The following is a 115,343-nucleotide window of genomic DNA, read 5'->3' on the forward strand; positions in this document are numbered from 1 at the left end:
ACCGCATGGTCGGATCGATGGGCAAAGTCGGCGCTGCCGGCGATAACGCGGCCATGGAATCGTTCTTCAGCCTGCTCCAGAAGAACGTCCTCGACCGCCGCACTTGGACCCGCCGAGAAGAGCTGCGCATCGCGATCGTGATCTGGATCGAACGGACCTACCATCGGCGCCGTCGCCAACCCCGCCTCGGACGTTTGACCCCGATCGAGTTCGAGGCCATCATGAACACGCCAGCCGCACTGGCTGCGTGACTAGAACCTGTCACCTATCCGTGCAGCAGACCCAATCGATGAAAATGACGAGCCGGTCTTCGAGACCGTCACCACCACCGCTGCCTGGCTGACCTCTGACTACGGCCTGCGCGAGCCGGTCAGCGTCGAGTGGCTCGGCCACTCGGTGACGTTCTTCCCGGCCGTGGACGTCAACGGTGACTACCGTCCGAACCTCATCGGTGCGCCGGAGATCAAGAAGATCCAGGAAGATGCCGATAGCGGAATTCTGCCGAAGGTCAGCCTCGTGCAGTGGGACCGGGCATTCGGCCGCGGCACGATCACCCTGGATGACATCTCCAACCCGGGCAAGATTTTCCGCGACTGGCGCGAGACCGTCACCACCCGTGAGGACCTGGCCTGGATCGGCCGTCAGCTCGGAATGGGTAGCGCCGATGACGCTGTAGAGGAAGAGACCGACGCTACGGAGCCCGAATCCTCCCAGACCCCGCCTCCGTCTACCGATAGAACTCAGTCGTCTGTTGCAGGATCGTCGGCAGCACGCAGTGCATCAACCTCCGCTGATACTACGGAGGAAAGCACCTCGTCGAGCAGGTCGGCTACGTCGAGCACCACGACGTCCTCAAGCACGACGACCACCGCACCGCCTGCTCCGGCAGCACCGGAGACCAGTGCACCTGTCGAGCCGGCTGAGCCCACCACCTCGGCACCGGCAGCACCGGCCACTTCTCCTGCGGAGTCCGCACCGGCAGCACCGGCCACTTCTCCTGCGGAGTCCGCACCGGCAGCACCGGCCACTTCTCCTGCGGAGTCCGCACCGGCAGCACCGGCCACTTCTCCTGCGGAGTCCGCACCGGCAGCACCGGCCACTTCTCCTGCGGAGTCCGCACCGGAAAGCACCAACACCTCCTCTGACGAGGATCTAGTTGGAGCTGAATAACTCTGCGCTGACGTGAATTACCGCCCCGGCGGGACCGCAAAGGTCCTGTCGGGGCGGTTTTGTGAGTGGGCAGGCGACTATTCGCCGTTAGTCTGGTCGAGTATGAATCGGAAGCCGTCTCTGCCCCTGGTCCTTGTGCCTCTTCTCGTTGCTGCAGGCTGCGGTACAGCAGAAGATATACCTCCTCAGCCGGAGGCCCCGGACGACACAATCTCGCTTCCCGACGCCCACCTCACTTCCCTCGGCGATTCCTACGCCTCAATGGGCGGACGTGACAGCCCTCGTTCGGGCCCTGACTATTGCTACCGGACTATCGACAACTACCCCGCGCTTGTGGGGGAGCGCGCTGCCGTCTTCGAGGATGTCTCCTGCCAGGGTGCGGTGACCGATGATCTGCTGCAGCCCAGATCTACTCCTGATGGAGAGCTGCCTTCGCAGCTTGAAGCGCTGACACCAGAGGTGGACATAGTGACGCTCACCATCGGAGGAAATGATATTGGCTTCGGCCGCCTCGCTGACTGTGTGCTGTTGTCTACTGGCAGTGAGGGGCAGTCGGACTGCCGTGGACTTCTGGAGTCGGAGGTGGCGCAGGAGATGGATGCCCTGCCGGCACAACTCGACGAGATCTATGAGCAGATCGGTCAACGCACCGACGGCGCGGAGGTCTTCGCCACCGGATATATGCCGTTGGTTGCCTCTGTTCCGGAGTCGGATGAGGTGTGTGTGGGAATGGAGGTGATCTCTGACGCCGACCAGGAATGGACGGTCGGGCTCATCGCCGAACTGAACCATGTGGTGGAGGCTGCGGCAGAGCGAAATGGCGCCGAGTTTGTCATGCCAGAGGGCGCTGACAACCACACCTCCTGCGCCGAGCCTGAGCAACGGTGGGTCGACCTGCTTGGTGTGCAGACTGATGCGTACCCATTGCACCCCACCTCACTTGGACAACAGGCGATGGCAGATGCGCTTACATCCTCGATGGAAGAGTAGGCGTCTACCAAAGGCAGAACACCGGCCCACACTGTGTGTGCGGGCCGGTGTTCTAGTGTGCGGCTAAACCCGAGGTTCAGCGATCACTGAAGGCTCAGTTAGCTGGCCTTCTGAGGGGTGGTGATTTCCGAGCCGTCGGCCGAGCGAGCGCTCTCGAACTCGATGATGTCATCCTTGTGGTTGTGGCCGTAGCGGTTCAGGCCGGTGCCCTGCTGACGAGCGGCTGCCATGTCCTTGGCCTGCTCCAGTGGGGAGCGCGGGTCGCCGTGCATCTTGCGGGCGACCTCGGGGGTGTAAACACGAGGGGTTTTGGCCGGGATCTTCCGGACGCCCTGCTCAACGTACTTTGCTCCACGCGGGTTAACGGCGTCAATGAACCACATCTCGAGCGCGGGGAACTTGTAAACCGATCGGAGGATGACGCGCCACAGTGCGATGGCGAAGGCATCCTTCACCGGGCCCTGCTTCACTCCGGCCATCTTGCGCATCCAACGCGGGTACGTCGCGATGACGCTCCAGCGGAAGAACGGACGACCAATGACCTGCAAGGGGCGAGGGAGGCCGTGGAAAGCAGTGGTGAAGGCATCCAGGATGTGGTCGATGTTGAACACAGCAGCTTCGGAAGCGCCGAGCTTCTCACGCCAGGAGTCCAGGTATTCCTGGGCCTGTCCGCGGGTCTCCGGGAAGTCAGTCAGGTCGATCGGCTGGAACTTGGCAGCAGTCTTACACTCTGCCCAGTACTGATTCTCTTCGTCACGGGAGAGCTTTCCTGGGCCGAAAGTCTCGTACACGTAGATGATCGAGTGCCACGCAGTGATGTGGATCCACTTCTGGGACTCCGACGCGTTGGAGTCGTAGTCCTTGCCGGTGACCGGGTTCGGACCGTAGGAACGGCCGTGGACCTTCATTAGCACGTCGGCCATCTTGATAACGGTCTTGGAGTCAGCGAACAAAACCGCAGCAAAGTATTCCATGGTTCGGTCATAGCGAATCGGAGTGCGCTGGACCACCTGGCAGGAGTGCTCAATGGCAGTTGCCAGATCCGGGTCGAGGTGCTCGATAGTTACAGCACGAACGAATCCCTGGAAGGCCGAAGCCGGGAAGGTCCAGACCTTCCATGCGACGGACTCGGGGCCGAAAAAGCCCTCATCCTCGCGGATGTAGTCGTGCTTGGCGACAGGTGCCTTCTTTGCGTTCATCTTCATTCACGCTTGGGAAGAACTTGGCTGGCTGAAAGATCTGGGTACCTCGAAGGCCTCGGTTATGCCGAATCCCCTGAAATACGTGATGCAATGCACATTATCAGCAGGTTCTTCCAACACCGAACAATTTTAGTATTGCTTTGCAAACATATAAACATTCGTGTATGTTGCGCCACGCCAACGCTGTTACCTGTGGAGATATTAAGTGCCGTCAGATTCCCTTATCCGGGGGCGATCTCACCAATTGAGAAGTTGATTTAGGCCACAGAGTCCGCTCCAGAAGCGCCATTATGGAGTATGGCGGAACCAGCGAGCTCTGCTATCGACACGTTCCAGGGGGTGCCCGAGGGCGGCCATGCGAAAGCCCCGTCCGGCCTGCGGAGCAGGGCGGACGGGGCCGTCGGGAAGCGAGTTTTTAGTGCTCGCTGAGGTGTTTACGACCTAGCAGTCGTAGTACATCTCGAATTCCTGCGGGGTCGGGCGCAGGCGGACCGGTGCGATCTCGTTGTCGTACTTGTAGCCGATGTAGGTATCGAGGAGGTCCTCGGTGAAGACGTCGCCTTCGAGCAGGAACTCGTTGTCCTCGGCTAGAGCAGCCAGGGAGGCCTCCAGAGAGGTCGGTGCCTGCGGGATGCCGGCAGCCTCCTCCGGCGGGAGCTCGTAGAGGTCCTTGTCGACCGGAGCATGCGGCTCGATGCGGTTCTTGATGCCGTCCAGGCCAGCCATCATCATCGCAGCGAAGCCGAAGTACGGGTTGGACGACGGGTCCGGAGCGCGGAACTCCAGTCGCTTTGCCTTCGGGTTGTTGCCGGTGATCGGGATACGGACCGCGGCGGAGCGGTTGCGCTGCGAGTACACCAGGTTGATCGGAGCCTCGAAGCCCGGGACCAGACGGTGGTAGGAGTTCAGCGTCGGGTTGGTGAACGCAAGAACCGCGCCGGCGTGCTTCAGGATGCCGCCGATGTAGTAGCGAGCCATGTCGGACAGGCCGGCGTAACCGGACTCGTCGTGGAACAGCGGCTTGCCGTCCTTCCACAGCGACTGGTGAGCGTGCATGCCCGAACCATTGTCACCGGAGAGCGGCTTCGGCATGAAGGTTGCGGACTTGCCGGCGTTCCATGCGGTGTTCTTGATGATGTACTTGAAGGACTGCAGGTCATCAGCCGCGTGCAGCAGCGTGTTGAACTTGTAGTTGATCTCCTGCTGGCCACCGGTGCCGACCTCGTGGTGAGCGCGCTCCAGGTCGAAACCTGCGTTCATGAGGTTGGTGCTCATCTCATCGCGCAGATCCTGGTAGTGGTCGTACGGAGCGGTGGGGAAGTAGCCACCCTTCATACGGGTCTTGTAGCCCAGGTTCGTGGAGCCATCCGGGTTGGTGTCTGCGCCACGGTTCCACCAGCCTTCAACCGAGTCGACCTCGTAGTAGCCGTGGTTGGTGTCGGTGGAGAACTTGACCTTGTCGAAGAGGTAGAACTCTGCCTCTGCGCCGAAGAAGCAGGTGTCGGCGATGCCGGTGGAGGTGAGGTATTCCTCCGCCTTGCGGGCCACGTTGCGGGGGTCGCGAGAGAAGGGCTCGAGGGTGAACGGGTCGTGGACGAAGAACTTGACGTTCAGCGTCTTGGCCTTACGGAACGGGTCGATCCGTGCGGTCTCCAGGTCGGGCAGCAGAGCCATGTCGGACTCGTCGATGGTGGTGAAGCCGCGGACGGAAGAGCCGTCGAAGGCCATTCCCTCTGCGATAGCGTCCTCGTCGAATGCGCTGGCGGGAACGGTGAAGTGCTGCTCCTGTCCCGGAACGTCGGAGAAGCGGACATCGACGAACTCGATGTTCTCATCCTTGATCTTCTTAACGATTGCCTCAGGCGAGGTATTACCCATTGTGGTTCCTTCAGGTCGGTGACAGGACCGATGGTGCAAATTCAGCAGGCTGGATACTTTCCACCATCGGGAACATGTATCAGCCTAAGAAAGCGGTGTTTCCCAGCCTGTTCACCTATGTTTCAAACCCGTAAACCCCGATTGTGTGATAAATCACCATAGGGATTAATGCAGGTAAAGACATGCTTTACGACGTTTGTTGCCCCACCAGAGCCCCACGCATCCCTCTCAGGTGCTCATCTGAAAGCCCCCTGAGCGCAAGTATTCGACCGATCCGCCGTATTCGGAGTCGATTCGTTCCAGAGTTGACTGCATCACATCGGCGGGGATGTGGAGATGGACGAGGCCTTTGGCTCCTCCGAGTCCGAGGACGGTGTCATTCCCGCGAGATCACCCACACCATGGGCACAACCGAGATTGAATCAGAGCCCTCCAGGATTGTCGTCATCAGCGGAGGCCAGCTCGATGCGGCTCTGAGTCTCGGTGTCGTTCCCTTAGGCGCAACCAACGCCACAGGTGCAGAGCTCATCCCTGAGTGCCTGCGAGAGGCCGCTCCCGAGTCTGCCGGACGGTTGGATCAGATCGATTCGGTCGGACAACGCACCGACCCCGGCCTTGAGGCCATCGCGGAACTTGAGCCGGACCTCATCCTGGGCAACCAGAGTGGTCTTGAGGATCTGTACCCGGAACTGAGCAAGATCGCCCCGACAGTTCTGTCCGTGGGCGCTCCACCGCAGTGGCGCGAGGACTATCTGCTGCTGGCGGCGTCGCTTGGTAAACAGCAACAAGCCGAGATTGTCCTCGATGACCTGTCCGCACAGGCAGCTGACATCGACGAGTCGCACTCGAATGACGACGAGGTCGTATCTCTCATCCGCTTCTAGGAAGACCGCATCCGTGCCATGGGGGCCCAATCCACTGCAGGAATGGCGACCCTCGAGTCCGGATTCCGCTCTCCGGACGTCGCCCCCGACGAGGACGTTTCAGTCGACATCTCCTCCGAAGAACTCACCCAGCTCGACGGCGACATGATCATCTACGGCGCCATGGGAGGCAGTGCTGAGGTCGAAGAAGAAGTCAGCTCGATGTGGGAAAACCTCGACGCCGTCGCTGCTGACAACGCCCACGAAGTCGACGACACCATCTGGTTCCAGAACGCAGGACCGCTCGCAACGAAGATGATCCTGGCTCAGTTCCAGGAGTTCCTCGCCCAGGCTGAATAGGTGCCGTCCCTACTAACGCGAAACTCCCCTCGCCCGGCCGTGGAACGGTGGGTGAGGGGAGCGTCGGGAAGCGGGTTTCGAGCTTGTACGACCTAGCAGTCGTAGTACATCTCGAATTCCTGCGGGGTCGGGCGCAGGCGGACCGGAGCGATCTCGTTCTCGTACTTGTAGTCGATGTACGTGGAGATGAGGTCCTCGGTGAAGACGTCGCCTTCGAGCAGGAACTCGTGGTCCTTGCGCAGAGCCTCGAGGGAAGCCTCCAGAGAAGTCGGTGCCTGCGGGATGCCAGCAGCCTCCTCCGGGGGCAGCTCGTAGAGGTCCTTGTCGACCGGGGCGTGCGGCTCGGTACGGTTCTTGATTCCGTCCAGGCCAGCCATCATCATCGCGGCGAACGCGAAGTACGGGTTGGATGACGGGTCCGGCGCGCGGAACTCAATGCGCTTGGCCTTCGGGTTGTTACCCGTGATCGGGATACGCACAGCGGCCGAACGGTTGCGCTGCGAGTAGACCAGGTTGATCGGAGCCTCGAAGCCCGGGACCAGACGGTGGTAGGAGTTCAGCGTCGGGTTGGTGAACGCCAGAACAGCGCCAGCGTGCTCCAGGATGCCGCCGATGAAGTAACGCGCCATGTCGGATAGGCCGGCGTAACCGGACTCATCGTGGAACAGCGGCTTGCCGTCCTTCCACAGGGACATGTGGGCGTGCATGCCCGAGCCATTGTCGCCGGACAGCGGCTTCGGCATGAAGGTCACGGACTTGTTGTTACGCCACGCGACATTCTTGATGATGTACTTAAACGCCTGCAGATCATCGGCAGCGTGCAGCAGGGAGTTGAACCGGTAGTTGATCTCCTGCTGTCCACCGGTGCCGACCTCGTGGTGGGCGCGCTCCAGTTCGAATCCGCCGCGGTCCAGCTCCTGGCACATTTCGTCGCGCAGGTCCTGGTAGTGGTCGTACGGAGCGGTGGGGAAGTAGCCGCCCTTCATCCGGGTCTTGTAGCCCAGGTTCGTGGAGCCATCCGGGTTGGTGTCCTCGCCGCGGTTCCACCAGCCTTCAACGGAATCGACCTCGTAGTAGCCAACGTTGGTGTCGGTGGCGTACTTGACGCTGTCGAAGACGTAGAACTCCGCCTCAGCACCAAAGAAACAGGTGTCTGCGATACCGGTGGACACCAGGTACTCCTCGGCCTTACGCGCAACATTGCGCGGGTCACGGGAGAACGGCTCCAGGGTGAACGGATCGTGCACGAAGAAACGGACGTTCAGCGTCTTTGCCTTGCGGAACGGATCGACCCGGGCGGTGGCCAGATCCGGCAGCAGCGTCATATCGGACTCGTCGATGGTGGTGAAGCCGCGGATCGACGAACCGTCGAAGGCCAGGCCTTCCTCCATCGCGTCGACCGTGAACTGGTGTGCCGGAACAGTAACGTGCTGCTCCGTTCCTGGCACATCGCTGAAGCGGACGTCAACGAACTGGACGTCTTCTTCCTCGATAAATTTGACGACGTCCTCGGGTGAGGTGAAACCCACGTTCATGCTCCTAGTAGCAGATTGTCAGCCGACGAGGCTCGGACAAATACGTGCGTTGGGGTGCCCCGCCGGAAGACCTGGCGGACGGGCCGCGATTGGCGGACCGTCCAAGGCCATGTCGGCGATTATATCGAATTGTCTCCCACGCGTTGCGGTGGTGTTGATTTCGGTTTAACTTATGGGGCTTCCCGACGTCCCTTTCAACGTCCACCAGCCCAAGTCAGAGATTCTCCGATCGGCAGCTATGCTGGGCCTATGGCCGACAACCGAAGCTGGCTCGAAGGACCGCAGGTCCCGGGTCAATACGACAACCCCGAAAAAGTCTCCAAGTACGCCGGTGAGAACCTCGGGCTTGAAAAGACCGGACCGGGATCCATCGCCAGCCTGGGCCGCCGAATCGGTGCTCTCTTGCTTGACTGGGTCGTCTGCATGGTCATTACTGGAGTGCTCTTCCTACCGTTCGGCCCCAGTGGCGAGCAGCTCGACCGGTTCGGTGGAGACACCTACATGGCGTTCCAGAACTTCTCCGCTATTTGGACTCTGCCGATCTTCATCATCGTTGGATCCCTCTCCGTGATCCTCTTCTCCCGTACTCCGGGGCACATGATGCTTGGCATGGGTGTGGCACGCGTCGATCGCCCGGATCAGGGCGTGGGTATCTGGCGCCCGATCGTCCGCACCGTGTTGACCGCGTTTGTGCTCCCGCCGGTGGTTCAGGACTCCGACGGCCGCGGCATGCACGACCGCGCAACCGGAACGGTTGTCATCAGGGGATAACCGCAGTTCGGTGACCCGGTTCGGTAAAGGCCGTCGTTCACTCCCTGGAGAAACCGCAGGTCAACACGGTGGTCGTTTTTCGGTGTTCCTCGAACGGGGTCACCGGCGAATTGCAGCGGATAAACGAGCCGCCAGGCATAAAAAATCGCCCCCACGCTCCGGTCAATTCCGGACAGCGTGGGGGCGACAGGCGAATGGTCGTTAGCCCTTGCCGTTGCTTCGATCAGAGGCACGACGAGCACGACGGTTCATGCCGGAGACATTGCCACCCTTGGGGACCGGGCCACCCGGGAGCTGATTACGCATGTCGCGGTTGCGGTCCATGGTCTCCAGTCGGGTATTCAGGGCATTGGCCTGAGCCTTGTTGTAGTTACGCGGGAAGCGCAACAGCACTCGCTGGATGTTCTTCACCGGGGTCTGGCCCTCCTCAGAGCCAACCATGAGCTCGTAGATCGGGGCTTCGCCGACGATGCGGGAGAGGGCGCGCTTCTCCTTGGCCATCATCTGGCGCACGCGGTGCTCATTGCCCTCACCGACCAGGACAACGCCCGGGTTACCGACAACGCGGTGCACCGCATCCATCTGCTGGTTCGCAGCGACGGCGTTCTTGGTGTGCCACACGATGCCTACACCGGTACGCAGGTTATCCAGTGCCCACGCAGCAGCACCGGCCTGACCTTCAGCCTCGGAGTAGAAGTTGTTCTGCAGACGACGCGAGAAGGTCCACATGCCAGCCATGATTCCGAACAGGATGCCGAAGATCGGCATAGTCCACATCCAGAACCCACCGAGCAAGATACCCAGGCCCACGAACACAACCACCGGGCCGAGGAAGGCCAGCAGCATGATCGGGATGAGCTTCTTGTCTCGTCCCTTGAGCATCTTGAAGGCCTGCCACATCTGACTGCGGGTAGCCTTGCGCTTCGCGCGCTTCTCTTCCTTCTGAGCCTTCTTGAAGGCCTTTACGTCAACGTCGTCTTTCGCCATGATCCTGAGTCTAAGGCATGAATGACGCCCCGAACCTCATCGGGAGGTCACGGGGCGTTCACAGGTGGCGAACTGCATTCGCTCAACGGGGTCTTGACTGCTTTCCCTACCCATTTCCTGGCCTATTCCTCAGTGGCGGGAGAGGGGTGGGGAGAAGGGGACGTCGGGAGGCTAATTCATTGCTGCAACCGGAGTGTCAGTGGAAGCGCCGAACTTGGCCAGAACCTTCGACGCCTCCTGATCGGAGGAGCCGTCCTCTTCCAGGCCGATGAGGTGCTCCGGCAGTGCTTCGCCGCGGGCGGCCTTCGCGCGGGCGTACAGGCTGCCCGAGCGGTACGAGGAACGCACCAACGGGCCGGCCATAACGCCGGAGAAGCCGATTTCCTTTGCAATGTCCGAGAACTCCACGAACTCCTCCGGCTTGACCCACCGGTCAATCGGGTGGTGCAGCGGGGAGGGGCGCAGGTACTGGGTGATCGTGAGGATGTCCGTGCCGGACTCCACCAGATCGTGCATGGTGCTGAGAATCTCCTCGCGAGTCTCACCCATGCCGAGGATAAGGTTGGATTTGGTCACCAGACCGTAGTCACGGGCAGCCTGGATCATTTCCAGCGAGCGCTCGTAATTGAACGCCGGGCGGATCACCTTGAAGATGCGCGGGACAGTCTCCAGGTTGTGGGCGAAGACCTCCGGGCGGGACTCGAAGACGGCCTCTGCGCCCTTCTCATCGCCACGGAAGTCGTCAATGAGGAGCTCGACACCGGTGTTCGGGTTCAGCTCGTGGATCTGGCGGCAGGTCTCGGCGTAGAGCCAAGACGCGCCGTCCGGAAGATCATCGCGGGCAACGCCGGTGACGGTGGCGTAGCGCAGGCCCATCTCGCGGACGTTCTCAGCGACACGGCGCGGCTCGTCGCGATCCAGGCCATCCGGGCGGCCGGTAGCGATGTTGCAGAACGCGCAGCGACGGGTACAGACGTCGCCACCGATGAGGAACGACGCCTCACGGGATTCCCAACACTCGTACTTGTTGGGGCAGTTAGCCTCCTGGCAGACGGTGTGCAGAGATGAGGAGGTCACTCGCTCGCGCATCGCCTGGTATTCCGGACCGGTTTTAGCGGTCGTGCGGATCCAGCGGGGCTTCTGCTCGATCGGGCTTTCTGCGTTCTTCGCCTCGATGCGTAGGAGGCGGCGGCCTTCAGGTGCTTGTGGCATATTCGTGATCCTACGTGGTGCTTTCGGTGAGGTGGAGTGCGCCTGACAGAGCAGCGTCGATAGCCTCGGCCATCGGTGCAATCAGGTCGTTGACGGAAATTTCGCGGTCAAGTTCCGCGGCGAGAGTGGTGACGCCAGCGTCAGGAATCCCGCAGGCAACGATGTGGTCGTAGTGCTCCAGGGAGTTATCGACGTTGATCGCCAGCCCATGCATGGTGACCCCGTGGGTGACTCGGATGCCGATCGCGGCGACCTTCCTAGCGGGCTTAATCACGCCTTGGGAGATCCCGGCGGGCAGCCAGACCCCAGAGCGTCCCTCGACGCGTCCGGCATCGGTCAGACCCAGGTCGTGCACCACCTTGAGGATGGCCTCTTCGATCCGGCGAACATAGTCGACCACGTCCAGCGGCTCGCGAAGTTTCACTAGGGGATAGGCGACCAATTGTCCGGGGCCGTGCCAGGTGATGCGGCCGCCGCGATCGACGTCCACCACTGGAGTCCCGTTGGTCGGCCGGTCCTCTGGCTGCGTGCGTTTGCCTGCGGTGTAGGTGCTTGGGTGTTCCAGCATCCACACCTGGTCCGGGGCCTCGCCTGTCGCGATGGCGTCCGCGGTGTCCTGCTGGCGGTGCCAGGTCTCGGAGTAGTCCACGGTGCCGAGTTCTATGAACTCCAGTGGGCCGTCGGACGCCCGGATTGAGTCCGACTGCAGGGGGGTGTCCTGATCAATGACGTCTGCCATGGCTTACACCGTACGCGGTCAGGAAAAGACGCGTTACGACGCCCACCGCCCCACACTCCAAACTCGGAGTGCGGGGCGGTGGGTGAGATCGGGCTGGCGCCCGGTCGCGGGCGAAACTAGTCGAGCTCGAGGTCGAAGTCCGCGGCCTGCAGCTGGGCGATGATCGTGGTCAGGAAGCGACCGGCGTCAGCGCCATCGATCAGACGGTGATCGTAGGTCAGCGGCAAGTAGACCATGGCACGGATGCCAATGGCGTCGCTGTCACCCTCGGTGACAACGACCGGGCGCTTCTTGATAGCGCCGGTACCCATCATCGCGCCCTGCGGCGGAACCAGGATCGGGGTGTCAGAGAGCGCACCCTCGGAGCCGATGTTGGTGATGGTGAAGGTGCCACCGGACAGGTCGTTCGGCTTGAGCTTGTTGTTGCGTGCGCGGTCAGCGATGTCGATGATCGCGGCCGACAGCTCAGCGAGGGACATGTCCTGCGCGTCATGGATGACCGGGGAGAGCAGTCCACGCTCGGTGTCCACGGCGATGCCGAGGTTCACGCGGTCGTGGTAGGTGATCTCCTTGGTCTTGTCATCCCAGGAAGCGTTGACGTTCGGGTGCAGAACCAGAGCCTCAACAGCAGCCTTGGCGAAGAACGGCAGGAAGGTCAGTTTGGTGCCGTGCTTGTCTTGGAACGCGGCCTTGTTCTCGGCGCGCAGTTCCCAGACCTCGGTCATGTCGGCCTCGTGGACCTGGGTCAGCTGAGCAGAAGTCTGCAGCGACTCGAGGGTCTTGGACGCGGTGATCTCGCGGATGCGGTTGACGCGCTTGGTGGTGCCGCGGAGCTCGGCCAGTTCCGGACGAACGCCCGGACGCGGTGCCTTTTCCTCGGCTGCCGGAGCGGCGGACTCTCCACCCTCAGCTGCCTTGAGCACGTCCTGCTTGCGGATACGGCCGCCGATGCCGGAGCCCTCAATGGAGTTGAGGTCGACACCGTGCTGCTCAGCGAGCTTGCGGACCAGCGGAGTGACGTACGGGGTGTCACCGGAGCTCTTCTTCGGAGCAGACTTCGGAGCTTCCTTCTTCGGCTCCTCCTTCTTCTCCTCCTGCTTCGGTGCAGCCTTAGGAGCCTCCTTCTTGGGCTCCTCCTTCTTTTCCTGCTTCGGCTCTTCCTTCTTCGGAGCCGGCTTCTTCTCTTCCTTCTTGGGCTCCGCCTTCTTGGCCGGAGCCGCGCCCTCTTCACCGATGCGAGCGATCACGGCGCCGACGTCGACAGTGTCGTCGACCTCAGCGAGGATCTCGACCAGGGTGCCGGCGACCGGGGAGGGGATCTCGGTGTCGACCTTGTCGGTGGAGACCTCCAGCAGCGGGTCATCGACCTCGACGGTGTCTCCGACTTCCTTCAGCCAGGTGGTGATGGTGCCTTCGGTGACGGACTCGCCGAGCTCGGGCATTTCGACGTCGGTGGTCTCACCGGATCCGCCGGAGGAAGCCTCCTCCTCGGTGGACGGCTCATCCGCTGCGTCCTCGTCGACCTCGGGCTCATCGGCGTCTTCGACCGGTGCACCTTCAGTGGCGGCCGGGGACGGCTTGCGCTCGTCCTTCTTGGCCGGGGCGGAGCCTTCTTCGCCGATGCGAATGATGACTGCTCCAACGTCGACGGTGTCATCGACCTCAGCGAGGATCTCGACGACAGTACCGGCGACCGGGGAGGGGATCTCGGTGTCGACCTTGTCGGTGGAGACCTCCAGCAGCGGGTCATCGACGGAGACGGTGTCTCCGACCTCGACCAGCCAGGTGGTGATGGTGCCCTCGGTGACGGACTCGCCGAGCTCCGGCATCTCGACGTCGGTGCTCTCACCGGAGCCGCCGGAGGATGCCTCAGAGGAACCGGAGTCGTCGGACTCGGCCGGCGCCTCAGCGGGCTCTTCCTCGGCCTCATCGGAACCGTTATCGGAGGAGGATGCTTCCTCGCCCTCGTCCCCGATTTCTGCGATCGCGGCACCGACCTCTACGGTGTCGTCGACCTCAGCCAGAATCTTGGTCAGAACGCCGGCGACAGGAGACGGAATCTCCGTGTCGACCTTGTCCGTGGATACCTCCAGCAAAGGCTCGTCGACCTCTACTGAGTCTCCGACCTCCTTCAGCCAGGTGGTGATGGTGCCTTCGGTAACGGACTCTCCGAGTTCCGGCATTTCGATTGAGGTCGCCATGTTGGTGCACTCCTCGACTTTCGCGACTTGTGAGTAATCAATCACAGCGTACCGTGACTAATCCGCGAATGTGTCGCCTGGTGTGAACACCGTGTGCCTGGCGGGTTGGGCCCGACGGTGAACCCCCGGTAAAACCCGTGTTCACCAGCCCCCCAACCTGCCTGCCGACGTCGCCGGCAAGGCAGTGAGGGCGGTGTGTCGCGGCGTTAGTTCTCTGAATCCTCGGATGCGCCGTTGTTCGTGACGTCCTCCAGTGCCGCAAGCAGGGTCCGCACCGGCGAGCCGGTACCGCGCTTGGGGGTGTATCCCCACGGCGAGGAGGTGTTGTAAGACGGGCCAGCGATGTCGATGTGCGCCCACTCCACGTCGTCAGAGACGAAGTGTTGCAGGTAAGAACCAGCCACAGACATACCGCCTTCACGGCCGGCTCCGATGTTCTGCAGATCGGCGATCTGAGACTTCAATCCCTCCGCCAGTTCTGCCGGCAGCGGCATTGCCCAGCCGCCCTCGCCGACCTCACGGGAGAGCTCTGCCACTCGGTCGCGGAACTCCTCCGTTCCCATGACACCTGGGGTGCGGTTGCCCAGAGCCACCAGCTGAGCGCCGGTGAGGGTGGCGGTATCGATGAGGAACTCCGGGTCATCCTCGCAGGCGCGAACGATGGCGTCGGCCAGAATTAGACGGCCCTCGGCATCGGTGTTGAGGATCTCAACGGTCGTGCCGCCGTACTGGGTGATGACGTCACCAGGTCGGTAGGACAGGCCGTCCGGCATGTTCTCTGCCATCGGCACCGTGGCAGTGACCTCAAGGGGCAGGTTCAGGCGAGCAGCCAGGGTGACGGTCGCGATAACAGCGGCGGCGCCACCCATATCGGAGATCATGTTGCCCATCTGAGCACCGGGCTTCAGTGAGATTCCACCGGTATCGAACGTGACGCCCTTGCCGACGAGCCCGAACTTTCGCTCGCCACCGCGGTGAATCAGTCGGACCAGACGAGGTCCGCGTGAGGAGCCAGCGCCGACTGCGGTGAGGCCGCCGAAGCCGCCCTCGGAGAGGGCGACGTCGTCAAGCACCTCCACCTCCAAACCGGAGTCTTCCGCCAGCGCGGAAGCTACAGCGGCGAAGGACTCCGGGTACAGGTCCGCGGAGTTGGTGTTCACCAGGTCGCGGGCGGTGCACACCGCGTCGACGACGCTGGCGGCACGGGCGACTTGCTCATCGCTAGCACCGAGGACGGTGACGGTCAGCGGGGAATCGCCATTGCCGTTGTCCTTGCCATTGTTTGCGCCCTTAAGGCCCTTGTAGGAGTAACCGCCGAGACCGGCGCCCTCGAGAGCGCCTACGACGTCAAGGACACCCAACGTCGACACGATCTTCTCCGACCCGGAGGTCGCACGCATCGCCGCACCGGCTGCGCGGCGGACATCATCAGCAGACGGATCCTCGTCACCGAGGCCGACCGCGACGATGGAATCGGTATCGATTCCCTCTGGTGCGGGGATGCGAGTGGTTGATTCCAACGAACCCTTCGCACCAACGGCGACGAGCATGCGAAGGACGTCTTCCGAGTGGTCCCCCAGAGCTCCGGTGGCGATCAATTCCAGGCCGTCATCGCCATCCAGGACGGCCACGATCCACGTGTCCGCATCCGCCGGAATCTCCTCTGCGGCTGCGCCTTCCAGTCGCACGCGGCGACCGACCGACGGCAGTAAATTCGCCATGACCTGAGCATTCGGCGCCCACGGGCCGAACTTCTGCTTCTTCTCCGCCTCACCCGACATGAAAACACCTTTCCGTCCGGCCGCACCTTCCATAGGTCGGCCGGAAAACTCACCCGCCGGTTCAGACGGCGGTGCTTTTTTTGGGACGCCACCACCGTACCGGCACCTTTACTTCATGGACCGAGACTTACCTGTCTAGAATTTCCCTCATGGCTGCACTGAACTTCGAGATCACTCCCAACCCGAACCCGCGCTCAGACGCGGAGCGGGAGGCCATCCTGGAAGCTCCCGGGTTTGGCAAGTACATGTCTGACCACATGGTCCTGATCGACTGGGACTCGGATAACGGGTGGCACAACGCCCGGGTACAGGCTTATGGGCCCATCTCCATGGACCCGGCGTCCTCAGTTCTGCACTACGGCCAGTCCATCTTTGAAGGTCTCAAGGCTTACCGTCACGAGGATGGCTCCATCGTGACTTTCCGCCCGGAGCAGAACGCTCGGCGTTTCCAGCGCTCGGCTGAGCGCATTGCGATGCCGGAACTGCCGGAGGAGCTCTTCCTCGAGTCGGTGCGCCAGCTCGTCGAGATCGATTCCGCATGGGTTCCCGCTGCCGGTGGCGAGGAGTCCCTCTACCTCCGTCCGATCATGTTCGCGACGGAGCAGACTCTGGGTGTGCACCCCTCCGACTCGTACACCTTCATGGTTATTGCGAGCCCGGCTGGTGCGTACTTCTCCGGCGGCATCAACCCGGTGAAGGTCTGGCTGTCCCACGAGTACGTTCGTGCCTCCCCAGGCGGCACCGGTGATGCAAAATTCGCCGGAAACTACGCGGCCTCGTTGGCCGCTCAGTCCCAGGCTGAGGAGAAGGGCTGCGACCAGGTGGTCTGGCTCGACGCAATCGAGCGCACTTACATCGAAGAGATGGGCGGAATGAACCTCGCCTTCATCTACGGCTCTAGCGACAACGCTGAAGACCTCACCCTGGTGACCCCGGCGCTGTCCGGTTCGCTGCTGCCGGGCATCACCCGTGACTCGCTGTTGATGGTTGCCGCAGATATGGGCCTGAAGGTCCAGGAGCGCCGCATTTCGGTGGAGGAGTGGGAGAAGGATTCCACCTCCGGCGCGATGTCTGAAGCTTTCGCCTGCGGTACCGCTGCGGTGATCACCCCGGTCGGAACCATCGACTCCCGTGATGGCTCCTTCACAGTCAACGGCGCCGAGACCGGCTCCTGGACGATGAAGCTGCGTGAGCACCTCACCGGAATCCAGCGTGGTGTCGTCGAGGACGTGCACAACTGGAACAGCATCCTGGTCCCTGCTCAGTAGGCAACTACATACGACGATGGCCCCGTGAATGAATTCACGGGGCCATCGTCACGGAGACCACTGGTTGGCTCGTTCGTTGCGCCCCGGCAAACGGACGACGCTCGAGTTATGTGGGCGAGCCCCATTGGGGCCTCCGTCCCGCCCTTTCAGGCGGTGTAACCATGATGCTAACGGTGTTGTCCGGGCCGGTCAACGGGTTTTTTGGGTATCACCCGAGCCAGCCAAAAATGGGGGTGATCTGCATCACGGATCAGCCCAGTACCAGCGCAAACCCGAGCAGCACCGCGGTGGCGGCGGTGGTGAATTCCACGACGGTTCCCAATACATCGCCATTAATTCCGCCGAAACGGCGGTTGCATAGCCGTCCCAGCCACACGGCTATACCTACCGCAACAGCACAGGCTGCCAGCCCTGCCCAGCCGGCGATCACAGAGGAGATTCCCGCCAGCGAGATCCACCACAGCGCAATCGACCACAGAGGCTGAGTACCCGCGACGAGTGATCCGAAGCCCGACTCAGAGAATGGCCCCCACCGTGTCGAGCAGGCCGTCATAGATGCAGCGCGAGATAGCACTGCCGGGAGTATTGCCGTAGTCGCGGCGAGGAGGAGTGGGGAGAGGGGGGCGTCGGGAAGCATTTTTTGAGAGAGACCCACCGCCAGCATCGCGTAACCGGCGACCTGCACCAAGTGCGTCATGCCGACGGCGGCGACGGCCACCGGGCCAGCAGATGCGTCTGCAAGGACCGCTCGGGCCTTCTCTGGGGGACCATAGGAGCCTAGGGCGTCAGTGACGTCGGCCAAGCCGTCCGCGTGCATGGCTCGAGTCAGCGCGAGCCCTAGGACAACAGCAAGGGCCCCGGCGACGAAAGCGCCGATGGCGATTGCCGCCTCGCCGGAGTCGGACACTAACCAAGAGATCAGAAGAATCACTGCGGCAGCGGCGACGCCGGGGACGAGTCCCACCACAGGGATCGACGCGATTGCGCGGCGGCCGGTGACGCGATCGAAAGTCGTGGCGCCGCGGACGGGGATGATCGTGAGCCAGGAGAACGCGGTGGCGACGCCTTCAGTCAGCGCGTGGCCATGCTTACCAGAGCCGGCCTGGGGTCCTGCCTTTCCGGACACCGTTACTCGTCGAGGCCGCGGGAGACCTCGGCTGAATCGAAGGTCGCCATGTCCCGCATGATCGCCACAGCGTGGTGCAACATCGGCACGGCTGTGACGGCGCCGGAGCCTTCACCCAGGCGCATCCGGTATTCCACGAGAGGCTCCAGTTCGAGGTGGCGCAGCGCAATCGCGTGGGCGGGCTCGGCAGAGAGGTGACCTGCAAGCCACCAAGCCCTGGCCCCAGGGGAGAGCTGATCGGCCAAGAGCGCGGCGGAAGTAACAACCACACCGTCGAGAACGCACGGGGTCCTGCGCTCAGCCGCACGAGCAAGGAAGGCCGCCGTCGCTGCTAGGTCAGGGGAAGAGATCCGGCGCAGCACAGTCATAGGGTCATTGCGGACGCCGCGGACGCGGAACATGGCGTCGCGGATGGCGGCGGTCTTGCGCTTCCAACCCTCGTCGTCGATGCCGGAGCCGCGCCCGACCACGACGACCGGCTCGGTGCCCGTGACGTTTCCGATCATCGCTGCGGCAGGAGTGGTGTTCCCGATACCCAAGTCGCCAGCGATGAGGAGCTGTGCGCCGGAGTCGATGGCCTCGTCTGCCAGCTGCGCGCCGACCTCGAGGGAACGGGTGAGCTCGTCTTCAGTCATCGCATCTTCGCGGTCGATGGAACCGCAACTACGGCGAACGCGGTAAGGGACCTCGCCAGGCTCGGCGTCGCGATCCAGGCATAGATCCACAGCCACGACCGACGCGCCAGATGTATGGGCTATGGCGTTGACTCCAGCACCACCAGCGTTGATGTTGTGGAACATCTGAATAGAAACATCCGTCGGATACGCGGAAACCCCACCCGAGGCGACACCATGGTCACCGGCGAAGACAACCAACCTGATGTCCTCCAACGGCACCGGCGGAACCTGCCCCTGGCATGCCGAGAGCCATACCCCCAGATCCTCCAACCGGCCGAGCGATCCCGGCGGCTTGGTCAGGGTCAACTGGAACTGGCGGGCCTGCTCGGCCACCGCGTCATCGGGCGCAGCGACCGGGGAGAAATTGGGTCGGGTCATGCAGTTGAGGGTAGACCACCCTTGATCGGCACGGGCAGACCGGCCACCACGAGAACTACGTGCTGGCATTCCTGTGCCAAGCGCGCGTTAAGGGTGCCGATTTCATCGCGAAATAGGCGTCCGGAACGATGTTCGGGGATCACACTCATGCCGACTTCGGGGCTCACCAGAACAAGCGGCCCGGGGTAGTTGCGTACTGCGTCAACGAAGGCGCCAAGAGTGGATGCTGACGCGCCGCGAGGGCTCTCCCACAGCCTGTCACGGTCGAGGATGTGGGTGAGCCAGGTGCCGACGTCGTCGAGAAGCACTGCAGGTGCTCCAGCAGTGGGCTCGGTGGGGGAGGCGAGGGCTTGCAGAGCCTCAGTCGCTTCGACTGCGTCCACCGTGACCCAGGAGTCAGGTCGGCGGTCTCGGTGGGTCTTCACGCGGGCCTGGAAATCCGCGTCGAAGTCCGCTGCGCCGGGCCATGGCCGAGCGGTCGCAATGTAATGGACCGGAGCCTTGGGGTGAGTGGAGGAGTGCGCCAATGACGCGACAGTCTCCTCTGCCCATCCGGACTTACCCGAGCGAGCACCACCGAGTGCGAGGACCTTCACGACGGTGCCCATAGCGAGTGTGCCCTACAGGACCTGGTCGCCGATGTTCACGCGAGCGCGCGGGGTACGCATACGACGCGGCTGGGAGGCGCGTGAGTAGGCGTAGAAGCCGATGGCGATCTTCTTCTCGTGGGTGTTCGGGAAACGCTCGCGGACAATCTTGTTCGCGTTGCGGCCGATGATCAGACCCTCGAAGAACAGGAAGATGATGACGACCATGGCGACCAAAGTCATGATGTTCGACACGGCCGGGAAGGACGAGCCGATGACCAGAACTACCAGCATCAAGATTGCGAACGGCAAGAAGATGTTCGCGACGAAACGACGGGAGTCGACGTAGTCACGGACCAATGCGCGCTCTTCGCCCTGGTCACGCGGCAGCAAGTACTTCGGGTCACCGGCGGCCATGCGCTCATCGGCGTAGCGACGCTGCTCGCGACGCTGGTTACGCTCGGCCATCTTCTTGGCTTTGTACTCATCCTTGGACATCGAGTTGCGCATGTCCTTCTTGCGCTGACGAGCCTCCTTGGAGGTCAGCGGCGGAGTGACCGGTCCGCGTCGAATGCCGGACGCCCGCTCAGCCTCGCTGCGCTTCGGGGTCGGCTTGCCCTTCTTCGGGGTGTATCCCTTGGGCAGGGCCTCGGCGGCATCGATGTTCTCGACGGCCGCCTGATCCAGGGAGGCGTCGGCGTCTGAGTCGGTCTTTTTCCAGGGCATCTTCACCCAATACACGATAAAGGATCAGGTACGGGTAACAAGAGTCAGGTCCAGGGAACCCCCGCGGCATGATCTGCAAAGCACAGGGGGAATACAAGCGGGGGTGGATGGCGTTATGATTCGTGACAAAGCCCGACGACATCGCCGTGGCAGGACCCCGACGTGAAGGAGACCACGCAATGACGACCGCACAGAGCACCGGCGTGACCATTACCGAAGCCGCCTCGAGCAAGGCGAAGGCGCTGCTGGACCAGGAAGGCGCCACCGATCTGGGCCTGCGTATCTCCGTGGCACCGGGCGGTTGTGCCGGTCTGCGCTACCAGCTGTTCTTCGACGACCGTTCGCTCGACGGTGACATCTCTGAGGAATTCGGCGGCGTGAAGCTCGTCGTTGACCGTCAGTCCGCTCCGTACCTGATGGGCGCCACCATCGACTTCGCAGACACCATTGAGCAGCAGGGTTTCACCATCGATAACCCGAACGCCGGCGGCTCCTGCGCCTGCGGCGACTCGTTCAACTGAGTTAAAACGTCGCTTTGCGACGTTCCCTGCGTTAAACCACAACCCCCACAGGGCGACGGTGTGGGGGTTGTGTTCTCTCTAGCGCTGCGCGCAGAACTTAGAGGATGACCGGGTAGTCGAGTTGCTCGATGTCCGGGGTGATGCGCTGCTCGATGAAGATGCCGTGCCAGATCATGAAGGCCAGCACGGTCCAGAGGCGACGGGAGTTGTCGTTCTGCGTCGGGTGGTGCTCCTTGAGCATCTTCCGCACGGCGGCCTTGTCGATGATCGAGTCAGTCTGGGACTGCTCGATAACGTCTTCAGCCCAACCGCGCAGTTCATCACCTGCGAGCCAGTGGCGGATCGGGACCGGGAAGCCGAGCTTCTTCCGGTTGATCACGTGCTCCGGGACGATCTGCTCCATTGCCTTGCGCAGTGCGTACTTGGTTGTGCCGTTGGCAACACGCATGTTCACCGGCAGTGTCTCCGCGACCTTGAACACTTCCTTGTCCAGGAACGGCACACGCAACTCCAGGGAGTTGGCCATGGTGATCTTGTCGGCCTTGACCAGGATGTCGCCGCGCAGCCAGGTGAACAGATCCAGGTGCTGCATGCGGGTAACCGGGTCCATGCCTGCGGACTCGGCGTAGATCGGTGCGGTGACCTCGCGGTGATCCCAGTCGCGGGGCATCCACGGTAGGACCTTCTGCAGCTGGTCGTAATTAAAGGAGCGGGCGTTGCCGTAGTAGCGCTCTTCCAGATCGAGAGAGCCGCGCTGGAGGAGTGACTTGCCGCGCATGCCGTCGGGAAGCTTGTTGCCCAGGGCGCCGGCGACCTTGCGCAGGGCACCGGGGAGCTTCTCGAAGGCAGCCAGGGACAGGGGCTCCTTGTAGATGGTGTATCCGCCGAATAGCTCATCTGCGCCCTCGCCGGACAAGACGACCTTGACGTGCTTACGTGCCTCAGCAGCGACGAAGTACAGCGGAATCAGCGACGGGTCAGCCACCGGGTCGTCCAGGTACCAAATGACCTTTGGCACGGCCGCGGCGAACTCCGCGGGGGAGACAACCTTCACGATGTGCTCCACGCCGATCGCTGCGGCGGATTCAGCCGCCACGTCGACCTCAGAGAAGCCTTTTCGCTCGAATCCGGTAGTGAAGGTCAGCAGGTTCGGGTTGTGGCGCTTGGCCAGCGTTGCGATAGCAGTGGAGTCAATGCCACCGGACAAGAAGGAGCCGACGGTGACGTCAGCACGCATGTGCTTCTCGACGGAGTCCTCCAGCGCCTCAGCAATGCGGTCAAACACTGCCTGCTCGGAACCTGACTGAACCGGGGAGATCGGGAATTTCGGGTGGAAGTACCGGGTGACCTTCAGCTCGCCGCCGGGCTCAACGAAGGCGTGGCAACCGGATTCCAGACGGCGGATGCTCGGGTTCAGGGATTCCGGCTCCGGGACGTACTGCAGGTCCATGTAGTGAGCAGTGGAATGCAGATCCAACTGCAGCGGGTCGAAGCCCATCTCAGGGGCCATCTCGAGGATGGACTTCTTCTCGGAGCTAAAGGCGGTGCCGCGCTCAGTGGTGCAGTAGTACAGCGGCTTGATGCCGAAGCGATCGCGGGCTAGGAACAGGCGCTCTTCCTTGGTGTCCCAGATCGCGATGCCGAACATGCCGCGCAGGTGCTCGACGACTGCCGGGCCCCAGTGGTGGAAGCCCACGACGATCGGCTCGCCGTCACCTTCAGTGTTAAAGGTGTAACCCTTTGCCTGCAGGGTCTCCCGCAGCTCGATGTAGTTGTAGATCTCACCGTTGAAGGTCATTGCGTAGCGGTCCGGCTCGCCCTCCGGACCCCACGTCAGCGGCTGGTGGCTGTGCTCCACATCAATGATGGAGAGACGGTTGAACCCGAACACGATGTTGTCGTCATGCCACGTGCCCGCGGCATCGGGGCCGCGGTGCCGCATGCAGGGCAAGGCCCTAGTCGCGGCGGGCAGAAGATCACTGGTGTCGCCGTTGGATGCGAGGATGCCGAGAAGGCCGCACATATGGTGTCGGTCGCCTTTCAGGTGGGGGAGTAGCTGGGGAGAAGATCCGAGGGCTGTGCAGGTGTACGCTCAGCGCGATCCGGTCTTTTCGTCCGTTCCACCCTAGACCCGATGCGGACTGGGGCACAGTTACACCGGCGCGGAAACGCGGATAAAAGTGGAATCACAGGCCTGTAAGTCGGTGGGGGAAGGACAGTCACCCCCGACCGAAGGTCACCTCTCAGTGTTTTATCAGCACCGTTATACTGATGGGCACCGAATGCGGGTAGTCCAGTGTGGAGAATTCACAGGAATGGGCTACCCTTCATTAGTAAAGCGTGAACATTGTCCCGAGAACCAGCTCCCGGGGCTGTTCCCGGATTGTTGTGTGGATCAGGAAGGCAGACACGCGTGAATCAGCACAGGAAGATCGGTACCGGCCGCAAAATCGGTGCCCTAAGTGCCCTCGGTGCCGGCGCAACCCTCCTGGCGGGTTGTGACGTTGCACCGCCGGATAACGGCTTCTTCAATTTGCTTCGTTTCGGCTGGCCGCAGGGTGTTACCCCGGAAGCCCAGTCAATGGGTAACTTCTGGGTCTGGACCTGGGTTGCAGCGTGGATCGTCGGCATCATTGTCTGGGGCCTGCTCTTCTTCTCCATGTTCAAGTTCACCGCCAAGAAGGCGGAAAAGGCCGGCGAGGACGAATTCCCGCGCCAGACCGCCTACAACGTGCCGTTGGAGCTGTCTCTTACCTTCCTGCCGATCCTGATCGTCATGGGTCTGTTCTTCTTCACGGTTCAGACTCAGGATGAGGTCACCTCTCTGGATAAGGATCCCGAGGTCACCATCGACGTGACCGGCTTCCAGTGGAACTGGAAGTTCGGCTACGGCGAGATCAGCAGCGACCTCATGGGGGGCGGCGGCGACTACGACGGTCGTATCGAGAACCCGTCGCCGGAGCAGCAGTTCACTCGTGAGCACGGCACCCAGGAACTGACCGACGAAGACGGCAACGTCACCGGTGCTCAGGCTGACTACCCGATCCACGGACAGTCCGCTTCTGACTACTCCTACCTCCGCTTCGATGAGATCGAGACCCTCGGTACCACCGAGGAGATCCCGGTTCTGGTCCTGCCGGCTGACACCCCGATCGAGTTCGACCTCGCTTCCCGCGACGTCATCCACTCCTTCTGGGTCCCGGAGTTCCTCTTCAAGCGCGATGTGTTCCCGCACCCGGAGGCCAACAAGTCTCAGCGTGTCTTCCAGATCGAGGAGATCAACTCCGATCTGCTGGCTAACCGCGGAGTGAACAACCCGTCTGACGAGGTCAACAACGCTCTGGTCGGCCGTTGCGCTGAGATGTGCGGTACCTACCACGCCATGATGAACTTCGAGGTCCGCGTCGTTTCCCGCGAAGACTTCTCCCAGTACATCCAGTTCCGCATGGATAACCCGGAGGCCACCAACGCTCAGGCCCTGGCCGAGATCGGTGAGCCGCCGTACGCAGTGTCCACCAGCCCGTTCAACTCCAGCCGCACGGAAACGCGCGACATGGGTGACCGCGGCGTCAACACCGTCGACCTGAACGCCCAGAACTAGGGCCCTGAAGAAAGGAAAGGCACGACATGAAGTCCGCCTCCAAGCTTTTCTACGGTTTGTCCGTGTTCCTTGCGGTGCTGGCCGCGGTCTACATCTACGCGACCGGCTGGGTCCTCGACTCCGGTAACGTCATCAACGCGAACCACGGTCGAGTCGAGGCCGCCGGTGCCACCGGTCTGGTTATGTCGACTGCACTGACCCTCTTCCTGGGTGTCTACTTCCACTTCACCGAAACCCGCGCGGACATCACGCCGGCGGACGCTGAAGAGGCTGAAATCGCGGATGGAGCCGGCACGCTGGGCTTCTTCTCCGCAAGCTCCATCTGGCCGTTCGCGATGACCATGGCGATCCTGATCCTGGGCATCGGCATTGCCTTCTGGAACTTCTGGCCGATCCTGTTCGGTGGCGCTGCACTGATTTGGGCAGCCACCCGACTGAACACCCAGTACTTCGTCCCGGCGGAGGATCACTAGATCACCCCGGTACTCCTGCCTCTGTCACCCACAGATGCAATTAGGTTGACCCGCTAGCCCCGGTCAGCACCCGACCCCTCCACCAGGCCTTCCGGTGGAGGGGTCGTTTCGTGTATCCACCCAGGAATGAAAAACCCGCACCCCGGCTGTGGGGTGTGGCGGGGTAGATGGGGGCGTCGTTAAGCGAACTCAACGGGTTTGCGCCCGCGCGGGAGCTCTCTGACCTCACCGTCGTCGACGCGCAGATGGCGAGCCTCCAAGGCGTCAACCATGCGACGGTCGTGGGTGACCACAATGACAGTTCCTTCGGCGGCGATGATCGCCTCCTGGACCTCCTCGATGAGATCGACGGAGAGGTGGTTCGTCGGCTCGTCCAGAAGTAGGATCTGCGGGGGAGCGGCGGCGATAAGTGCCAGTGCGACACGACGCTGCTGCCCGACGGACAAGTCGCCAACCGGACGCTGAGCATCCTCCGGCGTGATCAATGCAAGATCGTCGAGGGTCAGTTTGCTGCCGGTGGGGGAGGCGAGACTGAACAACTCCTCGGGCGTCCGACGCGGGTCGTCCCATTCCTGCTCTTGTCGAAGCACCGCGAGGCGCGCCTCTTGCCCAATGCGGACCTCGCCGGCCTGGGGTTCCAGATCCTGAGCAATGACACGCAGCAGCGTCGATTTTCCGGCGCCATTGGGTCCCGTTACGACGACAGTTTCTCCCGGTCGAACGGTCAGGGAACCGACGCGCAGGCGGTCTGGAACGACGACGCTGCGCAGTTTGATGTGGAAGTCCTCGTCACTGCCAGCCGCGATGCGGTGATTGGACGGGGCGGTGGTCAAAGGTGCCTCCAAACCAAGTACGGATGGAGGCTTCTCGACGCCAAACTCGTCGAGTTCATCGAGCTTGGAGCGGGCTGCACGGATTCGACGTGCGACGGTACGGTCCGCGCGGCCCGCGGAATGGCCGTAGCCCATCTTCTCGTTATCGGTCTTTCGTGAAATTGGACCTGCGACGCGGTTCATGGAGTCGATAGTCTTCTCCAACCTGTCGCGCTCGTGCTGCTCGGTGCGCCACTGGTGTTCCCAGATCTCCCGTTCACGACGCCGATGCTTGTCATATTCAGTCCAGTTGCCACGGAACATCCCAATGCCAGGACGGCCAAGGACGAGGTCTCCGATGTGAGTACACACTGCATCGAGGAAATCGCGGTCATGCGTGGCGACGACGACGATTCCTGGGTGCTCTGCAATGTTGCTGACCAACATTTGCCGGGCCTGCTCATCGAGGTGGTTCGTCGGCTCATCGAGGAGCAAAATTTCGGGCTTGCGGATCAGAGTGAGTGCCAAGCCCAGCATCGCACGTTGGCCGCCAGACATCTCAGCCGTCAGCTGCTCCATTAGCGGTCCGTCCGGGCCGTCGACGTTGAGGCCTAGGTAGTCCAGAACGACGCTGGCGTTGTGCTCAGCGGACCAGTCATCGTGTGCGGTGACGTCTGAGAAAGCATCGGAATATGCTTGCTCGACAGCGGGGTCCTCAGGGTGCTCGGCCATGGCCGTGGCTGCGTCTTCCATGGCCTGCAAGCGCCTGCGGGACGGCCCGAGGGCCTCAGAGACCAAAGATTCACCCGTGGACCCGAACGGGGCCTCGAGCTCCTGGGAGCCGATTGCACGGGCACCAATATGAGTAACGGAGCCCGAGGTGGGCTTGCGACGACCGGATAACAGCCATAGCAGCGTTGACTTGCCCGCGCCATTGTCTCCAACCAGGCCGAGGACGGTGCCAGGCCCCAGTGACATGTTGACGCTTCGGAGAACTGGCGTTCCCTCGTAGTCATAGGACACGTCATTGGCGTTCAATTGCGCCATGGACGCATCGTCGAAGGTGATTACGCCTTCAGCCATCTGGGACCTCCCGTGGGTAAGCCACCGGCGGGGGTTTCCCTGAGGTGGCTAGTGGGCGGCTCTCGCCCATCTACACCGATTGTATTTGGGAGATACCGTCAGGCGGGGGAGGCGGGCATCATCCGGCGGAGACGATGTCCGTGACGATGCGACCGCACAGACCGGACTCCAAGGTCTCCTGTGCGCGTTTGAGGCCAGTGGCAATGCCCTCGTGCACCGAGGCGCCGTGGAGGCCTTCTGCAACGGCAATGGAGGCAGCAGCGTTGAGTAGTACTGCATCTCGGATCGGGCCCTCGAGCTCGTTATTCCAGAATCGCTTCGCGACGTCCGCGTTGTACGCAGCATCTCCACCGCGCAGGGAATCGGCAGAGCCGGTGCTGAGCCCGAAGTCCTCAGGGGCAACGGTCGTGGGGGTGACGGTGCCGTTCTCAACGACCCGGACGTCGGTCGGGCCAGTGATAGTGATTTCGTCAAGGCCGTCCGAACCACGGACGACAAGGACTCGCTGTCCACGCCGAGCGTAGGCGCCGGCCATCGTGTCGAGCTGGTTGGCGAAGGCGCACCCGATCAAACCGGCCGGAGGCTGTGCAGGGTTCGTCAGCGGTCCCAAGAGGTTGAACAACGTTGGTACCCCCAGCTGGCCCCGCACAGGGCCCGCGAAGCGCATCGCCGGGTGGTGGACCGCAGCGAAGACAAATGAGAGAAGAAAGTCCGGGTGCCCCGGAGCAATAATGCGGTTCTCAGTGATGTTGACGCCAAGAGCCTCTAGCATGTCCGCACCACCGGACTTTGACGATGCAGCCCGATTGCCGTGCTTGATGACGGGGACGCCCGCCGCAGCAACGAGCACAGAGGTCATCGTGGAGATGTTCACAGTGTGAGCACCGTCGCCGCCGGTGCCGACGATGTCGACGCTGCGATCAACCTCCGGTGCTTCAACGGCAGAGGCGAAACTCAACATCCCAGTTGCAGCAGCGTCAAGTTCGGCTGGCGTGATTCCCTTGGCGAAGATGCCGAAGGCGAATGCGGCGATCTGGGCATCGGTCGCGCGTCCGGACATGATCTCGCCCATGGCGAATCCGATACCGTCCGCGCTGACCTCCCTGCCGGCCCCGACTGCCCCGAGGACCTCGATCCAGTTGGCCCGGGTCTCTACTGCATTGAGCTCGGTCATCTCTGAAGTCTCCTAGTGGGAAGTTGCGGGTCGACAAATACAAGAAGAGTCTAAGGAGTAGCCCAGCCAGGCGCGACACTCCGCCCCCGGATTCCTGAACAGAGACTGTGGGCAGGTAAGATTGGCGGCTAATACGTGGCACAGGGGAGTGGCCACAGTCAGCCCGGGCTGGGGAGCCCGGTCAGACCACCACCAGATACACCGCGTCGGATGGCACCGCTAAGAAGTTCCCGCCACCCCGAAAATTAGGGAATATCTCAGGAACAAAAAGCGGCGAACTGGGGTTTTGTAGAAAACTTAGTCCTTAAAGGGGGGTTTAACGTGACTCTTCCTTAGGAACAGGTCATACTGGACAGCGTGACGAGCGCAGTTGAAAACAAAGGTATGACGGAACCCGGTCGTGCCCCGACGCTGAACAGGCCAAATATGGTCAGCGTCGGCACCATCGTGTTCCTGTCTCAGGAATTAATGTTCTTTGCCGGCCTGTTTGCGATGTACTTCGTGTCACGCGCAAACGGCCAGGGTGAGTCGTGGACCTGGGGTACGGACTTCCTTAACGTCCCGTACGCCTTCACGATCACCGTCATCCTTGTGTCTTCCTCGGTCACGTCCCAGTTGGGCGTGTTCGCGGCAGAACGAGGTGACTTGTTCGGTCTCCGCAAGTGGTACGTGATCACCATCGTGCTGGGAACCACGTTTATCCTCGGTCAGGCCTACGAGTACTACGAGCTGGTGCACGAGGGTCTGACCATCCAGAACTCCGTGTACGGTTCCGTCTTCTTCATCACCACCGGATTCCACGCACTGCACGTGATCGCGGGCATCATCGCCTTCGTCGTCGTGCTGATCCGTGTGTCCCGGTCGAAGTTCACTCCGGCACAGGCCACCGCCTCCATCGTTGTGTCCTACTACTGGCACTTCGTCGATGTCATCTGGGTGGGCCTGTTCATCACTATCTACCTCATCCAGTAGGCCGTAGCCGCCGCACCCGAGAGTCGGCCTACAGCCCATCGACTTTCCAGGACAATTTCTCAAAGGAAAATGATGGAAAACAACAACCCCGCAGAGAAGGACGTCAAGTCCTCGTCGGCGGCCCGCACACCGCGGCGCCGTCGTAAAATGCGCCGTGCAGCCTCAGGCATCATGGCGCTTGCACTCGCGCTTACCGGCGCTGGCGTGATCGCCAATGCAGTCACCCCGGACGCGCAGACCGCTGAAGCGCAGGTCGACGAAGCTGCCCTCATTGAACAGGGACGTCAGCTTTACGACATGTCGTGTGTCACCTGCCACGGAGTTAACCTCCAGGGCGTCGAAGGCCGCGGCAAGTCGCTGATCGGTGTCGGCGAAGGTGCCGTGTACTTCCAGGTCAATTCCGGCCGTATGCCGATGCTCAGCAACGAGGCGCAGGCAGAACGCAAAACCCCGCGCTTCAACGAAGAGCAGACGCTGGCTCTGGCCGCCTACATCAACACCTACGGTGGCGGTGCAGGCATCGCTCGTGACGAAGACGGCGCCATCGCCATGGAGTCCCTCCGTGGCACCAACGCTGGCCCGAACGGTGAGATCGACAAGGCTGACGCCGCACGTGGTGGAGAGCTCTTCCGCCTCAACTGCGCGTCCTGCCACAACTTCACCGGTCGCGGTGGAGCACTTTCCTCCGGTAAGTACGCGCCGATCCTGGATCCCGCGAACGAGCAGGAGATCTACCAGGCGATGCTTACCGGCCCGCAGAACATGCCGAAGTTCTCCGATCGTCAGCTCACCGCTGATGAGAAGAAGGACATCATCGCCTTCATCAAGGAAAGCAAGGAAACCCCGAACCCCGGCGGTTATGGACTCGGTGGACTGGGTCCGGTGACTGAGGGTCTCTTCATGTGGGCCGTAGGAATCGTCGCGATGTGCGCGGCGGCCATGTGGATTGGAACGCGCCGATGAGTAACAACGAATTTGACCGCAACTACTCTTCCGAAGAGTTGGCGAAGATGAGCAACGACGAGCTCGCCCGTCTGGGCACCGAGCTTGACGATGTCACCATCGCCTACCGCAAGGATCCGTTCCCGATTGAGAACGATCCGGCGGAAAAGCGTGCCGCACGTGGAGTCATTGTTTGGCTCTCCCTGGCCGTAATCCTCGGACTGGCGTTCATCGCCGTTTACATCTTCTGGCCCTGGGAGTACCGGGCACACGGTGAAGATGGAATCTGGGCGTACACCCTGTACACCCCGATGCTCGGACTGACCCTTGGTGGCTCGATTCTCTGCCTTGGTGCAGGTGCGGTCATGTACACCAAGAAGTTCGTTCCGCACGAGATCTCGGTCCAGCGTCGTCACGACGGTCCGTCCGAGGAAGTTGACCAGAAGACTATCGTGGCTCTGCTGCAGGACTCCTGGGAGACCTCGACCTTGGGTCGTCGTAAGGCGATCAAGGGACTGCTGGGCACCGGTGCTGTTCTGGCCGGCGTCGGCATGATCCTGCCCTTCGGTGGCATGATCAAGAACCCGTGGCGTCCCGCTCACGCGATGAACGTTGAAGGTGACGGAACGCTGTGGACCACCGGTTGGTCCCTCACCCGTGAGGGCAAGAAGGTCTACCTCGGCCGCGACACCGGCGCTATCGCCGAAGAGGGATCACACGGATACAGCACCACTGGTGTTTCCCGTCTGATCCGCATTCGCCCGGAGGATCTTTCCGCCGGATCCATGGAGACGGTTTTCCCGCTTCCGGCAGACGACGTAAACGATGGTGCGGAATACGATCCGAACCGCGACGTGTACGAGTACCAGATGCACTCGATCCACGGAAACCGCAACTCGGTCATGTTGATCCGTCTGCGTTCCATGGATGCCGCTCGTGCAGTCCTGCGTGAGAACCAGGAAGACTTCCACTTCGGCGACTACTTCGCCTACTCGAAGATTTGTACCCACATCGGTTGCCCGACCTCGCTCTATGAGGCTCAGACGCACCGCATTCTGTGCCCCTGTCACCAGTCTCAGTTCGATGCACTGCAGTACGGCAAGCCGATCTTCGGCCCGGCCGCTCGTGCACTGCCGCAGCTGAACATCTCGGTCGATGAGGACGGTTACTTTTACGCCGTCGAGGACTTCCTTGAGCCCGTCGGCCCGGCCTTCTGGGAGCGTAAGTCATGACCAAAACTGACAATCGTTTAGCGAACGTCGCCCATAACTTGGACGACCGCTACACCATGGCTGCGGGCATCCGCCGCCAGATCAACAAGGTTTTCCCGACGCACTGGTCGTTCATGCTCGGTGAAATCGCGCTCTACAGCTTCGTTGTGCTGTTGATCTCGGGCGTGTACCTGACCCTCTTCTTCGATCCGTCGATGTCGCTGGTCATCTACAACGGTGCCTACGCTCCGCTGAACGGCATCGAGATGTCCCGTGCGTACGAGACCGCTCTGCAGATCTCATTCGAGGTTCGCGGTGGCCTATTTATGCGCCAGGTTCACCACTGGGCAGCGCTGCTGTTCTCGGTGTCGATCATGGCTCACATGTTCCGTATCTTCTTCACCGGTGCATTCCGCAAGCCGCGTGAGGCGAACTGGGTCATCGGTTGCGTTATTCTCTTCCTCTCCATTGCTGAGGGCTTCTTCGGCTACTCCCTGCCGGACGAGCTGCTCTCCGGTACCGGTCTGCGAATCATGTCCGGCATCATCATCGGTATCCCGATCATCGGTACCTGGATGCACTGGATGATGTTCAACGGTGACTACCCGGGTGACTTGATCATCCCGCGTATGTACATCGCGCACGTCCTGCTGATTCCGGCACTGCTGCTGGGTCTGATTGCTGCGCACCTCGCGTTGGTCTGGTACCAGAAGCACACTCAGTTCCCGGGCGCTGGTCGCACCGAGAACAACGTGGTGGGTGTCCGAATCATGCCGATGTTCGCCGTCAAGGCAATGTCCTTCGGTCTGATTACCTTCGGCTTCGTGTTCCTGATCTCCGGCCTGTTCCAGATCAACGCTATCTGGAACCTGGGTCCGTACAACCCGTCAATGGTGTCCGCAGGTTCCCAGCCTGACGTTTACATGTTGTGGACGGATGGTGCCGCTCGTGTCATGCCGGCGTGGGAGATCTATGTGGGCAACTACACAATCCCAGCCGTGTTCTGGGTGATGTTGCTCCTCGGAGTTCTGGTTGCGCTGCTGTTCGCCTACCCGTGGATTGAACAGAAGCTCACCGGTGACACCGCACACCACAACTTGCTGCAGCGTCCGCGCGACGTGCCGGTCCGCTCCGCCCTCGGCGCAGCTGCGATCGTCTTCTACGTGATCCTGACGCTGTCAGGTGGTAACGACCTGATCGCCTACCACTTCCAGATCTCGCTGAATGCGATGACCTGGGTTGGTCGAATCGGTCTGCTGATTCTCCCGCCGCTGGCGTACTTCATGACCTTCCGAATCTGTGTTGGTCTGCAGCGCCGCGATCGTGCGGTTCTCGATCATGGCATCGAGACCGGCATCATCAAGCAGCTGCCCTCCGGCGAATTCGTCGAGGTCCACCAGCCGCTGGCAGTCGACGCAGAGGGCAACCCTGCCCACCTGCCGTACGAAGGCGCATACGTCCCGTCCCAGATGAACGAGCTCGGCGCTGCCGGCCACCCGGACCGTGGTGGCTACTTCAAGGCAGATCCGAAGGAGATCACTGAAGAGGCCGATCGTATCGCTCACGAGAACGCCGCCCAGCAGAAGCAGATGTTCGAGGAGCTCGAGTCGCAGAAGCGCCGGGCCATCGAAGAGGGAGACAAGTAAGTCACCCACCGGGGTTCGCCCCACTGTTTCACTGCGCTCACAGAACCACCCCCTTCATCCACTGGATGGAGGGGGTGGTTTGTTGTTGAGGTATTTAGTCGCGTTCAGCGCGGTTGAGGGAACGCTCCTCTGACGCTGCCCCGCGTGCCAGTGCAGACCAGGTGCGCCAGCGGCCCATCCCGAAGGCTGGTTGAACCCATGGTGTGGTGGTCGGCCCAATGCGGACATCATCGCGCAGCAACCACTCATGCACCACTCCCAATTCGTGGTGATTAGCTCCTCCGTATATAGAGGTATCGGGGACAACGGTGTCAGCGGCGTCGGCAAGTAGCTGTGAGGTGTACGCGGCACCGGTGCCGCGCGGCGCATGACCGGCAGCGGCGAGGCGTCCGTGCCGGATTACAGCGAGTTCCCAGCCGCCGCGACCATCAGGACGGGCTGCTTGTAGTTGAGGGACAGACACCAAGGCGTGGAGTCGCTGATGACGTTCGACAACGTCGATGAGCGTAGCGACAGCGTCTCGAAGAGTTCCGGCCCGTTTGTAACGGCCGTCGACGGCTAGGTCGGTGATGGCGTCGATAAGCATCTGTGTGAGATCGCCACCTCCAGTGCGGAGAGCCTCTGCGAAGGCAGGGAAGTCCATCCCGGCGGGCAAAGGAGAATCAATGAACCCTGCGCTGAGGCCAGTAGGGAAGAGGGCGTCTCGGACAGACTTCGCAGCATTCTGTTTAGTGAAGGGCCCGACGACGGCATCAGACGTTTTCGCGGTGCGGGTTATGACGGGTGACGCACTCGCCTGACCCTCAGGGGAGGTGATCCACCAGCTACGGCCTGGTTCCTTGCGCTGGCGGTTGTAGGGAGGACGCAGTGCAGCGAGCATGCGTGCTTCGCGGACCTCTGCGTCGAAGGCGTGGGCGCACTGTACGGTCTCGACCGACTCGGAGAGAAGCACCATTTCCCCGATACGTCGCCTCGGATCTGCACCTGTGAAGTACTGCCCGAGACGGGTGCGTAAATCTGTGGCCTTTCCTATATATAGGGGATCGCCGTTTGGGCCACGAAAAATGTAGATTCCCGGCTTGTGGGGAGCGTCCGCGATCATCGACCTGCGCTCGCGGAGGCGAGGATCTGTTGTCGAGGTGAAGTTCTTTAGCGTGTCGTTCGTCTCCACGTTGAGGCCTGCGAGGCGTTCAAGCAGGTGATGGAGGACATCGACGGTGGCTCGGGCGTCGTGAAGAGCGCGGTGCGCATTGGTGAGGTCGGAGCCCACGAACTTCGCGAGAGAGCCCAGACGGTGGGAGCGGACTTCGCGCTTGTCGATTAATTGGCGAGACAACTTGAGAGTGTCAACGACTCCAGGCGCAGGCCAGGCGATTGATAGTTCCGCACAGGCCGCACGCACGAACCCGACATCGAATGGGGCGTTATGGGCTACCCAGGTTGTGCCGGAGGCAAAGTCCAAGAATTGGGGGAGGACGGTGCCAAGGAGAGGTTTGCCGTCCACGTCTGCACCACTAATGCCGGTCAACTTGGTGATCGCTGGTGGAATGGGTGTTCCTGGATCGATCAGCTCGGAGAACTCGCCGATAACTTCGCCACCGCGTACCTTGACCGCGCCGATCTCAATGATTGAGGCGCCAGAGGTGGATAATCCTGTCGTCTCTAAGTCGAAGACGGTGAAAGTGGTGTTGAAGAGGGAGACTTCTCCTGTGCCCATGGGACCGTCGTCGACAACCATCGCTGCTTCAGCGGGAGATCCGGTGCGGGGTAGGTCAGAATTTGCTGCCTTCGAGGGGCCCGAGAAGGGGGCCGCCGGTAGTTCTGAGGCATCGGCAGCCAGATCTCGCCAGCCTCGGCTGCGGGAAGAACCGAGGATAAGTTGTTCCGGATCATCGTGCACAGGACTCAGCGTAGGTGAATCAGACGCTCTAACAACAGTCGGTATACCGTTAGATCACGGTTCGATTGCGACGGGTGACGCCCAAAATGACGGCTTGTGACACATTTCACACCGAAGTGATTGGAGATCTTGGTGCGTGCGATCGGGTTTTCGGACCGCTTGCATCGGGAATTCGAATCTTTCCAGTTGAGGCTATAGTTATGATGTCGTCAGTCCTCGTCGCGGTGGCTGCGTCAACAAAGTTATCGACCTGTTATGACACGGCAGTAACGCCTTAAGCTGTCGCTGAATTGAGACAGTTTTGACGTTTCACTGGACATCCTTCGATGCAGTTTCGTAACCTGATCGAGACATTGAAACGAAGCCGTGACCAACGGCTCCGGATCATGACAGACATCAAGGCCTAATCTTCTCCAACTGGAGAGGAGCCGGGGAACCACTTCCCTGGGGTGAATCCTTCTGAAGTTTAGAAGGTAGGGAGGGCTTCCACGCTCCCGAACCCGTCAGCTAACCCGGCCGGCATCACAAGGAAGACACTGGAGTTTAATCACATGGCAAAGCACGCACGTCGTTCAACCTTCGGCCGCAACGCAGCAATCGCAGGCGCAACCATCGCTTCGATCACCGCAATGTCCGCACCCGCAGCAGGCGCAAACCCGCTCGGCGGCATCCAGGGCCAGTTGGACGGCATCGTGGGCGAGTTCGGCTCTGCTGATCTCCTGAACGACTTCCAGGGTGCAGTTCCCTTCAACGCCCAGAACTTCGTTGGCGGCGCTGACCTCGGCGCAGGCGTCAAGTCTGAGGGCCAGAAGGTCGTTGACGTTGCTCGCGCTCAGATCGGCACCCCGTACGTCTGGGGCGGCACCACCCCGGCAGGCTTCGACTGCTCCGGTCTGACCTCCTACGCCTGGAAGCAGGGCGCTGGCAAGGACATCCCGCGCACCTCCCAGGCTCAGGCCGGTGGCGGAATCTCTCAGGGCGCTCTCCAGCCGGGCGACGTCGTTGCCTTCTACGGCGGAGCAACCCACGTCGGCATCTTCTCCGGCGGCAACAACGTCATCCACTCCCCGCAGTCCGGAGACGTTGTCAAGGAAGCATCCATGGATTACATGCCGTTCCACTCGGCATCCCGCTTCTAAGTCGTCCCACCGCGACCCAGGTCGCAGGTGACGCACACTGAATGTAAAGACCCCCGTCAATTTCTGGCGTGGGGTCTTCGGTGTTGATAGGCTCTTTCCTGTTTGATTGATGGCCCCTCCCGGCAGCCTCCGGTGGAGATTGTGGGCCGTCGCACCTAGCCAAAAGGGGTTCCCTGTGTTCCGATCCCGTCGTTTCACTGCGGCCGTCAGCGGTGCCGCCGTCGCCGGTCTTCTCGTGTCGTCCGTTGGCGCCCCCGCCGCCGGTGCTCAGGAGTTAACTGCCGAGGGCATCATCGCTGAGCTCTCTGAGCTTTCGGAGCGTTCTGGTTCCCTGAACGAGGACGTGTTGGCTCTGGACGGTGAAGTCCAGGACAAGGAACAGGAGCTCGCGGACCTGCAGGGCGATCGTGACCGCGCTGTTTCTGAGGCCGAGACCGTTCAGGCGTACTCCGAAGAGGTGCGTGGACAGGTCGCTGACCATGTCAAGACCCGAAGTCGCGGTGCCGAGATTGACCCGTTGACCGCGATGTTCGGAGCGACCGACACGCAGTCGGCGATTGATCGCTCGTCCTACCTGACGTACTTCAATCGTCAGAAGGAACAGCAGATCCGTGAGGTCACCGATGCGCAGCATGAGGCGGCGGAGGCGAATTCGCGTGCTCAGTCTGCAGATGCGAAGGTCACGTTCGAACTCGGCCAACTCAATCAGCGTCGTGATGATCTAGAGCGCGAGCAGTCCGAACTCGAGGAGCTCACCCAGACGGTCCGCGAGCGCGTGGACTCCCTGAGCCCGGAGCAGATGGAGCTGTGGCGCTCGCAGAATAACCCGTTCGTCGAGGGCCTGGACATGCTCTCCGGTTCATCTGATGCCGTTGATGCCGCCATGACTCGTATCGGTATGCCCTACTCCTGGGGCGCGGTCGGCCCGGACTCCTTTGATTGCTCTGGCCTGATGGTGTGGGCATATCAGCAGATGGGCAAGACCATTCCGCGTACCTCCCAAGCGCAGCTTTCCGGTGGCACTCCGGTTCCGCGCGATCAGCTCCAGCCCGGTGACATCATCGGTTTCTACCCAGGTGTCACCCACGTGGGCATGTATGTCGGCGATGGCAAGATCGTCCACGCCTCCACCTATGGCGTGCCGGTCCAGGTCGTCTCGATCGACCAGGGTGGTTCGTACCAGGGCGCCGTCCGCTACTGATGTCCTTTCCGCGGACGCTCCTGATCACCAACGACTTCCCGCCTCGTGACGGCGGTATCGAGTCGTATCTCAGGGATTTCTGCACGCAAATCCCGGCGGAAAGTCTCACGGTCCTGGCGTCCACACGGATCCCCGGCGACGAGACATCGCTTTACGACGCCTCCCTGCCCTACACGGTCATCCGCACCAAGGACCGAATTCTTCTCCCTTTGCCGCATATTGCTCGACAGGTGGCTGAGATAATCCGGGAGAAGAACATAGAGGTGGTGTGGTTCGGCGCTGCCGCACCGATGGGACTGTTGGCCCGCGCGTGTCGTGCTGCTGGTGCGAAGCGCATTATCTCTACGACGCACGGCCATGAGGTCGGCTGGTCAATGTTCCCTGGATCTCGGCGAGTGCTCCGCGAGATCGGGCGTTCCTCGGACGTCGTCACCTACATATCTCGTTACACCCGGAACCGTTTTGCTGCGGCTTTTGGCTCGGACACTGCGTTCGAGCGACTGCCCTCCGGTGTCGACATTGATCGTTTTCGCCCAGATTCTAACGCCGGCACTCGCATTAGAGAACGCCACGGTCTGTCGTCGGAGACACCGCTGATCGTCTGTATTTCGAGGTTGGTCGAGCGCAAAGGCCAAGACACGCTCATCAAGTCCATGCCAGAGGTCCTCACGGCTCACCCGGAGGCGACACTGCTGCTGGTGGGAGTGGGCCCATACGGCACGCGGTTGCAGGAATTAGCAGCGCAGGTCGGTGTATCTGACAGCGTGATCTTTGCTGGCAAGGTGGATTTCGACGATCTTCCTGCCTATTACAACAGTGCTGATGTCTTCGCCATGCCCGCCCGTACCCGCGGTAAGGGGTTGGACGTCGAGGGCCTGGGAATCGTCTATCTAGAGGCTCAGGCGTGCGGAGTCCCCGTGATCGCCGGTGACTCCGGAGGCGCACCAGAGACGGTAATTGACGGAGTGACGGGTGTGGTGGTGGAAGGCCGGAACGTCGGGAAGCTCTCGAAAGAGCTTGTCCTACTTTTAGGCGACCGTGAGGAAGCCCGGCAGATGGGGGCCGCTGGACGCGAACACGTTGAGGCGAACTGGACTTGGCCCGCGATGGGGCATCGGCTGCGAAGCATCCTCAACCCGGTACACTGAACCGGTTGACCCCAGCAGCTTCCACCGGAGGTATTCCGTGACCGAGCCAACCATAATGGCCCACGTACATACGGATTCAAGGATGGCACCGCCCTCCATCGGCTTCGACATCGGCGGAACCAATCTCCGCGGAGCCGTCGTCGGATCAGGTGGCGCTCTGCTTGCTACCGCTAGCCGACGCACCCCAGGCACCGAAAGCGACCTGGAAGACGCGATCGCTGAGGTCGTCGACGAACTGCGCACCGCGGTCCCTGAAGCCGAAGGCGTGGGACTGGCCGTAGCAGCATTCCTCGACGCGAATTGCCGCACCGTCCGATTTGCCCCGCACCTGCCGTGGGTCGATTCGCCGGTTGCTGAGCGCTTGGAGAAGCGTCTGGACACCACTGTCGTCCTCGAGCACGACGCTAACGCCGCCGCCTGGGGCGAATACCGCTTCGGCGCTGCCCGTGGCGCCGGTACCTGGGTCATGTTCGCAATGGGTACCGGAATTGGCGGAGCGATGATGACCGAGGGGCGCCTGTTCCGCGGAGCCTACGGAACTGCCCCAGAGTTCGGACACATGACGGTCGTGCCTGGTGGTCGTCCGTGCCCCTGCGGAAAACGTGGCTGCCTGGAGCGCTACTGCTCTGGAACGGCGCTGGTTAGCACCGCTGAGGAATTCGCCCGTGAGATGACAGAGGACTCACAGTTGGCGGAGCAGATTGTCCGCTCGTACGTGAATCGGCCTTCCGTCACCGGCGCGGACGTGATGGCAGCCGCTGGTGAGGGCGACCCGCTGGGTCTGGCTGCGGTTGCAGACTTCGCCCAGTGGCTCGGGCAGGGCCTCGCGATCGTCACCGACGTCTTTGATCCTGAATTGATCGTCATCGGCGGGGGAGTGGCCGGTGGTTTCGACCAGTACATCGACCAGGCGAAGGAGTCCTTCGCCGGGAACGTCACCGGCGCTGGCCACCGACCAGAAGCCGTGATTGCAGTCGCCCACCTCGGCGCAGATGCCGGAATGATTGGTGCTGCAGATCTGGTACGGGCGGCAGTGAAAAAAGAGCTCGAACAGGTTGCTGGGGAATCTGTCTCGGCAAATTCTTGCGCCTGAGTCTCAGGTAGGAAATGATTGAGCGCATGACTGTGTTCCGTAACTCTCTCCGGGCATCCGCTGCGGCCGTGATCGTCGCCGCCGGTGTCTCCGTTCCTGTCACCGCATCGGCTGCATCTGCGGCCGCTCCCCTCGGTGGCGGCTCCGGAATCATGATCTCGGAGTCGGGCGATTTCGCAGGAGCCAACGTGTTCTTGTGCTCGCTGGCAGCGGTGGGTTCGGACCAGAATGGCGACCTTAAGGCCATTACCGCGGGCCACTGCGGTGAGCCTGGAGACAAGGTCGCTGCAGAGAACTTCCCGGAGCTTGGTGAGATCGGTGAGTTTGAGTACTCGACGATGGATCCGGACATTGCCGTCATCGATCTGGATGACGACAAGGTACAGCTGCTCAACGAGGTCGGTGGCCTGGCTATCACCGGTATTTCCTCCACCACCCCGGTTTTCGGTGAAGAGGTTTGTAAGAATGGCCGCTCCACCGGTGTCACCTGTGGAATCGTCTGGGGTTCGGACAACCAGCAGATCCTCGAGCACTCCTGCTCCGTCGGTGGCGACTCCGGCGGTGCCGTGGTCCGCGGCAACGAGCTGGTCGGCTTGATCTCCGGCGGACCTCGCCCGTGGTGCAACGAGCCGCTGCCGGCGCCGTTCCACGCACCGAACTGGTCCACCGAGATCAACGCTGGTCTGGCCAAGGTTCAGGCTGACACCGGCATCGAGTTCTCGCTGTACACCGGCGCCTAAAGTCAACTGAATTCCCAGCCCCCGTTTCCCTCGTAGGGACGCGGGGGTTTGATGTTCTGAAGCGACCATGCGAAATGGGTAACAGTGTTTCCGTGAAGCTGGGGGAATCCTCAAGTTTTGGGGTGGTTGTGCCAGATAGCTCTCAGCTCTGCTGATATTCTCTTTCTATGCGAAATCGGTGGTATTCGTTCTTTAAGCGCGTCCTGATCGGGCCATTTCTCTGGGTGTGGAACCGCCCGTACTACATCGGTGGTGAGAAGGTACCTGCCACAGGCGCGGCTTTGATGGTGTCGAACCATCTCGCGGTGATGGACCATTTCTATTTCCCGTTGGTGTGCAAGCGCCAGCTCACTTTCCTGGCTAAGCAGGAGTACTTCACTACGCCCGGCTTTGTCGGAGGGGTCCAGAAATTCTTCTTCAGCTCCGTCGGGCAGGTGCCGATCAACCGTGAGTCCGGAGATACCGCGAAAGATGCACTCAACACAGGAGTGAAGGTTCTTGGACAGGGAGACCTCCTGGGTATCTCGGTGGAAGGCACTCGGTCTCCGGATGGGCGCCTGTATCGAGGCAAGACCGGTGCTGCCCGCGTGGCATTGGAGACCGGTGTGCCGGTGTATCCGATGGCGATGATTGACACGGACAAGGCGAACCCGATCGGTAGCTGGTTCCCCCGGCCTCGCAGGGTCGGCGTAATCATCGGCGATCCGATGAATCCAGAGGACTACCGCGACAGGGGCAATGAGTATCAGTGCGCACGTGCGTTGACCGAGGACATCCTCAAGGAAATTCAGGAACTGTCCGGGCAGGATTATGTAGACGTGTACGCCACCGATGTGAAGAACTCCCTCATTGCTGGCGACGGCTACCCGGAGGGGGCTGAGCCTGGCGGTGCGAAGGTCCGGAAGGGCACCGGCAAGCCCAAGAAGTAACGCCCGGTAGGCTATCCACGTGCGTTACTTCTATGACACCGAATTTATCGAGGACGGCCGGACGATTGACCTGGTGTCCATCGGTGTCGTCGCCGAAGACGGCCGCGAATTTTATGCGGTCTCCACCGAATTCGACGAGCGGAAGGCGGGCCTGTGGGTTCGTCAGAACGTGATTGGGCAGCTTCCGAGTCCATCGTCGGACGTGTGGATGTCCCGCTCTGACATCCGCCGGGAACTGGGGGAGTTCCTGATGCCGCCGGGTGGTTCAAAGCCTGAACTGTGGGCCTGGGTTGGCGCCTACGACCATGTGGTGCTCGCTCAGCTGTGGGGCGACATGACGCAATTGCCGCGTCCCATCCCACGATTCACCAGGGAGCTCAAGCAGTACTGGGAGTTCGCCGGTAAGCCATGGGTACCGAAGCAGGAGGACGGCAGGCATGACGCACTGGCTGATGCTCGGCACAATTTGGTGCGGTACCGCGCTATCGAGGACCACCTCGACCACGGGGCAGATCGCCGTTAAATAGGTTTGTGTCACTGACCCGTCGTATGATGTGCGGTGTGAGTTGGACGATTGACGTACCCGTAGATGACCTTCCCGACCTGCCTCCGCTGCCGGAGACGCTGCAGGAGCGGCTGAACCGAGCTCTCAATAGCGAAGCGCTGCAGCAGCCGTCATGGGATCCGAAGAAGGCAGAGACCGTCCGGAAGATTCTGGAGTCTGTGCCGCCGATCGTGGTTGGTTCGGAGGTTCGCAAGCTCCAGGAGGAGCTCGCAGACGTCGCCAACGGCAATGGCTTCCTCCTCCAGGGAGGTGACTGCGCTGAGACCTTCGAGTCGAACACAGAGCCCCACATCCGTGCAAACGTGAAGACGCTGCTGCAGATGGCTGTCGTTCTCACCTACGGTGCATCGATGCCCGTGGTGAAGATGGCCCGCATCGCCGGCCAGTACGCGAAGCCGCGTTCCTCGAACGTTGATGGAGACGGTTTCCTTAGCTACCGCGGTGACATGGTCAACGGTGTCGAGCCGTCTGAGTCCGCCCGCGTCCACGACCCGGCCCGCATGGTTCGCGCATACGCCAACGCGTCGGCAGCCATGAACCTCGTTCGTGCGTTGACCTCCTCCGGTACTGCCGACCTGCACCGTCTGCATGAGTGGAACCGCGAGTTCGTTAACGATTCCCCGGCCGGCGCCCGCTACGAAGACCTGGCCCGCGAGATCGACCACGCCCTGCAGTTCATGGCTGCCTGTGGTGTCAACGACACGAACCTGCAGTCCGCCCAGATCTACTGCTCGCACGAGGCCCTGGTTGCCGACTACGAGCGCGCAATGCTTCGCCTGGCGGAGAGCCCGGAAGGCGAGACCGATCTCTACGACCTGTCCGCGCACCAGCTGTGGATCGGCGAGCGCACCCGCGGCATCGATGACTTCCACATCAACCTGGCTGCCGCTATCGGCAACCCGGTCGGCGTGAAGATCGGCCCGACGACGACTCCGGAAGAGGCCGTTGCCTACGCCGAGAAGCTCGACCCGCTGTTCCAGCCCGGCCGCCTGACCCTGGTATCCCGTATGGGCAACGACAAGGTTCGCACCGTGCTGCCTCCGATCGTCGAGGCAGTTGAGGCTTCCGGACACAAGGTCATCTGGCAGGTCGACCCGATGCACGGCAACACCTACACCTCCTCCAACGGTTTCAAGACCCGCCACTTCGACCGCGTGGTCGATGAGGTCCAGGGCTTCTTCGAGGTCCACCGCACTTTGGGCACCCACCCGGGCGGTATGCACATCGAGCTGACCGGTGAAGACGTCACCGAATGCCTCGGTGGCGCCCAGGACATCCTGGACGTGGATCTGCCGGGTCGCTACGCCTCCGCGTGTGACCCTCGACTGAACACCTCCCAGTCACTGGAACTGGCGTTCCTTGTCGCGGAGATGCTCCGCAACTAAAAGAATCAGCACGACGGGGCGGCCACATCTGGTGACCGCCCCGTCGTGCGTTGTCTAAGGGGCCGTCAGATACCACGCACCGTGACCGTGTCACCTTCTTGGGCCGCGCGTCCTGGGAAGGGGGATTGGGTGATCACGGTGTCGCCCTCGGAGGCGTTTCCGGTGATCTCCAATTCCAGCCCAACGTCCTCCAGTGCCTCGCGCGCATCCGAGATGCTGCTACCGAGCACGTTGGGCACGTTGACCCGTGCAGACACATACAAGATCACTTCGGGATTATCTGGGTCGACGGTGCTGTCGCGGGAGATATTGGTCCGCTCCACGGTGCCGGCTGAACGCGTGGATTCGGGGTCGACGCGGACCTCACGGATAGTGATTCCGGCCTCCCGCAGACGAGATTCAGCCTCAGATTGGGACCGGCCGGAGACGTTCGGCACGGCAATGCCGTTGTTGACCGTGAGGACCACTTCTCCGTCTCGTTCCATGTCCTCGCCCTCCTCTGGTGAGACGGCGATAATTTCGTCCTCAGCGGCGTCTGCATCGAACTCTCGGGTTACTTCACGGACCTGTAGGCCCACCCGCTTGAGGAGGTCGGTGCCGTCGCTTTCCGATAGCCCGACGACCCTGGGGACCTCCACGGGGGCAGGCCCCTTCGAGAGGATCACCGTGACCAACGAGCCAGTGGAGACAGTCGTGCCCGCCGGCGGGTCAGTGTTGACCACGGCGCCGGCGGGCACGGTCTCAGAAAATTCTGCATCGCCGACCTCCTCGGTCAGCGTGCGTTCGGAGAGCAACTGTGAGTATCTCTCCGCCGATCGATCTGGTGGAGCAGCTGGCACGGTGGGCTGGCCCAGCGACATCAGGATGGTCACCGGGTTTCCCCGAACGGCGCGTTCGCCGGCGACTGGTTCGGATCCTGCGGCAGTGCGCACTGGGTGGTCGTCGCTGTAGGTTTCTCCGACTTCCGGCTCAAATCCTGCGTCCGTGAGCGCTTGATACGCCTGGGCTTGGGACATTCCGGTGATCGACGGGACATCGCCATAGCGGCCAGAGCCCAGCCACCAGGAGCCGAGTCCGATTCCCATCGTCGCGAGGATTGCAATGACCAGCCACAAGGCGAATCCGGTGCGGGTGCGGTTGCGGCCTGGAACATCCTTTTTTGCTTCCCGACGCTCCGGTTCCTCAACCACCACCTCCTCATCCGCATCATCCCACCGTGCCCTATCGGGCATCGGTTCCAGGGTCGTCTCGCCGCGATAAGGCTCGACAGGGAAGAGGCCTTCTACCTGAGTCTCATTGACCGGATCCGGTGTCTGCAGGGACCAGTCACCTTCATTGGTGACGGCAGTGGCCGACTCAGCGGCGCGGTGGGCAGCAGACTGAACTGGTGCCGGAACCTGGAATGGCGGAAGCGAGAGTTCTTTCGCGACATTGTCTAGTTCTTCCAAGAACTCTGCAGCAGAAGGGAAGCGGTCCTCCGGGGCGCGGGCGCAGGCGATGGCAACGAGGTCGTCGAATTCCGGCGGGACGCCGTCAATGACCGAGCCGGGTGCAGGGACGTCCTTTTCTAAGCGCTGCAGCGCAATCGACAAGGACGTGTCTCCGGAGAAGGGCGTGGAACCGGTCAGCAGCTCGAAGAGCAATACACCAACGGAATACACGTCGGAGGCAGGAGTGACTGCTCCACCGGTGACCTGTTCGGGGGAAAGATAGCCAACTGTGCCGACGATGACAGAGTTCGACGTCACCGACGCATCAGCGGCAGCACGGACCAGGCCGAAGTCAGCGAGTTTGACCCGTCCGCCAACATCGCTGATGAGGACGTTCTCGGGCTTGATATCGCGATGCACCATCTGCCGGGAGTGTGCCAAAGACAACGCCCTCAGCACTGGGCGGAGCACTGCAGTTGCGGCATGAGGGGGCATCGGGCCGCGCTCGCGCAGAAGTTCGCGCAGCGTGCCACCATCGACCAACTCCATGATGAGGAAGACATGACCCTGCGGATCAGTGCCTTGGTCATAGACGTTGACGAGAGACTCGTCGGTCATCCGGGCTACGGCGCGAGCCTCACGTTCAAAACGGACCCGAAACGCTTCGTCATCGTGGAAGCGTGGGTCCATCACCTTGGCGGCGACCGTGCGGCCCAGGCGGGTGTCTTCGGCTCGGTAGACAGCCGACATTCCCCCACGCGCGATGCGTGGGCCGATACGGTAGCGACCGTCGAGAATGTCGCCTTCTCGCAGTTCCGTCACCGCTCACCTCCCTCTGGATCGGTAACCAGTATGACGGAACGCAGACCGAAGGTGCCAACGGGATCGAACATTGTGCCGAAGCGGTAGAATCTCCAGCGTGAAGAAGATCACTGGTTGCACAGATGTCCTGGACCCCGCCGAGCCAATGTTGAGCCTGCCGGACGTGGCGGAGCTGATCGACGTTCCGGTTACGCACGTACACGCGCTGCTGCAGGAGCGGAAGATCATTGCTGTCGAGCGTGACGGTGGTGTCCGCGTCCCGGCCCGCATGTTCACCGATGAGGGTGTGCAGAGGTTCCTCCCCGGCGTTATCGCGCTGCTGCACGATGGCGGCTACACCCCGGAGGAGACACTCACCTACCTCTTCAGCGAGGATGAGTCTCTGCCGGGTCGCCCGATCGACGCGCTGCACGGCCACCTCGCCCGTGAGGTCCGTCGCCGCGCGCAGGCAATGGCGCTGTAATAGCCGCCGCGAGCGCATGCGGCAGCACGAGCCGCAAACGCCGCGCGTTCGATACGACCGACCTTGAAGTAAACGGGTCGGTGCGTCCGGCCTCGATGTTATCGAGGATCGCTGCGTAGATCACCCGTGCCGCACGAATCGAGTGCCGTGCGGGGCCACTGAGCATTTCTGTGCCCGGGTCGGCTTCGCGGTACATCGCTCGATTGACGGCCACGAAGTGAGCGATCGCGGCCTGCACTGCTGGCGTTGACTCACCATGGTCCAGGCAGCGTCGCAGCTCCGCCTCATCGACGCCGAACGCTTCCCACGTTTCCATCGGCAGATACATGCGACCGCGCTGGATATCTTCGCGCAGGTCACGGATAAAGTTGGTCACCTGGAACGCCCGCCCAAGTTCGGCTGCGTGCTGAGCGGCCACCGCCCGGTCGCCGCGCACAGGCAGCAGCGGGAGCACCTGCAGTCCAATGACTGCGGCGGAGCCCCACATATAGGCGTCAAGCTCATCCCAGGTGCTGAACCACGCGATGTGCCCTTCGGTGCCAGGCACATCGGTCAGCATCGACCGAATGAAATCGTCGAAGTAGGTCTCGTTGATACCCCATGTCCGGATGGTGTCCGCAGTGGCGGCGGAGATGAGGTGGTGGTCGGAGGCGTCGGGAAGCAGGGTGTAGCCCTGCAGGTGGTTCTTCAGGAGATCATGGATCTCCTGAACCCGCTTCCCGACGTCCCCTTCCGGAAAATCCACGACATCATCGACCATCCGTGCCCAGGCATACAGACACCACACCGCCTCCCGCTGCGGGCGCGGCAGCAGCCTAGCGGCCAAGGAGTAGGTGCGGCCGTGGGTGAGCGCTGACTGTCGGCAGAGCTCCACAGCCACGTCGAACCGATCGGTCACTGAGCCGTCGATCCCGCGTAGTTCACTGCACTGTCCTCGCCGTCGCCATGGGCGCCGCGCCAGTTCATACGATTGCGCCAGGAACCGGTGACGAGCCAACGGGTGGAGAGAATCGCCGCGATCGTGATGGCGAGCATCCAGATTGGCTCATAGAACCTGTTGTTGCCGCCGCCAGCGAAGGAGAGCGTGAGGATGAAGGTGAAGATCACCGTCAACTGCACTACCCAGCGACGCGGACGGATGGCACCGATGAACGTCAGGAGGCTGGCGTAGTACCAAGGCAGCGTCACCGAGTTGAACACGACAGCCACCGCATACGCGGCGCAAATGCCCGCGACGTTGCGCAGCGGGTTCTGGCGGAACATGAACCACACGACCACTAGACCGACAAGCATTATCACCATCGAGATGATGCGCGTGACCTCGACAATGGCATTGAATGAGACATTGTCAGAGAACATCCCAAGCACACCGGAGATGGCACCGGCCACTGCCGAGGGGAACGCCAGCGGGTTGATGACCTTGGTATTGCCGCTGATCTCCGTGAGCCAGCCCCAGCTGGTGCCGGTGATCCACGTGACCGCAGCGATGGTGGCCACCGCGCCGGCGACCATGCCGATACCGGAGGCTAAAAGCTGCGGAACCCGACGGAAAGTCTCCTTCCACGTATCCAACGAAGCAGTGCGCGTCAGGGCGATCCATACGAGGAAGGGCAGGGCGATGATGGCTGTCGCCTTCAGTGCGATGGCAAGACCGACGAGAACCGACGCCGCCACGACACCTCGAACCGACGGCAACGACAACGAACACAGCAGCGCCAGTGACACCAGGCCGACCATAATCGCCTCATTGTGCAGTCCACCGACCAAGTGGAGCACCACCAGCGGGTTGAGCACCCCAAGCCACTGAGCGAGTACAGGGTCGCCGCCGATCTTCAGCGCGATCCGGGGCACGGACCACGCTATGGCCAGCAGTCCGAGGATTGACAGGATACGGAAAATAATCACACCTACGACGATGTTGTCGCCGAAGATACTGGTGATCACGTCACCGATTCCCAAGTGCAACGGACCGTACGGAGTGGTGGTGTTACGCCAATCGGCGGATACCTCCAACAGCATGGGGCCGGGGTTCGCTGCGGGACCCTGGGTGTATGGGTCGAAACCGTCGCGGACCATCGCACCCTGCATCAGGTACGAGTACACATCCCGCGAGAACAACGGTCCAGCGAACGACAGCGGGATTAACCACCAGATCAGTGTCCGGTTTACCGAACTCAAACGCCCTGAGGTCCCGCTGCGATCTGGGTCCTTATCTTTGTTCCAAATCAGTTCCCGCCCGACCAACAGCCACGACGCGAGTACCAAAACAAGTCCGATCCAAATGAGGATCTCAAACACCGCGAAGGCGTGGCCGTAGGTGATCACTGACAGCCCTAGGGCGTCGACGATTCCCCCGCGGTAGCGAACAGAACCCGCACCGAACGAACCGATAGTGATCAGCAGCATGCCGATCACACCGATCGAGGCGGGATTCCTCGTGAAGGTCGAGAGTGACAAGCTACCTCTCCTTGGCGAATCGGTCGACGGCCAGTGCTCCAGAGAGCATGACGGTGGGAACTCCGACGCCGGGCACCGTGGTGGATCCAGCGGTCACCAGGTTCCGGGGGCCGGTCGGGGAGTAGTTACGAGGGCGGAACGGGCCGGTTTGACGGAACAGATGGGCGTAGCCGAAGGGGGAACCTTCGCCCATGCCCTCGCGCAGCCAGGTTGAGGGGGTATCGATTCGGCCGACTTTCCACTCCGTGGACACACCGGTGTAACCGCGGTGCTCCAGCTCCTCGGCTAGCTCCTCGATGTACCGAGAGCCGATACCGTCCCAGTCTAGGTTCGCCGACTTCAGGTTGGGCGTCGGAGCCAGGACAGAGAATGGCTCCCACTGTCGTCCGTCCTCGTCGGTGATGATTCGGTCCGGGGCCGTGACGGCGGGCCTGGTGATCAACAGCGACGGATCGGACATGATCTGTCCGTTCTTCGTCGCACAGATCTCGTTGAAGGTCTCATCCCAGGACTCACCAAAACTGATCGTGTGGTGGCTCTTCGGCCACGACTTGGAGACCTCAACCGGGACGGCGCCATGTGCGACGACGGCGGAGGGGGAGAACCTGCGGGGGACAGGCAGGTGCCTTGAGGAGCCCTCGATCCAGCTGTCTAGAACAGGCTGATCGACAGTGGAGATAACGGCCGAGCAGTCGATGGAGCCGGAATCGGTGTCAACGGAGCTGATGGTCTTATCTCGGACAGTCAGTCCCTCGATTGCGGTGTTGAGGTGGATCTCGCCGCCAGCTTTGCGGACGGCTGTTGCGAGGAGCTCAGGGATCGCGCCGACACCGGAACCGGTAGCGGAGGACACGGGGTAGAACACACCCATTGTGGTGTCCATGTGGGCCACGCAGCCATAGACGGCACGTGCCGAGCGGGGGCCGACGCCGGTGTACAGAGCCTGGAAGCTGAACATCCGGGCCAGATCGTCATCGCCGAGCAACTTCTGGACCTTGGGTCCGAGAGTTCCGAAAGCGCCGAGCTTGGTCAAGTTTAGAAGCTTGCCGATTGTCTTCGGGCTGCTGACCATATCGAGCGGAGTGTCGAACGAGCGGTTCATAAACTCGTCAAACGCGGAGTCGAAGAGCGATTCTAGCCACCGACGAGTGTCGTCATATCCGCGCTGGACGCGCTCGACGCGAGAGGGATCCTGATCGCCAATAAAGCGGGCGATCTCGTCCTTCACATCGGTGGGATCAACATGCATGGGGAAGCGTCGATCACCGGTAAACAGCGCCAAGTACGACGGATCCAGTCGGATCATCTCCCACTCGGGATCGACTTCTTCGATCGACTGACCGGTCGCCGCGATGGCGTCCTCAATCAATGACGGCATCGTTAGAACTGTCGCGCCGGTATCGCAGCGAACATCGCCGACATCGGGAATAGTCACGTCCTCCGTTGCGGAGCGACCACCGACGTGATCGGAGGCCTCGACCACCGTCACCTCGTGGCCACGACCGAGAAGGTACAGAGCAGCAGTCAATCCAGACAGGCCCGCACCGATGACGACTGCGCGTCCCTCGATGGCTGGGGCCTTACGGGGGCTCACAGTGCCCTCTGAGTGACGAGGTCCGCCATGTCGGTCAAGGTCTGCCTGTACTCAGAGAGAATCGGTGCCTCCTTGAGCGCATCAACCCCCCGTCGAGTTAGTTGCTGGATCATGCCTTCGAGTTCCTCCTCGGCTCCGCTGGAGCGGACCAGTTCCGTGAGTCGTGCGATGTCGTCGGGATCGGCGACGGTGCCTAGCGACGCCTCCAAATGCGCTGCACCGGCCGGATCCTTCTCCTGCAGGCGACTCAGTGCCGTCGACACCAAGACTGTGCGCTTGCCCTCCCGGAGGTCGTCGCCGGCAGGCTTTCCGGTAATCGCGGGATCCCCGAAGACCCCAAGTTGGTCATCCCGAAGCTGGAAGGCGATACCGATGTCGCGACCGTAAGCGCGGTACGCCTCGACAATTTCGGGCGATGCATGTGCGATTGCCGCGCCGATCAAGAGCGGTCGCTCAATGGTGTACGCGGCGGTCTTGAACCTGTTGATCTTCTCCGCAGTCCGCAAGTCAGTGTCGCCGGAAGCCTCCGAGGTGATGTCCAAAACCTGGCCACCAAGGACCTCTGTGCGCATCCGCCACCACGGGTCACGGGCCCGGTTGCGGGCGGCGTCGGAAAGCCCTGAAGCGTGGAACATGTCGTCAGCCCACGACAAAGCCACATCGCCTGCGATGATCGCGATCGACTCGCCGTAATGACTTCGGTTGCCGATCCACCCGTTGTCGCGGTGCAACGTCTCGAACTGCCGATGCACTGTCGGGCTGCCGCGCCGGGTGTCGGAGGAATCAATGATGTCATCGTGGATGAGGGCACAGGCCTGGATCAGTTCCAAGGACGACACCGCGCGGAACACGGCTTCCGGGTCCTCTGGCCCCGCCGCACCATCAGCACCAAGCCATCCGATCCATGCGAACGAAGGTCGAACTCGTTTGCCTCCGTTGAGGACGAACCCCTGCAGTGACTCGAACACATCACCAAACCGGGGATCAATGGAGTAGACGAGCTCGCGACGGGAATCAAGGAACTCGACCAGTGTCTCCGCGACCGCCGACGGCAGCGCTGACAGGTCCAGGTCAGGGGATAGCAACGAGTGGGCCATGTTCACATACTAAGGTAGTCGGCCATGGCATCCTCCACCCCATCTCCCGCAGCCGGCCGGCAAGTTCCGATCAGGCACGCGCTCGAACTTCCGAGCCCGGGAACGGTACCGTTTTCCGTTGAATTCATGCCCCCACGTGATGATGCCGCCGAGCAAAGATTGCTGTCCGCAGCCGAAGCCTTTCACGATCTCGGAGCGGCATATGCCTCTGTCACCTACGGTGCTGGTGGCTCGACCCGCGAACGTACTTTCCGCATCGCCTCACGGGTGGCCAAGCAGCCGCTCACGACACTGGTGCACCTCACCCTCGTCGACCATTCAGTGGATGAACTCCGAGTAATTCTCCGCCAGTACCTCGATCAGGGACTGACAAACCTTTTGGTTCTCCGCGGGGATCCGCCGGGAGATCCGCTCGGTGATTGGAAAACCAGTGAAGGTGGACTCAGCTATGCCGGAGAGCTGATCAACCTCATCCGCCAGGACGACGAATTCTCTCAGTTCGAAATCGGCATCGCATCCTTCCCCGAGGGGCACTACCGCGCGACGTCGCTGGAGAATGACACCCGTTACACGTTGGATAAACTCCGCGCTGGTGCTGAATACTCCATCACTCAGATGTTCTTCGACATCGACCATTACCTTCGCCTCCGCGACCGCTTGGCGGCAGCGGACCCCGAGCACGGCACCAAGCCGATCATCCCTGGCATCATGCCGATCACATCTCTCCGGTCAGTGCGCCGACAGTTGGAACTGTCCGGATCCGAATTGCCGAAAAGCCTGGAGGACAAGCTCGTCACCGCTGCTGCCGGAGATGAAGCGGCGAATAAGAACGAGATCCGCAAGGTCGGTATCGAAGCTTCTACCGAAATGGCTGAGCGACTCATCGCTGAAGGTGTGCCGAGCATGCATTTCATGACGCTCAACTTCACCCGAGCGACCCAGGAGGTCTTGCACAACCTGGGTATGGCACCGCCGTGGGGCGGCAGCCAGGTAATTCAGCGAGACGGCTTCTAGCGCTAGAACCAGCGCAGACGTACCGCGGCGACCACAAGGGCGACGGCGGCGATTCCCGTAAGCGATGTGGCCACGGTCCACCACGTCAGGGATCGGGGGCCATCCTGATTAGCAGTGGATGCCCACAGCTCGGTGTTCTCTCCGCCCTGGACCATCCAGGAGACTTCCGAATCAGAGACATCTGGGCTGTTCGTGTCCTCGACCGCGCCGGGCATGCTGACCGTCATGCCGAACCTCGCGCCAGTCTGGGCGGAGAGGTCCGCCTGCCCACTGAGCATCGTGGCACCACCTGAGCTCTGCTCGAAATCAAGGTCCACCAGGCCCTGGGATGCACTGCTCACCAGTTCCGCGAAACTCGTAGCGGGCACAAGGTCAACTTGGACCGATAAAACGTTCATTCCTTCGTGCTGTGACGGCGTTTTTACTACCGAGTCACCCACATCAAATGGCGTGACCCAGTCTCTCGGATCGGTCGAGGAATCCTCGGGTACGGAGTACTCGAACTCCCCACGAATCATGTCGTGTTCCTGCTCGAGAGTAGCCGCCGGCTCAGTGCTCGGGCGTCCGAAAGAAATGCAGGCGGACAGCAGTAGCGGCAAGGCCAGCATAGGAGTCAGGCACATGCGGAGCGAACGAGTCTTCATCTACGGAACTTTCGAGGTCAGGCCCGACTGTCGTACGGGCGGCAGGGGGAGTGCCGACCCCAGTACAGCGAAGGGTCGTGGATCGCCGGGGAAATGGAAGTCACGTAGTACATCGCAAAAACCGATTCGGCGATACAGGGACCAAGCTCTGTTCTCCTCCTCGGGCACTTCTGGGGTGGAGAGAAGGACGATGCGCTCTGGGCGACCGTCCATCATCAGACGAAGCATGTCTTCACCAAGATGCGCTCCTTGGTGATCGGGCAAGACATGGATTTCGGACAACTCCACGTAGTGGTTCAGCAACGACCGAACCCTTCGCAGTGATGTGCCTTGCCGTGTCAGCCCAGCGTGTACCTGCTGGTTCCACCATTGCCGTGAGTTTCCAGAGAAGCAGAATCCAATGCCCACCAGTTCAGCCCTGAGGTCATCCGCGAGGTGATGAGTGTCCAAGTCATCGGGATGAGCGAAGGCGCCGACAGCAGTCCAGTTCGGTTCGGCCTGCTGCGCTAACCAAGCGCCTGCGCGGCCGTCGGCGACGGATGAGCGGTAGCCCATCGCGCTGATATATATGCCGATGGACGCTCGAATCTGATTCCGAAACTGCTCCTGGGTTAGGCGGATAACGCTGTATTTCACTGGTTAAGTCAATCACGACACTGCCTGCGCGTCTGGGAGTTCGAAGAAAAACCTGGCTATCGTACGCATGTTCGACTAGGCTGGTAGTCAACGTCGAGAGAGGTTCTATCGTTCGAATCAGTTCAAACGGAGAGTTCCGGCGGCAGGCTATGGCGATGAAAGGAGATGGTCATGCGTAACGGACGAGTTGCAGGGGTGCGGAGTTCATCGTTGGTTGCGCCGGAGGGGGTCCGCTCTGGCACGGTCGAGTTCTTGGATAGGGCGGAGCTTCTTCTGTCGCAGTCGCTGATGGTGCCGGCGGCCGAGAAGCTCGAGTTGTCCTACCAGGCTGCGCTGCGTGTTGCAGGTGCTGTTCAGGCTCAGCGGCCGGCTCGCAAGCGGACCGTTGACAAGGGTGCGTGGGCGCGTTTGCGACGGGTAGCTCCGGAGTATGGCGAATGGGCTGACCGGTTTGAGGGTTTTCATCCCATCCGAGAGCGCGTTCGCATCGGTCTTGATCGCTCGCCTGACCCGGCAATCGTGGCTGAAATCAACCGTAGTGCACGTGATTTCGTCGCCTTGGTGGAGGCGGATCTTGGGATGCTGCAGGCTGCGGCCTAGTCTTAGGTCGCGCTTTGTCGCGAAGCGTCCAGCCGGGGACGTACACTGGCTCCACAGGCTCTGATCTACGGACGGGAACTTTTTTGTTCGTACTTGCGTTGTACTGCGTAAGAAGGAATTAACCTGTCGGTGGCTGCAATTGTCAAGAGTTTCGGAGGGAAGCCATGGCGCTGTCTGATCATGAACAGAGGATGCTCGATCAAATCGAGTCCGCCCTCTACGAAGAGGATCCTTCATTCTCTACGACGATGTCCGGCCGGTCTGAGCAGTCCTCGGACTCCACAGTCGGGATAAACGTCAGTATTCAGTCGATCGCGATCTCCGTCCTGGGCCTAGTCATGCTGCTCGGCGGCGTCGCATTGGCGCAGATGCAGTTGTGGTTCATCATTCTGAGCGTTGTCGGCTTTGTGGTGATGTTCGCCGGTGGCGTGATGTCGCTGACTGGTGCCGGCGGATCCGGTCGCAAGAAGTCCCGCAAGGGCAAGGGTAAGTCCCAGAAGAAGTCCCCCAAGCTTGATGGTGGCAACGGCAATCCCGGCGAAGGCGGGCTCGAGAATCGATTCCGCAGCCGCTTCGAGGGGCCGTAACTCGACGTAAGTCTCGCTGAACCCACTCCCGTAAGACGGGAGTGGGTTTTTTCATGTCTATTGCGCCACCCGGGCCGCTCGTCCCACTTCGACCCACTGTGGTGCCCCACAAGTACCCACTGAGTCTGGAGCGGCGGTGTGAACAGGGGGTTTTCGTTTCCGGGGAGACGCTGAACCCATCTAAATCTCGTCCCTGGCCTATATGGCGAGGCAATATGCCCCGTGATTATCCCCACTGAGATTTACCTGAAGATCACAGAGACTTCACCGGGGACTGGGGGGCTCTGTGTTCAAGCTTTATCGATGGTTATCTCCGTTACCTGGCATTTTATCGGGATGTTGGTGTTGGTGTGGTGTGAGATGAACCTGTGGATAGGCTATGTAGCACATTCCCTATCTAGATGTTGCAGGATTTCGGTGTTGTGGGTGGGGGGAAGTGGGGTACTGTGGGGCAAGGTGTCGGGAAGGTCGCGGCACCGCAGGAGTTAAACGAACAACCGCAGAACGCAACCGAGTTTCTCGGAAGAGCGTGTGCCGAGAGTCGGCAGAGGCGGGGAAAGGGGCTCAGGCGAATGTTCCTGGGTACCTACACCCCGAAACTGGACGACAAAGGGCGCCTCACTCTTCCGGCGAAGTTCCGGAACGAACTTTCGGATGGGCTGATGGTCACTAAGGGCCAAGACCATTCGTTGGCCGTGTACCCGAAGGATGAGTTCGAGAAGCTGGCGGCTCGCGCCACCAAAGCTTCACGGACGAACCCGAAGGCCCGCGCTTTCGTTCGAAACCTCGCAGCCAGCACAGATGAGCAGGCACTCGACGCTTCCGGGCGAGTGACCCTGTCTGCTGATCACCGCAGGTATGCGGGTCTGGCAAAGGAATGCGTTGTCATCGGTTCGATTGACTTCCTGGAGATCTGGGACTCCGAGTCCTGGGAGGCCTACCAGGCAGAGCACGAGGAGAACTTCTCCGAGGGCGAGGACGATTCGTTGTTCGATGTTCTGTGATCTGCCGACAGTGGCCGGATGTGTCCGCAAGGACTCTGTTCGGGCGGATCCTGGTGTACTTCCCCGACACCAGGCTCCGAACGAACAGAGCCCTGTGAACACAACTGGGTGAGACAGTTCCGACGTTTACTCAGGAGGGTTCGATGACAGACACGGAATCTTCCGGAGCTCGTCGCTCAGGTGAGCATGGACATGTCCCGGTCTTGTTGAACCGAGTCATCGACCTGCTGGAGCCTGCCATTGAGATGATGGGCCCCAACGCCGTCGTCATCGACGCGACCCTCGGTGCGGGTGGGCACACCGAAGGCATGTTGAAGCGTTTTCCGGACCTCCATGTCATCGGTCTGGACCGCGATCCCGCCGCGCTGGAAGGCGCACGTGAGCGTCTTGCTCCGTTCGGCGACCGTTTCGCCTTCTACCGGACTCGATTCGACGGGTTGGATGAAGCCATCGAGCAGGGCGAGGGCCCTGCCTTTGAGATCGCTCGCTCCCACGGAATCGCCGGTGCACTGTTCGATCTTGGTGTCTCCTCAATGCAGCTTGATCAGGTCGACCGTGGTTTCGCATACCGGGTGGATGCGCCTTTGGACATGAGGATGGATTCGACCGAAGGTCCCACTGCTGCGGACATTCTCAACACCTACAGCCACGGGGACATCGCTCGGATTCTCTCCGTCTATGGGGAGGAGCGGTTCGCCGGCAAGATCGCCTCTGCAATTGTCCGCGAGCGAGACTCCGCGCCTTTCGAGAATTCAGGCCGGCTCGTGGAATTGCTGTACTCAGCCATTCCTGCCGCATCCCGACGTACTGGTGGGCACCCCGCTAAGCGCACCTTCCAGGCACTTCGCGTGGAGGTCAATCGTGAACTCGAGTCCATTGAGAACGCGTTGCCGAAGATTTGTGCGGCGCTGGCTGTTGACGGACGCGCAGTGTTCATGAGCTATCAGTCGCTCGAGGACCGGATCGTGAAGAAGGATTTCGCCGAGCGTGTGAAGTCCACCACTCCGCCGGGTCTTCCCCTGGAACTTCCAGGTCACGAGCCCAAGTTCACCCTGATCACTCGGGGCGCAGAGAAGGCGAGTTCGGCGGAAATCGACGAGAACCCTCGCGCGGCACCCGTCCGGGTACGTGCGATTAAACGTATCCGCCCGGACTGACACCAACCCACCCGACATCCAGAGACCCGGAGACTGAGCATGGCTGCCACAATGACAGACACGAACTCCCGTAGCAGGACCCGACAGGTCCGAGTCCCGGGTGCGCCTGCGCGCGGAGCAAAGCGTCAGCGGATGAGCAGGACCGGCTCGCGCCAGGTTCTGACCGTCCGCGGTCGCCGGGTGACCCCTGAAGTAGGGGACCGCTCGAAGTTCCGCTTCGCCGCTTTAGCCATCGGAGTGTTTGTCCTGGGTATCGCTATCGCGATGTTCCTGTCAGGACTCTCGACGCAGCAGTCGCTGCAGATTTACGAGGCCAGGCAAACCGAGTCGACGTTGGCTGACGAGGTGACGGTGCTGGAGCGTGACGCAGAGTACTTGAAGTCCACGTCGGAGATCGCCCGCCGGGCTGCCGAGATGGGCATGGTCAGCGTCGGCCAGCCTGCGGTTCTGGTGGTTGCTGAGGACGGCACTGTGCATGAGGTGCGCCCAGGCGATCCGAATGCTCAAGCGCTTCTCGACGTCAACGGCACACCGATGCGACCTGAGGCTCCAACCTCCGACCCTGACCAGACTGAGCACGTGCCTGGCATGGGTGGAATCCAGGAGCCCGAGCAGCCTCAGCCCCAGCCTGAGCCTCCGGCCGCACCACAGCCGGAAGTCGTCCCGGAACCGGAACCGGTCCCGGAGATGGCAATCGCCCCGGAGCCTGACCCGGCAGTAGACTGAGTCGGTCACGGGCACAGTTTCGTTGTCCGTTTATAGGTATCCACGTTCGGAGGTTCGCAGATGAGTCCGGTCCCACGGGGCGGTCGCGACGGATCGCGGTACGACGGCCGTGGTCGACGTGTCTCCGCAGACTCCACCTCTCGGACAAAACCCCCACGCAACCGCGCTGAACCGCGCGGTGGTTTCAGGAACCCACAGCGTCTGGCTACTTCTCCGGAGGACTTCCGGAAGCGGGCAAAGCTACTGCAGATTCTTGGTGCAATCGTCGTTGCGCTCCTGATCGGTCGCCTTGGTTGGGTGCAGCTGGTCGCAGGCCCTGAATTTTCCGCGCGCGCGGCGGACCAGCGAGCTGCCACCATTATGGATCCGGCGACACGTGGTGCCATCAATGATCGTGACGGCAATGCCCTCGCCTTCACGATGGAAGCCCGCGCACTGACCGTGCACCCGAATCAGATCCGCTCGGACATGGAAGAGCGTCATCGCCTCTGGCCGGAAACGTATGGGGAGCCGGATGAACGGCTCACCGAACTGGCGGAAGCGCTGCCCGAGATGATTGGTGTTCGTGACCTCGATGAGGTTGCGCGAAGTGCTAGTAGTAGGCGTCGGGAGCATCAGGAAGAGGAAGAAGTTGAGGACTCGGTGCCGCGTCCTGCGGACATCAGCTCCTCCGAGATCCTGGAAAAGCTCCAGGATGAGTCCTCCTCTTATGAAGTTCTGGTCCGGAATGTCGACCCGGACAAGGCCTCGGAAGTGGTCCAGACGTTCCCGGAACTCGTCGCAGAGCGCCAGAACATCAGGCAGTATCCCAATGGTGCGGTCGCGGCGAATGTCGTCGGAAAGATCGGCATGGACGACGTGGGACAGTTCGGCTTCGAGGCCTCCCGCGACGCAACCTTGCAGGGTGTCAACGGCAGCCGGACAGTTGACTTGGCATCCAATGGTGTCGCGATACCGGGCTCGACCCGAGACGTAGTTGATCCCGAGGACGGCGTTTCCTACGACTTGACCCTCGATATCGACATGCAGTACTACGTCCAGCAACAGGTCGATCAGGCCGCGCAAAACTCTGGTGCCAACAGTGCATCGGCAGTTGTCATGGACTCTCACACCGGTGAAGTGATGGCGATGGCGCAGTCTGCCACCGCCAATCCCAACCGGGATATCGGCAATGAGATCGAAGAAGGCCGCAACCTTGCGAACGATCCGGTCTCACGAGCCTTCGAGCCGGGATCGGTGGCAAAGATCATCACCGCGATGGCTGCCATCGAGGATGGACTGACCACACCTGACGAAGTGATGACCGTTCCAGGCCAGATCGATATGGCCGGAGTGACGGTTCGTGACGCCTGGGAGCACGGAGATGAGCAGTACACCTCCACCGGAATTTTCGGTAAGTCCTCCAACGTCGGCACCCTGATGCTTGCTGAGCGAGTGGGGCAGGACCGGTTCGCCGAACTGCTGAACCTGCTCGGCCTCGGCCGAGCAACCGGTATCGAGCTTCCCGGTGAGTCCGGCGGCATTGTGCCGAGTCGAGAAACCTGGGACTACGGAACGTTCGCGAACCTACCGATCGGCCAGGGCATGGCCATGTCTCTGATTCAGATGGCCAGCATCTATCAAACTGTCGCGAATGATGGTGTGCGAGTGCCGCCGTCGATCGTGTCCTCGGAAACCACTGCTGATGGCACCGTAATTGAGAATGAGCTCCCTGAGAGCGTTCGAGTGGTCTCCCCAGAAACCGCCCGAACCGTCACGGAGATGTTCCAGGGCGTGGTCCAGTCGGATCCGACCGGTGTCCAGTCCGGCACCGGATCGGAAGGCGCCATTGAGGGCTATCAGGTCTCGGGAAAGACGGGTACCGCCCAGAAGATTGATCCGGACACGGGTCGATACTCCGATTCGGCTTACTACATCACCTTCGCGGGAATCGCTCCGGCGGATAACCCTCGATTCGTCGTTGCGATCATGCTGGACGAGCCTGAGCGCGGGGTCCACGGAGAGGGCGGTCAGTCGGCTGCACCGCTGTTCCATGATATTGCCTCATGGGCTCTGAACAGGTATAACGTTCCTCCATCGCCACCGTCCGAAGGAATGCTTCTGCTGGACGCCGGATAATGGCAGGCACCCATGATCAATGAACGAGGAGAACCGATGAGTCTGACGATTGACCAACTTGCCGCAGTCGCCTGCGGCTCTGTCGATCCCGTGGACGCGGGAGCGACAGCCGTCACCGGTGGGATCGCTATTTCTGCTCAGGAGGTCGCCGAGGGAGGACTCTTCGCCGCGGTCCCGGGCACCCGGGTTCATGGCGCGACGTACGCAGGCCAGTCCGGAGGCTCTGCTGTGCTCACTGACAACGAAGGCTTGGAGCTTATGCGTGCGTCGGGGAACAGCCAGCCGGCGATCGTAGTCGACGACGTCCGAGCAGTCCTCGGAGTTGTATCGGATGCGATCTACGCCAGTCCATCCAAGGAGCTAACGGTCATCGGTGTCACCGGAACCTCCGGTAAGACAACCACCACGTACCTGCTTGAGGGCGCGCTGATGGCCGCCGGCCGCAAGGTCGGACTCATTGGCACAACCGGCACCCGCATCGACGGGCGAAAGGTCCCCAGCAAGCTCACGACGCCCGAAGCCCCAGCCCTCCACGGTCTGTTCCGAACGATGGTAGATGAAGGTGTCACTCATGTGGTGATGGAGGTGTCCTCTCATGCACTCATGCTTGGCCGTGTTGACGGCATCCACTTCGATGCCACCGGATTCTTGAACCTCTCCCAGGACCACCTGGACTTTCACGACACGATGGACGAGTACTTCGAGGCGAAGGCACTGTTGTTCGACCCGGCCTCTCCGCTACACGCACCGGAGACGGTCATCTGCGTCGACGACGCATGGGGCCAGCAGATGGCAGAGCGCGCGACAAGCGACGGGGTCACAGTCGCTACTGTCTCCGTCACTTCTCCCGACGCCACCTGGCACGTGATCAATGGGTGGGTTGCGGACAATGGTGTGCAGCATGTGGAGTTGGGAGGGGACGTCGGGAAGCAAGAGATTGAAGTCTCTCTGCCTGGTGCCTTCAATATTTCCAACGCCGCAGTGGCTTGGGCGCTGCTCGAGGCGATTGGATGCGCGACGGAACAGGCTCGTCAGGGCATGGGCCGCGTCTCCGTCCCCGGACGCATGGAGCGTATCGACTGTGGGCAGGATTTCCTCGCGGTAGTCGATTACGCGCACAAGCCAGCGGCGCTCGGAGCGGTGCTCGATACCCTGCGTGGACAGACGAAGAACCGCATCATCGCGGTTGTTGGAGCCGGCGGAGACCGCGACGTGACGAAGCGTCCACTGATGGGCGCGGAAGCAGTCCGGGGCGCTGACGTGGTCATCATCACCGATGACAACCCCCGGTCGGAGGACCCAGAGACGATCCGGCAGGCGCTGTACGACGGCGCGGTTGATGCCAACACCGACTCCGAAATTCACAACATCGGAGACCGAGCCGAGGCAATCCGCACCGCGGTCGCGGAAGCTCGCACCGGCGACGCGGTGGTTGTTGCAGGCAAGGGACATGAGACCGGACAGGAAGTAGCCGGGGTCGTTCACGACTTCGACGACCGAATCGAACTGCGCGAAGCGCTGAAGGGCAGGCCGGAATGATTCCGATGACGGCTCGGCATATTGCCTACATCACCGGAGGGACCCTCCATGACATCGACCCCGACACCCAGGTGATCGGGCCAGCCGAGTTCGACTCCCGCAGGATCACTGAGGGCTCGATCTTCTTGGCACTGCCAGGAGCACGAGTTGACGGACACGATTTTGCCGCCGGTGCCGTCGAGTCCGGGGCCGCAATGGCTCTGGCTGCTCGACCTGTTGGCGCTGCGGCCTGCGTTGTGGAACCTCTCGGTCCGCAGGAGACAAACTCGGACGCCTTCGCGCATGACCCAGATGGTTCTGGGGCAGCGGTACTGAAGGCGCTGGGAGCGCTTGCTCGTGAGACCGTGGACAAGCTTCGCGCCGGTTGCAACTTCGACGTCATTGGAGTCACCGGCTCAGCCGGCAAGACCTCAGTCAAAGACATGATCGCTACGGTGCTCCGCACGGAGGGAGAGACGGTCGCGCCGAAAGGCTCGTTCAACAACGAGATCGGCCACCCGTACACCGTCCTGCAGTGCACCGACGACACCCGCTACTTGGTGGCGGAAATGTCCGCCCGGGGAGTCGGCCACATCGCGCACTTGGCTCAGATCGCTCCGCCGACGATCGGGGCAGTGCTTAACGTTGGCACCGCACACCTGGGAGAGTTCGGTTCTCGAGAAACTATTGCCCAGGCTAAGGGCGAACTGATTGAATCCTTGCCCGCAGATGCGGGAGTCGCGGTACTAAACGCAGATGACCCGTTGGTGGCCCAGATGGCACCTCGCACTCAGGCCCGCGTGGTGTTCTTCTCTGTGGAAGGGCCGGCGGATTACCGTGCGACCGACATCAACTTTGATGGTCGGGCCAGAGCGTCCTTCACCCTGCACGCCCCCACCGGCTCCAGCCCGGTGCAGTTGCAGGTCTTCGGTGCACATCAGGTGCCGAACGCGCTTGCTGCTGCCGCAGTCGGAATCGAATCCGGGCTGCCGGTAGAACAGGTAGCGAATGCGCTGTCCTCCCACGTCGCAGCATCCGTGCATCGCATGGATGTCCGTGACCGCGCTGACGGTGTCACTGTCATCGACGACTCCTACAACGCCAACCCGGATTCGGTCCGAGCAGCGGTGGACGCACTTGTCCGCACCGCGCAGACGCGCGAAGGCGGCCGCTCGATCGCCGTCCTCGGGCAGATGGCGGAGCTCGGCGATGAGACAGAGAAAGAACACCGAGCATTGGCTGAGGTGCTGGTGGACCGGGGCGTCGATATGCTCCTTACCGTCGGAGACAGCGACGGGGCTAGGGCACTGCATCTGGCAGCTTTGGATACAGGTATAAACAATGAGGTTGTTTCCGACTGCGACGGGGCCGTGTCCCGCCTCGCAGAGGTAGCCGGACCGGGCGATGTCGTCCTAGTCAAGGCCTCATACTCGGATGGCCTCTGGCGCGTGGCAGACGGGCTACTTAACGAGATTTCCCAGGATGAAGGGGCAGGCAAGTGACCCAGCTGATAATGAGCGGCGTCGTCGCATTCATTGTGACGGTGTTCCTGACACCGGTGCTGATCAAGCGGTTCTCCGCTGACGGTATCGGCCAGGAGATCCGCGAAGACGGGCCCAAGAGCCACCTGCGTAAGCGCGGCACCCCCACGATGGGTGGTATTGCAATCATCGCCGGCATCGTCGGCGGCTATTTCGCCGCCCACTTGCTGGGAGTGATTACCACCGGCACCGGCCCAACCGCCTCTGGTTTGCTGGTCCTCGGTCTGACCGTCGGTATGGGTCTGATCGGATTCGCCGATGACTTCATCAAGGTTTTTAAGGGCCGCAACCTCGGCTTGAACAAGACCCAGAAGCTCATCAGTCAGGCCACCCTGGCGATCCTCTTCGGTGTCCTCATCCTTCAGTTCCGCAATGACCAGGGACTGACCCCGGGAACCACGAACCTTTCCTTTGTTCGAGATATCGCGACGGTGAACCTGGCTCCGGGGCCGATGTGGTTGGGCCTGATCATCTTCCTGATCTTCGTCTTCATCGTCATCGCGGGCTGGACTAACGCGGTGAACCTCACTGACGGACTTGATGGTCTTGCCGCCGGTTCGATGGCGCTGCTGCTGGCTACCTACTCTTTGATCACGTTCTGGCAGTTCCGCAATAGTTGCGACACCGGCGTCGAGCTCGGTTGCTACTCCGTTCGTGACCCGCTGGATGTGGCATTCCTGGCTACCGCTGGTCTTGGTGCCTGCCTCGGCTTCCTGTGGTGGAACGTCAACCCCGCGAAGATCTTCATGGGCGACACCGGATCGCTCGCACTGGGTGGTCTCGTCGCAGGCCTCTCCTTCGTCACCAAGACTGAGCTGCTGATGGTCATCATCGGTTTCCTGTTTGTCATGGAAGTTCTCTCCGTCGTCATCCAGGTCATCTCGTACCGGACTACCGGCAAGCGGGTGTTCCTCATGGCTCCGTTGCACCACCACTTTGAACACAAGGGGTGGTCCGAAACCACGGTCGTCATTAGGTTCTGGCTCATCGCCGCAATCTTCAACATCCTTGGCTTTGTCATCTTCTACGGTGCCTGGCTGGTTGACTCCGGGCTGTTCTGATGAGCGCCCTAGTAGATCTCGTCCGTTCCGGTGGCCATATCCTGGTGGCCGGAGCCGGAGTGTCCGGTGCCGGCATCGTCGCGATCCTGAAGGATCTCGGAGCCACCAACATCACCGTGGTCGACGACAACACCGAGCGGGCCCTGTCTCTCGGAGTCTCATTCAGCACCACCGCTGAGGCCGCTGCCGACCTGACTGAGGTCTGTCTCATCGCTGCCTCCCCGGGGTGGCGCCCGGATTCGGCGTTGTTCGCTGCAGCGGATGCTGCCGGAGTTCCGGTCGTCGGCGAGATCTCCTTGGCACGAGCCGGCGATGCCGATGGTGTGTGGGGAGATCCTCGCACTTGGATCGTCATCACCGGTACCAACGGCAAAACGACGACCACCGGCATGCTTGCCGCAATCCTTGGTCCGCGCGGACTGGCTGTCGGCAACATTGGTGTGCCCCTGCACACCGCGTTGACTGCGCCTCATCGCGTGGAGATCCTCGCTGCTGAATTGTCGAGTTTCCAACTGCATTGGTCACCGACTGTGCACCCCGATGCGGGCGCATTGCTGAACCTTGCTGAAGATCACATCGATTGGCACGGTTCTTTCGAGAACTATGCCCTGGACAAGGCAAATGCCTTGACGGGTGAGGTTGCGGTCTATGGTGCGGATGACCAGATGGTGGCTGAGACCGTCGGGAAGCTCCGCGAAGCAGGCACTCTCGCGCCGCAGGTCGTCGGTTTCACCGCAGGTGAGCCGGCCCCAGGGCAGGTCGGGATCAAAGATGGTCAGGTCGTCGATCGGGCTTTTTCTGATGATCCCGATGGTCTGGCGATCACCGCCGCTGATCACCTGCAGCCGCCGGGGATCCGCGGACAGCTCAACGGCACTGCAGCGATTGCCCTGGCCAGGTCTGTTGGCCTGACGCCAGAAGAGATCACTGAGGGCTTATCGACGTTTACCGTCGAGGCTCACCGCGGCCAGATTGTGCACCGCTCGGCAGACGTGGTGTGGTTCGACGACTCGAAGGCGACCAACCCCCATGCTGCAGACGCAGCGATGACCGGGCTGAGCGATTTCGTGTGGGTCGGCGGAGGCCAGCTCAAGGGCGCAGACATTCGTCCCCTCGTCGCGAAGCATGCGCATTCCATGAACTCAGCTGTTCTGCTCGGGGTTGACGCACAGCAGATCGCCGATGCATTGGCAGAGGTCCGACCTGATCTGCCGGTGACGGTAATTACGGACACTGACCCCCGTCAGTCGATGATCCAGGCGACCGCCGCGGCAGCCGCTGCGGCAACGTCGACCGTGCTGCTTGCTCCGGCCGCAGCAAGCCTGGACATGTTCACCGGCATGTCTCAGCGTGGCGATTTCTTCGCTGAGGGAGCGGTTCTGGCTACCATGGCGGAAAATCACACCGAGGCCACGGAGAGGCGGTAAGCCATGTCCGCACCGTCCGGCAAGCGAACCAGGTTCCGCGATTTCGTCGCGGATCAGACTGCCCGCCCGCTGTTCGACTACTTCATGCTGCTGGGCATCACGGTGGTCCTCACCGGGATCGGCCTAGTCATGGTTCTGTCTGCGTCGATGGCAACCTCCGGCCAAGAGTCGGGGAGTGTCTGGGGCGTGTTTATTCGCCAGGCCGTGATGGTGGTCCTCGGTTTCATCGGTTTCTGGATCGTCTTGCAGGTGCGCATCCGTGCTATCAAGGCCCTGGCGACACCGATGATGGTCATCTCGCTGATCGCCCTCGTGGCCGTGCTCGTGGTGGGCACCGGTATGGACGAATGGGGTGCGCAGCAGTGGATCCGCGTCGGGAGTGTGGGGCTACAGCCTTCGGAATTGGCGAAGATCGCACTGTCTCTGTGGGGAGCGAAGGTGCTGGCTGACCGCCTTCGCAAGGCAACGACCTTCGGCGAGCTTTACGGTCTTTTCGCGGCTGGTGCGCTGGCCACAATTCTTCTTGTCGCAGTCCAGCGGGATCTCGGCATGGTCGTGGTGATCTCGGTGGTCGCGCTGGCACTGACCGTCTGTACTGGACTTCCAGGCAAGGCGATCGCGCTGCTCACCGGCGTTGGCATTATCGGGTTCGTGCTGTTGATCTTGTTCGAGGGATTCCGCTCCCAGCGAATCCTTACGTACTTGGACACCTTCTTCCTTAACTACAGCGACATTCGCGGGCCGGGTTATCAGGTCTATCAGGGCACCTTGTCCCTCGCGGATGGCTCGTTGACGGGAGTTGGCCTCGGGCAGTCCCGCGCGAAGTGGTTCTACCTGCCGGAAGCTAACAATGACTTCATCTTCGCCATCATCGGCGAGGAACTTGGTTTCCTGGGCGCAACACTCGTGATCGTCCTGTACGGACTGCTCGGATGGGTAGGCCTGCGCATCGCAATGAAGCAGGTGGACCCATTCCTGCGGTTGCTCGCGGCCACGCTGACCACCTCGGTCGTAGTGTCGGCGTTCATCAACATCGGTTATGTCGTCGGCTGGCTCCCGGTCACCGGCATTCAGCTGCCATTGATTTCCGCCGGTGGTACCTCCGCGATCATCACGATCGGTTCGATGGGAATGCTCGCGACATGTGCGCGCCACGAACCTGAGTCGATCTCTGCGATGCAAACCTCCGGTCGACCCGTTGTGGACCGAGTACTTCGCGTCCCGGAACCGCTGCCATATGAACAGCGCAGCGTCCGAGATGGACGCTCACGGGCGCACCGCGAACCGCAGCGCTTCGGCAAGCCCGTCACTTACGACAATGACGTCAGAGGCGGCACCGGAGTCGACCTCGACCGGCCACGCCGGCGGGACCCACGACAAGGCACACGAAATAACGGACAGGGCAGGAGCAGAAGGTGACCTCAGGAACGGACAACGCACCGTCGATCGTCGTAGCCGGAGGTGGCACCGCAGGGCACATTGAGCCTGCGCTTGCCGTCGCCGACGCGATTCGGACGCTGGTGCCCGAGGCGCGTGTTACCGCCCTCGGTACCGAGCGAGGCTTGGAGGGCGACCTCGTGCCTGCCCGCGGTTATGAACTTCGGATGATTCCTCCGGTGCCAGTGCCGCGCAAACTCAATGTGGATCTGATCAAGCTGCCGTTCCGGGTTCTCAACGCCGTGCGCAAGACTCGTTCGATCTATAAGGATGTCGGTGCTGACGCTGTCATCGGATTCGGTGGATACGTTTCCGCCCCCGCATATCCGGCTTGCCGGGCAGGGAAGAAGATCCCCTTCGCTGTGCACGAGGCCAACGCCCGCGCTGGTCTTGCCAACAAGCTTGGCACCTGGCTCGGCGGCAAGGGCTTGGCAGCGGTGCCGGGCTCGGGCATCAAAGCTGAGGTCGTCGGCATCCCTGTGCGGTCATCGCTGTCCCACTTGGACCGCGCTGCAACTCGCGCCGAGGCACGTGATTTCTTCGGTCTGCCGCAGGAAGGCCCCGTCCTCTTCGTTACTGGTGGCTCCCAGGGCGCCCGGAGTATTAACGATGCGGTCAGTGCCGCATCAGAGGCGCTCACAGCTGCAGGCGTATCGGTCCTGCACGCTCATGGCCGCAAGAATACGATCGAGTTCACCCAGTCTCCCGGCGGCGGTACGTACGTCGCACTGCCGTACATTGACCGCATGGACCTCGCGTACTCGGCGGCGGACCTGGCGGTGTGTCGCTCCGGTGCTATGACCGTCGCGGAGATTTCGGCAACCGGTCTGCCAGCCGTTTATGTCCCGCTTCCGCACGGCAACGGTGAGCAGGCTTTGAACGCCTCGGCCGTGGTAGCCGCAGGTGGCGGAATCATCATTGATGACGCTGACCTGACTCCGCAGAAGGTCGAGCAGGACATCCTGCCGATGCTGCAGGACCCGGCGCTCATCGCTTCGATGTCTGCCGCTGCAGCTGAAGCCGGTTCCCGTGACGCCGCTGATGTCATCGCCCGGCGAGTGCTGGAACTTGCCGGTTATTCTGTCTGACCCCACCCTTTACCGCTGAACCAAAGGTGATTACCAATGAGCAACGCAACGTCTTCGCCGGACCTCCCGCAGAGCGTCCACATGATCGGGATCGGCGGTGCCGGGATGTCCGGTGTCGCTCGCATTTTGTTGTCCCGCGGTGTCAGGGTTAGCGGCTCGGATGTCAAGGAGTCCCGAGCGGTCGTCGGTCTCCGCGCAATGGGGGCAGCCATTGAGATCGGTCATGCCGCAGAGAACCTGACTGCGTCAGGATCGCTTCCCGACGCCGTCGTCGTTTCCTTCGCCGCCATCCCCGACACCAACCCGGAGTTGGCTGAGGCAAAGAAGCAGGGGATTGAGGTGCTCAAGCGCTCCGATGTTCTAGGAATGCTTCTCGACGGCTACCGCGGCGTCCTGATCGCCGGCACCCACGGTAAGACGTCAACGACATCGTTGGCTGTGGCCGCACTTCAGTCGGCGGGCCTTGACCCGTCCTTCGCCGTCGGCGGACTGATGTCCCGTGCCGGTATCAATGCTCATCACGGCACCGGAGATGTCTTCGTTGCCGAAGCAGATGAGTCTGACGCCTCACTGCTCACCTACGCACCGCAGGTAGCTGTGGTGACCAATGTCGAGGAGGACCACCTCGACTTCTTCGGAACCCCGGAGAAGTACTACCAGGTCTTCGACGACTTCGCGGATCGCATTATCCCCGGTGGCACCCTTGTGGTCTGCCTCGAGGATGACCGTGCTGCACAGTTGGGTATCCGTGCTTTGGCGCGGGGCGTCCGGGTTGTGGGTTATGGCGGCGAGGAGTGGGCCGATAAGTACCCGGAGATTCCGGTTGCGGCTGTCCTACATGGCTGGACCAGCACCGGTGGCGGAGCGCAGGTGTCTGCCAAGGTTCTCGGTGAGGACGTGGTGTTCCAACTCCAGCAGCCGGGCCGTCACATGGCGCTCAATGCACTGGCGGCTCTCGTCGCCGGTCGCTGTGTGGGTGCAGACCTAGACCGGATGGCCAGTGGCCTCTCGGAATTCACAGGTGTGCGCCGCCGTTTCGATTACCACGGTGTTGTCGAAAACGGGCAGTTCGCCGGAGCGCGAGTATTCGACGACTACGCTCACCATCCCACCGAGGTCCGTGCAGTACTGAACGCCGCGCGTGATCTGGTGAAGGATGCGGGCAAGGGGCGCGTGGTCGCGGTTTTCCAGCCGCACCTGTATTCGCGCACCGAGAACTTCTCCGCTGAGTTCGCCGAGGCATTGTCCACGGCCGATCTCGTTGTGGCTCTCGATATTTTCGGTGCCCGGGAAGAACCGCGCCCGGGCGTCGACGGAACCCTGATCTCTGATTCGGTCACCGTCCCGGTTGTCTATGAGCCCCATTTCGCAGATGTCCCGGAGCGCGTGCGCGAGATCGCGGGTCCAGATGACGTGATCCTCACCATCGGTGCGGGTACCGTCACCATGCTTGCGGACGAGATCCTCGAGGTTCTTCAGTGACGAAGTCCCCTCGGTTCCGGTGGTCGACGGGCACCGGTGTGCTCGTTGTTCTGGCCACCTCCGCGGTCGTCGCTCTACTTGCTTGGATCATCCTGTGGTTTACTCCCGCGGCCGAGGTCAGAGATTTCGAGGTCATCGGAGCGGATAATTCCGGTGCGGAATCGGTGATCGAGGCGTCCGGAATCTCGGAGGGGGAGAAGCTCGCACGGATCCCCACTGAAGATGCTGCCCGAGCGATTGCGGCTGAGCCGTGGATCGAACGGGTCACTGTCGACCGGTCGTGGCCGTCGACGGTGAAGATCGAAGTGCAAGAACATGCTGTTGGGCTATTTGTGCGGACCCCGGATGGGGAACTGCTCTATTCGACTGATGGCGTACCGCTCGTGGTGGCCCCACCACCAGAGGGCGCGGTCGAACTTGCGGGCATGGACCCAGAAGAGGCCGAAAATGTGGCTCCTGAGGCTCTAGAGGTACTTGAGGCGCTTCCAGAGGAAGTCCGCCATCAAGTTTTCCTCGTCGACGCTCCAGGACCACGGGATATGACACTGGTGTTGCACGGAGACCGGACGGTGTACGTCGGGTCCTCGGACAATGCGAGGGAAAAAGGGCTGGCAGCGCGGGCGGTTTTAACGCGTGAAGAACCTCATTGGAACGTCTCGGACCCCGAGCGGCCAGCTTCACGCTAGAGTTCTATTGTTGTCTCGACGGGGATGTGGAGCATGGTTCTCCATCCCTAAAGCTCAACTTTAGAGTGGCGACACGCCACATCACCGGCATCCTGTTACACAGCCTGGAAATGCTGAAAGATGGGCCGAGAGATAGTCCCGGCACAAAATCCGAACAATGTAAGGAAGGGCGAGCACCTACATGACCTCCCCGAATAACTACCTCGCCGTAATCAAGGTCGTAGGAGTCGGCGGCGGCGGCGTCAATGCCGTGAACCGCATGATCGAGGAAGGACTCAAGGGCGTCGAGTTCATCGCGATCAACACCGATTCGCAGGCACTTATGTTCTCGGACGCTGACGTGAAGCTCGACATCGGCCGTGAGGCCACCCGTGGACTCGGTGCCGGCGCCGACCCTGAGGTTGGCCGTAAGTCCGCTGAGGACCACAAGGACGAGATTGAGGCTGCACTGGAAGGTGCGGACATGGTCTTCGTCACCGCCGGTGAAGGCGGCGGTACCGGAACCGGTGCTGCCCCCGTTGTTGCTTCGATCGCGAAGAAGGCTGGTGCGCTGACCGTCAGCGTCGTCACCAAGCCCTTCACCTTCGAGGGCAACAGCCGTACCCGCAAGGCCACCGAGGGCATCGAAGCACTCAAGGAAGCCTGCGACACCCTCATCGTGATCCCGAACGACCGCCTGCTGCAGATCAGCGAGAAGAACGTCTCCATGATGGAGGCCTTCCGCTTCGCTGATGAGGTCCTGCTCAATGGTGTCCAGGGCATCACTGATTTGATCACCACCCCGGGCATGGTCAACGTGGACTTCGCGGACGTCTGCTCTGTGATGAGTGGAGCAGGCTCCGCCCTGATGGGTGTCGGTGCCGCCCGCGGCGAAAACCGTTCACTCACCGCCGCAGAGATCGCTGTGAACTCCCCGCTGCTGGAGACCTCGATGGACGGCGCCACGGGCGTCCTCATCTCCTTCGCTGCTGCCTCCGACCTCGGACTTCTCGAAGTCAGTGAAGCAGCGACTCTGGTCACCGAGCGTGCGCACCCGGATGCAAACATCATCTTCGGTTCCTTCATCGACGAGAACATGGGCGACGAAGTCCGCGTGACCGTCATCGCCACCGGTTTCGACGACTCCGCCTCCGGCCGCGTGCCGGAGCAGGTCCGAATCCCGGCCGCCGAGAAGGAGGAGGCACCTGCTCCTGAGCAGAACAACGGTGGCAAGCACCACCTCGATGATGAGCGTGCACCGGCTAGCAGCGGTGGCATCTTCGGCGGGGGAGAAGGCTCCAATTCCTTCACCCCGCAGCCGGAGGTTAAGCCGGCCCCGCGTAACCCAGGTCTGTGGGAGCCGCAGGAGGGCCGCAAGCCGGAGCGTCCCCAGCCGACTCGTCAGGATAAGGACGAGGACGACGACGGACTCGGACTCCCGGGATTCATGTGAGTGCAGGATACGACGCCCGTCGTGTGCGCAAGGTAATGACCACCCGCACCGGCGGGTTTTCCGCGGAACCGTTCGGTTCTTTCAACCTCGCGCAGCATGTGGGGGACCGGCCTGAAGACGTCGCCCGTAATCGGGCGAGTCTTGCCGAGCGACTCAACCTGCCCGAAGAGAGCTTCGTCTGGATGGAACAGACGCACTCGACGAACGTGCAGATCATTGAGTCCCTTCCGGACGGCCCCCTGGCCGACACCGATGCCATTGTTACGAATGTTCCCGGTATCGCCTTGACTGTCCTGGTGGCTGACTGCGTGCCGGTGCTGTTGTGGGACGAGACCGTCGGAGTTATTGCCGCGGCTCACGCCGGTCGCCAAGGCGCTCGAGACGGAGTGGTTAAAAAGACTGTTGAGGCTATGCAGAGTCTTGGCGCCGTGCCAATGCAGATCCATGGACTTCTCGGACCTGCCGCCTGTGGCGCTGAGTATGAGGTGCCGGAAGAGATGGCTGCGGACGTCGAGAAGCATCTTCCAGGCTCTCGGACGCTAACGCTGAATAAGACCCCCGGTTTGGATATCCGACAAGGAGTGCAACGTCAGTTGCGCGATCTTGGAGTTGTGTCGGTCGACATCATGACGCCATGCACGATCACTGACGAAAGGTTCTTCTCCTACCGCCGGGAGGGGCTTACCGGCCGCCACGCAGGAGTGATCGTTCTCGACGACTAAATCTGTCGTCTGTTTTAACGGGTGAATGATGGGTGTCACATCGCTGATTCTGCGGAAAACCTGAAAAATTGGGTACGTTTGGTGTGTCGGATCTCTCGTGCGACTGGAGTGAACGGTACGTTGGAGCCACTGGCCCCATTCAGGCAGAAACTATATTGAAGGATTGACATGGCGGAATCAATGAAGAAGTTCAAGGAATTCTTCGGTCTCAACCCGATCGATGATCGTCAGTATGAACCGGGCTACATCGACGAAATTGACGAGTACGATCGCGGTGGCCGATACGCGGACGACCGGTACTCGGATGACTACGTCGAGTACGACGAGCCGCGTGGCTACCGCCATAATCCCGAGCCTTTGACTCCGGCTCCGCTGCCGCCGATGGAAACCCCGGTTGTGCCGAAGCACGTGTACTTCAAGCCGAGTTCCTCCTTCATGGCTAAGTACTCAGAGGCCCGTCAGATCGGCGAGCGATTCCGCGAAGGCGACATCGTGACTTTCGATCTGGTGGATCTAGCGCCGGAGGAGCGCAAGCGCTACCTCGATTTCGCGGCAGGCATGTCCTTCGCGTTGTGCGGAAAGATCGAGCGAGAGGGCACTTCCTTCACGCTTTTGCCGGAAGGCGTCGACATGTCGGCGACGGGCACCGGTCGACGTAGCGCCCTGTCCGGCTAGGCTGGGAAGACGTGCAAGCAATTTTTGGAATCCTGAACATCGTCCTCCTGCTCTTTACCTACCTACTGCTGGCCCGCATCATCATGGAGATGATCGCGTCATTCTCCAGGCAGTGGCGACCGGGGAAGGTGTTTTCATCGATAGGTGAAGTGGTCTTTACGATCACAGACCCGCCGGTGAAGCTGGTACGTCGACTCATCCCTCCCATGCCAATGGGCGGTGTCAGCATTGACCTTTCTGTGCTGGCGCTGTTCTTCGTTCTGATGATTCTCAGGATGATTGTCATGCAGTTCGCTTAACCGCAGAAGTTCATAACAAAAGCACTGCTTGTTGGCCCCTATGTGCGGGACAACGAAAAGGGCTAGAATGACGAAAGATCGAGTGGATCATAAGCCAGTTAATAGCTGATGTAACGAATCTATTGTCTGTTCGGATGATGGGTAAGTACCATGAGACACGTGGTCGCAAATTCTCAGTAACCGGTTGACACTGATCGCACAAATGTTCAAGGTTAATTTTTATCAACGTAAAGGGGAACTCTCCAATGCCGCTGACTCCCGCTGATGTGCATAACGTCGCGTTCAGCAAGCCGCCGATTGGCAAGCGCGGCTACAACGAGGACGAAGTTGATCAGTTCCTGGATCTCGTAGAGCACGCGCTCGGCGAACTCCAGGACGAGAACGCAGAATTGCGACTCCGTGTCGACGACCTTGAGCGTGACCTCGATGAGGCCACCGCCGCAGGTTCGTCTGCGCCGGTGAGTGCCGCTCCGGCGTCCTCCGCTCCGGAGGTCGACGAGACTGCCCTCCGAGCCCGCATCGAAGCTGAACTCCGGGCTGAGTACGAGGACCGCGCGTCCTCCGAGTCCACCCGCGTCCGCGCTGACTCCGATGCCCGCGTCCGTGAGGCCGAGGAACGTGCGGCAGCCGCTGAGCAGCGTGCACTGCGCGCTGAAGAGGCTGCAGCTGAGGCAGTGTCGGCTTCCTCCCAGGAGGCTTCTGCTCCGGCCGCATCCAGCTCCGGCGCCGCTCAGGCAATGCAGGTGCTGTCGATGGCTCAGGAGACCGCGGACCGCGTCACCGGCGACGCCCGCCGCGACGCAGACCAGATGCTGACCGAGGCTCGCGACACCGCCGAGCGCACCGTCTCCAGTGCGAACGAGGAAGCTGAGTCGACGCTGACCTCCGCCCGCGATGAGGCTGAGTCGACTCTGACTCAGGCGCGTCGGGAAGCAGAAGAGACCGTCACCTCTGCCAAGAACCAGTCTGAAGAGATGCTGACCAACGCCCGCAACGAGGCGCAGTCCACTGTGACGGACGCCCGCCAGCGTTCAGAGCAGATGATTTCCGACGCAGACGCCCGCTCCGCAGCGACCATCAGCTCCGCTGAGCAGCGTGCCGCTGAGCTGCAGGCCGATGCTGAGCGCAAGCACACCGAGATCATGACCACGGTGCGCGAGCAGCAGTCTGCTCTCGAGTCCCGCATCGAAGAACTGGAACTCTTCGAGCGCGAGTACCGCACTCGCCTCAAGACCTTCTTGGAGTCCCAGCTCGAGGACCTCAACTCGCAGGAGTCCGCGGCCCCGGCTGACGGATATAGCTCCTAGCAGTTGCACCCATAACCCCACTGCCACTTTGCGTGGCGGTGGGGTTATACTTTTGCCCATACGTGCTGCGATCCGGCCATCACCGGGGAGCACTCCGGAAGAACAGCGTTCAGCGCGCCCAGTAGAGCCGGACGGGTCCGGCCCGTCATCGCCGGTCTTAAGCGGATGTGGCCGTCACTGGACAACAGTGAGGGCCGCATCAAGCGGGGTGGTACCGCGTTTCCGGTGATCAGAATGTTGCCGTCGGCGTCCCCGTGTTTGGACGGTTTCCCGGGGCATCCGGGACAGCGAAGAACATGGGAGCCTCACACGTGAACAAACCCACCTCAGCAGGCGGTGCCTACCCGCGCACCAACGCCTTTGGTCAGACCCAGGGAAGCCCGAGTTTCCCGGCTCTGGAAGACAAGGTCCTCGATTTCTGGAAGAAAGATGACACTTTCCAGGCATCGATCGACAACCGAGACGGTGCAGAAGACTACGTCTTCTACGACGGGCCTCCGTTCGCAAACGGTCTGCCGCACTACGGCCACCTGCTGACCGGGTACGTGAAGGACATCGTCCCGCGTTACCAGACCATGCGTGGCTACCGCGTGCCCCGCGTCTTCGGCTGGGATACTCACGGCCTGCCAGCAGAGCTTGAGGCTGAGAAGCAGCTCGGCATCAAGGACAAGGGCGAGATCGAGAAGATGGGCCTCGCCGAGTTCAACGCCTACTGCGCTAAGTCCGTGCTGGAGTACGCCGACGAATGGCAGGAGTACGTCACCCGCCAGGCTCGTTGGGTCGACTTTGAGAACGGCTACAAGACGATGGATCCGGGCTACATGGAGTCCGTTATCTGGGCGTTCAAGGAGCTCTATGACAAGGGTCTGATCTACCAGGGCTTCCGCGTCCTGCCGTACTCCTGGGCTGAGCACACCCCGCTGTCGAACCAGGAGACCCGCCTAGACGACTCCTACAAAATGCGCCAGGACCCGACCCTGACCGTCACTCTGCCGATCATCGGAGCAGAAGGCGGCGCAGCAGAGGCTCTCATCGGCGCCAAGGCACTGGCCTGGACGACGACCCCGTGGACCCTCCCGTCCAACCTCGCATTGGCCGTCCACCCGGATGTCACCTACGCAGAGGTCGAGGTTGGAGACGACGGAGCTGAGGAGTTCCGTGGTGAGCGTCTGCTTCTGGCTAAGCCCCTGATCGGTGCGTATGCCAAGGAGCTGGGCGAGAACCGCACCATCGTCTCCGAGCACTCAGGTTCAGAGCTCGTCGGACTGACCTACGAGCCGGTTTTCGAGTTCTTCCGCGATGAGCCGAACGCCTTCCGCATCCTTGCCGCTGACTACGTCACCACCGAAGACGGCACCGGTATCGTCCACCAGGCTCCGGCCTTTGGTGAGGACGATATGAACGTCTGCCAGGCCAACGACATTGGCGTTGTCATCCCGGTCGACATGGACGGCAAGTTCACCTCCCTCACCCCGCCGTACCAGGGTCAGCTGGTGTTCGATGCCAACAAGGACATCATCCGCGACCTCAAGGCAGCCGGCCGCGTCCTGCGGCACCAGACCATCGAGCACTCCTACCCGCACTCGTGGCGTTCCGGTGAGCCGCTGATCTACATGGCTCTGCCGTCGTGGTTCGTCAACGTTACTGAGATCCGCGATCGCATGGTCGAGCTCAACCAGGAGATCGAGTGGGAGCCGGAGCACATCCGCGACGGCCAGTTCGGCAAGTGGCTCGAAGGCGCTCGCGACTGGAACATTTCCCGGTCTCGTTACTGGGGTTCACCGATTCCGGCATGGGTTTCCGATAACGACGAGTACCCGCGTGTGGACGTCTACGGCTCCCTTGATGAGCTTGAGGCAGACTTCGGGGTCCGTCCCGAGTCCCTGCACCGTCCGTACATCGACGAGCTCACTCGTCCGAACCCGGATGACCCGACCGGCCAGTCCACCATGCGCCGTGTCCCGGATGTCCTCGACGTCTGGTTCGACTCCGGTTCCATGCCGTTCGCGCAGGTGCACTACCCCTTCGAGAACAAGGAGTGGTTCGACACCCACGCCCCGGCGGACTTCATCGTGGAGTACATCGGCCAGACCCGTGGCTGGTTCTACCTGCTGCACGTGCTGTCGACTGCACTGTTTGATCGCCCGGCGTTCAAGAAGGTCGTTGCCCACGGCATCGTCCTTGGTGACGATGGACTGAAGATGTCCAAGTCCAAGGGCAACTACCCGAACGTCAACGAAGTATTCGCCCGCGACGGCTCCGACGCGATGCGTTGGTTCCTCATGTCCTCTCCGATCCTGCGCGGCGGCAACCTCATCGTCACTGAGCAGGGCATTCGTGAAGGTGTCCGCCAGGCACTGCTGCCGATGTGGAACGCTTATTCGTTCCTGCAGATGTACGCGTCGAAGCCGGCAGAGTGGACCACCTCTTCGGAGAACGTCCTGGACCGGTACATCCTGGCGAAGCTCGCGACGACCGTGGACTCGGTCACCGAGCTTCTCGACGCCACCGATATCGCCCGCGCCAGCGACGAGATCCGTCAGTTCTGCGACGCTTTGACCAACTGGTACGTGCGCCGTTCCCGTGACCGTTTCTGGGAGGGCGACGAAGTCCACCCGGAGGCCTTCAACACTCTGTACACGGTGCTGGAGACTCTCACTCGGATCTCTGCGCCCTTGCTGCCGATGGCCTCTGAGGTCATCTGGAAGGGCCTGACCGGCGGCCGCTCGGTACACCTCACCGATTGGCCGACCTCTGCAGACTTGCCTCACGACGCCGATCTCGTCGCCGCCATGGACAACGTTCGCGCTGTCTGCTCTGCCGCATCGCGCGTGCGTAAGGCCAACAAGCTTCGCAACCGTCTGCCGCTGCCGAAGCTCACCGTCGCCGTAGCCGAGGCTGCGTCCCTGGAGCCGTTCGCCGGCATCATCCGCGACGAGGTCAATGTCGACGAGGTCGTCCTCACCGATGATGTCGCAGCTGCCGGCCGCTTCGAGGTCGTCGTCAACGCTCGTGCTGCAGGACCTCGTCTCGGCAAAGACGTCCAGAAGGTCATCAAGGCCGTGAAGTCCGGTGACTACGAGGTTGTCGACGACACTGTTGTTGCCGGCGGTATCGCGCTTCTGGAGAGCGAGTACTCCCGTCGACTGGTCGCCGTAGACGCTGACTCCACCGCGGAGATCGACGGCGTCGACGGGCTGATCGTCCTGGACATGAATGTCACCCAGGACGGCGAAGCCCGCGGTTGGGCCGCTGACCTGGTGCGTGGCCTACAGGAGGCTCGTAAGAACTCCGGATTCGAGATCACCGACCGGATCACCGTTTCCATCTCGGTGCCGGAAGAGTTCGCCGAATGGGCCGAGCAGCACCGCGACACCATCGCGCGTGAGGTGCTCGCGGTTGAGGTCGGGTACGTCGACGGTGAGCTGACCCACGACATTGGCCGTGGTGCTACCGCGGACGTAGCGAAGATCTAGAGGTTTTCCACAGCCCGGGTGATGTCCACATCACCCGGGCTTTCGCGTGTCAGTGGACGGCGATGGGGGCGTCGTTGGCGATAGCGTCCGTGACCACGGCACAACCGCAGACCGACTGCGGGCCGGTTACCCACAGGGGGATGGCATGCACATCGTGAAGTCCGAGATCGAGACGCACAATCCGTGGAAGTGGTACGCGGACCATGTGGTCTCGTACCTCTACGAGATCTACGGCAGCCCAGAGACATGGCTATTCGCGGCAAACAACCGCTCGACGATGGCAGAGTGCATCTTGGATTCGGTGTACTCCTCGCGCGTGCGCCACGCCCAGGTGGACAGCATGATTCGTCGGTTCACGGCGTGGACGCTGGGGGAAAAGATCTGCGTTACGACGTCCACCCGGCTCATCCACGTCCTCCGCGGTGATGCCGGCGCACCCACAGTTCCGGAGACCTCAGTTCTGCCCGCTAACCGGATTGCCGGACGATTCAAGCGGGACATCGCCGCTGATCTGGCCTGGGAACTGGCTGAGGCGGGAGTCGAAGAATGCGCAGACTTCCGCGAATTGGGCCCTGACGAGCATGAGGACCTGCGCGCCAGGTGCTTGAGAATCAAGGGCTTCGGGGAATCCGGATGGGTGCATCTGTGTCTGCTGGCCGGTTCAGTAGTGGTATCTCCGACGACGGCGGTTCGCCGGTTTCTTGCGATGGATGAGTACCGAGTCCCGGACGAAGACATTGTCCTGATCCTTCGTTACGCAGCAGAGATGATCGAATTGCCGTACGCCGCGCTGATGCGTGCCGTCGACCTGGTCTCGCAGCGATGTCGGGGTACTTTGCTGGAGGATCTGGACCGGTTGACCTGCCCGGAGCCTCCCGCTGCTTGAGGCCTACAATTGGCCCTCATGCTCCGCTGGGTCCTGCACATCGACATGGACGCGTTTTTCGCGTCGGTTGAACAGCTCACCCGGCCGACACTTCGTGGGCGACCGGTGGTGGTCGGGGGACTGGGCGGTCGCGGTGTTGTCGCGGGTTGCTCGTACGAGGCTCGGGAGTACGGTATCCACTCAGCGATGCCGATGGTTCGGGCCCGTCGGCTTATGCCCGGCAACGGTGTCGTGGTCTATCCACGCAAGGGAATCTACGGACCGGTGTCCCGCCGAGTGTTTGATGTGGTTCGGGAGAAAGTCGACATTGTCGAACAGCTCAGCGTCGACGAGGCGTTCATGGAACCGCCCGAACTCGCTGGTGCTGAGCCGGACGAGGTCCGCCGCTGGGCCGAGGAACTCCGCGCACAGATCCTCCAGGAGACTGGACTTCCATCGTCGATCGGCGCAGGATCCGGCAAACAGTTCGCCAAAATTGGCTCCGGTATGGCGAAACCAGATGGAGTGACGGTGATTGGCGCTGGCCAGCATGAGGAACTTCTCCATCCGCTGCCGGTGGGAAAATTGTGGGGGATTGGTCCCGTCTCCGAAGGTAAACTCCGCGGCCTCGGCGTAACCACGATTGGCTCATTCGCCTCGATGTCGCTGCGCGACGTGGAGGTCTCCCTCGGCAAAACCGTCGGCCCCGCATTGTGGAGGTTGGCACAGGGCCACGATGACAGACCAGTGAAGAAGCGCGCCGTCGCCAAGTCCATCTCGGCTGAACACACGTACCCGGAAGACTTGGTCTCCCGGGGACAAGTCGATGCCGCCATTGATAGAGCAGGAAAATCCGCTTTCCGACGCCTACTCAAAGACGGCCGCGGCGCCCGCACCGTAACCGTCAAAGTTCGATTGGCCGATCTGAGCGTCCACACCCGGTCAGAGACCCTGTCTTTTGCAACGACCGACCAAGAGGTGTTGCTCGCTGTCGCGAGACGGATCTCCTTCAACGTCGACAGCATCGGGGCGATGCGTCTAGTCGGAGTGGGATTCTCGGGACTGGACACGACGATTCAGGAAGTGATGTTCCCCGAGCTCGACGTCGAGCAAGTTGTGGCAGACGACCTCAAGGCCGTTACCGACGTCTTGCCGATATTCCGTGCATCAGATTCCTCGTGGACTCCGACAACTGATGTCCACCATGAAGAATTCGGACACGGCTGGGTGCAAGGCGCCGGCCACGGCGTGGTGTCCGTTCGATTTGAAAGCAGGCTGTCAGGCCCTGGCCGGATGAAGACTCTACGAGAAGACGATCCGGCTCTGAAGGAGTGTTCACCACTGTGCAGTCTTGATTGGGACGAGTGGTTCCGCACGATTGAGGACGAAGGTATCGACGCGGAGCCGGATCTGCCTAGTTAGCGTCGAAAAGCGTCTGGGGATGCGCACCTGAGGCGATCGCTGCGGCGAGGACGATGCGTGCCTGCGGAGCCCGGAGATACCCGGAACCGACGACACCCCGCGCCGCGAGCGTCGCGCCGCCACCGGCACCACCGTAGGTTCCCTGAACGTCACCACGCGGAACTCGAGTAGTCATGACCACCTGGACGCCCTTCTCCAATGCAGAAGAAATAGCGGCAGCCAACTCAGTTCCGACATTGCCAGACCCTAGGCCTTGAATGATCAGGCCGTGGGCGCCGGAGTTGATGGAGGCGTCGAGAAGCGAGCTGTCAGCACCCGCATACGCTGGGATGACATCGACCCGCACGCCATCCAACGCAGTGAGCGGGAGCGGATCAGGACGAGTGGGCTCTTCCGGTGCATTGGTAGCGAAGGCAAGCATGTCGGATGTATGCCACTTGGTGACACCGCGCACCGGCAGCACGGCATGGCCGAAGACGACCAGAACCCCGATGTTCCGGGCCGATGCGTCCGACGCGACGACAAGAGCCTCAAAGAGATTGCCCGGGCCATCAGCCTCAGGGTGATCCGACGGCAGCTGAGCGCCGGTAAAAATGACCGGTCGGGGATCTCCATGGAAGATATCCACCGCCATAGCGGTCTCTTCCATGGAGTCGGTGCCGTGCAAGACCACGACGCCAGCGACCTCCGGATCAGCAAGAGCCTCGTGGCAGGCAGCGACAACAGCATCAATCTCCGACAACCGAACAGACGCAGAATCAATGTGCGCGATATCGCGGACCTCGACGGACATCGCGCCGGGTGCGAAGCGATCAGCAACAGGGCGAACCACCTGCTCACCGGTCAACGTCGGCAACAAGTGCCCATTGCGGTCAGTGGTGCAAGAGATGGTGCCACCGGTGGCAAGGACGATAATTCGCGCAGACATGACAATAAGCTTACGGCCGGAGCTTGAATACTCTGACGAAGGGTTCAGACAAGTCTCAGTGTCCGTTGGTAAAGTTCCCGAGCGTTCCCTTGATACCGAATCCAAGCGGGCACCAGTTGCCCTCGGAGGAGAAACATGAACGCTCGTCGTAGTATCACGGCCCTGGTCGTCGCAGGCTGCACCGCCCTCTCTCTCGCTGCCTGCGGCGACGAGGGTGAAGAAGAGGTCACCACCTCCGAGACCACCACCACTGAAGAGGTGGAAACCCTGCCGACCGCGGCCGACCTCAATGCGGTTCTGGAGCGCGCGACCGATCCGAACCTGCCCGTCGAAGAAAAGATGAACACCGTCGAGGACGGTGAAGAAGCTGCCGAGTTCTTCGAGATCATGACCCAGTCGAAGGAAGAGACTGGCGCTAACGTGATCATCCTGGACCCGGTGCTGGAGGGCTACGCCCCGGACACCGTGCGCGTCCCGGCCCGCTTCGAGCAGCCGGACCAGGAGCCGCAGGAGATCCCGGAAATCGACTTCATCAAGATCGACGGTGACTGGCGTCTGTCCAAGACCTGGGCTTGCATGCTCGTCGAGCAGGTCTCTCCGGAGAACATCCCGCCGATGTGCGCCGAGGAGCCTGTCCCGGCGCCGGAGGGTGAGGTCATCGAGGAAGAGATCGCCCCGGCCCCGGAGGGTGAGCTTCCCCCGCCGGAGGAGGCTCCGGCCGAGGAGATGCCGGCTGAGCCGGCCCCGGCCTAAAGAGTCGTCTGGTACTAGACCCCTTGTGTGCAGCGCATTGCGCACGAGGGGTTTTTCTATGTCGTCAACATGAAGCGCGGGCTTTCCTCCATCGAGCCTTGTTTCGGAACTGCCTCCTTCGGTAAATTGCGATCTTTTCTCGTAGCGACTTCGGATCCGCGAAGCTTCGCCCCAACACATCGATCTCATCAGGATCGACCTTCACAAGAAGCTTCCCGACGGACACCAACGCATCGACCGGATCGCGCTCATTCAGGTAGATCTGCATCATCTCCACAATCGGATCTGGTGGTTCGACAGTCGGTGGATCAGGGTCACGAACAGGTTCAAGTGATTTCACCTGAGCGTTGAACCGGCGAAGCTTTACCAATTCGCGCTCTTCACGGTCCTGAGCACGGGCCCGCGCGGATGCTGCCGCTGCGATGGCTGCATCATCGGAGATGGACTCAACCATGTCCTTTGCGGTTTCACCGGGGGACATGATGCGCATCTGCTGCAGCATGCGCACTACCGGCTGGACTGCACGGGCGTGGGCTACAACGTCGCGAAACTTCGCTCGCGCTTCATCTCGGCGCTGGTTGTGTTCTTCGCGCAGTGCACCGGACTTCCGGACACTGGCTGCGAAAGGCACCGCACCAGGGTGGGATAACGGCCCGGCAGGCTCGGAAGCCACTTGCGCACCAGAGCTCACAGAGGTCCAGTACTCAGTGCCAGCCAGGGAACGGGTGACATCCCAGAGGCCCTTGGTCTTTTCGTTGTGATGACCTCGGCACAGTGCGTGCAGGTTATCGGTCTGGGTTGGTCCGCCTTCTGCGTGATTGGTGATGTGGTCCATGTCCGCGCCCATGGCATTTTTGGTACATCCGGGGAACATGCAGACGCCGTCACGGCCGATCACGAATGTGCGCTGGCCAGCAGTAGCAGCGTAGCCGCCGGAAGCGGACGGGTGCGCAACATCCACGGACGTCACCATTGACATGTATTCTTCAGTCAGAGCTTCAGAGAGCGTCCCGACCCCAGGCATCCAGACCGGACCGCCGTCAATACTGCGGTACAGGTGTAGGCTAACGCTGGCCTCTGCGGTCCCGCGGATCAGGTGCATGAATGCCTCAGCGCTGGTGCATTCCTTGGTCGCAGCGATGGTGCTGATAACGCGGTGGGTTTCTTCGGCATGAGCGGGGGCGAGGTTCAGTCCAATACGGTGTGTCTTTTCTGGGTATTCGGCTTTGGTGTGGCGGAAGGATTCCTCCACTTCTTCGGGAATCGGTGCACCGGCAAGGTCTACTGGCCGGGCAGCGTGGTGCACGGTGTCGATGGCGTGCTGAACCTTCGGGAATAGCTCTTTCCAACTGCCCATGCTGAGCCTGTTGACCGTGGGGAGAATCGATGCCAGGAGCAGAGGCTCCAAGGCAGGGAAATGTTCCTCTGCCACGGAAAAAGTTGCGCAGGAGAGCTTCTTCAAAAGTGCCAGCGGGGCAAACCCTCGAGCGGTTAGAACTTCAGTGAACTTGGGCATGCGGTCGAGCATCAGGCCAATCTTTCGGTAGTCCCGCGCAGCAGCATCGGTCTGGCCGAGGTCCGCACTCAGGCACGTGATGTGATGGCGCGCGTCTTCCTCAGGCGCACACAGTGATGCGGTAGCCAGAGCAAGCTCACTCCGGTTGCGCGCCAAGACGAGGCCGGCACGATCGGAGTCGTTCTCGTGTCCCCACTTCGGTGCGGACTCGGCAAGAGCTGCTTCGAAGGGGCAATCGGTGGTGTCGATGGTGATGGTCATGATTTCGCCCCTCCCTTGAGGTCGAACGGTTTCGCTTACCTGTTCGATCATGCCGGAAGGGATTTATCATTTCAAGAGGCCAAAGGCTTGTTTCGATAGAGTTATCGAAAATTCACCTGTTGGTATGCATGGAAGAACTATGTCTTGCGCACGACGACAAAAGCCGACCACTAGGTGGTCGGCTTTGGGGGCAATGGGCTGAGAGCTAGTCGGTAGCACCGAATTCGACGGTACGGAGCACTCGCTGAGTGATACGGGGGCTGCGGGCCTCCGGGTCGGTATCGCCGTAGACGATCGTGTTGATGAAGTTGATTGAGCCGTCCACCGGAATTGGCTGGGAAAGGTCGACGGTGACAGATCCCTCGCTGGTGGTAGTTCCGGAGTCGATGACGGACAAGGTCACTCCGGTTTCTTCATCGTCGAGCTCCGCGGTTGCCTCAGTTGGGGACTGGTCGACGGTTGCATCCAGTTCGACAATGTCGCCGTCACGATTGACCAGGGTGTATGTGATGGTCTGGGCGACGCCACCGTCGTCGACGGTGTTGTCGACAGTCCACCGAGCGCCTTCGCCGACAGCCTCGGTGGGGAAAATGACCGGGGTTGTGAGCCACTGGATCATGGAGGTTTCCACGCCAACTCGAGCAGTGTTGGAGGCAGTCTCCGGGGCGCCGAGGGCAACGTCCTCGACTGCTCCATCATCACCGGCGCTCCAGGCTGCTCGGAATCCCTTAGCTGTGGCGATGTCGCCTTCCAGGGATGAGTTGGATCCGGACGGGGTATCCAGTTCCGCAGTAACTGCACGATTGTCGCCGCCACCGGTGACGTTCGCCTGCAGGGGCAAAGTCATTGTTGTGTCGGCGAGGGCTGAATCGGACTCGACGGTGCCGTCGGGAAGCGTAAGTACTTGAGAGAAGCCGCGAGTGACGTTGATGTCGACGGACTGATCGGCTCCCTCGTCGTCCCATCGCAGGACTGACTTTTCCCCGGAACCTTCGGTAATGAGCTCCACGGTGGGCACGGGCAGGTCCGCCTCGACCATCTCAACCTCTTCGGATGAACAGGCGCTCAAGGTGAGGATCGTGGCGACGGACAGTGCGGATAGGGCGGTCAACCGGCGGTGCTTCACGCCTATGAGGCTACAAGGGACAGGTAGTGCCGGTGTTCAGGTGGGTGACTTTGTGGCGATTCACCGGCGCTATGCGCGATGATGGTCAGGTGACCCGACCTGATGAACCAGAAACAACAACTGCACCCACGGACGCCGCTGCGTCCGGGGTTCGCCGCTCGACCCGATATGTCGGGGCGTTTGCCCTGGTCATGATTGTCGTTGCGGCCTTGGACCAGGTCACCAAAATTGTCTCCGTGAATCTGTTGGAAGGCCAGCCGCCGGTCAATGTGATCGGGGAGTGGCTCCAGCTCCGGTTGCTGCGTAACCCAGGCGCGGCCTTCTCTATGGGTGAGGGCTCGACGTGGTTGTTCACGACGCTCCAGCTGACCTTCGTGGTGCTGTCCACCGGCGCCGCGGTGACCGGACGACTGACCTCGCGGTGGCTCACCGTGGCCGTTGGGCTCATTGCTGGCGGCGCGCTTGGCAATCTGCTGGACCGGTTCTTTCGGGAGCCGGGGTTCTGGTTCGGCCACGTGGTTGACATGTTTTCGGTACGCGGGTTCGCCGTGTTTAATGTCGCAGACGCAGCCATCACAATCGGCGTAATCGTCATGGCAGGGTGGATAATTTTCTCCCCGGACGCTCGCGATGAGAAGCCTGACACCACTAAGGAGGCCACCGATGCGTGACTCACGACAGATGCCGGTGCCCTCGGGGCTGGCGGGCATGCGGATCGACGCTGGACTGGCGAAACTCCTCGGGTTATCTCGAACCGTCGCTGCGCAGTTGGCGGAGGATGGGGATGTGACGGTTGATGGAGTGTCCGTCGGTAAGTCAGACCGGTTGGTCGAGGACGCCTGGTTGTCGGTGCTGTTGCCGGAGGTGAAGTCCATCATGCCGGTGGCTGAGCCAGTTGAGGGCATGGACATTCTGTACTACGACTCTGACCTGATTGCGGTGCACAAGCCGGTGGGCGTCGCCGCACACCCGACTGTGGGCTGGGATGGTCCGACCGTCGTCGGTGGGCTGGAAGCCGCAGGATTCCGGATTGCTACCTCGGGTCCGCCGGAGCGCCAGGGAATCGTCCAAAGGTTGGATGTGGGAACGTCTGGAGTGATGGTGGTGGCGGCGTCGGAAAGCGGGTATTCGCACCTCAAGCGCGCCTTCCGAAACCGTGAGGTTTCCAAGCGCTACAACGCTCTGGTCCAGGGCCACCCTGACCCGTCCTCCGGAACCATTGATGCACCGATCGGGCGCCACCCGTCCTCTGGGTGGCGATTCTGCGTGCGTGACGACGGCAAGGCCTCGGTCACCCACTACGAGACCATGGAAGCATTTGCACCCGCCTCGCTTGTCGACGTCCGGCTCGAGACAGGGCGGACCCACCAAATCCGCGTGCACTTTTCCGCAATGAATCATCCCTGCTGCGGTGACCCGATGTATGGCTCCGACCCGAAGTTGTCGGAGCGACTCGGCCTGAATCGCCAGTGGCTGCACGCGGTGCAGGTCGGCTTCCACCACCCGGCGGATGGCCGCTGGATGGAAATCAACTGCCCGTACCCGGATGACCTGCAGCATGCGTTGGACGTGTTGAGGAACGACTAGTGGGCGCGCACAGTCAGATTCCGGAGCAGCCGGAGGAAGGCACTATCCATCCTCTGATGGCTCTCGTGGCGGTCGTCTGCACCATCGGCTTGGTGGTGATGTTTTTCTTCGCCGCGGGTTCGGACCGGGTACACGGTCGGATGAACATCCAAGGTGACTCCTTGGGTCCTGACGGGGAGGAGTCGGTGTCTGAGTACGTCGCACGCGCTGACACCTCATTGTCAGAGGCAGAGGGCGACGAGAACCGGTGGGCGCTAGTGTCGTTCGACCCGCCGGTGTCGCCTCAGGATGTTGGCGGCGTCGTGCCTGCAGACGTCCGAGTCGCTCGAGTATTGGCTGTGGAATCAGTCCCGGTGACTCTCCCAGAACCCATTGAAGGGATGTCCCGCACTGAGGTCATCGAGAGGGAGTTTGCCTTCCGGACGATGCTGGCAGGGGAGGATCCGGCATTGGGGATTCGAATCGTCGGGCTACTGGTGTGGGCAGACGCAGAGCAGCTTCACGACATACGCCCAAGAGCCACCGCGGTGGAGGTGCTCCCGACGGACGCGGTGGTCAGCCGCCTTGGCGTCCGCGGGATCAACCAGTAGTTACCCGTCGAAGAGATTCGACAAGTACGGGTTGAGGAACAGCCCTTCGGGGTCGACCTGGCGGCGTAGGTTACTGACCTCATCGAACAGAGGGTATGCCTCGCGAAGGGCTGAGTTCTGTAGCGAATGCAGCTTGCCCCAGTGCGGCCTGCCACCGGCGGCACGCAGAATCGGCTCGATAAGGCCGAAGTAGCCCCGCCAGTTCTCCCGGTGGTACCGGTGTACAGCGATGTAACAAGTCTCGCGTCCGTAGGCGGTAGACAACGCGACGTCGTCTGCTGCGGCGGTCCGAACTTCCAGGGGAAAGGACACGCAACTATTGGTTCGGTCGATGGCAGCGCGAATCTCGGAGAGGACTTCGGGAGCGTCGTCAAGCGGAATCCCGTACTCCATCTCGGAGAAACGGACGCGTCGCGGCGACACGAATACCTTGTGTGATTCGTCGATATATTTCTGCTCGGGCACGGAGCCGACCGCGATGGTGTTCAGACGGGACGTCAGGTTCGGACGCAGGCGCGAGGCTTCACACATCGCCCAGAGGGCGGCATTGCCGACGACCTCCTCAGAGAAGAACTTCTGTGCAGTCAGAAATTTCGACGGGGTCCGGTGGCTGCCGCCGTCGCGCCGGGTCCACTCGTCATATTCGGAGGCGGGGACGCGGGTATTTTCCTTCACCAAGGCGGTGTCAGTGCCAGGGAAAACGAAGAATTCCAGGTGGTCGGCGGATCGGGCGCGTTCGGGGAAGGTCTGGCGAAGTTCCTCGAAGTTCTCAGCGTGCTCGTCGGCGGCAAGGTGGAATTCCGGGACCGTGTCGAAGGTCAGCTCGGTGAGAACTCCGAAAAGGCCCAGGCCAATTCGGCCGAGGCGGAAGATCTCGGCGTCGATTCCATCGGCGTCTGGGGAACATAGCCGCTCGCGCCCGTCTGGGGTGACCAATCGAAAGCTCCGGAGCATCCCGCCAAAACCCGTGTATCCGAGCCCTGTCCCGTGGGTGCCCGTGGACACGGCGCCGGCGACCGATTGAGGATCGACGTCGCCTTGGTTTGAGAGGGCGAGGCCGATGGGGCCGAGAAGACCGGGGACGTCGCGAAGACGGGTACCAGCGCGGAATGTGACCGTACCGTTCTCCATGTCCAGCCCTGAGATCCCCGACAGATGGTCGAGCTGGATACGGATATCACTGGTGGTAGCCACCGGCGTGAAGGAATGCCCAGCTCCGAGAGGGCGCACCGTGGACTCCGCAAAGGCAGCAGCCTTGACGATGCTTGCTAGCTCACGGACTGTCTGCGGCTTATGGACCGACGTCGGGGTACACCGTGTCGTGCCAGCCCAGTTCGACCAACTCATGTGTAGATCCTTCCTTCACCGCGGTAGGTGGTCCACCGTTTGGTGACCGCGCAATCCGTGACGACGAGTGCTTCAATTGCGTGTTCTGCCGATTCGCCGGCTTTGGCGTGTCTGAACCAGACCGGGTCCCCCAGGGCGAGGTCAGCACCGGTCAATGGCGTCTGCACCTCGCCTGCCCCTTCGGTGGAGACGTACTCCAGACCTTCTGGCCAGACTGGCGTGGGCAGCCTGTCCTCGCCCGCAGGTCCGGAGGCGATCCGACCTCCGCCGGCGACAGTGACGGTGCCTGGTCGGGGTCTGCGGACCACCGGCAGCACGAACCACTGCGCGGGAGTAGGGGAGAAGGCCGCGTAGGTATCGAAGAGGGTGGGGCCGACGATGCCGGAGCCAGCGGCGACTTCGGTCACGGCAGTCTCGGCTGAGGTTGATTCCAGCGACCCGGTGCCGCCGCCATTGACGAATTCCAGGGGCCCGGCAACGGCAGTGACAGCGTCGACAACTGCCCGACGTTGCTTGGCCAGCGCCGGCCGCGCGGCCTTCTGCATGGCGCGGATAATCCGCTGTCGGATTCCGCCTGCTGCGTCACCGACCCCGGCGATGTGCCCCTCGTACATCATTACGCCGACCAGGTTCAGGCCGTCAGCGCGCACGATGGCCTCAGCGACGCGCGCCGCCTCGGCGGGGTTATGGGTAGGTGACCGCAGCATCCCGACGTGTACACCACCGCCTGGCCGCCACGACGCATCCACATCCAGGCAGATTCTGATCGGATAGTTCGCCTCGTGGATATTGTCCTGGAGCCACTGGATATGGTCGACGGAGTCCACCATCAGGGTGATGGAGGAGGAGAGGCTGGGGTCGTCGTAAAGCGATAAAAGAGCTTGCTTATCGACGCTTGGGTACGCCACCACGACATCGTCAGAGATCCCCGCCCGGACGAGATCGATCGCCTCCTGCAGCGAGTACGCGAGAACCCCGTGAAAGCCCGGTTTTTCCAGCACATGGGCGATCAACGAGGGGATCCGAAGGGACTTGGACGCGACCCTGATCGGGGTTCCGCGGGCGCGTCGGCGCAAGTCATCGCAGTTGGAATCGATGGCAGCGAGATCGAGGACGAGGGCGGGAAGCCTCTCGTCGCACACGGCGGAGCGGACGTGGTTGGGCACCGCCGGTGAGCTGTTCATGCAATGAAGGTATCGACCCTAAAAGTTGCAGGTGTGGAAACGAAGAAACCGGCACGAGAGTTCGTGCCGGTCGACGTTCGGAGAGGTCCTAGACGAGCCAGGAGTACCGGGCTTCGTTCGACGGGAAGTCGAGGATTTCACCGTCAGCAGCGATGCCTGCGGCGACCGGGCGACGGTCGATAGCCTCGATCGTCTTGTCGATGGCTTCCTGAGTGAACGGGGTGTAGACGCCTTCGCGGAGTGGTGCGAACATGCTGGGATCCTTCCGGTCAAAATATGAGGTTGTCCTCAAGTATGGGGAACATGGTTAGCAAAGTAAAGAAACGATAACGTGAGTTCGCACACGTCTGAAAAGATGAGTATGTGCAGGTAGATATACTTTTTGGGGCGGGCGTGGATTGCTGTCGGTCGCGCGGCTACGATCCCCTACATGGCCAATTCATCGTTCGTGCACCTCCACAATCACACCGAGTACTCGATGCTCGACGGAATGGCGAAGATTGACCTGCTGGCGGAAGAGGTCTCTCGGCAGGGGATGCCAGCGGTGGGAGTGACCGATCACGGCAATATGTTCGGCTCGGATTCCTTCTATCGGACGATGAAATCTAAGGGAATTAAGCCGATTATCGGCATCGAGTCCTACATCGCACCTGAATCGCGCTTCAACAAGCAGCGAGTGAAGTGGGGTGACCCGCATCAGAAGAGCGATGACGTGTCCGGCTCGGGCGCGTACCTGCACCAGACGATGATTGCGGAGAACGTGCAGGGCCTGCACAACCTCTTTTATCTGTCTTCGATGGCGTCATATGAGGGTCAGCTAGGCAAGTGGCCTCGCATGGACTCCGAACTCATTGCTGAGCGCGCCGACGGCATCATTGCCACTACCGGTTGCCCTTCTGGCGACGTCCAGACTCGCCTGCGTCTGGGGCAGTTCGAGGAGGCAGTTCAGGCTGCCGGAATGTGGCAGGACATTTACGGCAAGGACAACTACTTCCTCGAGCTGATGGATCATGGCCTCGACATCGAAAACCGGGTCCGTACTGAACTGCTAGAGGTGGGCAAGCGGCTGAACCTGCCGCCGGTGGTGACCAATGACTGCCACTACGTCACCCGCGATCAGGCCAAGGCACACGAGGCGATGCTTTGTGTCCAGACTGGCAAGACGTTGCACGACCCTGACCGCTTCAAGTTCGACGGCGACGGCTACTACATCAAGTCCGCCGCCGAGATGCGCGCCCAGTGGGACCACATCCTCCCGGACGCCTGCGACAACACCCTCCTGATTGCCGAGCGAGTCGGCGACTATGACGAGATCTGGGAAGAGCACTCGCATGACCGCATGCCCAAGGCAGATGTGCCAGAGGGCTACACGCCGACCACCTGGCTGCACCACGAGGTGATGGAGGGACTAAAGAAGCGTTTCGACGGCGCCGACGTCCCCGAGGAGTACATTCGCCGCGCCGAATACGAGATCGAAATCATTGACGGCAAGGGGTACCCGTCATACTTCCTCATCGTGGCCGACATCATTGCTCACGCCCGCGACATCGGCATCAAGGTTGGCCCCGGCCGTGGTTCCGCCGCCGGCGCGCTAGTTGCTTACGCCACGTGGATCACGAACATTGACCCCATCGAGCACGGTCTGCTGTTCGAGCGATTCCTCAACCCAGAGCGCCCCTCCGCACCGGATATCGATATCGACTTCGATGACCGTCGCCGCGACGAGATGATCCGCTACGCGGCCGACAAGTGGGGCGAGGACAAGGTCTCCCAGGTGGTCACCTTCGGAACGGTCAAGACCAAGCAGGCCATCAAGGACTCCGCGCGAGTCCAGTTCGGCCAGCCCGGCTACCAGATGGCCGACCGCATCACGAAGGTCCTGCCGCCGCCGATCATGGCCAAGGATATCCCGCTCGGCGGCATCGTCGATCCCGAGCACGCTCGTTACGGTGAGGCCACCGAGGTCCGTCAGCTCATCGAATCTGATCCCGACGTCGCAAGAATTTATGAGACGGCGCGTGGACTTGAGGGCGTCGTGAGGCAGACGGGTGTTCACGCCTGTGCCGTGATCATGGCGTCGGTGCCGCTGACCGACCACATCCCGATGTGGAAGCGGCCCGCCGATGGCGCGATCATCACCGGTTGGGATTACCCGGCCTGTGAGGCCATTGGCCTGCTAAAGATGGACTTCCTGGGTCTGCGAAACCTCACTGTTATCGGGGACTGCCAGGAGAACATCCTGTCTAACCGCAATGAGACGGTGGATCTGGACAGCCTGCAGACTGATGATCCGAACGTGTACAAGCTGCTTTCTCGTGGCGACACCCTAGGCGTATTCCAGCTCGACTCCGGAGGCATGCGCGAGCTGCTCAAGCGTATGCAGCCGACGGGCTTCAACGATATTGTCGCCTCCCTGGCGCTGTACCGACCCGGCCCGATGGGTGTTAACGCCCACATGGATTACGCCGACCGTAAGAACGGCCGCAAGCCCATTACTCCGATTCACCCGGAGCTTGAGGAGCCGCTCAAGGAGATCCTAGAAGAGACCTATGGTCTGATCGTGTACCAGGAGCAGATCATGCGTATCTCTCAGAAGGTCGCGAACTACACCGCCGGTCAAGCAGATGGTTTCCGTAAGGCCATGGGTAAGAAGAAGCCTGAGGTGCTGGAGAAGGAGTTCGTTACCTTCGAGGCCGGCATGAAGGAGAATGGCTTCTCTGCAGCGGCCATCAAGACGCTGTGGGACACGATCCTGCCGTTCGCCTCCTACGCCTTCAATAAGTCTCACGCCGCCGGCTACGGTCTGGTGTCCTACTGGACCGCCTACTTCAAGGCAAACTTCACCGCGGAGTACATGGCAGCGCTGCTGACCTCCGTCGGCGATAACAAGGACAAAACCGCCATCTACCTCGCGGACTGCAGGCACCTGGGCATCCATGTTTTGCCTCCCGACGTTAACGAATCAGTCCTCAACTTCCAGTCCGTCGGCTCAGACATCCGCTATGGACTGGGGGCAATCCGCAACGTCGGCCGAGATGTTGTCGACTCTGTCGTCAAGACCCGTGAGGAAAAGGGCGCATTCCGTTCCTTCTCCGACTACCTCGACAAGATCGATACCTTGCCCTGCAATAAGCGGGTGACTGAGTCGCTCATTAAGGGCGGCGCCTTCGACTCGATGAACCACCCGCGTAAGGGTCTGCATCTCATTCACGAGGATGCCGTCGATGCAGCTCTCCCGACGAAGAAAGCAGCCGACAAGGGGCAGTTCGACCTCTTCGCTGGCTTCGGCGAAGAAGAAGGCGGCGACGATAGCGTTTTCCAGGTGCAGGTCCCGGAAGAAAACTGGGAACGGAAGCACGAACTTGCACTCGAGAGGGAGATGCTCGGCCTGTACGTCTCCGGACATCCGCTCGACGGCTACGAGGAATCACTGGCAGCGCAGTCCGACACTGCCCTGACGACCATCGTCGGTGGCGAAATCAAGCACAATACCGAGGTCCTCATTGGCGGCATTATTTCCTCCGTCGACCGCCGAGTGATGAAGGATGGTCGCCCCTGGGCGATCGTCGCAGTCGAGGACCACAACGGCGCCAGCGTCGAGGTCCTGATCTTCCCGAACACCTACGAAAAGGTTTCGACGCTTCTTGCCGAAGACGTCATCGTCCTCGTCAACGCCACTGTGCAGTACCGAGACGACCGACTGTCGATCATTTGCAATGACCTCAAGCACCCGGATCTCGGCATCAACGGCTCTACTGGAGTTCCGCTGCGCCTGACGCTCAACACCTACGAGTGCACCCCGGAAAACATCGGCAAGCTAAAGCGCGTCCTGATGGCGAACCCGGGCGACTCTGACGTCTACCTCAACCTGGTCGATGGCGGAAACTCGACGGTCATGGTCCTCGGCGACCACCTCCGAGTGAACCGCTCTAGCTCACTGTTCGGAGATCTGAAGGCGACGATGGGTACGGGGGTTGTGGGGTAAAGAGCTTAGACGTCTTGTTATGTTCCTGATTCAGCTTCACGCCGTTTGAGGTGGCTCATCCAGACGATGACATCGAAGATTCGAATCGTCGACATCGATTCAAGGTTTTTGGATGGGTCATTTTCTGACTGAACTGGTTCGAGCGCCTTCGATTTGAGGCGATCGAGCCATTCTGCGTTCGTTTCCCCGTCTAGCTTTGCATTTAGGTATTTGTGCAGTTCTCGATTGAACGTGCTGTACCAGAGTTTATCGACGTCTCCTTCCTTGAAAAGCTCCCGTTTGATCCAGCTATCAACTACGGGCGCCAACCGTGGTCGCTTGACTGCCAAAAGCTTGCTTATTGACGTCTGGCCGAGGCCTTTGATCTTGTCGAGCCGGTCATACAATTTGTAAAGTGCGTCAATGTTGGGGTCTCCTATTTCCCCGGAAGTATTGGCAAAAGGCACGTCCTTTTTAATCTTCGACAGACTTTGCCAAATTTCCTTGGTTTCCTCGCGATTGAATGAGCTTGTTAGCCGCAATGAATTCGAGCCGGAGATGTTGATGCTGAGCATGCTCACTTCATTGATATCCCTGAAAGTGAACTCATCGGTTTCGGTCGACTCTGGGCTTAGGTGACCGAACATCGCTCCTGATCGAAAAGGGAAGCCCTCGTTGTTGACCGCGAAATACTCGCGGAGTAAGTCAATCGCCTCGTTTTCTCCGGTACGCTGCAAGCCATTTGGAATGTTCTCTTTCCAGACGATGTCCTGTTTCTTTTGCGACATGATTGACCCCTTCGTTAGTAGTTGTGTTGCCAAAAGGGTATCTTAACTGTGTTTCATTGGCTTTCGGATTGGCACTGTCCCTTTCTGGTTGCGCGTCTGTTGCAGTCTCTGGAGGAGGCCTACTATCGGCAGCGTGGCGCCTGCACAGCCGTCACGACGTCGTATGAAAGGGAAAACCATGAACATCTCGGGACAGCCTGCCGCACGATTTCTGATGGGCTAGACCTTCGCGTTGCTTGGCCTAGATGCCGCCCGCGAGCCGGGTCCGCGCGTCGGGATGGCCGGACCGACGTTGTCGGCGATCCGCAAGTTCGCGCCGCTCCCGGAGAATGACGCATTGATCGTTCGTGCGAATGGCGCAGCTCAGGCGGCGGCCGGCGGCATGTTGGCGCTCAGCATCGTTCCGCGGACCTCGGCTGCGGTTCTGGGACTCACTTTGATCCCGACCACCCTGGCAGGACACGCTTTTTGGAAGGCGGAGGACAAGGGCGCCCGCAAGATGCAGACTGTCCAGTTCCTGAAGAACTCCGCGATTCTTGGGGGGCTTCTTCAAATGGCGCTGGGTCCGAAAGGGAAGTAAGGGGTAGGTGGGGGCGTCGGGAAGCAGATCTTTGAGGTCCTCCTTGCCCACTACGTGCGTTTCGACGCATGCGGGTAGCATTAACTGCCATGACCAACACCGCCTCAACATCGACCGACACGACCCGCCGCCTCGTCCACGCGGCTGACATTCAAGCCGCTCAGGCGCGAATTTCGTCGGTCATTGAGGCAACCCCCCTGCAGTTCTGCCCGCGCCTGTCTGAGGCGACCGGCGCTCGAGTGTTCCTCAAGCGTGAGGATTTGCAGGACGTGCGCTCGTACAAAATCCGTGGCGGATACAACGCCATGGTCCAGTTGACCGATGAACAGCGGGCAGCTGGAGTGGTGGCGGCGTCGGCGGGAAATCACGCCCAGGGCGTTGCCTATGCCTGCAAGACCCTCGGCATTGAAGGCCGTATCTACGTGCCGAACCAGACGCCGCAGCAGAAGCGTGACCGGATCGCGTATCACGGCCGGGATGCTGTGGAGATCATCGTGACGGGGGATAGCTTCGATGAGGCATCATCGGCTGCTCGCGCAGATGCGCAGACAACCGGTGCCACGATCATCGAACCGTTCGACTCCTTCGACACCATTGTCGGGCAGGGGACTGTTGCGGCGGAGGTTGTCTCGCAGCTCTCAATGCAGGGACTGACCGCGGACACTGTGTGCGTCCCTGTCGGCGGCGGCGGATTGCTTGCTGGTGTGACTAGCTACTTTGCGGATATGTCGCCGCGATCGAAGATCGTCGGGGTCGAGCCGCTGGGGGCGTCGTGCCTTGCAGCAGCGATGAAGGCCGGGGAACCGGTCACGCTGCCGAAGGTGGACCCGTTCGTGGATGGCGCGGCAGTGAAGCGAATCGGAGAGCTGCCCTTCGCCACGGTCGAGGCTAACTCCAGGCGGCTGAATATCATCGCCGCTCCGGAAGGTTCCGTGTGTGTCGAGCAGCTGGCGCTGTACCAAAACGAAGGCATCATCGCTGAGCCTGCCGGCGCCCTGTCGGTGGCTGCGCTGGAGCAGCTGGAGATCACCCCAGGCGAGGTCGTGGTGTGCATCATCTCCGGCGGCAACAATGACGTACTGCGGTACGCAGAGATCATGGAACGGTCCCTCGTCTACCGCGGTCTCAAGCACTACTTCCTGGTGAATTTCCCGCAGAAGCCCGGTCAGCTCCGGGTCTTCCTTGAGGACGTCCTCGGGCCGGACGACGACATCTCCCAGTTCGAATACCTCAAGCGCAATAATCGAGAGACCGGTGCTGCGCTGGTTGGCCTGGAGTTGCGCAACGCCGGCGACCTGGATGCACTTCTACAGCGGATGGCCAACTCCCCGCTGGACTGCCGTCGTTTGGAGCCGGGTACCGCAGAATACGAGTACCTCACCTAATTTCAGCTGCTACCTGAGTCTAGAATGTCGGGGCACCATCCCGCGCACACACAAGGAGAACCAGTTCCGTAATGAGCCAGCCCGTCGGATCCTCAGTTGCACAACACGGCCCGGAACTCGCGGCCTGGCTCGCGGTCCAAGAGGCGGCTTTGAGGGAGCGCCTCGCATCGCTTTCCGACGTCTCCGTTAGCGACGACGAAGCCGCCGCCGCTGCAATCATGGGCACTCCGGTTCAGCCGGAGGCACTGTATGCATTCTCTGGGCTGAAGATGGACGAGGTCGAACGTTTTGATGCGTTCCTGTCCGGTCTGATTAATGCGGCATTGTCGGAGTCGGAGGCTGCGGCGCATGAGGTCGTCGATAAGCATCCTGCGCTTGTTCTTTCCTCGCTGGTGGGGCGTGCCTCCCGCGTCGCCACGACCTCTGACCTGTGGTCGGATTGGGCAGCCGGTCTTGGACTGTCTGCGCCGCTGACCGAACACTTGGCGTCCCGCACTCCGCAAATGCTCGAGGAACTGGGCCTGGCTAGCACCGCGCTTCTCGACGGCTCCTCCGCCACTCGAGGTTCCGAGGAGGACTCCGCGCGCCTGATCATGCTCAATGCTGGTGTGCAGCAGTCAGTGATGCCGCTGATTATCGAACGGATCGAAGAAGCTGCCGGTCTGACCTTGATGGAAGAGCCGTCGCCGTCTGACGTCGTTCAGGCCCTCGTTGCCGTGAAGGACTCGCTCGACGGTTTAGTCGCAGGATTCGCTGACGACGCAGAGGATGACATTCCCCGTGCGCTTCGAGTCCTTGCTGCTTCGGCTCCGGTCCGGGCTAAAGAACTTGTATCGGCTACCCACGGTTTCTTGATCGCCACCGCTGCAGATCCCGCAAACTGGGAATCTCGCGATGACCTCGGCCCGGAAGAGACCGGTCTGCCTCCGCTGCTCTATGGGGAGGCTCGTGAGGAATTGAGGGCGCGTCCGGTGGGGACACCGAAGCGTCGTCAAGCAATCGGTGTGGTTTCCACAACGGGACGCCCGCAGCTGTTTTTCCAGGAAGACACCGGAATCATCGGTATTCAGTTGCCGACTCCGGTGGCGCCGACGCGGCCGGAGTGGACCGTCACCTACGGTGGCAGCGTTGTTCAGACCCCTGCGGTCGCGTTGGAAGACGGTGCTGGTCGCCCCTTCGTCGCTATCGAAGAGCCTGTTCGTGACGTGCTCGTGGAGCTCGGCGACGCCCGCCACTGGCTAGTTCCAGCCGTCGATACCGAAGACCCGGTCCTCATTTTCGGCGCGGATGGGCAGTCGGTCTCCGACAAGGTCTCCCTCCATTCGGAGTCCGTCCACGTGCTGTACCCGAATGACGCTCGACTGATCGACCCGGCGACCGGACTCGACGTGCCAATGATCACCGACCCCGCCCCATCACGGTGGGATCTGTGGCAGATCGCCGAGGCTGATCTTCGCGACGTTACTGCGGTCCAGGTCATCCGCCCCGGCGCCGCAGGTGAGGTGCGTTCGGCATCCCCGCAGCGTCGTGCTCGGCTGACCAACCCGCATGCCCGTCTACAGAACACCGTCACCGATTTCGGTACCCCGGTGCACGATGGTGGTCCGGTCGCACTGTTCCCGCGGAGCCTCTCTGGCCACGATGAGTCGTGGAACGTCCAGGTGGCCCAGTTCACCGGTTATGGCGAATTCGCTGATGAACTGGTCATGGAGTACGAACTTGAGGTTCCCGCTGCCGGTGGTGAGGTGGAGATTCTCACCGATGATGATTACCCGTGGCTCGGCGAGTTCGTTGTCCGCCTGACCAATCCGCGAGGTCGCAGTTTCCAGGCACACTTTGCTGTCGCTGAGCAGGCTCACATTGACCTGAGCTTCCCGGGTGGCGGCGATGGTTTCCGCATCCCGACTGAAGGTGGTCTGACCTCGGCGGATATTCGTGTCGTCTCGGGGGAGAAGCCCCTGGAGTCGGAACCGGCGATGCTGCGCCTGCGCGCGGCTGATGAGTCGGGCGTGGTGGAGCTCTCCACTGAGGAGGGCTCTGCACTCACGGTCCAGGTGACCCCAGGCGTGCTGAGGTTTGAAATCCCGTTGACCGACGAGGACCCAGTGGTGCGCACCCGCACCATGCTTACCCGCCCTGGCCGCCTCGACGTCCACGGCGAATTCCGCATCAACGCCCCTGGCGAACTGCGCCACGCTCACCTTGCCGTGCGCTCGGGGGAGCGTGACATTTGTCGTGTCCCGCTGACTCGTCGTGGCGATGAGGCGTTCGGTGATTTGGGGTCGTATGCAGATCGCGTCGGGATGCTTCGGGCAGTGACGGTGAGCCTCGACTGGACTCGTGTCACCGGCCGCAAGCTCCTCTCGATTCCTCTGGTTGAGGCCACCTCTCAGGACCCGGTGACCTCTATTTCGTTGGATGACCGTGAGATTTCCGTCGGTCTGACAGCCGTTGGGCAGACCCACCCGATCACTCTGTACGTCTGGTCCGCTGGTCGACCGTGGAACGCCCCAGTGGGTATTCCGGTCGCTGGTGGCACGTGTGAGTTGCCGGAGGAACTGCTTGGGGCTGGCCCGTACGTTGTTCAAGCTGTCGTAGGCACTCCGGAGGAGCGCCGCCCGGTCTGGCCTACCCCGGAGTCGATTGTCCTGGATGAAGGACAAGGCGAATCGCTTTCCGACGTCTCCCTCTCCACACCCCATATGGCCCGACTCTGGTCCCTCCTGGCGGCGCGACGAGCAGCTCGTGCAATCACCTTGGCAACCGCTCCCGGTGCAATGCCGGCCGAGGAGATCCGTAGCTTCCTCACTGAGGATCCGCGCGTTGGCTTGCAGACGTTGAACTCCACCTCGATTCGCCTCGGCGACCAGGCAGGAATGCTTATCGGTTCCGGCTTGGTTCTCGGTGACTTCGCTGTTCGTAAGCCCACGCCGGGTCGTCGCCGCGTGCCGTGGCTCGGTGCACTGTCTTCGTTGGCGGACCTAAGTGCCGCTCGGGCTGCTGGCGATCTCGAAGCCGCTCACGAGCAGCTCGATTATTTGCGCGCTATCGGTGGCGAGGCCCTTACTCGGGCTTTGGCGACCGGACAGGACGCAACGCTGGAGTCGGCGAAGATCGATATGTCCTCGGTGCAGATCGCGTCGTTGCCGAAGGCTCAGGCGGATCTCATCCTCGCGGAGGTCTTTGATCCGCACCGGATGGTTCCGGGCCCGTTGACCGATGATGATGCTCGTTTTACTGCGATTTACGAGGTCGTTGAGCGTCGTGACGACATCGTCGAGGCTGGCCTTATGCTCCAGTTGGCTAAGCAGTCCCGGGCTCTGTTCCAGGCAGTGACGAAGGTCTCGCCGAAGCTGCGCAAGGCCGTTAACGTGCGGTTCCACAAGCTCGATGGCATCGACGCTGATGATCCGTCGTTGCACTGGACCCTGGTTCCGGGCACCTCACTGCTCATTGCCGTTGCTGCCCGCGGTATCGCAAGGTTCAATGCCCAGGCGACCGAAGAACAGCGCATTGACGACTCCGTCGTTCGCGACCTCCTCGATCAGTGGGCATCGCTGGCGGACCTAGTGCCGACCCTCGTGATGAGTGACCTCCTCATCGCCGACGCCCTCGTTGCCTTCGCCCTCGATGGAGACCTGACCAAGGATCCTGAGTAGCCGCGTGGATCGACTCCTCGTCCCCGCGAAGGGAACCTTTGTCTCGGGTGAACTGGAGATTAAGCGTTCCCGATTCATCACGTGGATCTCCCGCGCTGATGACGAGGAGGCGGCGCGGGAGCTGATCACCATGGCTCGCGCCGAGTACCCGGATGCTCGTCACCATTGCAGTGCCTACCTCCACGAGGTGGCCGGGGCGAACCGGGTTGAGCGCTCCTCCGATGACGGTGAGCCGTCCGGTACTGCTGGACGGCCGATGCTCGACGTCCTCGCCGGATCCGGCCTCACTGATATTTCCGCCGTGGTTGTTCGCTACTTCGGAGGTGTGAAACTGGGCACTGGCGGCCTGGTCCGCGCGTACTCCGACGCGGTCTCTCATCTGCTTCCGCAGGTCCCGGTCCATGTCCGTCAGCGCCGGGATCTTCGTTCGGTCGAGGCCCCTGCTGCAGATGCTGGCCGGATTGAATCTGAACTGCGCAGCCGCGGTTTCACGATCACCGACACGGTGTGGGGCACCGCAGTCACTTACGTTGTGGCTGTGGATCCAGACGGAGGAGCAGAGCTTCTCGACGGCACCCTCCAATCTCTCACCCACGGCTCTCTTCTCTCTGCTGACGCTGGCTCTACCTGGGTGGAATCACCCGTGTAGTGATAGTCCGGTTAGTATTATCTGCATGAGCAATATGGAGATTCGTCCCGGTTCGTCCATCGAGCAGCGCAAGCAGGCCGTGCGTCAGCACAGCCGTAGCGCCGTCGTGTGGGCCGGTGGCGGCATCGTGGGTGGACTTGCGCTCGGTATCCTTGCCGGCAGTTTCACCCTCTTCGTGGTCCTGGCGATCATTGGTATCGCCGGCGGTGTCGTTAACTGGCGCAAGGTGCAGAACATCGTCAACTACAAGGACAGGTAAACCCCCCATGTCCGTCCGGATCGACGCCTGGCTGTGGGCGGTGCGCCTGACCAAGACTCGGTCAGTTGCGGCCGAAGCCTGCCGCGCGGGCCACGTGAAGGTCGGGGGAGTGGCAGTCAAACCTGCCTATAACGTCACCCCAGGTGATGAGGTTCGGATTTGGATCCATCACAAGGAGACGATCGTGGAGGTCGTCGACACCATTTCCAAGCGCGTCGGTGCTCCCCTCGCGCGGAATTGTTATGTCGACAAGACCCCTGCGCCGCCGCCGCGCGAGTTGTTCGCGGCCCCTCCAATCCGCGATCGTGGCGCCGGTCGGCCCACCAAGCGTGACCGGAGGGAGATCGACCGACTGCGAGGTCGAAACTCCTAGAAGGGGGGAGTGGTTTCGAGGCCGAGGACGTCGTAAAGCTGGGTATTGGTCCAGATCTCGATGGCCTGGCCCTTTTCCATGTACTCCCGCGCCTTCTTCTCCTTTGACGTGACCGAATCCCACGGTCCGGCGACGAGGATCGTGGTTTTCTTCGTCACATTCTTCCCGACGGTCCCTCCCAACTCCGCAATCGACGCCCACAACTGACCCTTGTCATACGGTGCGAAATCGCCAGTGAGAGTGACGTTCTGCTCGAACAATAGGTTGTTCGGATCGGCGTCAGTATTGGCCTCGGGAATCGTGTCCGGAGTCTTGGCGGCATCCCAGCGCGATACCCGCTTAGGTCCGACCTGACGCAACCGCCTGCCGCCGATATGCCCCATATCAAGGCCTAGATCTGCGGAGTACGCGGACGGCGAAGTAGTGGCTTCGAACTGGTGAGCCGCATCTCCACGCATAAGCCACAGCGCGACCTCGGCGCAGGCAACCGCATCCGCAGCAGCGTCGTGATGTGCCTTGAGATCATGCCCAGCCGCAGCCGCCAGCGTGTTCAGCTTCATGTTTGTCGTCTGCACTCGAGCCGCGCGAGCCCACTGATACGTGCACGCAAAATCAATCTCCGGCGCGGTCAGCCCGTCTGCTCGTGCCGCGCGGTGCAGCGCAGTGAAGTCGAACTTTGCATTGTGGGCAACAACCTCATGCTTCCCGACGACCTCTTCAAACTCTTCCAACCTCTCCGCAAACGACGGTGCACCGGCGACATCGGAAGGCCGAATCCCGTGGATGGAAATATTGAAGTCATCGAATTGCTCAAGGCCCTTCGGCGGACGGCACAACCACGAGTACGTCTCAGCGACCTCGCCAGCGCGCACTACAGCGAGCCCAAGCTGGATGATGGATCCTGAATCTTCGTTGGCGGTCTCCACGTCGAAGGCGATGAAATCTATCGACGGCAGTTCCACTGGAGCGGCCGGTGCTGGCGCAGGCTCGTCATCCTCGCCAATTCCCCTGATCTCCTTTTCCAGCAGTGCCGTCGCAGCGTCCGCGAATCGGCCTTCGGCTGCGGACCCGATCAGTTCAGCGATGGCCGAGGCTGCCTCCCGAGTCGAACCGGTCACCCGCACCGATGGCAATGACGGGCCCAGATCCAAAAGACCAGGGGAGAGGGCCCCAGGCTCACGTACCGACACTGCCACGTCCGCAACGTTCGCGGAGACCGGTCCATTGTCCTTAATGCTGGTGCGGGCCAGCCGGGACACCGTGACCGAACTGGCGTCGACCTGAACCGTGGCGCCGGAGAGGTGTGCGATGACCGCTGGAGAGGTGCTCATGACCAATGATTCTAGAGTGTCCGCCGACACTGACCCACGAGATGCTTCAGGTAACACTGTCTACTAGGATCTTGGACGTGACAACAACGTTCGGGTGTAACCGGAATGTTGTTTTTGTGGGGTCGGTGAAAACGGACTTTCGGTACCCGCTAAAGTGTCGCAACGTTGTTCCCGCCGCACCCAGGTGGGCAAGTCTGAAGGGAGAATGCGAAATGACGAACTCGGTAAAGGTCGACCGCCTGCACCCGGGCGAAGCAATGGCCAGGAACTACATGGCCCCTGCGGGACTGAGCATCCACCGCCTCGCCCTGGCGATCGGCGTGTCGAGCACCACCATGGAACGGTTCCGTACCGGACAGTTGCGGGTCACCTCTGACCTGGCCCAGCGTCTTGGTAGCTACTTCGGGACTACTCCGGACTTCTGGATACAGACCCAGCGGGAGTATGACGCTGCGTAATTAGTTGTATCTCGACAGAATCAGCTCGACGCCTCGACCAATCCGGTCCGGCTTCGGGCTTTTTTGCTGTGCATCTGCATTTGCCTCGGCCAGTTGTTGAGCAGTTTGTTCCTCGACCGTCGCTCCAAGGATGAAGAAGGTTACGACATCCGCTGCCGTCTCATCGCCTAGTGCTTCCGCGATGATCTCTTCTGGTCGAATCGTCGCCGTCCCAGTTGCTAGCGCGGCAGATACGACCTCTGCACCATCCCGGTGATTGGTGAGGAGGGTGTGGAAGTGAAGGGCTAGGGCGTCGGGAAGCGAGTCTTTATCGCTCTCTGCGAGCGATGCGAGCATGCGGTCCGCGACCGCCCCGAGCAGTGCCTGTTTAGACGGGAAGTGCCAGTACATGGCGCCCGCCGCGGCGTCGAGGTGACGCGCGAGTCGACGAATTGTCAGGTCCTGCAGTCCGTACGTATCGAGAATTTCCAGGGCTGAGTCGACGATGATGTCCTTGCTGAGCTGCACGTTGTCTACCGTATCGGAATTTTGGAGGAGGTCGCCGCAGGGACGGGTATTGAACGGTGTTCAGGGAGGCTATAAGTTTGTTCCAGAAGGAACTTGAACACTGATCAAGTTTGATCCAGCCCCGGAGGTTTTCCATGCCTGACATTCTCGAACTCGCCCGCACGAAAGTCCTCGAGGAGGGCGTAGGCCTCAATACAGAGGAGACTCTTCAGGTCCTTGAACTTGGCGACGACAGGATCGAAGAGATCCTTGCCCTCGCCCACGAGGTCCGCCTGAAGTGGTGCGGCGAAGAAGTCGAGGTTGAGGGCATTATCTCGCTGAAGACCGGTGGATGCCCGGAAGATTGTCACTTCTGCTCCCAGTCCGGCCTTTTCGAAACCCCAGTCCGCTCTGCTTGGTTGGACATCCCCGCATTGGTCGACGCCGCCAAGCAGACCCAGAAGTCCGGCGCGACCGAATTCTGCATCGTCGCAGCCGTCAAGGGCCCAGACGAGATGCTGTTATCTCAGCTCGAGCAGGCTGTCGCCGCCATCCACTCTGAGGTCGACATCAACGTGGCCGCCTCCGTGGGCATCCTCACCCAGGAGCAGGTGGACCGTCTAGCCGCCGCCGGCGTGCACCGCTACAACCACAACTTGGAGACCGCTCGCTCCTACTTCCCGAATGTGGTGACCACCCACTCCTGGGAGGACCGCCGTGCGACTCTGGAAATGATCCGCGAAGCCGGAATGGAAGTCTGTTGTGGCGGCATCCTCGGTATGGGCGAGTCCCTCGAGCAGCGTGCTGAGTTCGCCACTGATCTAGCGGAGCTGAACCCGACTGAGGTTCCGATGAACTTCCTCGACCCGCGTCCAGGCACCCCGTTTGCAGGCCGCGAGCCGATGGCGACCCAGGATGCCCTGCGAGCCATCGGCGCTTTCCGGCTCGCTTTGCCCAAGACAATTCTCCGCTTCGCCGGTGGACGCGAACTCACCCTCGGTGATCTCGGTGCTGAGCAGGGACTCCTCGGCGGCATCAATGCAGTCATCGTCGGCAACTACCTGACCACTCTCGGCCGTCCGGTGGAGCAGGACCTCGACATGCTCGGCAAGATTCGACTGCCGATCAAGGCACTGAACGCCACCGTCTGATGTCCACGACCCCTCGGCAATGGCCGCGTCCTCCTCGCCGGCCTGACAGCAACGAACTGCTCCACGCCATGCTGCTCGGCGACGCCCCTGACTTCGACCCTTTCACCGGCGCACACCTAGCAGCCGGAGAAGAGGGCGATCAGAGTCCAGGTGCACGGGCCGGTTTGGAGGCACCGCGCTATTGCCAGTTGTGTGGACGCCGCATGGTGGTTCAGGTGCGTCCGGACGGCTGGTCCGCTTTGTGTTCTCGCCACGGTGATGTGGATTCGACGGCACTGGAGCGCCGCTGAGTCAAAATCTCCGCTCCGGTTGCCTGACCTGTGGGTAAGGCTCAGCGTGTGCGGGGAAAGCGAGTTGATCCCGTGGGGGAGGTCAACCGCACTGACACATCAGATTCCGGGGGATCGCCGGGCGGATTCGCCTTTCGATGCGGCAATTAGTCCGACCGATAAGAAGTTTGCTCACGAGAAGGCGGGCGAGATTCAGTCTGAGACTTCGATCGTCACCAACCGCAGCCACGTACTTCTGGCGAAGACGTGCCTGTGTTCGCTTCACGACGACATCACCGCCCACTCCGAATCCTGCGCCATCACAATTGGCTTATGTCATTGAGCATCGGGCGCACCTCGCCCTTGAACACCTAAAAGTGCTGTCTCTCGAGCGGTCGCTCCTCTTCTTGAGGTATCGACTGGGCTGCTGGAGGAGGTGGAGCCGACGTTGCCTAGCATTGACACCCAAAAGATGATCTCCGAACGGACCTTTCACGGTCGGCTGCAAGCGATTATCGAGGCGTACGACGAGATGCTTCGCCCACCAGGATCAGTCGCGGGAGCGAGTCGCAGTCTCCGATGACTGACACTGCAGTCCATAAAAAGGAAGACTGCACTGGCGTCGATGCACTGCTTCACTTGGTCCGAGGCAGCACGTCGGTGGATGTGACCGTCAATCTGTACTGCCGCCTCAACGGAGGCCCGATCGGGTCAATTCGATCCGCATCATTCCTGACTGCACTGCCGACGGGTACCGTCCGACCGATGCTCAGTCGGCATTCGTGAAGTGTCGCGACGGAACCTGCATGTTCCCCGGTTGCGATATCGGCTCTGATAAATGCCAGTTGGACCACGACAATCCGGCGGCGGGTGGACCCACTGACACTGAGAATCTGCACGCACTTTGCCAGCACCACCACAATGTGAAGACAGGCGGACTTTTCGAGGTCATTCGTTTCTCGGATGGCACGTCCACGACGACTGGGGCAACGGCGACGGCGCAGTCTTCTGGGCCAGCCAATCGCCCGGGTGTCGGTCTCGGCGCACAACACAGATCACCTGAAAACCCAGCCCGAAGCTCCACTGCGGACGGGTTATCACCCGCCAGTGAACGGCCATTCGCCGAGGCGCCCGGAGGACCCGCCCAGACCGAAGGAGGTCTTCACCAGAAATCAGGGATAGACGTACAGGCGGCTGCCGTGGTGAGTATCGCAGCGCCAGAGCTGGGTGAGATTCGAGTCCTGGACCTGCTGGCAGGACAGTCGGATTGCTTCTCCGGTGTTAGGGCTGGTGACCGTGAGGCTGCGGTATCCAGAAGCCGACGACCCGGAGAGTCGATTACCGACCAACGCGATGAAGTTGCACTTCGCCGTACCGTCGCCGCGGAAGATGGCAGAGGCGGAGGTGCCGTTCCAGCAGCGCTCCCGCACTTGCAGTCCCGCGCCGTAACCACCACTAGAGCTGCCGCTGTTGGAGCTCCCAGAATTCTGCTGCACCTGCGTTTCCGTGACGGTTTCGACATAGGTGGTGTTCTGCGGAACATGCACAGTGGTGTCGATGACAGATTCAGCTGCCGGAACCGGATCCGCAGCAGCCGGTTGAGTCTGGCCGTCCCGAGAAAAGACCAACCATGCGACGAAACCTAGAGCCACCACGAGAATCACCGCCAATACCGTGATGAGCGGTACTAGGGCGGAATTTTTTTGAGGTGCCGGCGGCTGTTGCCAACCCGGAGGGGGAGGGGCCTGCCACTGGGGCCCGCCTCCGTAGGGACCGTTCGGATAGCCGTTCATCCTGACCTCCATGGGAAATGAAGAAGAGGTACTTAGATTAGCAGGCAAAATGACGTGCGTATCGAGCCTTAACCCCGTGTGACCCCGTGTTTTACGGGTAGATGTACATCTGGCTGCCGTAGTGAGTGGCGCAGAGCCACAGGTCATTCATGGCTGGATCCTGGGTGGCTTGGCAGTTGACGTCAATTGGCTCGCCAGTAGTTGGATTGACGATCGATAGATATTGGTACTCCGCTGGAGGGGGACCAGCTAGCTCGTTACCAACCAGAGTGACGAAGTCACATCCCGCGAAACCCTTTCCGCGGAAGTTGGCGGTGGCTGAAGTGGCATCGGGGCACTGTTCCAGGACGGGGAGTCCGGAGCCGTACGCCGGGCCGTCGTCAAGCGGGGCTTCTGATTCAGCACCCACCTCGGCGGCTGAAGCCTCTGCCGCCAGACGGGATTGGGTGGAGCTCGCGTGAAAGAGCGATGCGGTCAAGCCACTGATGACGAGGAACAGCAGGGAAAGCAGGATCACAGCCGGTAGGTACGGGAAGACCTTTCGCCGGGCACGGTGTTTCCCGGCGTATCTCACAGCACCGCTCATGCGTCCTCCGTTGAGTGTTCCGAACCGGGTCCAGACTATCAATTTTCTTGTCAAATACCGGTTCAGTTATCTCGGAAACACTACTGCTGCAGGAAATTCGCGAGACCAGCCGCGATTGCCTCGGCTAGTCGCTCACGATCCTCCTCGGAGGAGAGCAGCGCGAAGTCAGTGGAGTCCTGCATGTTTCCGAATTCGACGAGGACCTTGGGCTTGGTCGACAAGTTAAGGCCGGTGAGGTCGGAGCGAGGATATAGTCCGTCGACCCCAAGGTAGTTGGACGGTTCGAAGCCGGCGGAGAGCATCGAGGACTGGAGGGACTCGGCTAGTTTGGTGGAGCCATCGGCGTCATTTTCTGGAAGCGGGTCGGAGATGGCGGAGAGGTGGAAACCCCGATTTCCCTCGGTATTGCCGTCAGCGTGGAGGCTAAGGACTGCGTCAGCGTCGGAGTCGTTCTCTATGTAGGCGCGTTCGTCGATGCAAGCGGCCCGTTCGGAATCGTCCTCGCGGGATAGCAGAACTGTCGCTCCATTCTCTTCCAAAATGGAGGCAATCTGCCCGGTAATCAACCAGTTGAAGGTGTGTTCCGGCCATCCGTCGGAGGCCGCAGTTCCGGAGGTGTTGCAGGGTTTCAGTCCGCCGCGGCCATCGGTGACTATGTCGGACGCCGGTGGAGGGGTTCCTGCGTGGCCCGGGTCCAAGGAGATTGTGGTGCCCTGGAGTGAGGACAAGTCCCCGGTGGGAGCCTCACGCATAGTGGACTGGGTGCTGCTGCCGAGTGTCGGATTCACAGTCTGCTCCTGGGTTCCGCATGAGACGAGTCCGAATGCCACCATCATGGCGGCAGAGAGTGTGGTGATTCCGGAAACTCGTTTCATCCTCCAATTATGACGCAGGGTAGCGTTTACCGATATGGAGAACACCGCAACGACCGCACCAGCGTCACCGAAGGAACGCAACAGGTTCCTCTGGCTGATGGCAGGTGCACTCATCGCCGCAACCGTTTTTGGTGCGGCGTGGGGCCTGCTGCGACCTGCTCAATCGGTCACCGTTGTCGAGGGCGGGATGCGTTTGAATGCCGACACCCTCGACGCAGGTTTCGTTGGATTGCTGTGGGCCGCGGTGGCGGCGGTGGTTCTTGGCGTTGCGCTCGCGCTTATCTCGTTCTTTCGGATGCCGGAGCGCAGGGGAGCGGCGACACTGTGGTGGATTACTCTCATCGCCGCAGCGTGCGTGTGGATCGCCACGGGTGCCGGCGATGTGGCCGCGGCAGTTCGCCAGCCGGACCTGCAGAACGCGGAGATCGGCGACGCACTAGAGCTCTTGCCGATGGTCTCTGTTCTCCCAGTGGTGCTGTACTCGGCTTTCGCCGCGGCAATTGTTTACTGGGTCTGCCTGCTGTTCATACAAACGCCGGACGAGCCCGCTGAATCTGTTCCGACGTCAGATTCGCCCGAGCAGTAATTCGAAGCCTGGAGGTCCCCTCTGGGACACTCGGCGGACGGAATACTCCGACGAGGACCCCGCGCGCGAGCAGTTCATCCCTTGCGGCAACGGCACGAACTGGATCTCCGAGAATCACCGGTACCACCGCAGAAGGAACTGCTGGGACGCCCCACAACTGAGCGATTAGTCGGGAATTTTCCGTCACCGCGCTCGCTAGCTCTGGTTCTGCCTCCAGGATGCGTAGAGCCTCGAGGGCCCCGGCCGCAGCTACAGGCGCCAGGGCAGTGTCGAAAATTGCTGGCCGCGCATGGTTCAGCACGTGCGCGCGTAGCAAGTCCGGGCCCAGAACCGCTCCGCCTTGCGATCCCAATGACTTGGACAATGTCACGGTGACCACCAGATCTTCGGCACCGGACAGTCCCGCCGCTGCAACTGCGCCCCGACCACCAGGGCCGAGCACTCCCAGACCATGCGCCTCGTCGACTAGGAGTGTCGCACCGTGTTCGCGGGCAAGACGATACAGGCCCGGGATGTCGGCAACGGTCCCGTCGGCGGAGTAGACGGAGTCGGTGACGATGAGGGTGCGGGAGGCGTCGGGAAGCGTGGTTAGAGCTTGTTCGACTGCCTGAAGGTCGCCGACTGCAGTCACCGTGACCTGCGCGCGGGAGAGGCGGCAGGCGTCGATGAGGCTGGCGTGGGAGGCGGCGTCGGAGATGATGTGGTCGCCACGGCCGACTAAGGAGGTGACCGCCGCGAGGTTCGCCATGTACCCGGAGGAAAGCACGGTTGCGGACCCGAAGCGGAGGAATTCGGCGAGGGCGTTTTCGAGGTCGTCGTGGATTTGTGTAGCTCCGGTGACCAGCCGTGATCCGGTGGAACCTAACCCGTAGTCGTGCAATGCCTGGGCTCCAGCGGCGATGACGCGCCGGTCGCGGTGGAGGCCGAGATAGTCGTTGGATGCGAGGTCGAGGACGGTGTCGTCCGGTGCGCGTGGGCGCAGCTGGCGGTCAAGACCTGCTTTCCGACGTTTTCGTCTGACACCTTCCAAACCCCACAACGGCGAAATGCCCATCTCTGCTCCTGTACTCACACGACTTGAACAATGTTCAAAAGTTTACTTACTCACAATCGACGATCCGCAGGCGCTACTATGTCCCCGGAACAATGAGCCCCAGCATCCCCGCACGACAGCCACGCGTGGGAGCAACACGAAGGAGAGGCCGCACGATGACCGAAGCAGCCGTGCCGACCACCGTCCAGTCCCTTGCGCCCATCGAGTCGGAACTGGCGGCGAAGGTCGTCGATACCGGCCAGGGGTACACCGGCGTTGAGGCAAACGCTGAGTGGGCCGATGAGATCCGCCGGCTGGCCAAGGCCCGCAATGCCGTGATCCTCGCGCACAACTACCAGCTGCCGGAGATCCAAGACATCGCGCACGTCACCGGTGATTCCCTGGGGCTGTCGCGTATCGCCGCAGAAACTGACGCAGATGTCATCATCTTCTGTGGCGTTCACTTCATGGCCGAGACTGCGAAGATCCTCTCTCCGGAGAAAACCGTCCTTATTCCGGACGAGCGCGCTGGCTGCTCCCTGGCTGACTCGATCTCTGCTGAGGAGCTCCGTGAGTGGAAGTCTGAGCACCCGGGTGCCGTCGTGGTTAGCTACGTCAACACCACCGCAGACGTGAAGGGCGAGACAGACATTTGCTGCACCTCGTCCAACGCTGTCGACGTGGTCGCCTCGATTCCGGCTGACCAGAAGGTTCTCTTTGGGCCGGACCAGTTCCTCGGTGCGCATGTGCGTCGTGAGACTGGCCGAGACAACATGGAGATTTGGGCCGGCGAGTGCCACGTCCACGCCAACATCAACGGCGATGAGCTGGCCCGCCGCGCTGCTGAAGAGCCGGATGCGGACCTGTTCATCCACCCCGAGTGTGGCTGCGCGAACTCCGCGATCTACCTCGCCGGCGAGGGCACTATCGAACCGGATCGCGTGAAAATGCTGTCCACCGGTGAGATGCTCACCTCTGCCGCCGCTGCAGAGAAGAAGGGCACTGGAAAGGTTCTGGTCGCCACTGAGATTGGGATGTTGCACCAGCTGCAGAAGGCCGCGCCGGACGTGACTTTCGAGGCCGTCAATGATCGCGCCTCGTGCGCGTACATGAAGATGATTACTCCGTCTGCGCTGCTGCGCTGCCTTGCTGAGGGCACCGATGAGGTCACTGTCGCCGATGATGTCGCGGAGAAGGCTCGCAAGTCCGTCGAGCGCATGATCTCCATCGGTAACCCGGGCGGCGGGGAGTAGATGGCGCTCGCCGACGGCTGGGACTGGCACCTCGACTGTGACCTGCTGGTCATTGGTGGAGGTGTCGCCGGGCTGTCGGCGGCACGTAGGGCTCGTGAGTTGGGGTTGGATGTACTTATCGTCGACAAGGGTCGGTGGCGCGACGGCGCTCGGACCCAGCCCAGGTTCGTCCATGCCGCAACGAATCTGGCACAAGGCGGAATCGCTGTTGTAGGGCTTCCCGACGCCCCCAGCCACGACTCCATCACCTCCCACGTGGACGACACCCTGAATGCCGGGTCCGGGCACTGCGACCGCTCCGTGGTGGAGTCGATTGTCGGGCGTGGCGCTGACGCGGTGAACTGGCTGATCGGCCTGGGGACAAACTTCGATACTCAGCCTGATGGCACATATTCCAGGACCCGCGAGGGCGGACACACGTACCGACGGATTCTCCACGCGGGTGGGGACGCCACTGGTGCGGAGATCCAACGTGCTCTGGAGGCATCTGTAATCGGGGCTCGACTGCTGCAGAATGCCAATGCCAAGGAGATCCTCCTCGAGGATGGTGTGGCCAAAGGTGCGCTGATCCGCGATCCGCGAGGTCTTGGCGCGGTGACGGCCCGCAAGACTGTGATCGCGACCGGGGGTCTTGGCCACCTGTTCCGGGCAACGACTGCCCCGAAGGGGTCCCTCGGTGACGGTCACGTCTTAGCACTTGACGCAGGCGTGGAATTGTCCGACCTGGAATTCATCCAGTTTCACCCCACGGTCCTCTTCGACAGCCGCGCCCATGGCCGCAGGCCCCTCTTGACGGAGGCTCTTCGCGGTGAGGGAGCAACTCTGCAGGACAGCCATGGCAGGCCCGTCGTTACTGACGACCCTCGCGGCGACTTGGCTCCGAGGGACATCGTCTCTCGGGCGATCGCCATGCGCCTGCGCGAGACTGGGGAAGACAATGTGTTCCTCGATGCCCGCAGTATCGAGGACGTTCACACCCGCTTCCCGACGGTCACTTCCGGCTGCCGATCCCTCGGCCTAGACCCTGCCGTTGACCTTCTTCCGGTGGCCCCTGCGGTGCACTACAGCTGCGGCGGTATCGCCACAGACGGCAACGGAGCGACGAGTGTCCCCGGACTGTATGCCGCCGGAGAATGCGCCCGGACCGGACTTCATGGAGCAAACCGGTTGGCCTCGAATTCGCTGTTGGAGGGTCTTGTCGTGGGTAAGGCAGTCGCCGAAGCGGAGATCTCCGGTGTCGGAGCCACGACGCCAGAGAGAATCAAGGGCCGACACCGCCCCAGGCTCAATACCCAAGACCGCATGACAATGCAGGCAGCGATGACCGAAGGCGCTGGCGTGACGCGGACAGCGGAATCACTCGAACGTGCGGTGGAGGCCCTTGAGGGGCTGCCGGATGCGGGGGCAGTGGCCGTCGCTAAGCGAGTAGTGGCCGCGGCGCAGGCGCGGACCGAGACGCTCGGCTGTCACACGCGACTCGATTAACACTTCACCCAAGGAGAACAATGCTCGACGAAGCAATCACCCGCGGCCTGATCCGCACCGCGCTGCAGGAAGATCTGCAGTATGGGCCGGACGTGACCTCTCTGGCGACCGTCGGCCCGCAGCAGCGGTCACGGGCAACGGTGACCAGTCGCGCGGACGGAGTCATCGCAGCCGGCGCCGCGATCAGGTGGACTCTGGAGGAGGTTATTGCCGACGACTTCTCCGTCGACATCCTTAGCGCAGACGGCGAGCGAGTCGCGCCGGGCACTGTCGTTGCAGAGATCGAGGCTCCGACCCGAGGCCTGTTGACAGCCGAGCGGACTCTGCTGAACATCGTGACCCATGCTTCCGGCATCGCGACGGACACCAGACGGTGGGTTGACGCCGTCGACGGCACCGGTGCGCGGATCCGTGATTCCCGCAAGACCTTGCCAGGCATGCGGAACCTGCAGAAATACTCAGTTACCTGCGGTGGAGGAGTCAACCACCGCAATGGTCTGGGAGATGAAGCGCTGATTAAAGATAATCATGTGGTGGCGGCGGGGGGCGTCGTGAAGGCGTTGGAGAAGGTTCGGGCCGCCTATCCGGTCCTGCGGTGCGAGGTTGAGGTAGACACCCTGGAGCAGCTCGACGCTGTCCTCGAACTTCAGCCCGAGATGGTCATGCTCGACAACTTCGAGGTGTGGCAGACGCAGATGGCAGTGCAGCGTCGAGCGAAGATCTCGCCGGCGACGCTGTTGGAATCCTCCGGTGGTCTGACTCTGGATGTTGCCCGTGAGTATGCCTCCTGTGGCGTGGATTTTATGGCCGTCGGCGCGCTGACGCACTCGGTGAAGGTGCTGGACTTGGGGCTCGACTTTTAGCAGGGCTCAGGACCTGAACTGGTCAATCCTCCACCAGGAGGGGTCGAGATCAGTCTTCATCGTTACGGGGCCGAGTTTCCAGGTGTTCAGTACCTGATAGATCCGGTCGAGAAGAATCTGCAGACCAGGGTCTTGGGAATCCACATAGAGGTGGGCCTCCATGTGATGAGGCTGCACGGTGTAGACGACAAGGACTCCGGAGACTTCGGCTAACATCGCGTCGAGTGCTTGAGTGAGCTCCTTGACAGAACCGGGCACATCGACGGGCTGTTGTTGTGCATACATGGTGTCGTGAACCTGATAGGTCAGGTGGACATGTAGATCGCATTGTGGGGCCAACTCGGAAGTTAACGGCAGGAAAGACGAGATCGTCACCGGGAATCCATCCGGTGACACGGCGTCGATTTCGCAGCGCTGCCCACTGGACAGGATGCCGTCGTAGATCGCAGCGAATTCGGTCATGATCTCCGGCAGCGCAGGAAGCGGAGCGTGAGTGTCTGGGGCAGTGCCCACCGCATCGATGTCATTGATCCATGAGAAGGCAACAGTATCTCCCAATGCCCGATTGATCAGGAGAGCGGCAGCCCGCGGATCCGCATTTCCGCTGCCCTCTGAGGAAAACAACGAGCGCAAGCCACCCCATTTCGGATGCCAGATCTCGATGCTGGGACACAGCATGCCGTCTGGTTCCCCAATGATTGCTTCTGCTGGGTCATAGTCGATTCCGTTGACGACCACTGGCACTCCAGGTGCCGCCGCGAGGCGATCGGAGAAGGTCCACTCGCACTGCGGGGCGGCGTTCAACCAGCGCCGAGCGGTTGCGCGAAGAGACGGGAAAATGCCCGGGGAAACGGTGAGCCGACGCGCGTTTGGGTCGACGTCCCAGACCAGGTCCGGATGTATCGCCGCGACTCGGGCTCCCAACTGCGAAGTGTCTCCGGTTGGCCACCATTGCCAGAACTCAGCGATGGCTCGGGCGGAAACCTCTGATGCGGTGGGGTACACCGCATCAGGTGGAATCGAGGGTGGGACAGGTGGTGCCTTCGGAGTGTTGGTCATCGTCATGCGTGTTTCGGGGAGCGCGGCGAACAATAACCCACCGAACACGACAGTGAGTAGGCCAATGAACAGACAGAATGCGGGTCCCGCGCCACTGACCGCTGTGAGGTCATCGAGCGGATTCCGAATGCCGAGTAGAGCGGCGCTGTAGGGATCCTCAAAGTCGATGAAGAGACCCACGAGCATTTTCGACATCATCGCGAAAACTGCGTACACGATGAACATGCCGCCGGCGCCGAGGATCTCCTGAATACCAAGTTTCCTCTTGTCGGTGAAGGCGACCATAAAGGCACCTTTGCCAAGGGCAACCACCAGCAATATGGAAAGGAAAAACCACGGCCCAATGAACCCGGAGGACTCATTAAGTACGTTCATTTGGGACCAGCCGAAACCGTTGACGACGACTTCGTCATTTGGGTAGCGAGCCCACACCATGCTGAAGCTAATGAGATAGAGGATGATCAGGAAGGCCGTTGTTCCCACTATGACCAGTGGGTTCAGGAGGATGTCCGCAAATTTGCGGAAGTTGTCCTGTTTCGGTTGTGGCGGCAGGCTCCAGTCGTGATCTGGGGCCGTTGGTAATGCCCAGTCGTCATTCATCAGAACATCCGGTAGGCGTCGCCACAGTTGGCGGTCGCATAGTTGTTGACCCGCATCATTGCGTTGCTGCTAGAAAACCCGGTCGAAATCGAAGACAGCCAGTCGCCGGACAGTGCCTGTTGTTCTTGAGCGTGCCACGATTCGTCGACGATCTCGACATCAGCTTGGATTTCTTTTGGTGCGACCTTCGCTAGGTCAGACCATAGATACTTCAGCTCGCCCATCGCTGAACCGGCGGAAAGGAGTCCATCAAGTGAATTAGAGGCCATCGCCTGGTCCATTTGTTGGGTGTAGCGGGTTTGGTGTTTCTCGATGGTGTTGCAGAAGGCCGCTACGCTGCGCTTTTCGCCGAAACATGCGGTCGCGGTGACCGCAGCTAGCCCGAGTGTGGCTGCCAGCGCGATTCGTGAATGTCGTGTCCGCATAATTCCTCCAATGTGATTTTGCTCTCAAAATAAGAGTCAATCACTGGGAGGTTCCGAACAAGACGGTAATAGTGGCGGCAGTTAGAGGCGTTCTGCGACCGCGCGGCCAAGGTCGTCGAGAACGGGCTTGAAACGCTCGTCATCAACTGCCATCACTCGTGCTCGGTGCAAGGCGGTCTCGGCGCGCCCGACGTCCCCGGTATCCAGGTGGCACTGCACAATCAGTCCGACGAGGGGGACGGCCTGGTTCAGCATCTGCTCTGACTCAAAGAGACCGGAGGCCATCTCGAGGTGGTCGATAGCCCGACCGGGGTGGCCGCGGCGGATTTCAGCCTGTCCGCTGAGGGTGTGCCACTGCGCCCAGCGCA

At 61.4% G+C, this 115,343-nt stretch carries 103 protein-coding genes, 1 pseudogene and 1 riboswitch (1 of these 105 running past the window's edge); of the genes and pseudogenes, 65 read left to right on the plus strand and 39 right to left on the minus strand.

All coding sequences use genetic code 11. The features are described 5' to 3' along the window. The 3 genes and pseudogenes from YWU_RS17025 to YWU_RS0113340 form a co-directional block, all read left to right on the plus strand. A pseudogene (locus YWU_RS17025) lies at positions 1-251 on the plus strand (integrase core domain-containing protein); the annotation flags it as partial. Between the two features lie 145 nt (positions 252-396). After that, on the plus strand, positions 397-1,170 hold the full coding sequence (locus tag YWU_RS18295) for a hypothetical protein (RefSeq protein WP_156892852.1): 774 nt from the start codon (positions 397-399) through the stop codon (positions 1,168-1,170). A 102-nt stretch (positions 1,171-1,272) separates the two neighbouring features. After that, entirely contained in the window at positions 1,273-2,160 is an 888-nt protein-coding gene (locus YWU_RS0113340; protein ID WP_027020851.1) for an SGNH/GDSL hydrolase family protein, read from the plus strand. A gap of 98 nt (positions 2,161-2,258) precedes the next feature. Here YWU_RS0113340 and YWU_RS17030 read toward each other — a convergent pair whose 3' ends face one another. Further along, the gene (locus YWU_RS17030; RefSeq protein WP_240484148.1) at positions 2,259-3,359 is read right to left on the minus strand and encodes an oxygenase MpaB family protein; all 1,101 of its coding nucleotides are present in this window, start codon (positions 3,357-3,359) and stop codon (positions 2,259-2,261) included. Positions 3,360-3,803: 444 nt separating this feature from the next. Beyond that, positions 3,804-5,240 (minus strand): type I glutamate--ammonia ligase, encoded by a 1,437-nt coding sequence (gene glnA / locus YWU_RS0113350; protein WP_027020852.1) that lies wholly within the window; start codon positions 5,238-5,240, stop codon positions 3,804-3,806. Positions 5,241-5,641: 401 nt separating this feature from the next. Between glnA (YWU_RS0113350) and YWU_RS17715 the strand changes: the two genes are divergently transcribed. Both YWU_RS17715 and YWU_RS17720 read left to right on the plus strand, forming a co-directional pair. Continuing rightward, complete coding sequence (locus YWU_RS17715; protein WP_051260375.1) at positions 5,642-6,124, plus strand: ABC transporter substrate-binding protein; 483 nt, start codon at positions 5,642-5,644, stop codon at positions 6,122-6,124. A 42-nt stretch (positions 6,125-6,166) separates the two neighbouring features. Further along, positions 6,167-6,463, plus strand: a complete 297-nt coding sequence (locus YWU_RS17720) for an ABC transporter substrate-binding protein (RefSeq protein WP_156892853.1) — start codon at positions 6,167-6,169, stop codon at positions 6,461-6,463. Positions 6,464-6,555: 92 nt separating this feature from the next. Here the strand turns inward: YWU_RS17720 and glnA (YWU_RS0113360) are convergent, their stop codons facing one another. Next, on the minus strand, positions 6,556-7,998 hold the full coding sequence (gene glnA / locus YWU_RS0113360; protein ID WP_420805327.1) for a type I glutamate--ammonia ligase: 1,443 nt from the start codon (positions 7,996-7,998) through the stop codon (positions 6,556-6,558). Between the two features lie 249 nt (positions 7,999-8,247). Here glnA (YWU_RS0113360) and YWU_RS0113365 point away from each other — a divergent pair, with 249 nt between their 5' ends. Beyond that, positions 8,248-8,769, plus strand: a complete 522-nt coding sequence (locus tag YWU_RS0113365; protein ID WP_027020854.1) for an RDD family protein — start codon at positions 8,248-8,250, stop codon at positions 8,767-8,769. Positions 8,770-8,970: 201 nt separating this feature from the next. On the opposite strand, the gene YWU_RS0113370 is transcribed toward YWU_RS0113365, so the two are convergent. From YWU_RS0113370 to YWU_RS0113390, 5 genes are all read right to left on the minus strand, one after another. Further along, complete coding sequence (locus YWU_RS0113370) at positions 8,971-9,756, minus strand: DUF4191 domain-containing protein (protein ID WP_027020855.1); 786 nt, start codon at positions 9,754-9,756, stop codon at positions 8,971-8,973. Positions 9,757-9,927: 171 nt separating this feature from the next. Further along, complete coding sequence (gene lipA / locus YWU_RS0113375) at positions 9,928-10,968, minus strand: lipoyl synthase (RefSeq protein WP_027020856.1); 1,041 nt, start codon at positions 10,966-10,968, stop codon at positions 9,928-9,930. A gap of 10 nt (positions 10,969-10,978) precedes the next feature. Next, a complete protein-coding gene (lipB, locus tag YWU_RS0113380) occupies positions 10,979-11,707 on the minus strand; it encodes a lipoyl(octanoyl) transferase LipB (RefSeq protein ID WP_034647998.1) in 729 nt (242 codons plus the stop codon). A 116-nt stretch (positions 11,708-11,823) separates the two neighbouring features. Beyond that, positions 11,824-13,908 carry a 2-oxoglutarate dehydrogenase, E2 component, dihydrolipoamide succinyltransferase gene (gene sucB, locus YWU_RS0113385; RefSeq protein ID WP_027020858.1) on the minus strand — a complete coding sequence of 695 codons (2,085 nt, stop codon included), beginning with the start codon at positions 13,906-13,908 and terminating at the stop codon, positions 11,824-11,826. 206 nt (positions 13,909-14,114) lie between these two features. Further along, a complete protein-coding gene (locus tag YWU_RS0113390) occupies positions 14,115-15,629 on the minus strand; it encodes a leucyl aminopeptidase (protein ID WP_156892862.1) in 1,515 nt (504 codons plus the stop codon). Between the two features lie 209 nt (positions 15,630-15,838). Here YWU_RS0113390 and YWU_RS0113395 point away from each other — a divergent pair, with 209 nt between their 5' ends. Next, positions 15,839-16,957 carry a branched-chain amino acid aminotransferase gene (locus YWU_RS0113395; RefSeq protein WP_027020860.1) on the plus strand — a complete coding sequence of 373 codons (1,119 nt, stop codon included), beginning with the start codon at positions 15,839-15,841 and terminating at the stop codon, positions 16,955-16,957. A gap of 250 nt (positions 16,958-17,207) precedes the next feature. Here the strand turns inward: YWU_RS0113395 and YWU_RS0113400 are convergent, their stop codons facing one another. From YWU_RS0113400 to YWU_RS0113415, 4 genes are read right to left on the minus strand one after another with little or no spacing between them, the layout of a single operon-like run. Then, positions 17,208-18,083, minus strand: coding sequence for an adenosylcobinamide-GDP ribazoletransferase (locus YWU_RS0113400; protein ID WP_051260378.1), 876 nt, complete (start codon positions 18,081-18,083; stop codon positions 17,208-17,210). A gap of 2 nt (positions 18,084-18,085) precedes the next feature. Continuing rightward, on the minus strand, positions 18,086-19,138 hold the full coding sequence (cobT, locus tag YWU_RS0113405) for a nicotinate-nucleotide--dimethylbenzimidazole phosphoribosyltransferase (RefSeq protein ID WP_027020862.1): 1,053 nt from the start codon (positions 19,136-19,138) through the stop codon (positions 18,086-18,088). Continuing rightward, positions 19,135-19,746: a bifunctional adenosylcobinamide kinase/adenosylcobinamide-phosphate guanylyltransferase gene (locus tag YWU_RS0113410; RefSeq protein ID WP_205618348.1), complete on the minus strand. Its 612-nt coding sequence runs from the start codon at positions 19,744-19,746 to the stop codon at positions 19,135-19,137. Before YWU_RS0113410 ends, cobT begins: the two co-directional genes overlap by 4 nt. Before the next feature lie 12 nt (positions 19,747-19,758). Beyond that, positions 19,759-20,451, minus strand: a complete 693-nt coding sequence (locus tag YWU_RS0113415; protein WP_084142227.1) for a DUF3043 domain-containing protein — start codon at positions 20,449-20,451, stop codon at positions 19,759-19,761. Positions 20,452-20,630: 179 nt separating this feature from the next. Between YWU_RS0113415 and YWU_RS0113420 the strand changes: the two genes are divergently transcribed. Then, positions 20,631-20,972, plus strand: a complete 342-nt coding sequence (locus tag YWU_RS0113420) for a HesB/IscA family protein (RefSeq protein WP_027020865.1) — start codon at positions 20,631-20,633, stop codon at positions 20,970-20,972. A gap of 97 nt (positions 20,973-21,069) precedes the next feature. Here YWU_RS0113420 and asnB read toward each other — a convergent pair whose 3' ends face one another. Beyond that, positions 21,070-22,995: an asparagine synthase (glutamine-hydrolyzing) gene (gene asnB / locus YWU_RS0113425; RefSeq protein WP_027020866.1), complete on the minus strand. Its 1,926-nt coding sequence runs from the start codon at positions 22,993-22,995 to the stop codon at positions 21,070-21,072. 390 nt (positions 22,996-23,385) lie between these two features. Here asnB and ctaC point away from each other — a divergent pair, with 390 nt between their 5' ends. Together ctaC and ctaF are read left to right on the plus strand one after the other, a co-directional pair. Continuing rightward, a complete protein-coding gene (gene ctaC / locus YWU_RS0113430) occupies positions 23,386-24,573 on the plus strand; it encodes an aa3-type cytochrome oxidase subunit II (protein WP_027020867.1) in 1,188 nt (395 codons plus the stop codon). 26 nt (positions 24,574-24,599) lie between these two features. After that, entirely contained in the window at positions 24,600-25,046 is a 447-nt protein-coding gene (gene ctaF / locus YWU_RS0113435) for an aa3-type cytochrome oxidase subunit IV (protein WP_027020868.1), read from the plus strand. A gap of 179 nt (positions 25,047-25,225) precedes the next feature. Here ctaF and YWU_RS0113440 read toward each other — a convergent pair whose 3' ends face one another. Beyond that, positions 25,226-26,941: an ABC-F family ATP-binding cassette domain-containing protein gene (locus YWU_RS0113440; protein ID WP_034648000.1), complete on the minus strand. Its 1,716-nt coding sequence runs from the start codon at positions 26,939-26,941 to the stop codon at positions 25,226-25,228. A gap of 118 nt (positions 26,942-27,059) precedes the next feature. Then, positions 27,060-28,115 carry an anthranilate phosphoribosyltransferase gene (gene trpD, locus YWU_RS0113445; RefSeq protein WP_034648002.1) on the minus strand — a complete coding sequence of 352 codons (1,056 nt, stop codon included), beginning with the start codon at positions 28,113-28,115 and terminating at the stop codon, positions 27,060-27,062. Positions 28,116-28,472: 357 nt separating this feature from the next. On the opposite strand from trpD, the gene ctaE reads away from it, so the two are divergent. From ctaE to qcrB, 4 genes are all read left to right on the plus strand, one after another. After that, a complete protein-coding gene (gene ctaE / locus YWU_RS0113450; protein ID WP_156892854.1) occupies positions 28,473-29,087 on the plus strand; it encodes an aa3-type cytochrome oxidase subunit III in 615 nt (204 codons plus the stop codon). Positions 29,088-29,156: 69 nt separating this feature from the next. After that, positions 29,157-30,050, plus strand: coding sequence for a cytochrome bc1 complex diheme cytochrome c subunit (qcrC, locus tag YWU_RS0113455; RefSeq protein WP_027020872.1), 894 nt, complete (start codon positions 29,157-29,159; stop codon positions 30,048-30,050). Beyond that, complete coding sequence (gene qcrA / locus YWU_RS0113460) at positions 30,047-31,261, plus strand: cytochrome bc1 complex Rieske iron-sulfur subunit (protein WP_027020873.1); 1,215 nt, start codon at positions 30,047-30,049, stop codon at positions 31,259-31,261. The genes qcrC and qcrA overlap by 4 nt, the downstream gene beginning before the upstream one ends. Further along, positions 31,258-32,886: a cytochrome bc1 complex cytochrome b subunit gene (gene qcrB, locus YWU_RS0113465; RefSeq protein ID WP_027020874.1), complete on the plus strand. Its 1,629-nt coding sequence runs from the start codon at positions 31,258-31,260 to the stop codon at positions 32,884-32,886. Before qcrA ends, qcrB begins: the two co-directional genes overlap by 4 nt. A 94-nt stretch (positions 32,887-32,980) precedes the next feature. Here qcrB and YWU_RS17040 read toward each other — a convergent pair whose 3' ends face one another. Continuing rightward, entirely contained in the window at positions 32,981-34,786 is a 1,806-nt protein-coding gene (locus tag YWU_RS17040; RefSeq protein ID WP_051260379.1) for a DEDD exonuclease domain-containing protein, read from the minus strand. A gap of 390 nt (positions 34,787-35,176) precedes the next feature. Beyond that, a riboswitch (cyclic di-AMP (ydaO/yuaA leader) is annotated at positions 35,177-35,323 on the plus strand. A gap of 14 nt (positions 35,324-35,337) precedes the next feature. Between YWU_RS17040 and YWU_RS0113475 the strand changes: the two genes are divergently transcribed. The 8 genes from YWU_RS0113475 to YWU_RS0113510 all read left to right on the plus strand — a co-directional run bounded on the left by YWU_RS0113475 (position 35,338) and on the right by YWU_RS0113510 (position 42,986). After that, positions 35,338-35,925 carry a C40 family peptidase gene (locus tag YWU_RS0113475; RefSeq protein WP_027020875.1) on the plus strand — a complete coding sequence of 196 codons (588 nt, stop codon included), beginning with the start codon at positions 35,338-35,340 and terminating at the stop codon, positions 35,923-35,925. A 175-nt stretch (positions 35,926-36,100) separates the two neighbouring features. Beyond that, entirely contained in the window at positions 36,101-37,126 is a 1,026-nt protein-coding gene (locus tag YWU_RS18300) for an NlpC/P60 family protein (protein ID WP_027020876.1), read from the plus strand. Next, the gene (locus YWU_RS0113485) at positions 37,126-38,274 is read left to right on the plus strand and encodes a glycosyltransferase family 4 protein (RefSeq protein WP_027020877.1); all 1,149 of its coding nucleotides are present in this window, start codon (positions 37,126-37,128) and stop codon (positions 38,272-38,274) included. Before YWU_RS18300 ends, YWU_RS0113485 begins: the two co-directional genes overlap by 1 nt. An 82-nt stretch (positions 38,275-38,356) precedes the next feature. Continuing rightward, positions 38,357-39,367, plus strand: a complete 1,011-nt coding sequence (locus YWU_RS17045; protein WP_051260380.1) for an ROK family protein — start codon at positions 38,357-38,359, stop codon at positions 39,365-39,367. Between the two features lie 26 nt (positions 39,368-39,393). Further along, the gene (locus YWU_RS0113495) at positions 39,394-40,107 is read left to right on the plus strand and encodes a S1 family peptidase (RefSeq protein WP_027020878.1); all 714 of its coding nucleotides are present in this window, start codon (positions 39,394-39,396) and stop codon (positions 40,105-40,107) included. A gap of 167 nt (positions 40,108-40,274) precedes the next feature. Then, on the plus strand, positions 40,275-41,036 hold the full coding sequence (locus tag YWU_RS17050; RefSeq protein ID WP_034648005.1) for a lysophospholipid acyltransferase family protein: 762 nt from the start codon (positions 40,275-40,277) through the stop codon (positions 41,034-41,036). A 19-nt stretch (positions 41,037-41,055) separates the two neighbouring features. Continuing rightward, positions 41,056-41,559, plus strand: coding sequence for a polyadenylate-specific 3'-exoribonuclease AS (locus YWU_RS0113505; RefSeq protein WP_027020879.1), 504 nt, complete (start codon positions 41,056-41,058; stop codon positions 41,557-41,559). Between the two features lie 38 nt (positions 41,560-41,597). Continuing rightward, positions 41,598-42,986, plus strand: coding sequence for a class II 3-deoxy-7-phosphoheptulonate synthase (locus tag YWU_RS0113510; RefSeq protein ID WP_027020880.1), 1,389 nt, complete (start codon positions 41,598-41,600; stop codon positions 42,984-42,986). Between the two features lie 65 nt (positions 42,987-43,051). Here YWU_RS0113510 and pknB read toward each other — a convergent pair whose 3' ends face one another. Then, a complete protein-coding gene (gene pknB / locus YWU_RS0113515; protein ID WP_027020881.1) occupies positions 43,052-45,238 on the minus strand; it encodes a Stk1 family PASTA domain-containing Ser/Thr kinase in 2,187 nt (728 codons plus the stop codon). A gap of 88 nt (positions 45,239-45,326) precedes the next feature. Here pknB and YWU_RS18015 point away from each other — a divergent pair, with 88 nt between their 5' ends. Then, complete coding sequence (locus YWU_RS18015; RefSeq protein WP_084142228.1) at positions 45,327-45,701, plus strand: Rv2175c family DNA-binding protein; 375 nt, start codon at positions 45,327-45,329, stop codon at positions 45,699-45,701. On the opposite strand, the gene YWU_RS17055 is transcribed toward YWU_RS18015, so the two are convergent. From YWU_RS17055 to YWU_RS0113540, 4 genes are read right to left on the minus strand one after another with little or no spacing between them, the layout of a single operon-like run. Beyond that, positions 45,604-46,599 carry a phytoene/squalene synthase family protein gene (locus YWU_RS17055; protein ID WP_051260381.1) on the minus strand — a complete coding sequence of 332 codons (996 nt, stop codon included), beginning with the start codon at positions 46,597-46,599 and terminating at the stop codon, positions 45,604-45,606. The two genes, YWU_RS18015 and YWU_RS17055, sit on opposite strands and share 98 nt — an antisense overlap. Beyond that, positions 46,596-48,158 (minus strand): alpha-(1->6)-mannopyranosyltransferase A, encoded by a 1,563-nt coding sequence (locus tag YWU_RS17060; protein WP_051260382.1) that lies wholly within the window; start codon positions 48,156-48,158, stop codon positions 46,596-46,598. Before YWU_RS17060 ends, YWU_RS17055 begins: the two co-directional genes overlap by 4 nt. A gap of 1 nt (position 48,159) precedes the next feature. Next, on the minus strand, positions 48,160-49,752 hold the full coding sequence (gene crtI / locus YWU_RS17065; protein WP_051260383.1) for a phytoene desaturase family protein: 1,593 nt from the start codon (positions 49,750-49,752) through the stop codon (positions 48,160-48,162). Further along, positions 49,749-50,849 carry a polyprenyl synthetase family protein gene (locus YWU_RS0113540; protein ID WP_027020883.1) on the minus strand — a complete coding sequence of 367 codons (1,101 nt, stop codon included), beginning with the start codon at positions 50,847-50,849 and terminating at the stop codon, positions 49,749-49,751. The genes crtI and YWU_RS0113540 overlap by 4 nt, the downstream gene beginning before the upstream one ends. A gap of 24 nt (positions 50,850-50,873) precedes the next feature. On the opposite strand from YWU_RS0113540, the gene YWU_RS0113545 reads away from it, so the two are divergent. Further along, entirely contained in the window at positions 50,874-51,863 is a 990-nt protein-coding gene (locus tag YWU_RS0113545; RefSeq protein ID WP_027020884.1) for a methylenetetrahydrofolate reductase, read from the plus strand. 2 nt (positions 51,864-51,865) lie between these two features. Here the strand turns inward: YWU_RS0113545 and YWU_RS0113550 are convergent, their stop codons facing one another. After that, positions 51,866-52,507 (minus strand): LppM family (lipo)protein, encoded by a 642-nt coding sequence (locus tag YWU_RS0113550; RefSeq protein ID WP_156892855.1) that lies wholly within the window; start codon positions 52,505-52,507, stop codon positions 51,866-51,868. Continuing rightward, positions 52,508-53,143, minus strand: coding sequence for a GNAT family N-acetyltransferase (locus YWU_RS17070; RefSeq protein WP_051260384.1), 636 nt, complete (start codon positions 53,141-53,143; stop codon positions 52,508-52,510). It abuts the gene before it with no gap. Between the two features lie 171 nt (positions 53,144-53,314). On the opposite strand from YWU_RS17070, the gene YWU_RS17075 reads away from it, so the two are divergent. From YWU_RS17075 to YWU_RS17110, 22 genes are all read left to right on the plus strand, one after another. Then, positions 53,315-53,743 (plus strand): SAV_6107 family HEPN domain-containing protein, encoded by a 429-nt coding sequence (locus tag YWU_RS17075; RefSeq protein WP_051260385.1) that lies wholly within the window; start codon positions 53,315-53,317, stop codon positions 53,741-53,743. Positions 53,744-53,907: 164 nt separating this feature from the next. Further along, entirely contained in the window at positions 53,908-54,330 is a 423-nt protein-coding gene (locus YWU_RS0113565; RefSeq protein ID WP_027020886.1) for a DUF3040 domain-containing protein, read from the plus strand. A 572-nt stretch (positions 54,331-54,902) separates the two neighbouring features. Beyond that, positions 54,903-55,334 carry a division/cell wall cluster transcriptional repressor MraZ gene (gene mraZ, locus YWU_RS0113570; protein WP_027020887.1) on the plus strand — a complete coding sequence of 144 codons (432 nt, stop codon included), beginning with the start codon at positions 54,903-54,905 and terminating at the stop codon, positions 55,332-55,334. A gap of 143 nt (positions 55,335-55,477) precedes the next feature. After that, entirely contained in the window at positions 55,478-56,491 is a 1,014-nt protein-coding gene (gene rsmH / locus YWU_RS0113575; protein ID WP_027020888.1) for a 16S rRNA (cytosine(1402)-N(4))-methyltransferase RsmH, read from the plus strand. 51 nt (positions 56,492-56,542) lie between these two features. Beyond that, positions 56,543-57,217, plus strand: a complete 675-nt coding sequence (ftsL, locus tag YWU_RS17080) for a cell division protein FtsL (protein WP_156892856.1) — start codon at positions 56,543-56,545, stop codon at positions 57,215-57,217. A 60-nt stretch (positions 57,218-57,277) separates the two neighbouring features. Beyond that, positions 57,278-59,335 (plus strand): peptidoglycan D,D-transpeptidase FtsI family protein, encoded by a 2,058-nt coding sequence (locus YWU_RS17085; RefSeq protein ID WP_084142218.1) that lies wholly within the window; start codon positions 57,278-57,280, stop codon positions 59,333-59,335. Between the two features lie 36 nt (positions 59,336-59,371). Then, positions 59,372-60,874, plus strand: coding sequence for a UDP-N-acetylmuramoyl-L-alanyl-D-glutamate--2,6-diaminopimelate ligase (locus tag YWU_RS0113590; protein ID WP_027020889.1), 1,503 nt, complete (start codon positions 59,372-59,374; stop codon positions 60,872-60,874). Next, complete coding sequence (locus YWU_RS0113595; RefSeq protein ID WP_027020890.1) at positions 60,871-62,355, plus strand: UDP-N-acetylmuramoyl-tripeptide--D-alanyl-D-alanine ligase; 1,485 nt, start codon at positions 60,871-60,873, stop codon at positions 62,353-62,355. The genes YWU_RS0113590 and YWU_RS0113595 overlap by 4 nt, the downstream gene beginning before the upstream one ends. Next, positions 62,352-63,455 (plus strand): phospho-N-acetylmuramoyl-pentapeptide-transferase, encoded by a 1,104-nt coding sequence (gene mraY / locus YWU_RS0113600; RefSeq protein WP_027020891.1) that lies wholly within the window; start codon positions 62,352-62,354, stop codon positions 63,453-63,455. The genes YWU_RS0113595 and mraY overlap by 4 nt, the downstream gene beginning before the upstream one ends. Beyond that, positions 63,455-64,882 carry a UDP-N-acetylmuramoyl-L-alanine--D-glutamate ligase gene (gene murD / locus YWU_RS17090; RefSeq protein ID WP_051260387.1) on the plus strand — a complete coding sequence of 476 codons (1,428 nt, stop codon included), beginning with the start codon at positions 63,455-63,457 and terminating at the stop codon, positions 64,880-64,882. The genes mraY and murD overlap by 1 nt, the downstream gene beginning before the upstream one ends. Before the next feature lie 3 nt (positions 64,883-64,885). Continuing rightward, positions 64,886-66,301 carry a peptidoglycan glycosyltransferase FtsW gene (locus YWU_RS17095; RefSeq protein ID WP_051260388.1) on the plus strand — a complete coding sequence of 472 codons (1,416 nt, stop codon included), beginning with the start codon at positions 64,886-64,888 and terminating at the stop codon, positions 66,299-66,301. Then, positions 66,298-67,407, plus strand: a complete 1,110-nt coding sequence (gene murG, locus YWU_RS0113615; RefSeq protein ID WP_027020892.1) for an undecaprenyldiphospho-muramoylpentapeptide beta-N-acetylglucosaminyltransferase — start codon at positions 66,298-66,300, stop codon at positions 67,405-67,407. The genes YWU_RS17095 and murG overlap by 4 nt, the downstream gene beginning before the upstream one ends. Before the next feature lie 36 nt (positions 67,408-67,443). Continuing rightward, on the plus strand, positions 67,444-68,889 hold the full coding sequence (murC, locus tag YWU_RS0113620; protein ID WP_027020893.1) for a UDP-N-acetylmuramate--L-alanine ligase: 1,446 nt from the start codon (positions 67,444-67,446) through the stop codon (positions 68,887-68,889). Then, on the plus strand, positions 68,886-69,575 hold the full coding sequence (locus YWU_RS17100; protein ID WP_051260389.1) for a cell division protein FtsQ/DivIB: 690 nt from the start codon (positions 68,886-68,888) through the stop codon (positions 69,573-69,575). The genes murC and YWU_RS17100 overlap by 4 nt, the downstream gene beginning before the upstream one ends. Positions 69,576-69,756: 181 nt before the next feature. After that, positions 69,757-71,007 (plus strand): cell division protein FtsZ, encoded by a 1,251-nt coding sequence (gene ftsZ, locus YWU_RS0113630; RefSeq protein ID WP_027020894.1) that lies wholly within the window; start codon positions 69,757-69,759, stop codon positions 71,005-71,007. A 35-nt stretch (positions 71,008-71,042) separates the two neighbouring features. Next, on the plus strand, positions 71,043-71,729 hold the full coding sequence (gene pgeF / locus YWU_RS0113635; protein ID WP_051260390.1) for a peptidoglycan editing factor PgeF: 687 nt from the start codon (positions 71,043-71,045) through the stop codon (positions 71,727-71,729). 168 nt (positions 71,730-71,897) lie between these two features. Next, positions 71,898-72,404, plus strand: coding sequence for a cell division protein SepF (locus YWU_RS17725; RefSeq protein ID WP_051260391.1), 507 nt, complete (start codon positions 71,898-71,900; stop codon positions 72,402-72,404). Positions 72,405-72,415: 11 nt separating this feature from the next. Beyond that, positions 72,416-72,703, plus strand: a complete 288-nt coding sequence (locus YWU_RS0113645) for a YggT family protein (RefSeq protein WP_027020896.1) — start codon at positions 72,416-72,418, stop codon at positions 72,701-72,703. Positions 72,704-72,948: 245 nt separating this feature from the next. After that, positions 72,949-74,010, plus strand: a complete 1,062-nt coding sequence (locus YWU_RS0113650; protein ID WP_027020897.1) for a DivIVA domain-containing protein — start codon at positions 72,949-72,951, stop codon at positions 74,008-74,010. 296 nt (positions 74,011-74,306) lie between these two features. Beyond that, positions 74,307-77,486 (plus strand): isoleucine--tRNA ligase, encoded by a 3,180-nt coding sequence (ileS, locus tag YWU_RS0113655; RefSeq protein ID WP_034648011.1) that lies wholly within the window; start codon positions 74,307-74,309, stop codon positions 77,484-77,486. A 145-nt stretch (positions 77,487-77,631) separates the two neighbouring features. Further along, positions 77,632-78,372, plus strand: coding sequence for a hypothetical protein (locus tag YWU_RS0113660; protein WP_156892857.1), 741 nt, complete (start codon positions 77,632-77,634; stop codon positions 78,370-78,372). Between the two features lie 18 nt (positions 78,373-78,390). After that, on the plus strand, positions 78,391-79,773 hold the full coding sequence (locus YWU_RS17110; protein WP_034648013.1) for a DNA polymerase IV: 1,383 nt from the start codon (positions 78,391-78,393) through the stop codon (positions 79,771-79,773). Here YWU_RS17110 and YWU_RS0113670 read toward each other — a convergent pair. Beyond that, entirely contained in the window at positions 79,766-80,701 is a 936-nt protein-coding gene (locus YWU_RS0113670) for an asparaginase (protein ID WP_027020900.1), read from the minus strand. The genes YWU_RS17110 and YWU_RS0113670 overlap by 8 nt on opposite strands. Positions 80,702-80,836: 135 nt before the next feature. Here YWU_RS0113670 and YWU_RS0113675 point away from each other — a divergent pair, with 135 nt between their 5' ends. Next, complete coding sequence (locus YWU_RS0113675; protein WP_027020901.1) at positions 80,837-81,454, plus strand: WKL family lipoprotein; 618 nt, start codon at positions 80,837-80,839, stop codon at positions 81,452-81,454. Between the two features lie 64 nt (positions 81,455-81,518). Here the strand turns inward: YWU_RS0113675 and YWU_RS17730 are convergent, their stop codons facing one another. Then, complete coding sequence (locus tag YWU_RS17730) at positions 81,519-83,231, minus strand: HNH endonuclease signature motif containing protein (RefSeq protein WP_051260392.1); 1,713 nt, start codon at positions 83,229-83,231, stop codon at positions 81,519-81,521. A gap of 205 nt (positions 83,232-83,436) precedes the next feature. Then, positions 83,437-84,357, minus strand: a complete 921-nt coding sequence (locus tag YWU_RS17120) for a hypothetical protein (protein ID WP_051260393.1) — start codon at positions 84,355-84,357, stop codon at positions 83,437-83,439. Positions 84,358-84,383: 26 nt separating this feature from the next. Here YWU_RS17120 and lspA point away from each other — a divergent pair, with 26 nt between their 5' ends. The 3 genes from lspA to YWU_RS17130 are packed head-to-tail and all read left to right on the plus strand — an operon-like array spanning position 84,384 to position 86,534. Further along, complete coding sequence (gene lspA / locus YWU_RS17125; protein WP_338025300.1) at positions 84,384-85,028, plus strand: signal peptidase II; 645 nt, start codon at positions 84,384-84,386, stop codon at positions 85,026-85,028. Beyond that, positions 85,021-85,944, plus strand: a complete 924-nt coding sequence (locus YWU_RS0113695) for an RluA family pseudouridine synthase (protein ID WP_027020902.1) — start codon at positions 85,021-85,023, stop codon at positions 85,942-85,944. Before lspA ends, YWU_RS0113695 begins: the two co-directional genes overlap by 8 nt. Further along, positions 85,944-86,534 carry a hypothetical protein gene (locus YWU_RS17130; protein WP_051260394.1) on the plus strand — a complete coding sequence of 197 codons (591 nt, stop codon included), beginning with the start codon at positions 85,944-85,946 and terminating at the stop codon, positions 86,532-86,534. Before YWU_RS0113695 ends, YWU_RS17130 begins: the two co-directional genes overlap by 1 nt. Here YWU_RS17130 and YWU_RS0113705 read toward each other — a convergent pair whose 3' ends face one another. From YWU_RS0113705 to YWU_RS18395, 3 genes are all read right to left on the minus strand, one after another. Beyond that, entirely contained in the window at positions 86,535-87,881 is a 1,347-nt protein-coding gene (locus YWU_RS0113705; RefSeq protein ID WP_027020903.1) for a D-arabinono-1,4-lactone oxidase, read from the minus strand. Continuing rightward, entirely contained in the window at positions 87,878-89,065 is a 1,188-nt protein-coding gene (locus tag YWU_RS0113710; RefSeq protein ID WP_027020904.1) for an alanine racemase, read from the minus strand. Before YWU_RS0113710 ends, YWU_RS0113705 begins: the two co-directional genes overlap by 4 nt. An 88-nt stretch (positions 89,066-89,153) precedes the next feature. Then, positions 89,154-89,318, minus strand: a complete 165-nt coding sequence (locus YWU_RS18395; RefSeq protein WP_169718917.1) for a hypothetical protein — start codon at positions 89,316-89,318, stop codon at positions 89,154-89,156. Between the two features lie 177 nt (positions 89,319-89,495). On the opposite strand from YWU_RS18395, the gene dnaE reads away from it, so the two are divergent. Next, positions 89,496-93,050, plus strand: coding sequence for a DNA polymerase III subunit alpha (dnaE, locus tag YWU_RS0113720; RefSeq protein ID WP_027020905.1), 3,555 nt, complete (start codon positions 89,496-89,498; stop codon positions 93,048-93,050). Between the two features lie 17 nt (positions 93,051-93,067). Here the strand turns inward: dnaE and YWU_RS0113725 are convergent, their stop codons facing one another. Beyond that, on the minus strand, positions 93,068-93,817 hold the full coding sequence (locus YWU_RS0113725) for a DUF6308 family protein (protein ID WP_027020906.1): 750 nt from the start codon (positions 93,815-93,817) through the stop codon (positions 93,068-93,070). A 232-nt stretch (positions 93,818-94,049) separates the two neighbouring features. Between YWU_RS0113725 and YWU_RS17135 the strand changes: the two genes are divergently transcribed. From YWU_RS17135 to YWU_RS0113755, 6 genes are all read left to right on the plus strand, one after another. Beyond that, positions 94,050-94,397, plus strand: coding sequence for a DoxX family membrane protein (locus YWU_RS17135; protein WP_205618349.1), 348 nt, complete (start codon positions 94,050-94,052; stop codon positions 94,395-94,397). Between the two features lie 89 nt (positions 94,398-94,486). Then, positions 94,487-95,782 (plus strand): threonine ammonia-lyase IlvA, encoded by a 1,296-nt coding sequence (ilvA, locus tag YWU_RS0113735; RefSeq protein WP_027020907.1) that lies wholly within the window; start codon positions 94,487-94,489, stop codon positions 95,780-95,782. 71 nt (positions 95,783-95,853) lie between these two features. After that, complete coding sequence (locus tag YWU_RS17140) at positions 95,854-99,441, plus strand: hypothetical protein (protein ID WP_051260395.1); 3,588 nt, start codon at positions 95,854-95,856, stop codon at positions 99,439-99,441. Between the two features lie 4 nt (positions 99,442-99,445). Then, entirely contained in the window at positions 99,446-100,090 is a 645-nt protein-coding gene (locus YWU_RS0113745) for an IMPACT family protein (RefSeq protein WP_051260396.1), read from the plus strand. Between the two features lie 25 nt (positions 100,091-100,115). Next, entirely contained in the window at positions 100,116-100,349 is a 234-nt protein-coding gene (locus YWU_RS0113750; protein ID WP_034648016.1) for a hypothetical protein, read from the plus strand. Positions 100,350-100,356: 7 nt separating this feature from the next. Next, the gene (locus tag YWU_RS0113755; protein ID WP_027020910.1) at positions 100,357-100,722 is read left to right on the plus strand and encodes an RNA-binding S4 domain-containing protein; all 366 of its coding nucleotides are present in this window, start codon (positions 100,357-100,359) and stop codon (positions 100,720-100,722) included. Here YWU_RS0113755 and YWU_RS17145 read toward each other — a convergent pair. Beyond that, positions 100,719-102,053, minus strand: coding sequence for an exonuclease domain-containing protein (locus tag YWU_RS17145; protein ID WP_051260397.1), 1,335 nt, complete (start codon positions 102,051-102,053; stop codon positions 100,719-100,721). The two genes, YWU_RS0113755 and YWU_RS17145, sit on opposite strands and share 4 nt — an antisense overlap. 212 nt (positions 102,054-102,265) lie before the next feature. Between YWU_RS17145 and YWU_RS0113765 the strand changes: the two genes are divergently transcribed. After that, entirely contained in the window at positions 102,266-102,511 is a 246-nt protein-coding gene (locus YWU_RS0113765; RefSeq protein ID WP_027020911.1) for a HigA family addiction module antitoxin, read from the plus strand. Here YWU_RS0113765 and YWU_RS17150 read toward each other — a convergent pair whose 3' ends face one another. Further along, the gene (locus tag YWU_RS17150; protein WP_051260398.1) at positions 102,512-103,018 is read right to left on the minus strand and encodes a TetR family transcriptional regulator; all 507 of its coding nucleotides are present in this window, start codon (positions 103,016-103,018) and stop codon (positions 102,512-102,514) included. A gap of 134 nt (positions 103,019-103,152) precedes the next feature. Here YWU_RS17150 and bioB point away from each other — a divergent pair, with 134 nt between their 5' ends. From bioB to YWU_RS0113790, 3 genes are all read left to right on the plus strand, one after another. After that, positions 103,153-104,148, plus strand: a complete 996-nt coding sequence (gene bioB / locus YWU_RS0113775) for a biotin synthase BioB (RefSeq protein WP_027020912.1) — start codon at positions 103,153-103,155, stop codon at positions 104,146-104,148. After that, the gene (gene bsaP / locus YWU_RS0113780; RefSeq protein ID WP_034648018.1) at positions 104,148-104,438 is read left to right on the plus strand and encodes a biotin synthase auxiliary protein BsaP; all 291 of its coding nucleotides are present in this window, start codon (positions 104,148-104,150) and stop codon (positions 104,436-104,438) included. Before bioB ends, bsaP begins: the two co-directional genes overlap by 1 nt. 558 nt (positions 104,439-104,996) lie before the next feature. Next, on the plus strand, positions 104,997-105,203 hold the full coding sequence (locus YWU_RS0113790; RefSeq protein ID WP_027020915.1) for a hypothetical protein: 207 nt from the start codon (positions 104,997-104,999) through the stop codon (positions 105,201-105,203). A 386-nt stretch (positions 105,204-105,589) separates the two neighbouring features. On the opposite strand, the gene YWU_RS0113795 is transcribed toward YWU_RS0113790, so the two are convergent. The 3 genes from YWU_RS0113795 to YWU_RS0113805 all read right to left on the minus strand — a co-directional run bounded on the left by YWU_RS0113795 (position 105,590) and on the right by YWU_RS0113805 (position 107,671). After that, positions 105,590-106,081 (minus strand): hypothetical protein, encoded by a 492-nt coding sequence (locus tag YWU_RS0113795; protein ID WP_027020916.1) that lies wholly within the window; start codon positions 106,079-106,081, stop codon positions 105,590-105,592. Between the two features lie 220 nt (positions 106,082-106,301). After that, entirely contained in the window at positions 106,302-106,796 is a 495-nt protein-coding gene (locus tag YWU_RS0113800; protein ID WP_027020917.1) for a hypothetical protein, read from the minus strand. Between the two features lie 80 nt (positions 106,797-106,876). After that, entirely contained in the window at positions 106,877-107,671 is a 795-nt protein-coding gene (locus YWU_RS0113805; protein WP_027020918.1) for an N-acetylmuramoyl-L-alanine amidase, read from the minus strand. A gap of 34 nt (positions 107,672-107,705) precedes the next feature. Between YWU_RS0113805 and YWU_RS0113810 the strand changes: the two genes are divergently transcribed. Further along, positions 107,706-108,257, plus strand: a complete 552-nt coding sequence (locus YWU_RS0113810; RefSeq protein ID WP_027020919.1) for a hypothetical protein — start codon at positions 107,706-107,708, stop codon at positions 108,255-108,257. On the opposite strand, the gene YWU_RS0113815 is transcribed toward YWU_RS0113810, so the two are convergent. Further along, entirely contained in the window at positions 108,196-109,311 is a 1,116-nt protein-coding gene (locus tag YWU_RS0113815) for an 8-amino-7-oxononanoate synthase (protein ID WP_027020920.1), read from the minus strand. The two genes, YWU_RS0113810 and YWU_RS0113815, sit on opposite strands and share 62 nt — an antisense overlap. Positions 109,312-109,466: 155 nt before the next feature. Between YWU_RS0113815 and nadA the strand changes: the two genes are divergently transcribed. The 3 genes from nadA to nadC are packed head-to-tail and all read left to right on the plus strand — an operon-like array spanning position 109,467 to position 112,891. Then, positions 109,467-110,543: a quinolinate synthase NadA gene (gene nadA, locus YWU_RS0113820; protein WP_027020921.1), complete on the plus strand. Its 1,077-nt coding sequence runs from the start codon at positions 109,467-109,469 to the stop codon at positions 110,541-110,543. Further along, complete coding sequence (gene nadB, locus YWU_RS17155) at positions 110,544-112,028, plus strand: L-aspartate oxidase (RefSeq protein ID WP_034648072.1); 1,485 nt, start codon at positions 110,544-110,546, stop codon at positions 112,026-112,028. A 20-nt stretch (positions 112,029-112,048) separates the two neighbouring features. Further along, positions 112,049-112,891 carry a carboxylating nicotinate-nucleotide diphosphorylase gene (gene nadC, locus YWU_RS0113830; RefSeq protein ID WP_034648021.1) on the plus strand — a complete coding sequence of 281 codons (843 nt, stop codon included), beginning with the start codon at positions 112,049-112,051 and terminating at the stop codon, positions 112,889-112,891. 6 nt (positions 112,892-112,897) lie between these two features. On the opposite strand, the gene YWU_RS0113835 is transcribed toward nadC, so the two are convergent. The 3 genes from YWU_RS0113835 to YWU_RS0113845 all read right to left on the minus strand — a co-directional run. Continuing rightward, a complete protein-coding gene (locus tag YWU_RS0113835; RefSeq protein ID WP_027020923.1) occupies positions 112,898-114,550 on the minus strand; it encodes a hypothetical protein in 1,653 nt (550 codons plus the stop codon). Continuing rightward, on the minus strand, positions 114,550-114,975 hold the full coding sequence (locus YWU_RS0113840) for a hypothetical protein (RefSeq protein WP_027020924.1): 426 nt from the start codon (positions 114,973-114,975) through the stop codon (positions 114,550-114,552). The genes YWU_RS0113835 and YWU_RS0113840 overlap by 1 nt, the downstream gene beginning before the upstream one ends. Before the next feature lie 81 nt (positions 114,976-115,056). Further along, positions 115,057-115,343 carry the 3' portion of a hypothetical protein gene (locus YWU_RS0113845; protein ID WP_027020925.1) on the minus strand. Its footprint extends 244 nt past the window's final position, so 287 of the gene's 531 nt are visible here — the last part of the coding sequence; its start codon lies beyond the right edge, outside the window — the gene reads right to left on this strand; it ends in the stop codon at positions 115,057-115,059.

The sequence above is a fragment of the Corynebacterium sputi DSM 45148 genome, from assembly GCF_000427865.1.
Taxonomy (GTDB): domain Bacteria; phylum Actinomycetota; class Actinomycetes; order Mycobacteriales; family Mycobacteriaceae; genus Corynebacterium; species Corynebacterium sputi.

What these genes read in the sequence shown, in the direction of transcription:
- ftsL (WP_156892856.1), top strand. Translation starts at nt 56,543, where the DNA reads ATGACAGACACGAACTCCCGTAGCAGGACCCGACAGGTCCGAGTCCCG.
- YWU_RS17140 (WP_051260395.1), top strand. Translation starts at nt 95,854, where the DNA reads ATGAGCCAGCCCGTCGGATCCTCAGTTGCACAACACGGCCCGGAACTC.
- YWU_RS0113710 (WP_027020904.1), bottom strand. Translation starts at nt 89,065, where the DNA reads ATGAACAGCTCACCGGCGGTGCCCAACCACGTCCGCTCCGCCGTGTGC.
- mraZ (WP_027020887.1), top strand. Translation starts at nt 54,903, where the DNA reads ATGTTCCTGGGTACCTACACCCCGAAACTGGACGACAAAGGGCGCCTC.
- YWU_RS0113540 (WP_027020883.1), bottom strand. Translation starts at nt 50,849, where the DNA reads ATGGCCCACTCGTTGCTATCCCCTGACCTGGACCTGTCAGCGCTGCCG.
- YWU_RS0113670 (WP_027020900.1), bottom strand. Translation starts at nt 80,701, where the DNA reads ATGTCTGCGCGAATTATCGTCCTTGCCACCGGTGGCACCATCTCTTGC.
- YWU_RS0113550 (WP_156892855.1), bottom strand. Translation starts at nt 52,507, where the DNA reads ATGAAGACTCGTTCGCTCCGCATGTGCCTGACTCCTATGCTGGCCTTG.
- qcrB (WP_027020874.1), top strand. Translation starts at nt 31,258, where the DNA reads ATGACCAAAACTGACAATCGTTTAGCGAACGTCGCCCATAACTTGGAC.
- YWU_RS0113725 (WP_027020906.1), bottom strand. Translation starts at nt 93,817, where the DNA reads ATGTCGCAAAAGAAACAGGACATCGTCTGGAAAGAGAACATTCCAAAT.
- YWU_RS0113420 (WP_027020865.1), top strand. Translation starts at nt 20,631, where the DNA reads ATGACGACCGCACAGAGCACCGGCGTGACCATTACCGAAGCCGCCTCG.
- dnaE (WP_027020905.1), top strand. Translation starts at nt 89,496, where the DNA reads ATGGCCAATTCATCGTTCGTGCACCTCCACAATCACACCGAGTACTCG.
- ilvA (WP_027020907.1), top strand. Translation starts at nt 94,487, where the DNA reads ATGACCAACACCGCCTCAACATCGACCGACACGACCCGCCGCCTCGTC.
- pgeF (WP_051260390.1), top strand. Translation starts at nt 71,043, where the DNA reads ATGACCACCCGCACCGGCGGGTTTTCCGCGGAACCGTTCGGTTCTTTC.
- YWU_RS0113815 (WP_027020920.1), bottom strand. Translation starts at nt 109,311, where the DNA reads ATGGGCATTTCGCCGTTGTGGGGTTTGGAAGGTGTCAGACGAAAACGT.
- bioB (WP_027020912.1), top strand. Translation starts at nt 103,153, where the DNA reads ATGCCTGACATTCTCGAACTCGCCCGCACGAAAGTCCTCGAGGAGGGC.
- YWU_RS0113705 (WP_027020903.1), bottom strand. Translation starts at nt 87,881, where the DNA reads ATGAGTTGGTCGAACTGGGCTGGCACGACACGGTGTACCCCGACGTCG.
- bsaP (WP_034648018.1), top strand. Translation starts at nt 104,148, where the DNA reads ATGTCCACGACCCCTCGGCAATGGCCGCGTCCTCCTCGCCGGCCTGAC.
- YWU_RS0113370 (WP_027020855.1), bottom strand. Translation starts at nt 9,756, where the DNA reads ATGGCGAAAGACGACGTTGACGTAAAGGCCTTCAAGAAGGCTCAGAAG.
- ctaF (WP_027020868.1), top strand. Translation starts at nt 24,600, where the DNA reads ATGAAGTCCGCCTCCAAGCTTTTCTACGGTTTGTCCGTGTTCCTTGCG.
- YWU_RS0113805 (WP_027020918.1), bottom strand. Translation starts at nt 107,671, where the DNA reads ATGAAACGAGTTTCCGGAATCACCACACTCTCTGCCGCCATGATGGTG.
- lipA (WP_027020856.1), bottom strand. Translation starts at nt 10,968, where the DNA reads ATGCCACAAGCACCTGAAGGCCGCCGCCTCCTACGCATCGAGGCGAAG.
- glnA (WP_420805327.1), bottom strand. Translation starts at nt 7,998, where the DNA reads ATGAACGTGGGTTTCACCTCACCCGAGGACGTCGTCAAATTTATCGAG.
- YWU_RS18395 (WP_169718917.1), bottom strand. Translation starts at nt 89,318, where the DNA reads ATGTTCGCACCACTCCGCGAAGGCGTCTACACCCCGTTCACTCAGGAA.
- YWU_RS0113660 (WP_156892857.1), top strand. Translation starts at nt 77,632, where the DNA reads ATGCACATCGTGAAGTCCGAGATCGAGACGCACAATCCGTGGAAGTGG.
- nadB (WP_034648072.1), top strand. Translation starts at nt 110,544, where the DNA reads ATGGCGCTCGCCGACGGCTGGGACTGGCACCTCGACTGTGACCTGCTG.
- murD (WP_051260387.1), top strand. Translation starts at nt 63,455, where the DNA reads ATGAGCGCCCTAGTAGATCTCGTCCGTTCCGGTGGCCATATCCTGGTG.
- YWU_RS17725 (WP_051260391.1), top strand. Translation starts at nt 71,898, where the DNA reads ATGGCGGAATCAATGAAGAAGTTCAAGGAATTCTTCGGTCTCAACCCG.
- YWU_RS0113755 (WP_027020910.1), top strand. Translation starts at nt 100,357, where the DNA reads ATGTCCGTCCGGATCGACGCCTGGCTGTGGGCGGTGCGCCTGACCAAG.
- YWU_RS17715 (WP_051260375.1), top strand. Translation starts at nt 5,642, where the DNA reads ATGGGCACAACCGAGATTGAATCAGAGCCCTCCAGGATTGTCGTCATC.
- lipB (WP_034647998.1), bottom strand. Translation starts at nt 11,707, where the DNA reads ATGGCAGACGTCATTGATCAGGACACCCCCCTGCAGTCGGACTCAATC.
- glnA (WP_027020852.1), bottom strand. Translation starts at nt 5,240, where the DNA reads ATGGGTAATACCTCGCCTGAGGCAATCGTTAAGAAGATCAAGGATGAG.
- qcrA (WP_027020873.1), top strand. Translation starts at nt 30,047, where the DNA reads ATGAGTAACAACGAATTTGACCGCAACTACTCTTCCGAAGAGTTGGCG.
- YWU_RS0113495 (WP_027020878.1), top strand. Translation starts at nt 39,394, where the DNA reads ATGACTGTGTTCCGTAACTCTCTCCGGGCATCCGCTGCGGCCGTGATC.
- YWU_RS0113595 (WP_027020890.1), top strand. Translation starts at nt 60,871, where the DNA reads ATGATTCCGATGACGGCTCGGCATATTGCCTACATCACCGGAGGGACC.
- YWU_RS17045 (WP_051260380.1), top strand. Translation starts at nt 38,357, where the DNA reads ATGGCACCGCCCTCCATCGGCTTCGACATCGGCGGAACCAATCTCCGC.
- rsmH (WP_027020888.1), top strand. Translation starts at nt 55,478, where the DNA reads ATGACAGACACGGAATCTTCCGGAGCTCGTCGCTCAGGTGAGCATGGA.
- trpD (WP_034648002.1), bottom strand. Translation starts at nt 28,115, where the DNA reads ATGACCGAGCTCAATGCAGTAGAGACCCGGGCCAACTGGATCGAGGTC.
- YWU_RS0113765 (WP_027020911.1), top strand. Translation starts at nt 102,266, where the DNA reads ATGACGAACTCGGTAAAGGTCGACCGCCTGCACCCGGGCGAAGCAATG.
- YWU_RS0113475 (WP_027020875.1), top strand. Translation starts at nt 35,338, where the DNA reads ATGGCAAAGCACGCACGTCGTTCAACCTTCGGCCGCAACGCAGCAATC.
- ileS (WP_034648011.1), top strand. Translation starts at nt 74,307, where the DNA reads ATGGGAGCCTCACACGTGAACAAACCCACCTCAGCAGGCGGTGCCTAC.
- YWU_RS0113565 (WP_027020886.1), top strand. Translation starts at nt 53,908, where the DNA reads ATGGCGCTGTCTGATCATGAACAGAGGATGCTCGATCAAATCGAGTCC.
- YWU_RS0113440 (WP_034648000.1), bottom strand. Translation starts at nt 26,941, where the DNA reads ATGGCTGAAGGCGTAATCACCTTCGACGATGCGTCCATGGCGCAATTG.
- YWU_RS0113485 (WP_027020877.1), top strand. Translation starts at nt 37,126, where the DNA reads ATGTCCTTTCCGCGGACGCTCCTGATCACCAACGACTTCCCGCCTCGT.
- qcrC (WP_027020872.1), top strand. Translation starts at nt 29,157, where the DNA reads ATGATGGAAAACAACAACCCCGCAGAGAAGGACGTCAAGTCCTCGTCG.
- YWU_RS17085 (WP_084142218.1), top strand. Translation starts at nt 57,278, where the DNA reads ATGAGTCCGGTCCCACGGGGCGGTCGCGACGGATCGCGGTACGACGGC.
- YWU_RS17720 (WP_156892853.1), top strand. Translation starts at nt 6,167, where the DNA reads ATGGCGACCCTCGAGTCCGGATTCCGCTCTCCGGACGTCGCCCCCGAC.
- YWU_RS17050 (WP_034648005.1), top strand. Translation starts at nt 40,275, where the DNA reads ATGCGAAATCGGTGGTATTCGTTCTTTAAGCGCGTCCTGATCGGGCCA.
- sucB (WP_027020858.1), bottom strand. Translation starts at nt 13,908, where the DNA reads ATGGCGACCTCAATCGAAATGCCGGAACTCGGAGAGTCCGTTACCGAA.
- YWU_RS17110 (WP_034648013.1), top strand. Translation starts at nt 78,391, where the DNA reads ATGCTCCGCTGGGTCCTGCACATCGACATGGACGCGTTTTTCGCGTCG.
- YWU_RS0113340 (WP_027020851.1), top strand. Translation starts at nt 1,273, where the DNA reads ATGAATCGGAAGCCGTCTCTGCCCCTGGTCCTTGTGCCTCTTCTCGTT.
- asnB (WP_027020866.1), bottom strand. Translation starts at nt 22,995, where the DNA reads ATGTGCGGCCTTCTCGGCATCCTCGCATCCAACGGCGACACCAGTGAT.
- ftsZ (WP_027020894.1), top strand. Translation starts at nt 69,757, where the DNA reads ATGACCTCCCCGAATAACTACCTCGCCGTAATCAAGGTCGTAGGAGTC.
- YWU_RS0113390 (WP_156892862.1), bottom strand. Translation starts at nt 15,629, where the DNA reads ATGGCGAATTTACTGCCGTCGGTCGGTCGCCGCGTGCGACTGGAAGGC.
- YWU_RS0113800 (WP_027020917.1), bottom strand. Translation starts at nt 106,796, where the DNA reads ATGAGCGGTGCTGTGAGATACGCCGGGAAACACCGTGCCCGGCGAAAG.
- YWU_RS17075 (WP_051260385.1), top strand. Translation starts at nt 53,315, where the DNA reads ATGCGTAACGGACGAGTTGCAGGGGTGCGGAGTTCATCGTTGGTTGCG.
- YWU_RS17095 (WP_051260388.1), top strand. Translation starts at nt 64,886, where the DNA reads ATGTCCGCACCGTCCGGCAAGCGAACCAGGTTCCGCGATTTCGTCGCG.
- YWU_RS0113675 (WP_027020901.1), top strand. Translation starts at nt 80,837, where the DNA reads ATGAACGCTCGTCGTAGTATCACGGCCCTGGTCGTCGCAGGCTGCACC.
- nadC (WP_034648021.1), top strand. Translation starts at nt 112,049, where the DNA reads ATGCTCGACGAAGCAATCACCCGCGGCCTGATCCGCACCGCGCTGCAG.
- murC (WP_027020893.1), top strand. Translation starts at nt 67,444, where the DNA reads ATGAGCAACGCAACGTCTTCGCCGGACCTCCCGCAGAGCGTCCACATG.
- YWU_RS0113415 (WP_084142227.1), bottom strand. Translation starts at nt 20,451, where the DNA reads ATGCCCTGGAAAAAGACCGACTCAGACGCCGACGCCTCCCTGGATCAG.
- YWU_RS17730 (WP_051260392.1), bottom strand. Translation starts at nt 83,231, where the DNA reads ATGACCATCACCATCGACACCACCGATTGCCCCTTCGAAGCAGCTCTT.
- YWU_RS0113650 (WP_027020897.1), top strand. Translation starts at nt 72,949, where the DNA reads ATGCCGCTGACTCCCGCTGATGTGCATAACGTCGCGTTCAGCAAGCCG.
- YWU_RS0113695 (WP_027020902.1), top strand. Translation starts at nt 85,021, where the DNA reads ATGCGTGACTCACGACAGATGCCGGTGCCCTCGGGGCTGGCGGGCATG.
- YWU_RS0113840 (WP_027020924.1), bottom strand. Translation starts at nt 114,975, where the DNA reads ATGCGGACACGACATTCACGAATCGCGCTGGCAGCCACACTCGGGCTA.
- YWU_RS17145 (WP_051260397.1), bottom strand. Translation starts at nt 102,053, where the DNA reads ATGAGCACCTCTCCAGCGGTCATCGCACACCTCTCCGGCGCCACGGTT.
- YWU_RS0113395 (WP_027020860.1), top strand. Translation starts at nt 15,839, where the DNA reads ATGGCTGCACTGAACTTCGAGATCACTCCCAACCCGAACCCGCGCTCA.
- YWU_RS0113545 (WP_027020884.1), top strand. Translation starts at nt 50,874, where the DNA reads ATGGCATCCTCCACCCCATCTCCCGCAGCCGGCCGGCAAGTTCCGATC.
- YWU_RS0113590 (WP_027020889.1), top strand. Translation starts at nt 59,372, where the DNA reads ATGAGTCTGACGATTGACCAACTTGCCGCAGTCGCCTGCGGCTCTGTC.
- YWU_RS0113810 (WP_027020919.1), top strand. Translation starts at nt 107,706, where the DNA reads ATGGAGAACACCGCAACGACCGCACCAGCGTCACCGAAGGAACGCAAC.
- YWU_RS0113790 (WP_027020915.1), top strand. Translation starts at nt 104,997, where the DNA reads ATGACTGACACTGCAGTCCATAAAAAGGAAGACTGCACTGGCGTCGAT.
- nadA (WP_027020921.1), top strand. Translation starts at nt 109,467, where the DNA reads ATGACCGAAGCAGCCGTGCCGACCACCGTCCAGTCCCTTGCGCCCATC.
- cobT (WP_027020862.1), bottom strand. Translation starts at nt 19,138, where the DNA reads ATGACCCGACCCAATTTCTCCCCGGTCGCTGCGCCCGATGACGCGGTG.
- YWU_RS0113750 (WP_034648016.1), top strand. Translation starts at nt 100,116, where the DNA reads ATGAGCAATATGGAGATTCGTCCCGGTTCGTCCATCGAGCAGCGCAAG.
- YWU_RS0113365 (WP_027020854.1), top strand. Translation starts at nt 8,248, where the DNA reads ATGGCCGACAACCGAAGCTGGCTCGAAGGACCGCAGGTCCCGGGTCAA.
- YWU_RS17030 (WP_240484148.1), bottom strand. Translation starts at nt 3,359, where the DNA reads ATGAACGCAAAGAAGGCACCTGTCGCCAAGCACGACTACATCCGCGAG.
- YWU_RS0113835 (WP_027020923.1), bottom strand. Translation starts at nt 114,550, where the DNA reads ATGAATGACGACTGGGCATTACCAACGGCCCCAGATCACGACTGGAGC.
- YWU_RS0113410 (WP_205618348.1), bottom strand. Translation starts at nt 19,746, where the DNA reads ATGGGCACCGTCGTGAAGGTCCTCGCACTCGGTGGTGCTCGCTCGGGT.